We start from the raw sequence: 94,950 nt of genomic DNA on the forward strand, positions 1-94,950 counted from the left end.
GTACCAGACAAGGGAACAGGTGTATTTGTTCCATCACCTATAAAGCCATATGTTTGCGCATCACCTTTTAGCGCCCAGGTATTTGCAGGAAACACTGGAGCATTATTGCAATCGCGTAATTCAATATGTTCATGCGACATGCCCCAATAGTTATAGCCTATGTCCCATGAAAAACCATGATGAGTATAATTAATCATTGCAACAACATCCCCTTGTACACCAATACTAACATTAACGTTACGTGTGCTAAAGTTTGCCACAGGAGAGTATTCGGCATTAAATTGTGATGCTGCCGCGGTAACAGTTCCACCTAATCCTCCACTTTCAGTATTACCAAAAAGGTTAGTAGTAGGTTTAAGGTTCATTTTTGAAGCAAGCATATAACGACTATTTGGTTTACCAATTAGATCAAATGTACGAGTTTGTGTTGCATTAAATAGATGAGTTACATCAGCTTCAAAGACAAAATCAAGATGTCTTTCATCGTCTTCGCTACGCCACATTGTCCAGTGTGCACTAAATCCTACACCAAGTTCCCAGTGTTTTCCATTGCCTACCTGTGTTTCAAAAATAAACTCACCATGAGGGCGCTTGCCGGTAGGGGCAGCAGCTTGGATATTAAATCCAAAATGATAATCTTCATCAAGATAATTCCATCCTAATTCACCTCGCAATTCAGCAAATCCGGTAGTACTTTTTTTTTCAGTAGCAATTTTTGCTTTTAATAAAGGATCTGCGGTAATACCAGGAACAGTAAGAGTTGTATTACCATTGAAAAATGAAAGAGCTGTTGATAATAATGTGTTAGCAGGAATTGCATTTTGACTAAAAAAACCTGGTGCATAGCCTATAGTTCCTGATTGTTCTACAAGTTCACATGCATTAAAGTCAACTCTATTATTAACAACGGGACCATATATCCTAAAGTAAAGTCCTTTAAGCCATTCATCGAGGCCCACGTAAAGATTAAAATCTACTAAGAAGTTTTGCACTTTTGGCGCAAATGAAATGGTACTTTTAAAATCTCGTGGTAAATAAAAATTTTCTGCCATCCAATCTTTTTTGATATTTATTGGAGTAGCTTGAGTGCCCGTGATGGAAAGTTTATTTTCATTTATTAAACTTGACCCAAAGTAGCATTCGGTTAATTGATCTGCTCTAAATGTTTGATCGTATTGTGGCGTTACATTAAATGTACCATAGAATGATTCCATATCATGTAAATAAACATGATGACTTGTTGTACCAACTAACTTGCGTGCAGTATCACGGCCCTCTGAACGCCATTGCACGAACGGCGCTACCCGAAATGACTCCTCAGAGTCATTTGCATGTAGTACACTTATATGTGCACATAGTGCTACTAACAATATTTTTTGTGATGATTTTTTCATACTTTTCAACTCCCTATGTAAATAACATATTTATTTCTTATGGCCTAATATAGTATGACTTTATCGTATTTGTAAAGAGGGGAAGCCTCAATTCAATGTATTCTAAAATATTTTGTAAAGATTTAAAATTATAAAATTTATAGCAAAAAGATAGTGTAGTAAAAATATTAATTAATAAAAAAATAGGAACTATTTATGATAGCAAGTTATATAAAAAAAATTATCTTTTTGATGAGTTTTGTATGTATTGTTTGTGTTAGTTTTGGGATGTACTATTATTCAAAATTTTTACAGAATCATGCAATAGATATTGGCTTGCATGCGTGTATTTGTGAGTTTAATCCTTTGTGTGATACGGAACCAATTTTAAATATCTTTAAAAATAATTGGCATGCACTTGTTGAGGATGTTGATTATTCGCCTGAATTTATGATGCAAAACCGCACCCCAGATAATGATGAAAAGCATTTTGGAATATTAGTAATTAAGGTAATTCGTGAAAAAAATAAACTGGCTGCTTTTACTGCTTATTATATGAAAACACCAGAAGAAGGCATCGTGCTTTTTTTAGCTGTAGATCATAATTTTAGAGGTAAACGATATGGATATAAGTTAATGCAATATGCCCTTAAAGAACTAAAATACATGGGGGCGAAATCAGTTGGTCTTTGGGTTCTTATTAATAATATCCCTGCAAGAAAAATTTATAGAGAATTAGGTTTTATTGAAAAAGTCTATGATGAAAGAGAAAGTGTTTATCTTGAGTATAATGCAAACTTCTAATATATAATTTAAATTATTTAATTTATTCCATAAGCAAAAAGGCTTAGCATATGCTAAGCCTTTTTGAGTATTCGTTTTTGTTTGCTTTGCTCGGTAAGATTTACCCAACATTATAACAATGATTTATATCATTATTAATGGAAGGATATACCACCTTTAACTTCAACAGCCCACTTAGATAATGCACAACTTGCAGAGCTTGGACAATTGTTTGTAGTTGTTACCGTTGTTGTTGGACAGTCATCATCACTGCCACTATGACTGCCAAATTCAGCACTGAAACCAGCACCTACATAAGGAACCCATCTATCACGATCTGTCCATGTATAGCTGAAATGAGTAAATACTTTATGTGATATTCCGCGTTGTTCAGCCCCTTCTATATCAAAATCAGTTGCTGATATGAATATAGGTTGAACTGAAGTGTTTATACGTGTGGTTGATGGTGTTGTTACTGTACCACCAAAAACAAATAAATCAGTGTTTGTAGTCGCTGGCGGAATAGGTGCGCCTACAGCTAATGCTGCATTATCTATACCAGTGTTTGCTAATGGGGTTGTTGTTCCTACATTGGTACCAGTGAAGATAGTTGCTTTACTTTCCGTTGCTCCAAGACCAAAGAAAACAGTTCCATCAGCAGTGTAACCAGCTATACTTGCATCACCTTTAAGTGCCCATGTGTTTGCTGGGAATGGAACTACGCCACAAGAGTCATCACAGTCATCAGAAAGGCTAATTTTTGATGCTGACATGCCCCAGAAGTTGTAGCCAAGGTCCCATGAGAAACCACGGAAAGTATAATTAAACATTGCAACAACGTCACCTTGTGCGCCAATACTTACTTTAACATCACGGGTGCTAAAGTTTGCAACAGGAGAATATATACCAGATTGACCTTCTTGAACATTAAATTGTGGTGTGTTAGGAACTAATTGTAGATTTGCAGGAGAAGTAGTTATTAATTGCTCCGCAAGCATATAACGGCTGTTTGGTTTGCCTTTAAGATCAAAAGTACGTTTTTGTTTTGCTTTGAACAAGTGAGTTACATCAGCTTCAACAATAAAGCTGAATGATTTATCACCATCTTCACTGTTCCACATTGTCCAACTACCACCAACTCCTACACCAAGTTCCCAATGTTTACCATTACCAATTTGTGCAGGGAACAAGAATTCAGCATTTGGTCGTGTACCTGTTGGTGCAGCAGCTTGAATATTCAAGAGTAAACGATATTTTTCTTGAATATAGTTCCAACCAAATTCACCACGTAACTCAGCAAATCCTGTTTTATGTTGTCTTGATGATCCGCAATCATCATCACAAGGATTTGTTCCTGGGATAATGCAATCAGAGAATTTTGCAAACATCAATGGTTGAGCAACAACTTCTTGTCGAGGGTATTTTGGCAATTCACATCCACCAAAGAAGCTAAGTGCATTTTGGAATAATGATTGTTGCTGTACGGCAGTATTAGGGTCGAAGTATCCTTCTGTATAGCCACCACCAATAGCAGTTACGTTTCCTGTAGCAGGATCAAATCCAGTTGTTGCAGTTCCTTTATTGATCACAGTTTCTTCTGCATGCAAACTAGCTCTGTTCCAAACAACTGGTCCGTATAATCTAAAGTATAGACCAGTACACCATCTATCAAATCCAACAAACAAGTTGAAGTCAACGACTACATCTTGAACTTTTGGCCTGAAGCTTATAGTACTTTTGAAATCACGAGCGAGATAGAAGTTTTCTGCCATCCATTCTGTAGCTGCGCGTGTTGTTCCGGTTGGTTGATTTAAACCAGAAATTGTTAAGATGCTACTATCGTCGCAATCATTATCACATCTATTTAAATTAGTTGTCGGTGTTGTGGTATTAGATGTTAAGCTATTTCCAAATAGGCAGTGAGCAAGATTTTTGCCTCTGAATGATTGATCATATTGTACGGTAGCATTAAATGTGCCATAGGTACCTTCTATGTCACCTTGATAAACAGCATAGCTAGTTGTGCCATATAATTTGCGTGCTGTATCTCTACCTTGTGATCGCCATTGTAAAAATGGCACAACATGATTGCCATTATCATTGTCAGCTTGTAGCATGATATTATTTGTTATTGCGCTGTAAAGCACAACCAATGAAAACAATTTTTTTGAGTATTGTTTCATAATCTAACTCCTTTTACTCAATCTAGATATATCTGATAAATTAATTTCACAGAGACCTTTTTTATATAGAGATATGTGAAATAGTGTAACATGTACTATTTTTTTCTGTGTAATCTCTCCTTTCCTTGAATGATGTTATTTATTTTTTATTCAAGCATATTTTTATATCTCTGTACAATATAGTATTGCCAGATCTAAATTGTAAAGAAAATTATAAGCAACTATGCTGTGGAAGGACTTTTACGTTTATTGAACAGACTAAAATGCTTCTGGTACTAGGTTGTTTTATTAAATTATTTTATATTTCATCATGGAGTGAATGTTTTAGAATGATTACGAGATTTAAAATTGATATAAAAATTTTGTAGGAGTTTTGTATGAATATATTTTTTTATGAAAACAATAAAACTTTATATTATTTTAGTATAACTTTTTATATAAGTAGTATTATTTTTTTTCTTATTTCTCTTCTTTCATATAATGCTACCGATAATTCTTTTTTTTATGTTTCAAGTAATCCGCATAACGCTACCAATTATTGTGGTTTTATTGGTGCTCAAATTGCAGCCGTTTTATTTTATTTATTTGGCGGAGCATCATTTTTATTAGTAATTCCATTATTATACGGAGGATTTATTTTTTTTATTAAACGATCATTTAGATCAGAATGGGAAAGGCTATGCGCTGCTCTTTATTTACCTTTTGTGGGAGCAGCATTACTTACCGTATATGAAATTGATTTTTTATGGAGTCCTTACCCTGGTGGAAGAATGGGATTATTATTTACACAAAAACTTGTGTATTATTTTGATAATATTGGATGTATATTTTTTTTATACAGTAGCTTAGGTGCCATCTTAATTTTACTATTTCGTTGGTCGTTTATGTACGCTGTACAATTCAGCATATCAAGTATAACAACAGTTTATTTACTGATGAAAAAATATCATGTAATAAGTACTATAGCTGACACTGTTGCATCCTTTTTATATTTTGTTTTAATTCGTTTTCCATTATTAGTGTCTCATTTTGTTACATCGCTTTTTGATGAAACAACATTCTATGGAACAGGGTTATTGTGTCCTGAAGATGGTTATGAACAGATACAACATGTTACTGCACAAAAATATCAAAATTTACATTTTTTTACTATGCCATTATTCCCTAAATCTGGTGAACATAAAATTAATAGTATAATTTCTTATGTTATAGTAACAAAATCTAATAAAGGGTATATACAAAAAATACTTAATGTTCACAATAAGTATACTGCTTGCGTAACAGATTGTAAGAATGTTCAAAATAATTCCATGTCAACTATTATTAAGCCGGTTCTGCATTACACGTTACCATATATGAATATTTTTATCGCTGAAAAGTATGCCATTGATAATAATGATGATGAAAATGAATTACGCCAACGTGCATATATTTTACAAGATAAACTTAAACGCTTTGGTATTAATGGAGAAATCGTTGCTATTAAGCAAGGTCCCGTAGTAACTTTGTTCGAATATCAACCAGACGCTAATACTAAATTAAGTAAAATTATTGTATTAGAAGATGATCTTGCTATGGCCCTACAAGCATTAAGTATTCGTATTATTGCTCCGATACCAGGACGATCAGTTGTAGGCTTTGAGGTTTCTAATACCCTTCGCCATGATGTATTATTTTCACAGGTTGCTACTCAAGCTATATATACACAATTTTCTGGTGATTTACCGCTTGTCTTAGGCAAAGATACTATTGGAAGTGTAGTTGTTGTAGATCTAGCTAAAATGCCACATTTACTTATTGCAGGCTCAACAGGCTCAGGAAAATCAGTTGCTCTTAATGCTATTTTAATAAGCTTATTATGTAAATTAAGCCCTGATAAATTAAAACTTATTTTAATTGACCCTAAACGATTAGAATTTGCAGCATTTACTGACATTGCCCATTTATTATTCCCTGTTGTTACAAGTCCTATTAATGCAACTTTAGTATTACGATGGGTCGTACAAGAAATGGAGGAACGTTATGAAAAAATGGCGCAACATGGAGCGCGTAATATTACTGATTATAATAATAAAATTATATCCGCTTTTAAAACTTCTTCAAAAAAATATGATAGCGATCAACACAAAAACGAAAAAAACGCACTACCATTTATTGTTGTTATGATTGATGAATTAGCAGATTTAATGATCACCGCAGGCCGTGATGTCGAAAGTCTTATTACACGAATCACACAAATGGCTCGTGCTGCAGGGATTCATATGATTGTTGCAACGCAACGACCCTCTGTTGATGTTATTACGGGATTAATTAAAGCTAATTTTCCAAGTAGAATATCATTTAGAGTTACATCTCGTATTGATTCGCGTACTATTTTAGATACAATGGGAGCAGATCGTTTATTAGGCAAAGGAGATATGCTTTTTCTTGATGCTACAACATCACAATTAAAACGTGTTCATGGTGCTTATGTTTCTGACAAAGAAATTGAGCAAGTTGTTAATCATATACATCAGCAACAAAAGGTTACTTATTTAGATATGAATAGCATTGTATCATTACACAAACAAGATTCATTAGAAATTAATGATGCATTGTATGAAGATATTAAAGTTTTTTTAAAAGAAATTGATGAAATTTCTATTTCTTTATTACAAAGAAAATTTCATATTGGTTATAATAGATCAGCTCGCATTATTGGTTTGCTTGAATCACAAGGTTTAATAATGCCACAAAATGATGGTAAAATGAGAAAAGTAATTCGTTAACGTATTATCTCGTTACTTTATCTTGTCTTAACTTGACAACTGTTAAAAAAAAAGAGATCTTAATGCCATTGTACAGACGTACAATAATTAGTTTATTTGTGTTTTTTATGTAGCCGGATGTAGTAGTAGTTTTTTATTTCCAACGGAGATCATCAATGCGATTTGACAAGTCTTTTATAACAAAAACATTACCTCAACTATCGATTGCATTCGGAAATTTTCCAGATAATGCAACTTTTTCTATTGATTCGCGTGAGGTAAAGGCAGGAGATATTTTTATTGCACTTAAAGGTGCTGAGCATGATGGACATGAATTTGTCGCTCAGGCACTTCAAAATGGTGCTGTAGGTCTTATTATTGCAGAATCAAAAAAAGATATTCTTAATGAAATAAAAAATTTAGAAACTAAGTTAGTTCTTTTAGTTAAAGATCCGCTTGAGGCACTTTTTCAACTCGCAGCAGCATGGCGTTTGCAATTTAATTATCCAGTTATTGCTATTACAGGATCGGTAGGCAAAACATCGACAAAAGAAATTCTTTCTCAAATTATGTTACATGCTAACAAAAAATATTTTGTTTCTCATGGTAATCAAAATACTAAAATCGGCCTTGCTCTTAATATACTTCGTATGAAAATAGATCATGAATTAACCATTTTCGAACTAGGTATTAGTAAGCGCAGCGAAATGGCTGATCTTGCTTGTTTATTACGTCCAACATCAGCAATGATTACCAATATTGGACATCAGCATATGGATGGCCTGGGCTCACTCAATGATATTGCACTTGAAAAACGAGATGTTTTTAAGTATTTTATTGAAAATAATATTGGAATAATTAATGGTGACCAACAAATTCTTGCTCATGTTTCTTATCAACACCCTGTTATTAAATTTGGATCAAAAACAACAAATCAAATTCAAGCAAGAAAAATAAGAGTTTCTGGATCTCACATTAATTTTGTCTTAAAAATATATAAAAAAAAATATTCCATAGTACTTGATAATCCTCATGTTGGTGCGGTGTTTAATGTTCTTGCTGCGACTGCTGCAGCTCATTGGCTGGGGATATCTGATGAAATTATCATTAAGGCTGTACAAAAGCCATGTATAATTGAAGGACGCTTTGAAGAACGTTTGGTTAATGGTAATCGAGGCATATTGATTAATGATTGTTATAATGCAAATCCAGAAAGTATGAAAGCTGCATTATTGGCGTTTCAACAGATAGAAACAAAATCACCAAAAATCGCTATTTTGGGTGATATGCTTGGCTTAGGTGTTAATAGCCCTTTTTGGCATCGTCAAGTAGGGCGTTTTTTGCGTAAAGTTCCATCATTAAATAAAGTAATTTTAGTTGGGAATCTAGTTTCTTGGATTAAAAAAACAGCTCCAGTTGGTTTACGCATTGAAGTAGTTGAATCATGGCAAGATGCTGTTCATCGAATTGAAAATGAACTCAATACAAAACCAGCAATTTTGGTTAAAGCATCACGTGCAATTGGCCTTGAAAATTTAGTATCAATTTTAACAACAAAAAGTGATATTCAATCATCACAATTATAGTTAGTTTGTAAATGGACATATTTAATCAAGAAAATTTAGTATCGTTTTTTCATAAAACCGTTTTGGTAGACGAGGTGCTCCATTATCTTGATCCTCAACCCGGTAAGTTATATTGTGATGCTACATTTGGCTCTGGTGGCCATACCAAAGCTATCCTAGATAAACAATCGGAATGCAAAGTTGTAGCAATTGATTGGGATGCAATATCAATTGAGACATATGCTCCACCTCTAGAACAAATATACCATAATCGATTGCATATGATATGGGGTAATTTCGCTAATTTATATCGTTTGTTGCAAAAAGCGAAAGTAGGAAAAGTTGATGGTATTCTCGCTGACTTTGGCACATCACAAATGCACATAAAAGAACGAGCAGGTTTTTCGTTTTATAGAGATTCTGAACTTGATATGAGAATGTCACCTGCTCACCAACAGATAACAGCCGAACAGGTTATTAATAGATCTTCTGAGAAAAAATTATGTGAAATTTTTTGGCAACTTGGACAAGAAGTGCATGCAAAAAAAATAGTAGCTGCAATTATTGAAGCTCGTCAAAAAAAAGAAATTCGTACAACAAGAGAATTAGCAATGTTGATTGAGAAAGTGATTCCTCGTCAAGGAAGATCATCAAAAATTCATCCGGCAACAAAAGTTTTTCAGGCATTACGTATTTATGTTAATCATGAAATAAATAATATTGTCGGTTTTTTATCTGGCGCGTTACAGGTTTTGAAACCTCAAGGCTTGTTATTATGTATTTCATTTCATTCCTTAGAAGATCGAATTGTAAAACAATTTTTTAAAGAAAAAGCTGAAGAAGGAAAATTAGAAATACTTACTAAGCGTGTTGTTGTGCCAACAGTAGAAGAAGTCACTAAAAATCCATCATCACGCTCAGCAAAATTGAGAGTTGCACGATTTATTGGATAATAATTATGAAAAATGTATACCATTACATATTTTGTTTGACAAAAATATGTAATGGTATACATTAAAATACGAGCAGTAAAGAAGCAAAAAAAACGACATTTATCCTTAAGGATTACAACAATGGAAATCACGGAAGTAAAAGTATTTCCGGTAACGGATGGTGAAAAATTGAAAGCGTATGCGACCATCGTTTTTGATAATGCATTTATAATTCGAGATCTCAAGGTCATTGAAGGTGTTAAAGGTTTGTTTGTCTCAATGCCATCACGCAAACGTAAAGATGGGACATTTCGCGATGTTGTTCACCCTCTAAACCCTGAAACACGTAGTATGATTGAAGAGCGTGTTGTTCGAGAATATAAAAGTGTTATGGATTTAGGTGATAGTCATGTATCTGTTGATGAAGAATAATTGAAATATTTATATATTTTTTTGGGGCGTGGCCAAGTGGTAAGGCAATAGGTTTTGGTCCTATGATCGGAGGTTCGAATCCTTCCGCCCCAGCCAAACAGTACCATCGGTTTTTTTCTTGATAGCATCAATTTTTTGATCAGCTATTTTTTTGTTTCACATTTTTTTCGAAAAAGTGATTAACAAGCAACAACCTAAAAAAACAATTACCATATATATTGCTAAATTATTGTATAAATCCATGAATTGGCCATGGCGATGAAAAATCAAGATGTACATCATACAAAAATTTATGTTGAACTAAGAATTGTATCCGTTGAACATTAATATCATTATTGATCATTGTCTTAAGTAGACCTTCAATCAACATCCATTTTTTAAAAATTGTATCTTTTTTGCACAATATATTGTGATTAAATGAAAGATATACATCACCTGCAGATGACAACAAAACAGATTGCAATGTTATTTTTTTTGCTATAATATTTTCTTCATTTAGTAACGCAAGCCACCCGTTAATTAATTGAATAATATTTTTCTCAACACTCTCTGTCCACAAAATTTCTTGTTTTTCTGTTTTCCACTTATTGCTATGAAAAAAATAATGAATTACTCGTTTTTTTTGTATTACCGCTGATGTCATCGACACTGTTCTAGTAGGCCACGCAAAACAAAAAAATATCCATCCATTATATATAGCAAAAAATAAGAATGCGAATAAAAACGAACTTAAAGATAAATAAAGATAACAACGCACCGAGATATTCAATTATTTCCTTCGCAGTGATTCAACGCTACAAAAATAGCGTTCACGAGTGGCTCACAGTAATCGTGCCATAATTCTTTACCTTTAACCCCTAAATCCAACGTGATACTTGGTGCAACAACACCAATAAGCGGCTTTATTGGTAAACTGAAAGATCCTTTGATAACGAATAATGTTTGATATTTCTGATCAGCTAATTCTTTTACGAATAATTGAGTTATCATATCAGTTGTATCTTTATTAATCCTATAAGCTTGATCATAACTATGCACTATCAATCCCTGTTGGCAACGCATAAAATCATTACCATAAGAAAATTGATATATATAAATTGTTGGCTTAGCATCTTCGGTATAATAAAAATTAAGATTAATAAATAAATCTACATTATTACGATTAGCAAGAGTTGCATTTTGGAGTTCGTATACAGTATCACCTGGCATACGTGTAATAATAACGGTAGTATATGGATCACGTTTTTCAATAAGTGATTTTATTTTTTCAGCACATTGTAAAGTTAATCCTCGCTCAAAACCATCGCCTATACACCTTCCCGTATGCCTGACATCCCCAAAAGGATCAAGCACGATAATACGCTGATTATGTTTTTCACTAACTGGTAACCCAAATATCATTGCAAAAATAAACAATAAAAAAAAATATTTTATCTGCATATTTAATCAGTTATAAAAAAATTGTTGAAAAAATTATACAGCGATTAGTAATAGGCCGTTCATTGCTTCATTTTTACAAATAAAACTTTAACCTATCTAATAATTTTTGTAAACTAATGCGTAAGATGAAGTTACTAATAAAGAGGTTTTCATGTACAATAAGATGCTTATCAGTGTATTTCTGTTAAAATTATGTTGCATCATTACTACTAATTTAGCAATGAATAATCAAGAACAGACATCAAAATTAGTGGCGGTTATAATGAATCCTCTTGTAAGAAAATCTCTTCAAGGGATAACATATAAAAATCATACCGAAATAGATCCCTTATTATTTAATACTATTGTCTCAATGACAAGTTACAACAATCCTAATTCTTTACAAACACCATTGGAATGTATTGGGAGCATATACAACTGCAATACATCATCAAGATTTACACAATTTAGATATCCAGTAACATGTTCCAATACTGAATTAAAAATGCATGACGATTGTACAATAACACTTACAGACATTCCCTCCTCTAATATTGTCATCCAGATGCCCAATAGCGAAGAAAAAATTACTCTTGATAATACTATGGTTACCTATCAAGCTATCAAATCACTATTTAACCTTAATAACAATGAAGCGGAAACCAAAATTCCCCAATTATTATATTTTATAATAGAAAATGCAACACAATCAATTACATCAAATGCAAGCAAATATATAGTATACGTGGCTAATAATTTTATTTTTCAACAGACAAATTATGGACTCATACAATTTCTACCACAGAAGAATCAAGAACAGAATAGCACAATATTATCTGGTTTTGATACAGGCTATCATGATTGCGAATTAAACTGGGTAGATAAATCGAAGCCAATGATATATGATAATAAAGGTGATTGTTGGTATCTTCTTTATGCTATTGATCAAGAAAAAGCAAAAAGGAAATTAGCAAAGAATAATCAATTTATTGTTGAAGTAAAGGATGAAAATAATAACACAATAAAAATGCTCATAACTAGTGGCGTGTGGTATTCATCCACATTCAGGCTTCAACTGACCCCTTATGGTAATCCAAAATTACTGCCTGTTGAAGGTGAAAATATAAAAATTATACAAGCGAGCATAGATCCTGCTTGTGCACCAAAACAACAATCAAATTACCTTGTGAAACTATTCAGGTATGGTAGTTTTGCTTCAATTTTTGTAGGGCTTATATACGGTTTATATTATTATAAAGGGTATATTCTACGTTATATATAATTTTTTCTTAGGTTCACTTGACTCTTGCAGACATAAAAATATATGATCAGGATATAAAAATAAAAAAAAGGAGTTACAAATGTTTACAATCTTCCAACATATAGCACCAATATATCAAGGATTATTATACTGCATAACAGGAATAATAATGTTGCTTTATGCACTCGGTATTATTTCGCAAGGAATTACAACAATTGTTATACTCTTTGCGATCTTTCTTATCGCGATTGGATCTATAAAAATGGGTTTATATCCGAAACTTACAAAAATATTAAATGAACCGCCAAAGCATCATAGAAAGGAATAGTAAACTATTCCTTTCTTATTTTATCACCATCTGTTGAATGATGTAGAGATGTATTATTTTCTTTAGATAATTTGGTTTCAAAATAATGACCAAATTCATCAACTTTATACATGGGTATTGCAAAATCAATGCTATTTTCTTTAAATGCTTTTGCAATAAGTAAACGTATATCGCTTGCTACATCCCACATTTCAAGTGTATACGCTGAACTTATGAAACACCGTACCATAAATTCATATCCATATTCAGTAAAATTTGTTAAACGCACAATCGAACGTGGATTTTTAAGAACATTAACATGTTCTTCAATTGCCGCATGCAATATTGATTTTATCCTATAAGGATCCTCTTTAAAATAAACAAACAAAGTAATATCATTGATCGCAATAAAATTACGTACATAGTTCCAGTTTTCAATTGACTTACTCACGACATATGAGTTGGGTACAATAATTGTCGTACTATTTTTTCTGCGTAAGATAACTGAACGCGGTGTTATTTTGCGTACAATACCCATCGTATCGGCATCAATTTGTACATAGTCACCAATTTTAATAGGACGCTGTACTAAAATAATAAAATAGGAAATAAAATCACTGATAGGGTCTTTAATATACAAACCAATACTTAATGCTAGTGCAATAAACACATTTCCAATGAGCGAACCAAGACCAACACCATTGAAAGCAAAAAAAGTTGCGATGATAATAACAATATATTGAATAATGCTTGTAACGGTGTGTTGAACACCGGACTCAACAAGAAGTAAATCAAATATACGAGCAAGGACGTATTGTTTTAATGCATAAGCAACAATAAAACCACTCAAAACAAACGCAATAATTTTCAATATTGATAGTGTGGTAATTGGCTGTATGGTTCCTTCAAGTAATAATGGAACTTGTAACCATTTTTTAAAATCAGTAATGGCAACATCAAAGCCCCATATTTTTGCTGTTCCAATAAATCCAATAAATCCAAGAATAACAAATGATGCAATAATAACTAACCCAAAACATGTTTTGGCATATGAAAAGCGCTCTCGAATAATTGTATCTTCTTGAATAAAAAAAAGTAATGATGTTATTTTTTTTACAAAGTTATGGAGTAATGATAATATTTTGACTAAAAATATCATATAAATAGAACCGGAAAGTAAATAAAGGACTAATCTACCAAAGCCAACATAGGGATTACTCATAATAATAGTTGCAACAACAAATAACAGAATTAGATAATAATAATGATCAACATGCCCATGAATCCTACGCCAAAAATCAGAATAGGAAGGAATGATACCCATTATCTGCTCTTTGGTGATTAAAAAAATTAATGAGATTTGTAGTATAATAAAATGAATGGCAAGTAAAATATTAGATAGCTCTGATCGCACATGAACTGGTGACAGCATAAAAGCTTGACGAAAGAAAAAAACTATAATGGTAAGATATACTAGTATAGAAAAAACAAGTTCAAATCGACGTTGAAAATCTTGAGAAAGTAAAGGATAACCATATTGACCATTCATCTGCATGAGCATTTTTATATAACGATGAAATAAATATAAAAGATACGGAACAGAAAAAAGATAGAAAAGTATAAAAAAATAATTATCAGGAATAGCCGCACAAAATAACCATAATCCTACCCATATAACAATATGATAACTGAATAAGCAAAAAAATGTTATTAGGGTACCTAAAATAAAACCAATCATATGTATCAGCGCGCCATGACTTACGCCTCGAGTAAGTAAAACATCAAGGAATAGCACATGATATTTCTTAATATAATAGAGCATAGTAATCATTATACAAAGAATTAATACAACAAATAAAATAGTAAGAGGTCGAGAGAAACCTTCATAAAGGTTAATAAAAAAAACTTTTCTATTAAACTTAGCTATGTAAATGCGTATATCATTAAAGAATGATTTTGTATCAGAAATAATATTTTTTACACCATCAAGCGTTATTGCGTATGCAGGTCGATACCAAATTGTGCTTGCTTGAAGCTCAGTACTAATAAAATCTATTAACCTAACTGTGCTACTAATTTCAGACACTATTCCCGAATAAACTCCTGTTAATTTTCCAAGAATATCAATCTGTTTTTTCAAAGCTCTATCAGCACGTATAAGATAGTTAATAAATTGATTATATTCTTTAGCTTTATTCTTAAATATTAGTTCATTTTGTTTTTCAGCATCTTCACGAAAACTATTTATTCTATCAAAAATCTTTTTTAACTGATTTAAAGAAACAGCAACGGCATTAATTTTAGTTTGATATAATTTACTATTTTCTTCGGCAATTTTCTTTTTTGTCTCGTATTCTGTTCTCTCTTTAGCAATTTCTTCTTCTGTTAGAAAACCTTGTGTTAAAATTTTATGATATGTTTTTTTTGCCTCAGTTTTTATTTTTTTATAATTAAATTTTTCTTCTTCAAACGCTAGATGTGCATCTAATAAATCTTTTTCTTTAGTGTAAACAATAGCTTCCGCATTTAATGTACCAATATGAACAAGATCGACATAAGAATTTGATGTTTGTTTTGGCTTTTTGCTCCATTCATCAATTTCACTTCCTAATGGTATAGCAATCTGCTTACTGAGCGAGTTAAGCTCTTTTTCTTTATTTTTTTGAATGGTAATAATCTTCTCGCGCTCATTGCGCAGTGTGTCCTTATGGGTAAAATATAATTTCTGTTCTTTTGCTAAGTCTTCTTCAGCAAGAGTTACATCAGCTTCACTTACGTGAATAGCTGATTTAACGATACGTAGTTGTTTTTTAAAAAGATCAAAATAGGATTTTGCCAAGAACAACTGATTTTCTATTAATTTAATTTGGTAAGTAATTTCTTTTAATCGTAAATCAGCAAGTTGTTTTTTATATTTATAAAAATGATCTTCTATTTTGATAATTTCTTTTTCGGATTCAGAATTTGTCATTAAAGTGCTGTTTATTGCAACAGCTTCCATGAATAATTTAATATCCTGTTGGCGTTTATCATATTCTTCTTGCAATATTATCATCGCCCTTTTTCTGCCTTCTTTTTCAACGCGTAGGCTTTTTTCTTGATCGCTTAATTGTGTAATGCGTTGTTCATAATCTAAGATATGATCATGCAATGATTGAAGATCATCAAAAGAATAATAAAGTCGTTCATTCAGTTTATTTTTTTTCTTAAACAATTCGAAATAAGGATCATCTATAAAAGATTGTAATAGTAAAATAATTTCAACAAGAAGAGAGTTATTATCTTCTACTGTTCGCTGTATATCTTTCAGAACTTGTTCTGTTTCTTTTAATATAATCTGCTGTTTTATTAAAAAATCATCATCGGGATTTTTTTGTAATTCTTTTTCAGTCGTTATAAGCAATGCTGTAATATCGTTCATTTGCCGTACGATTTTTTCATTAAGCGTCTTAGCAAAGACAGTCATCTCATCTTGTTCTTTTTTTAATTCATGTAAAGATTTCTGTTTTTCTTCAACAATACCAAGAAAAAATTTTTGATTAGTATCACTTTTAACAAATTGTTTTAAAAAATCTCCGCCTTTAATCATGCTGGTACAAAAAAATACCATAAAAAGTGTGTTCCGTATTGTTTTCATAATGTCCTGTTTTGTGCTAAAAAATGAACTGTCTTAAATTCATTAGCATAAGGATGTTGCTGAACGCAACACCATAACCATTTATCCAACTCTTTTTCATATGATATATCAATCGTCATTGTGACAAGTTGTTTAATATCGATTGTAGAAAGATGCATAATATAGTGTGAATAATGTGTATTTAGTTCTGGTATACTACCCGTGCTAGTAAGCAATTTTAATAAAAATAATTTCTTTGATTGTATAGTCATCGCTGATAAAAAAGTTGAATACAGAAAAGCAAGAATATCAAATACTTCATTTGAACAGGAACCAATCTCAGTAAAATAATAGACCAATTCAAGTACGTGATGAAAAAAAAGCATATCAGTCTGTGCCAATGAAAGAGGAAGATATAAAAGTTCACTATCACTAATAAAATTAGTTACATTTTTTTCCCGTATATTATAAGCAATAAGCGCTCCCGGCGATAAAGAATTTATCAAAGTTACACATTCAATCTTTCCTTGAATCTTATCTAAAATAACTATTTTATAGCGTGATAAATTATTTTTTCTTAAAATAATACCTACGGAATCTAAAAACACAAATATACTCCTTATCTATATATTATATCCTATCGTACAAGAAATAATCTCGCTAGTATTACGTTAAAAAATATAAATATCTTTTTTTATTAATTAAAAATATGCTAAGTTGAATTTATCAAAAAAATAAAAATTATTTTTTCTTATGAGAAAATTAGGAGAAAGCATGAAAAAGTATTCTTCATATACATTAAAAATTTTATATATTAGTACTTTTTTTATGAATATCCCAAATTATGCTTATAATAATAACCCACCCCGATTAACCGTTATTTTAGTTGTAGATCAATGTGCCTATTCCTATTTTAATAAATTAATGCCTCATTTTAAATATGGACTTAAATATTTAATGGAAAATGGTGTGGTTTATACAAACGCGTATATGCCACATGGCCAACCCGGAACAGCAACTGGGCATGCCGGTCTCAATACAGGAACCTGCGCAAAGGATCATGGATTTGTTAGTAATTCATGGTATGAAAATGGAAAAAAAATCGCATGCGATGATGATATCGCAGATAATACGCATGTTATTAATCCTACGGATGACACTACCTATGATTATGGTAAATCAGCTCATATGTTAATGGTTGATGGATTGTCGGATCAATGCGTATTGCAATCAAAACCACGAAGCACTTTTACCGCATATAGTATTTCTGGAAAAAGTAGATCAGCAATTGCTACTGCAAGCAAACTTGGAAAACCGTTATGGATTGATCCTCAAACAGGTTTATTTACGTCAAGCAAAGCTTACTTTGATACCTTACCTGCATGGCTACAAGAATTTAATCTTAATAATAATATCAATAAACTTGGTTCCATAACGTGGCAACCAATGTATAAGAAAAGCCCTTACTCATATAATTTTTTTAATATTAATAACTATAATTACACTCGTACAAAAAAAACTATGTTAAATACAAAACTACGAGTACCTGATACATCAAATCCTCAAGAACCTTATCATTTATTTGAAAAAACTCCTCAAGCCAATCAATACATTCTCGATTGCGCACAATCTTGTATTAAAACTCATGTAGGTAGAAAGCATAGAGACAGATTGCTTTTATGGGTATGCTTAAGTCCTTTGGATAAGATTGGTCATAAATATGGTCCTAACAGTATGGAAACAATTGATATGATATATCATCTTGATAAACAATTACAACGTTTTATGCGTCAAACACTAAGAATAATTGGTAAACATGAAATAGTATTTGCTCTTACTGCTGACCACGGAATTATGCCAATTCCTGAACTCTTGCATGAACAAGGATTAACGCAAGCACATCGAATAGAACGTATAGAATTGATTAAAAATATTAATGATTTAATTGAGAAAAAATATTCAATTAAAAACCTTGTCGTCTGTTATAAAGGACAAGAATTATTATTAAATTCATCTGAAACAGAAACGCTAAAACCAGAACAACATAGTAATATAATTAGTGATATAAAGTTATATCTATTACAACAAGATGGAATAAAAAATGTATGGTCATCTGATGAATTATCACATCTACCTACACAACTAAATACGTTAGAGGACAATATTAAAAAACAACTCTTTAAAGGACGTTCTGGTTCCATTATTATTCAAACATATCCTTATACTGTTATTACCCATTGGCCTAATGGAGCATCACATAAAACACCTTATAATTATGATACAAATGTACCATTAATTATTTTTCATCCAGGAAAATTTGAACGATGCTTTGTACGTGAACGTGTTGCTCCTTTGCAATTAGCTAATACACTTGCTGAAATATTAAATGTTCCTAAGCCATCTGCGTCAACATATGAAATATTGCCGGGATTGTTTGATCCAAAATATAAATGACTAAAAAAAGCCTATTGATTATTACGATGATCAATAGGCTTTTTTAAATTGAAAGTTTTTACGCAACCCATACATTGTTAGAACGAAAAAAATATTTACAATCAATGATATCAGACTACGATAATAGTAATTAAATTCATTACAACATCCCTTCTGTATAAATTTTTTTTGAAGGTATATATTGTAATGAATTTTTTCTTAAAGCTTTTCTTAGATCGAATGACGTTAATTTAAGCCCATGTCTTGAAAAAAAGCCTGTGAATTAGGCTCTCTACCCAAGAAGTTATACAATAATTCATTTGGATCTTGTGCACCGCCTTTACTAAGAACTTCTTTAATGTATTTTTGTCCAATTTCAGGATTAAGCAATCCATGTTGTTTAATTGTTGCAAATAAATCAAGAGCAAATACTTTAGACCATAAATAACCATAATATTTTGCCCCATAACCAGTTAAATGACCAAATGAGGTATAAAAATGATTATCCTCGCTAAATGCCATATGTGGTAACATTGTTGCATACAATTTTTGCATAATCGAATAGGGATCTTTATTATCACCTGAACCAAAATAAGAAAGTGCTAATGATGAAAGATATGCTTGGCGAGTTACAAAACAACCAGCAGTTAAATTTTTTAATGCAATAATACTATCAATAGTTGCATCAGGCAATGGTTGTCCAGTTAAATAATGACCACTTACTTTTTTTAAAATATCTTTATCTGTTAGCCATTCTTCTAACATCTGTGAGGGAAGTTCTACAAAATCTGTCTTAGTATGAGTTCCTGATAATGATGCAATTTCTGTTGCACCTAGAATTGCATGCAGAGCATGACCAAATTCATGAAAAAATGTCTGTACTTCAGCACGTTTAAGTAGTGATGGCTGAGTAGCGGTTGGCTTTGAAAAGTTGGCAATAACAATGGAAACATCGGGTATCCGTTTACCTTCGATTGAATATACGGAAGGAATAATAGTCGTATGCGCAGCATGACTGTATTTATTTGATCGTGGATAAAGATCAAGCATTAGAGTACCAAGTAATTCACCATTCTGTTTGTCTAAAACGCGTACAGCAGCAACATCTTCATGCCATAATCCAGATGCAGAAACTTCTTGAAAATCAATATTAAAAAATTGACGATAAATATCGAGAAGTTCATCAATAGTTTTTTTCATGGGAAAGTATTCAGCTATTTTTTGCTCATCAAGGTTAAAATTATTTTTTTTATAACTATTTTCAAGATATGCAAAATCCCAAGGTTGAATTTTACCATCTGATGTGAGTTTAATCGATGCTGGCAATGTATGAGTTAATGTTGCAATTTCTTTATGTACTTTTGCTAAAGATTTTTGTGCTAAATTTGTAATAAATTCTTGTGCTTTTTGTGGCGTATGAGCCATCTGATTATCAATATCACAATGAGAAAAATCGGCATATCCAAGCAAACGTGCAAGTTCATCACGCTTTATAATAATTGTTTTGAGCAACGCGTCATTAATAGAGTATGCACGATTATTAAAAGCTATATATAAGTTCTTACGTGTTTGTGTAATTGAACAATTTTCCATTACTCTAAAATATGTTGGATAATCTACGCCCAAAACATATAAATTGTCATGAGAACGAACGAGTGTATCAACAAACTCATCTCCTAAGCCAGCAAGCTCTTCACGCGTAACAGAAATTGAACTATTGTCCTGTGCAATATTACGATCAAAATCAGCTGATAATGCCGCTAATTCTTTACGTAACACATTAACACGCATTAACGTTTCATCTGGTAATGACAACCCTTCTCGCTTAAATGAAGCAAGTGTGTCATTAATAAAATAACGTTGCTGATCTGAAAGATTTTCGCGTTCATCATTTTTCGCTGCATATGCCATAAATGCATTATATAAAGCTTTATTACTTGTTACATGATCAACCCAAAAATTTTGAATTTTTATAAATGCATCATGAGCTGCATTACGAATATCAGTATCAGGACTCAATAATTCCAATGCTTCGTAAATTCGTTGCGCAATAGCAAGATTAGATAATGAAGCTACTTCATCAAGCGGCTGAGCTGTATTTGCAAAAGTTCGCTTATCATGGGAAATTGCGACAATAGCATCAATACTATTTTTTGCTTCATCAATATAAAGGGGTGTTTTCTGTATAATATCATCTGGTGTAATAGCAAAAAGAGAAACAATATCAGCGGTGTTCCCAGCTTTAAAAATCATTTTTTTATCCATGTCATTTCTTTTTAAACAAAAATATGAAATAACTAAAAAGGCTACTATTACAATAATAATTAATAAACCTATACTATTTTTTTTCATATCTTCCTATTTTCATCAATTTTATATTCTCTGGTAAGGTTTTATAACTTTGCAGGTTTCGGCTGCTGATTTTGTTTTTTAGGCTCAAATTCTGTAGTAAAAATACCATCAATAGGAAAAGAATTTTTAGTATCGCCTGAATGTCTATAACCACTTTTTGCTATTATGTTATATATAACACGATCTTGTTCTTGTTTTTTTTCTTGTTCAGTTGTTTTTTTCATTGCCCATGAAACATTGCATACACTTAAACTTAGTATCACAATTATGATATTTTTATTCATTTTTTTACTCCATTTATGAAATTTGTATATTATTTTTAGGATATTAGATGTATGTAATAATTCTTCCATTACTTTCACATTTCATTGATGACATTACCTATAGTTTTTTTTATTCAATCACCTTAAGAAAATATCCGGATCAATTCTCTATGGAATATTTTATACATTGTTTATGTGTCTGACAATTATTTTTATTTAAGACTTAAGCTTCTGCCATTCAGCTCGTAATGCAATAGCGGTTTCAAAATCAAGACGCTCTGCTGCTTGACGCATCTGTTCTTCCAATTGTACTATACGTGCAGCAACATCTTGAGGCGCAATTTCTAACATTTTTTGTGTTTTTTTTGATTTTTTAGATTTAGATGCTTGTGCAATAAGCTCTTGAATATTCACAATACTTTTTATGACGTCCCGCTTAACTGTTTGTGGAATAATTCCATGTTGTTCATTATACGCTTCTTGCAATAACCGTCTTCTATTTGTTTCATCAATTGCAGCAGCCATGGAACCAGTAATTTTATCCGCAAAAAGTATAACTTTAGCTGCCGTATTACGTGCAGCTCTTCCAATAATTTGAATTAATGAGCGCTTATCTCGTAAAAAACTTTCAAGATCAGCATCCATTATTGCCACCAAAGCGACCTCAGGAAGATCAATTCCTTCACGCAGTAAATTAACACCGACCAGGCAATCAAAAATACCTAAACGTAATTTTTGAAGCAATTCAGTACGCTGAGGAGTTTTTAAATCACTGTGCAAATAACAAACTTTAATATGGTGTTCTTCAAGATACCGTGCTAATTCTTCCGCTAATTTTTTTGTCATTACCATTACAAGAGAACGATATCCAGCAGTAGTTGTTTCATTAATAGCGGAAATTAAATGATTAATTTGACCACTACGCCCATGAATTGTAATAATAGGGTCAACTAACCCGGTAGGGCGGATTATTTGTTCAACAATTTGATTAGAATGAGTAATTTCATACTCTCCCGGTGTTGCAGAAACAAAAATAACATCATTAAAATACTTTTCTATTTCTTCAAATTGCAAAGGACGATTCTCTTTAGCGCTTGGAAGCCTGAACCCAAAATCAACAAGTGATGATTTTCGTGCACGATCTCCTGCATACATGCCACGAAGCTGCGGAATAGCCATATGTGATTCATCAATAATGAGTAAAAAATCATCAGGAAAAAAATCAAATAATGAATAAGGATGCCCAGCTTTTCTACGACCATCAAAATGAGATGAATAATTTTCAATACCACTGCAGTAGCCAGTTTGTTCAATCATTTCAAGGTCATAAGATACGCGTTGTTTAATACGTTCACGATATAAAGGATTTTCTACTTGTGGCATCCACATATCTAACTCAGCTTGAATACTTCTAAGAGCAGTATCTTTCATTTCCTGCGTTGTCACAAAATGGCGAGCAGGAAAAATAATAGTATTATCAAGCTCTTTCATGACTTCATTAGTATGTTTACTGACCCACGATAATCCTTCAATTTCATCGCCAAACATTTCAATACGCAAGATATCTTTTTGATAGGGTAGGCATACATTAATAGTATTACCAAATATAGAAAATTTACCTGCAGATAGTTCAATATCATTACGTGTATATTGTATAAAAATAAGTTGTTGTATAAGTTCTGCACGTGATATTTTTTGCCCTATCGATAATGATAAAGCTAATTCACGATAATCGTGGGGGTTACCTAATGAATAAATACAAGAAACTGATGCAATAACAATAGTATCATTACGATTAATAAGCGATGCCGTCGCTTCCACACGCAACCGTTCAATTTCACTATTAACTTTTGTCTCTTTGGGAATATAAATATCTTGTGCTGGCATATATGATTCTGGTTGATAATAATCATAATAACTAACAAAATAACAAACTTTATTTTCAGGAAAAAATTGAGAAAATTCTTCATACAGCTGTGCTGCCAATGTTTTATTAGGCGCTAAGATTAAAATAGGCTTATTTTGTTGAGCAATGACATTTGCAATAGTATAAGTTTTTCCCGAACCAGTAACACCGAGTAATGTTGATTTACCTGGCCTATTAGTTAATAGCTGTTTAATGGCTTCTGGTTGGCTTCCTGCTGGCGGAAATGGCGTATGAAGTTTAAATAGAGACATATATTATCCCTGTAAAAATAATTTTTTACTACTTTTAATCATAACATAAAATTTCTATCTGTCAAACAAATGGAGTGAGTCGTCAAAAAAACTATTAGTATACTAGACTTTGGGGTAAATCATTAAAACAAAATATCTACAGATAAAACTTTTAAAAAATTAGCTACTAATTATTGCATTATTTATCAAAGTTTAATTTTTGTATGTATCTATACAACCTAACACATTTATTTTTTATGCAAGGTATAGTAAGAACTAATAAACTAACAATAATTATGATACAAGCGATAATTTGGTGAAGCGATAAAAAAAAATTCCCAATTAGAATACGATCAGAACGCCAAAAATCAACCCAAAAACGTTCGAGTGATGCAAATATAAGATATATACCAAATATTTGACCATTCTTTTTACATAACGGTTGTACAACAAAATACATCAATAAAAATATACCAAACAATAATGTGGAACTATACAGTTGTGTAGGATGCAAGGGAATACCATAAGGTGCTAATGTATGTGGATTGGTGTAAATCACGGCAAAAATGTTATTTGTTATGCTACCATAACAACATCCTGCGGTAAAACATCCGAGACGCCCAATCGATTGTAATAAAGGAATATAAATTGAAACTAAATCAAACAGCGGTAAAATTGGCACATTAATACTACGCAAATAGAATGGCATAATAATAATAACACCAAGAATACTACCTAAAATAGAAAAGCCACCTTGCCAGAGAGTAAACCAATCGTACCAATGAGGGTATAAAAAAGGTTCTGATATAACTTCAAGAAACCGTCCACCGATACATCCAGCTATAATACCTACTGCTACAATATTCATAAAAACAGGCTCAAGACCTAGCTGTGTAAATCTTTTATTATAACGTATAGCAGTTACAACTGTAATAATGCCAAGAGCAATAAAAAATCCGTAACTATGAACGCCAAATGGTCCATATAAATGAATAATTTCAGGTGAAAAATTAAATTTCATAATTAGGTTGTTATTTCTTTAAGCGCTGTACCATTATCAAGTAATACTTTCCAAGCGTCCTTCCATGAAAATGTAATCTGTGCTCGCGTAATATTTTCATGCAGTTGATATGATATTTTTTTTGTTCCTGATCGCATACCATTCATAAATGAATAAGTATACTGAATAGTAATTGTTGTTGTTTGTGATGGTAATGTAAGTTGTGATCCTTGCACTATTTCAGTACCATCTACAGCAATAGTAAATATTTCAGGACTATAGGTACCTGTCCAATGCTTATATGCAAGCATATCTGCATCAATTGCATTGATAATAGTAATTGATTCAGCTAGTGAAGAGTCATCGGTTATTTTAGGTATATGTGAAGCCTCTACTAACTCCTCGGACATTGGCACAAGCATATTAGTTATTTCGTCGTGCGCTTCACATTCTTGTAACACTAGTGAATGCTCTTCTTGCGCGTCAAGAAGAACACATGTATGAAGTTCTGTTAGTTCATCAGGTATTGATGGCATATCTGTTGATGCAATAATCACACTGATTAAAAATAAATAAATAAACATTATTGCTGAAAGTCCTTTTTTATGAATTAGTGATTTTTATATTTTTTGAAAATGTAGAAATTCGAAAAATAAGAAGTGAGATAGCAGCAGGAGTCATACCAGGAATACGTGATGCATGAGCAATTGTTTGTGGCTTATAAAAAGTTAACTTTTGTTGTAATTCCTTAGATAGGCCTGGCATTTCTGTATAATTAAGCTCTCCGGGAATCATCATTGTTTTAAAGTTTTCTGATTTTTTAATTTCCTGTTTTTCTCGAGTAATATATGGCTCATAGCGAATTTCTGAATGAATTATTTGCAACGCACGTTCTGATAACGGTCTTCCAATATATTCTGCTAATTTTTTTTTATCAGATTCATCTTGTCCAAAAAGACGAAGAAGGTCAGTGCTGTTTTTATTGTTACGTAGCTCTGCCAATGTTGTTTCAACAACCGTTTTTTCTATCATAAAGTCATCATATAACTGTTGATCAATCATACCAAGAAGATATGCTTTTTCAGTTAACCGCATAAATGCATTATCTTGTCGCAGCAATAATCTTCGTTCAGCACGTGAAGTAAACATACGATATGGTTCATCAACACTCATAGTTACCAAATCATCAATCATAACACCAATATAGCTTTCTGTGCGGTCTAAAATGAAAGGTGCTTTTTGTACAACTTTTTGGTGAGCATTAATGCCTGCAATTATACCTTGTCCCGCGGCTTCTTCATAGCCGGTAGTACCATTAATTTGACCTGCAAGAAATAATCCGGGAATAGTGATAACTTCAAGTGTTGATTCTAGTTGATTTGGGTAAACAAAATCATATTCTACCGCATAACCCGCTTTAGTAATTAATGCATTTTCAAAACCGGCAATGGTTCTAATATATTGCTCTTGAATTTCTAAAGGTAATGAAGTTGAGATACCATTTGGATAAATTTCATCAGAATCAGCTCCTTCTGGCTCAACAAAAACATGATGAGAATTTTTTGTAGCAAACCTGCCAATCTTATCTTCTATTGAGGGACAATAACGCGGGCCAATACCAGAAATATTGCCATTATACATTGCAGATCGATGCAGATTGTTTTTAATGACGGCATGTGTATTTTCGTTGGTATGTGTAATGTAACAGGCATGCGAATTTTTTGTTGTGTGCGGATAAAATTCAAACAAATAATTAAGCTCATCAGACTCCTGATATTCCATTTTAGAAAAATCAAGGCTTGATTTAAGCAAACGTGGTGGAGTACCTGTTTTTAAGCGACCTAGACGTAATCCTGTTCTTTTTAAAAATAATGACAACCCAGTAACTGCTTTTTCATCTCGCCTGCCGGCAGAAAAATTCTTCTCACCAATATGACACAAACCATTCAAAAAAGTTCCGGTAGTAAGAATGGCGGTAGATGTAGTAAAAGTGCCAGTATCCGTTACAATTGCGCATACCTTACCCACTTCATCGAGCAAAATATCTTCAACCGTGCCTACATGAATGGTTAAATGAGGCATTTTTTTTAATTCTGCTTGACTGAGTGCACTATAAGCAAACTTATCAATTTGTAACCGTAAGCCTTGTACGGCAGATCCTTTTTTTGTATTAAGCATGCGTGCTTGTAAATATGTTTTAGTACATAACTGTGGCATGAGGCCACCAAGAGCACTAATATCATAAACAATATGTCCTTTACCAACACCACCAATAGCCGGGTTACAGGGCATAAGACCTATTTTATTAGGATCAAGTGTTATTAATAGCGTTTTTGATCCCAACTTTGCAGCAGCATGAGCTGCTTCTATTCCTGCGTGTCCACCACCAACAACAATAACGTCGAAATCGTATATTTTTTTGTTCATTCTCTTTTATTACGAATAAGTCTATTGTATTAAACGATGCTTTTACCTAAAGTTATTATTTTTTAGTATAAATTAAACTACTTTTTTAGGCAATAGCATGGAAAATAATTTACTAATCATGAAGTTATAACTGAAAAATTGGATCGAAAATCTTTTTTTGTAACACCTTATTGCTTATGAGAACAAAAAATTTAAAAACTCCTTACAAGGTTTTTTTTATCAGTTAACGTGCCAAAATGTTATTTATGCACTTCAAAGCTAAATGTCCGTAATAAAAATAACAACACAATAACTTTGAATTGAAAATATTTTTATAGCAAATTCTAAAGTAAAATGTATAATTTTTAAGAAAAAACATCGTTAATTAAAGGTAAAGCTCATGAATAAAATAATGATAGTTTCAGCGTTGATCTTATTCTCACAAGTTTCATCTACTCTCTTTTCAATGGAAAAGAAGAAAAAAACAAGCAAAACAACTATTGTAATACCTACTGCACACAATCTTTATACTACAAGTGATAACATAAATACTGGACAAGAAGGGCAATTGGTACCAGAGGTTGAATGCTGGAGCGAGGAAGCTAAAAACAATCGAAAAATATATGATGTAGAGATAAGCCCACTGCATACCAAAATCAATACATTAATAGAAAAATATCATCAATGTATTAAAGAATGTAAAGGAAATATTAATGATAATGAAACCCGAGGGGCGGCTACGTTAAAATATCGTAGAGAAAAATACGTGGAAATGATGGAAAATAATACAGGTACAGATAAAGAGAAAAATAAATACAAAAATGAAACACAAACACTTGAAAAAGATATAAATCAGAGTACCCAAAAAAATCAAAATGCAATCGGGAATCTTAAAAATGGTATTGAGAAATATAACGATATAACAATTATATTGTACAACATGATGTCACAAATACCATATATCGATAATATAGATACACTGTTATTCAAGGTTATGACATCAAAGATCAATGAAATAGACAATGATATTGTAACCAAAATTAAAAATAATATTACGCCAGAAATAAGCAAAAAAAATAGAAATTTAGATTTGTCTCAGAGAAATGATAAAAAAATATTTAATGACAAAGCAAATAATTTTTTGAAATCAATATTTTCTGAAAATATTGATAATTACAGAAATAATAAAAATATGGATAATGACAAAAATAAAAAAAGAAAACATTCATGTAGCAATGATAAGAATAATTCACCGCTAAAAAAACGAAAACTAATGATTTGTAAAAAGATATAGTGATTATATATCAACTAAATAAATGATGTATGGACAAACAATATTGTTATCATTATCGTAATGATAACAATATTTTATATTTAACTGAGATTTCTCTATGGCTACTTGCTTAAAAGACTTGCTACAGATGCTCATACAACCTGAGAAGAACTGGAAAACTGATCTATTGTATAGATGGAATGACATTGTTGGGTCTCTACATAGCAAAGTACGTATTGAAAAAATTTATGATGATATGCTTATTCTTGGTGTATTTCATTCTTGTTGGATGCAAGAATTATATTTGTTATCATCGTTACTTATTACAAAAATCAATGAAAATCTAGACCAGCCGCGTATTAAACAGATACGCTTTAAACTGATTGGATTAAAAACCATTAAAAAAATAAGTCCATTATCACATAAAACAAAAAAAGAAGAAAATATTAAATTAACTAAAGAGGATGAGCGCATCATTGCAAAAATTGCCGATCCTACATTACGTGATGCATTAAAGGCATTTCGCATTCGATGCTATCAAGAGTAACAAACACATGATAAGAAGCAATGTTCTTATATACGCACTTTGCATTTCTATATCATTTATTTTTACTAATGATACGGAAATATTACATAATTATTTTTGGGCAAATTATAATCAATTTAAAGGAAATAATGTATGCGCTCATAAATGGTATACAAAACTATTTACTTTACAACCATCACCTTATAGCTATAAGGGTTATCTCACTATTTTAGCTGACGCTAATGTCATGCAAAATTTTGAAAAAATTGTGCAACTTATGCCATCCTTAGGAAATAAATTTAAAAATGATCCTGAAATTCAACTGATTTTTGCTACAGCGCTTGAAAAAACCAATCGTACTCAAGAAGCTAATAGCCATATAATTATGCTTAGCCAATCATTTAGAAACAATGCAGAGATCACTTTACGTGCCGCTCAAGTATATATACGTCGACAAGAATATAATAATGCATTATTGACTATTGATGCGTTTCTTAATAATACGCCACGTAAGGCAAATAATTTCATTTTTTATTTTTTAAAAACACAAATATATACTTCTCTTGGAAACTATAATAAAGCCTTAGAGTCTATCACTACCTGCGTAGAGATGCATCCACGATTTGATAAAAGCTGGCTTTTGTACGCATCGCTATATGAAAAAGAGGGAAATATTCAAAAGGCTGTATCCGGATACAGTACATTTTTAGAATTATCTGGTAGCAATAAGGAGATAGAAAAACATCTTTTTGCATTAATGCTTAAGCAAAAAAATAGTGAAGACACCAAACAGCGCATGTTGTCTCATGCCGTTAGTATTGATAATGCACTTGTTCTATTTAAACAACAACGATATGACCAAGCTTTAACGCACATAAATGCATGCATTGAACATCAACCGTTTAATGAGGAATGTAAGTTACTCAAAATACAAATTTTATCAATGCTGAAGGACTTTAAGGACATTGCATCAACGATAAGCACATGGATTATGGCACAGCCAGAAAATAGCATGTGGCCAAAAACAATCTGTCTTCTTGCGTATAATGGAATGCCTATTGCAACTATTATTGATACATTGACTACGGTTATACAAAAAAATCCTCATAATCTCTGGTGTAATCTTTATTGCGCAGATATGTATATGCGGAATGGACAAAGTAATAATGCAATCACATACCTTTCTCATGCACTGCATTGTACTATGGCTGATACGAGGCGTGCGACAATATTATACCAACGTGCATTATTGCATTATGAACACAACAATCACCTCGCTATGCATAATGATCTTAAGAGTGCACATAATCTTAATAAAGAATGTCCACACATAAATAATACGCTTGCATACTATTGGGCTACTAAAGGAAAAGATATACAAAAGGCGCAATCATTCATTGAAAAAGCGCTTGCAATTGATAGTAAAAATCCTCATTTTTTAGATACACAAGCTCTGATTTTATACAAAGAAAAAAAATACCTACAGGCGGAACAGATTCTTGAAAAACTAATATCGTATAATAATGGAACAATATTATTACGTCTTGCAAAAGTACATTATGCGTTGAATAATAATGAAAATGCTGATATTTTTACTAAGAAAGCTCAATTAGTTATACATACTACTCGTGAAAAAAAAACTCTTAAAAAAATGCAATTGTTATTAGCGCGTACATGAAATTAAAAACAGTTTGTTATGTTGCAGGAAAATCTGGTGGGCATATTATTCCTTGTTTAACCATTGCAGATAATAGTGTTGCTTATAATGCATCAATTAATATTCTCTTTTTTTCTGCTAACACGGCTCTTGATAAAAAAATTATAGCAAATAACAAACATATTACATGGCATGTTATGCTACCTTTACACAGCCGTACAGGATCATTGTTTAAAATCGGTTGGTATACTATTCACTCGTTCATAGTAAGTTTTTTTTATTTATGTAAACATAGACCAGAACAAATTATCACCACGGGCGGTATTGTTGCAATTCCTGCATGTATTGCAGCATATATATTGCGCATACCAATTACACTTCACTCACTCGATGCGGTACCAGGAAAAGCAATCCAAGTACTTATACCATTAGCAACTTCAATCATCACGCCATTTGCATGTTCGCAACATTATTTTCCTGTGCAGAAGTGTTCTGTTAAACCATATCCACTAAAATATCTATTGACACAAGTTATAAATGATAAAAACTTAGCGCAGAAACAGCTTGGATTATCTTCCAATAAAAAGACCGTGTTAATACTTGGTGGATCACAAGGTTCACGTTTTCTTAATGAATGTATGAAAAATTGGATAAGTGATGCATCGTTTTCATTAAAAGATTTTCAAATCATTCATCAAACAGGTTCCATTGATACAACTGATTGGAACGCATTATATAAATCAAAAAATATCACGGCAAATGTTTTTAGCTATCGCCCAGATCTTGCATTAATGTACACTGCCGCTGACCTTATTATTTGCCGTGCTGGGGCTGGAACATTATTTGAGATTAAATTTTTTAATAAACAATGTATTATTATTCCTTTGACAACAGATAGCACTACGCATCAAGTTGATAATGCTCGTGCAATGTCATCTGAATATCCCGATTTGTTTTATACTGTTATGCAAAAAGACATTGAAGAAAAACCTACATTACTACATGAACTTATTGCTAAAAAAATAACTTTTTAACTTGAAAAAATGCTATTTTCAGTATATACTAATCCGAAATAAATAAACAAAAAGATTCTCTTAATAAGTCATTTTTGGGCAAATTAAACGATGATGAAAAGATCTTACTTAAAAAACAATTACTTGGGCAAAAATAGTTTTAAATAATCGATTTAAGTATAATATTTATAAACATGTTCATTATAATTAATTTTATAATGAGCATGTTTATTTTATTTAACCTACGCTTGTTCTCAATATAAACCGAATAACAACGCAAAATATTACAAATCTCAGTAAAAACATTCGATTGCTTAAAAATAAAATTCGACAGCTTGTTAATATTAATGGATATATACACTAGTTTTTTTTATAAACTACCTACGGATAAAAAATTTGATAAAGCAAATGTTAAACGAGTACCTAAAATTGATTGTGTAACTGGTCCTAGCGTAGTGGATCGATACGGTGAAAAATAATCATCAAATTCTTTATTATTATTAATAATTCGATCAGCACAATGCATTCCTAACGCTGCAGCAAAAGGCAATCCACATGCGCCTGCTATATAATAAACTGATGGCATTCGTTGATCAAATCCAGCTACAGGAAATACATCTTTACTAATTCCAATTAGCCCCGGCCACATGTATTCAAATTCAACTGCAACATTAGGAAATTTCGTATTAAAATAGTTTAGTAACTTTTTTGCTACGTGATTATTACCATGTTTTTCATTTTTAGCATACGTATACAATAAATTTGACCCACCTAACATAAGGCGATTGTCACCGGTAAGACGATAATATTGATAAATCATATCCGTATCCCATACCATGTATCGCTTATGAGGAAATATTTTTTTAATATTCTCTTCTGATAATGGGCAAGAAAGCATTAAAAATGTTTGAACGTGATATATTTTATCCCACAACAACGATGCTGTTAATTCAAAGCGATCAGTGCACACAATAATATGATTGGCGTTAATTATTGCTCGTGGAGTTGTAACTTTTTTTTCTTGAATATGCAGCGCAGGAGTTTCTTCATACACAAGAACACCTAATTCTTGTAAAACTTTTTTCATGCTAAGGCAATAGTTATATCCTTGTATGCCAAAAGTTCCACCGTATGATATGCCGCCATGATATGCATCTGAACCAATAACTGATGACAGTTCATCGCGCGTATACAGGGTGCTTGTATAGCCAGCTTGCTGACGATTATCATATTCTTTTTGTATATCAGAAGAAAATGCACGCGCTGTATTTGCAAGAATAAGTGTATCTTGTGCCTGATAATCGCAATTTATATTATATTGTTGAATGTTATTTTGAATAGCCTCAACGCCAGAACCAATCAACTTCCATAGTTTTTTTCCTATCTCTGGACCAAAAATGCGTATTAGCTCAAACAATGATAACTCAGAATCAGGTGTTATAAAACCCGAACTTTTGCCTGATGCTCCAGCGCCGCAATAATTTTTTTCTATGAGAACTACCGCACAACCTTTTTCAGCAAAAGCTTGTGCGGTGGTTAGCCCCGCCATGCCTCCTCCAATAATGAGTACATCGGTAGAAATATCATTTGTTAATGGTGAGAGAGTGGGTGTATTTAAATACCAAAATGTTTGATCTTGCGGCATAATTGGCAATCGTTGCATTAGCTAGTCCTCTTTTTTTTATTGATAATTTCTCTCCACAATAACGTAATTAATCTGCCATTTCAACTGTTTTGCGACAAAACTATTGAATTATAATTGCATTTTATTTAATATTGATAGATATAAGCATTTTACAAAATGAACACAAATAGAAAAATTAAATAAACCTCTCGGGAATTTTAAAAATGAAAAAGCAAAAAATAATTGTAATAACGCATGTTACAAAAATAATAAGTTTATCGTTTTTATTATTTTTTATGTCAATGTCAGCTATGTTTCCTAATAAAAAATTATCTCCTGCTCAGAAAATTAGAATAACAAGAGGACAAGAATTAATTAGAGAACTAGCAAAAGAAGTACCACCATTAGATGAGCAAGAAAAAGAACCCTTAGTTAAAGAAACAGTAAAAATAGTACCGACAGTAGAAACAGGTATGCTTCCCATCAAAAGCATCGTATTAGAGAAAGCTAAAAAAAGTATGCAGCCGTTTTTACAACAAAAAAAAGAATTGACCAAAAAACAACAAGCATTAATAGAAAAAGAAAACGAACTAACGAGAGTAAATGAAAAAATAAATCAATTAACTAAGGCAAAGAAACCATTGAGTGCGCCAGTATTACAAAAAAACGTAATAGTAGAGAATGCACCATCTTATCTCAAAGTCGATCAAACAAAACAAAAAAATAGAGAAATCTTATTAAATGATTTAAATGTAAAAAAAGATAAAATAGATAAAGAGATAAATCAACTCAAAGCTGAAATAGAGCAAAAAAAAAATATTCTACCCCCTGTACAAACTTGGTGGGGGCAATTCATGAATATATTTAAAAAGTAATATCTTTTTTTAATTACTATGTTTTCATCAATCCACTAGCACCAGAAATACTGCCAAGGACGTATTTAACGTCATCATCACCAAACCGCATACCAATACCAACAAAGGCATTAGCGTTTTGTTTACTAATAAAATCATCAGCACCAAAGGTGAAGTAAATATTACGCATTAAAAACATTCTATTAAGCCATTTGAGATGCGGGCGTTTATCTTGATGAAATTTATTAGGTCCACGGCGATTAAAACCGCGGAAATCAAAACCTTCAAATGTTGTTACCCAACGAAATTTATCATTTTTAAAGGGAAACTCATAATCTGCTCCCATTCCCGCAAAACCATCAATGAGGCCTAAACGTAATGCAACATCACCAAATATTTTACCAAATTGAACACCAACTTTTATCCCATTACGGTCAAACATTAATCGTTCTTTTCTGAATACAGTTTTTAATTTTTCATCAGATACTAAGGTATTCTCGTAAAGATTATCCGAAAGCAATTGCGGTCGGGTATCTGATGATGGATTAAACTGTTTTGCCGGATCAATATAATCAAGATCATCATTTGTATAGGTATATTCTTTTTCTCGACGATATGCAAAGCCTTTTTCAGAACTGGCTATTTGTACAAGATAAAAATATTCTTCATTCGGATGAATTCTAATATCAAAGTATCCTTTTGAATCTTCATACCGATAATTTTCTGCGGGACGATGCATTGTTTCAAAATGGGTATCAAAAAGAATTTGCATACGATCAAGTTTGCTAACATAATTCTTAAATCCTGAGACAGCAACTTTAAGATCACGATATGTTTCATCTTCATTAACAAGTTTACCGATGAGACCTTTGCCTTCATCAATTTTTTCTGTTACAGAACTGAAATTACGTAACCCATCACGCGCTTGTGCTGCAGCATCTTCAAGCGCTTCTGTTGTTAACTCCACACGTGAAGCTATACGTCCAAAATCACGATCAAATACATTTGAAATTTTTTCAATACTCTCTTGAAATGCCGGAAACACTTTGTTTTCTAACCTGTCAGATAACATGCGAACATTTGTACCAATCTCTAAAAATGCATCAATACTTTCTTCATTACGAACAAATGAACGCTCAAGAACATTGGTGACCGTGGAAAATTTTTCTGCAGCATTTTCTAAATTGATCATAAATGATTTTAATTGATCACTGCCTTGCGGACCAGCAAATGTGTCTTTAAATGATTCGGTTACCTCACGGACATTTCCCGCAATTTCTTTAAACTGACGAAAAATATCATCTAGGTCTACAGGATCAAAATTTGATTTTTGTAAGGACTCCCCTTCATTTAATTTTCTGAGTAATTGATCGCCCGGTACAAGATCAATATATTTTGGACCCAGTAAACCATCTTGTCGAACTATTGCATATGCATTTTGATATAAAGGAAATGATACTGAAACCATTATTACCGCTTCGGCTTTTGAATCAGCTCCTGCAATGAGTTGAACTTCCTCAACCCACCCAACCTTTACACCGGCAATTTTGATAGCTGCTTTACGTGATAATCCCGCAATATCATTAAAATATACTATATAGTGAGCGTATTGTGAACGATCAAAGCGAAAGGCCCCGATTTTAAAGCCCATATACCCAAAAACGGCAAGCGCTATTAGAACAAAAATTCCGACACGTGTCTCTATTTTACCTTGCAAATTTATTCCTTTTTACCATCACAGCCAATATAATTTTTTTATTGTAATATCATATTCGATATTATTGTCTTGTGAAAGTTTATTTTTTTCTAAAATTGCATAAACACTTTGCGTTATTTCACCAACTTTACCATGAACAAGAACGGAAAAAAATCGTGGTGTAAAAGTAGTGCTTAGCATAGAGTCTATATTTTTAGGCAAAGTCTGCAACTCTTTACCATACATTGGCACTAATATGGTTTTCCAATCCTGTTTCCAATTGACACGTGATTTAAAATTTTTTACCCAACTTTCAACCTGGTCTTTTCGTTTTTTTATATCATCTATTTCTACACGCGGCAGACCTAACAAGCCAAGAAGAGAGTCTGAAAATAGCCATGGTTCTAGTTTATCAGAACTTGACCATACCGTAAAAATATCAGTCAAATAAATTGTATCCTGTTTTTTTTCTGTTGGTGGTTGATAAAAAATAACATCTTTAAAAGAAGTAAATCCTTTTTGTGTTAGTAATTCTGTTGCATCATTATAGAGGATATCACGTTCTTTTATTGCTTTTTCAAAAGCAGGAAATATATCTGTTGCTTTAGTAATGCGTTCAATAGCTTTACAAATCTCTTGCATAATTGATTTCCAACCAGATTGATCAGTTCCATACAAAGTACCTTTTTTAAAATCGATAATGCGATTTAGGTTAATCTTACCTTCTTCACACATGATGCATATTTTTATTTGTCCATCAACCCCATCAATTTCCTCTTTAAGATCAAACTGTTGCCAACGGTTTAACGTTGGTAAAATACGAAGTAAAAAATCACGATCTTCTTGGTTAGATGATGTACCTTCAGTTATTGCAGTAGATGTAGCTCCATTTTTGCTTTCTCCTGTCTGCACATCTTTTTTTTCTGTTTTACTTTCTTGCGCAGACTGTTCTTGTTTTTTACTTGGTTGACATAACTGTGCCATTGCAACTTGAACACCGCTTGTAGCAAGCATTTTTGCCTTTTCACGCGCAAGAGTCATATGAGAAAAAGGTAAATAAAAGGACCCACGATTACCAACGTAAGTAACAACTATCATTGCTGCTCCTACAATAAGCAAGGTGAAAATCATGATATATCCATTGTGCGTATTGTTGTTACTATTTTTCATACATTTACTTACGTTTTATTGTATTTATTGGATATTCAAAACTATGTGCTATTACGTTAGATTTATTAGCATTTTCAGCTACCACAACTATTTCTTGAACAATATTATGCATAGCCTGAGTGAGGTTTGGTACTGGTGATTTATTTTTATCTATACTATTTTCTGGTTGCTCTTTATCATTATTTTTTTCTTGAATTTTACCTTTTGTTGGCTGTTCTAATTGATTTTCTTCTAATTGAGGAGTTTTTATATCATTCGGAATGTGACAAACAAGAGTAAAATCCTTTTCTCTTTTTTCTTGTTTATCCCATAAAGCTATCTTAATTTCTACGCTATAAGGAATTCGAGGAAATTCGGACTTATCTTTGTCGGCATCCCCCTTTTGCTCACTTACCCACTCATTCAAAACTTTATATTCATATGATATTTTTTGTTTTTCTTGAGAGGATTTTTCATTAGCAGACGGTTTTTGCTCCTCTTGTTTCTTTTCAATACGTGCGGTAAAGGTTATGGAGCAATTTTTAATACCATCAATAACCTCATACGCTCTAACATTTTTAAAATTTTCAAGATCAAGCTCCATGCTTTCTTGTCTGAATAACGCATACGAATCTTTTTTATCAGGATCTGCTTTAAGCGTATATTGTACACGAACAACTTTTGGTTTTACTATACCAACATCTTTACCCACAAAAACAGTAAGAGGATTATTAGTAATAAATGTTAATGTATCAAATTTTCCATCTTTATTAATACTATAAAATATTTTATCGATAATTTTAGGCTCTTTTTTTTGCGTACTTTTTTGTTCGGTATCATCTTGCGCTTCAGTAGGTTTGTTAGTATCGTTTTTTTTATTCTTAGTATCTTCAGTTTTTTCTGCCTGAACGGGAATAAAAGCACCCATAAGATCTTTTTCTAATTGATTAGAAATGACGCCAATGCGTACCGAAGTATCAATCATATTATCAATGACAATCTGAAAACGACTTCCTTGTGCAAGAGCAGCCAAGAGTATTGCAGCAACCATTGTGGCTACCATTGTTGCAACGATAAGTTCGATAAGCATGAATCCATATTTCATGATTTTTTCTGTTCTGGTTTTTTATAGATCAATGTTACTAATCGATCTTGTTTTTTTTTATCTTGCTCTGTCCAAGATACGGTGACCAACTCTTTATGTAAACCAGGCAATGCAGCAAGTGATGATTTTTGATCAATATTTTTTTCAAGAGTATAAATTAGTTCCGCATCAAAAACAATTTCTGTTTTATTGAGTGAAAATTCTTGTGCATCAGGATCCTGTTTTTGACGCGCTTCATATAATAAATTTTTACAAAGCACTATATAATCAAATGCTTTTGATGAACGACCCACACGATTCATTATCATTTCATGCATCATAAAAATTGGCGTCAGCACTATCCCTGTAATAGCAAGAGATAATATAACTTCAACAAGCGTAAATCCATTTTTATGGCTTTTGAAAGGTATCATATAATTTATATTGAGCAGTAAAAGGGTTAAGCACTAATCCGATCGGTCGTGGCTGATGATCCTGCATATCTTTTGTATCAACACAATTAATTACTACATTTTGCACCATTCCTTCAGGGACAATATAAAACCAAACTGACGCTGTCTTGCTACGCGCAAATTTTGTCATCATATCAAATCCTTCAACAAAAAATTGTTTAATCTGAATATTATCAGGAATAGCACATTCTGTATCTTGTACTGGATCGGCAATGGGTTTAAAAACAATTTCTCCTGCTCGATCTTTTTCTCCGGAATCTTGCATTAAAGAAATACGCTTTTGTCCCATATCAACGGTAATACGTTGCATTTTATGAGTGACTAATGATTGCTGCCACCCATACTGAACTAATGTGTTAAACCTCGCTACAAACTCTTCTCGTTCATAGCGAGGTGTTGATCGCTGAATATTAGGCACAATGATTGCACTTAAAATACCGATTATCGCAATCACTACAAGTAATTCTAAAAGAGAAAAACCTAATTGTTTATTCATCCCAAACGTTAATCCATTCTTCTTTTGGAGCACCTTTACCATTAGGGCCATAGGAATAAAGTTCATACGGATGTTTTGCACCTGTGGTTACTTTATATTTAAAATCTTCCCCCCATGGATCTTTAGGTACTTCAACTAAATCTTCACCTATATAAGGTCCTTCCCATTTTTTAGCAGCACGTTCTTCCTTTGGTTTTTTAATAAGATCTTTTAATGTAGATGGTAATTGTTGTGTATGCATTTGATACATACTAATACCTTTTTTGAATCCAGTTAAGGTACCTTTACATGTCCTTTTTTGTTGGCTTTTATAAATATTATTGAGCGCTGGTCCAACCATTGCACCAAGAAGACCAAGAATCATCACCGCAATTAATATTTCCATCAATGTAAATCCCGCACGAACATATTTTTGTTTGATATGCGTTGTGATATCCGTCTGTGTAGTAGTCATCAGTACTCCTTACATAAAATGTAATAAATAATAAATTTTTAACCCATATTTTTCATCTGTTCAATCATTGGTAATGCAATTGCCATGACAATAAAACCAATGATACCTGCCATAACAAAAAGCATAACCGGTGCAATAAGACCTGTTACTTTATCAATTAATTCAATATAATCTTTCTCATAATTATCAGCAACAGTGAGTAGCATTGTAGCAAGCTCACCAGTCTGCTCACCAGTTTTAATTAAGTAAATAGCAATCGGTGGAAACATTTTTGTTTGCTGTAAATATTCTGCAATTTTACCTTCCTTAACAATATTATCCCGCGCCGTACGCAATGCCGATGCTAAAACACGATTATCGATAATACTTACAACAATATCCAATGCCTCAGCAATATTAACTCCTCCTTCAAGCAACAGTCCCAGCGTATAACTAAATTGTACCACTGCATTGGTTTTTGAAAGATATTTGATTAGAGGAAGTTTTAATTTAATTTGATCTAATTGTTTACCACCACTCGGTGTTGCTTTCCAAAACTTGAATCCTACAATAATAATTACCAATGCAATAATGATGAACAATGCATAACTAATCATAAAATCAGATAATGACAAAAGAACTGCAGTTGGCCAAGGAAGAGCTGCTTTTTTTGATGTAAAATTTTTAGCCATCTGAGGAACAACTTTAGTAACTAACACTCCTACAACAAGAACTGCAACAACTAATTGAATTATAGGTTGTTGTAAAGCACCACGTACTTTTTTACTTGTTACCTCTCTTCGCTCCAGATACACTGTTAGTCGCTCAAGAATCGTTTCTAATTTACCCGTTGCTTCTCCGGCACGAACAAGTTGAAGATATATTTTTTCAAATATTTTAGGGTACTTACTCAATGCATCTGCTAGCGAACTGCCTTCTTTAATATCATCCTTAATGCGCACAAGCATGTTTTTCATATTGCCTTCAAATTGCTCAATAAGCAACTCAATTGCTTGCAATATAGGAACGCCTGATTTGAGTAAAATAGCCAATTGTTTTGAAAAAAGAATTTTGTCTTTAGTCTTTATTTTTGATTCAAATAAACGTGCAAAAAAGCCTGCAGTTGATACCCCTCCTGTTGATTCAATTTTAGTGGGAAAAAGCCCTTGTCGTGTTAATTGTTCTTTTAAAGCTTCTGCTGATGGCGCATCTATAGTGCCTTTTACTATTTTTCCATCCTTTGAAAATGCCTCGTATGAATATAACGCCATAAAAGAATCCTTAAAAACATTATCTTTTTTTCATTGATCAGTTTATAATTTCTGTGATACGATAAAATCTGATTTAGGTTACTTATTAACTTTATGTGGAGCTAATTATGATGCATCGCTTTATTACCTTCACCATATTTTGTACTCTTTTCATTCATAATACAAATATTCTCGCTTTTCAAGCAAAAGATATATCATTACACAGTAAAGACTCTCTTATTATATCTCTACAAAAAGAATTGAGAACACCCTATTATAAAAAAGAGATATTACCAAATGATTTCTCACACCTTTCGGATCTTATTGCCTTTGGTATATCTACTCATCAAACATCTGAATATGTACGTTCATTAGTAAAGCTTTTTTCTAATATGTTAAAAAGTTCTCATTATGTTAATGCATCGGCTTTTTCGTATTTACTGGAAACACTTCCAAGACAGCTTACACCTTATTTTGAATTCTCTTTATCACGTGAATATATAACTAACTCAGCCTTGTATGATGCAACTTTTGTTGATCGTTTTAATGCAACAATTTACCGGGTGCTTTATTCAACATTTAGCAAAGATTATGAATCATTTAGACAGAACCCTGATCTATTTTTAAAAAATATAACCGCTAATATAGTTACTATCGCTCATGAAGAAATTGTTCAAGAACAGTTACGACAAGGTATTATTCGGCTCTGTGAAATAGCCTTAAGTAAATTGATTTGGAACCCAGCAACACACGAAGAAACATGGTTTATAACAAAAAAAATTGCTGAACAATTGGTTACCTTTCTTAAATATAATGTTATTGATGACACTAATGATATTGATGATTTACATTGGACCTTATTAAATAGATATTGTTACTTTATTGAATTAACTGCTACTGATATGCCAAAATCATTTTATAAAGCAGTTCGACAAGATTTATTATCGGATAACATTGTTCTTTTTGCACTTAAAGAACAGGATTCTATAGTAGAACCAAAATTATCATATATGCAACGAACATTATTAGAAGCAGAAACGGCTTCATATTATCATCAACCAGAATTATTTTGATAGACCTAAAATAAAAAAAGTTAATTAATTGAATAGCTAATTAAGAGGATAGCAGATGGATTGCCCACAACAACAACCACCACAAACAATAGTATACCCGCAGTCTACATCTAATAAACTATCAAACGAATTTTATGAACTCACAAAAAGATCAGTTGAAGAAAATGTTGAAAAGGCTGCACAACAGAGAAGAGATGCGAATAAACCATTGCACGATTCAATGGAAAAGCTTGCGGAAATTCTTTTAAATTCTAATAAGCTTTTTGCTGGTTATTGCACAACGAGTCAATATGATCAACGTCAAAAAAACTATGAAGAAATCATAAAAAATCTAGACAATTTACAGCAACAATGTGACAGCATATCAAATAAATTTGAAGATAAAAATGCAAAGATTATTGTACAAATAGAACAATTGCAGGAAGAAGTTACGAAGTCTGATGCAGAAGCTCAATCAAAATTTGTAGAATTAACTTCACATCTCACTGCGCAAAAACAAGAACTTAATAAAAATTTTTTTGATTATAACAAAATGATTCAAGACACCATAAACACACAATCTGCGAAACATCAAAACAATTATGAAAACATTATAAAAGAACTAGGCATTTTTCAACAACAATATGTTCTCAAATTAGAACAATTGCAGCAAGAAGTTACGAAGTCTGATGCAAAGACTCAATCAAAATTTGAAGATGTAATAATAACTCTTAAAGAGCTAAAGGAACTTCAGGTTCAACAAACAAGATTACTTTTTGTTATTAGCAGTGGAGCAATTTTGGCATTTTTTATATGGTTATCCAGCTGTAGCCGTAGATAATTCACTGGCGGAAGTATATACAGATAACTATGCAATTAAAAAGGTTAGTGCTATACTATATTACAATAATATGTTTCTCCTTGAGAATAAATATTTGGGGTGTACAAGACAATCGCGCGTAAATTTAAGGATTTATGTGAGGAAAGTCCGGACTTTTAATGAACATAGCACCTGTGGAGAATATGGTGTACTGCATCATTATTACAACACAGGGGGGTGTAAACTCACGGAAAGTGCCACAGAAAATAACCGCCATTAAATTTAAGAAAAAGCTAAATTAAATGGTAAGGGTGAAAATGTGCGGTAAGAGCGCACAGTTGTGTGTAGTAATGCGCATGAGGGGCAAACCCTGCTAAAAGCAAGACAAAAAAGTGTGTGTCGGTAGTTCATTCCGGTTAAACATACGGGTATGTCGCATAGATAAATGGTTGTCAGCATAAACTATACTGCACTATATAGTTATGTTACAAAATCCGGCTTACTGTATACTCCAAAAGTGCTTTTGTTAGCCGTTTTCATGATAATATATGAATATGAAGAATTATTTATGGATGATGCCATTTTTTAGTTTCATTTTTGGATACTATATAATGCAACAATTATTTCGTACACCAAATATTATTATACCTCACCTTATAGGTAAACAGGTCCATGAAATTCTTCCACTTGTTACGCAATACAATCTCAATATCAGGCTTATTGACCAAAAAGAGGAAAGCGATTTGCCAGAAGGTATTATTCTTAATCAAATACCGACAGCTGGAACAACAATCAAATCAAATCAACCATTATTCCTTGTAACAACAAAAAAACCTTTGCCAATATTCGCACCTGCATGCATAGAAAAGCATATTGATGATCTTGTGGGTACCTTGCGTAAAAACGACATTAATCATCAAATTTATTATGTACCGCACGCTTATCCAAAAGAAATATGTTTTGCGCAGTCACACCATGCGCATGAATCTCTTGAAAAAGAAAAATTAATTCTTTATATTTCATCTGGCAATGATAAACCAATTATTTGGCCTAGTTTTGTTAATATGCCATTGCAAGAAGTCATTGAGTTTTTATCCGTATACACTATAAATCCAAGTGTTATTAATGACGCTACGGATAAAGAACAACGCAGCGATGACTACATTATCATTGATCAACGACCTTTTGCAGGAACATTATTAACTTTAAATACAGATAAACCATTATCGGTCCAATTACGTATACGTTAAAAATATGAATACAACTAACTTCTCACCAAAAACTCACATTTTTTTATGGGATCTCCATGATGTTATTCTCACAAAAAGCATGTGGTCATGGTTTATAATCTGTATACGCTTTAAACGTAAAAAAGAGCTGATTAGTCGGCTTGATAAAAAAACTATCTCAATTATTTTTCAATTTTTACTTGAACGCTTACCATTAATCAGAAAACAAACTGTCAGTGAAGAGCTCATTAAAGCTGCGCAAAAAAAAAATAATAACGCACTTATTGAACTCGTTGTAGATGTTTGTTCATCATATGTTCCAATCAAAAAAACTGTTACACTTATGCAAGAGCTTTCTAGTCTTGGATATGTACATCATTTAGGGTCAAATATCGGTAAAACAGTATTTAATGATAGCGTAAAAAAATTTCCTACAATATTTAGTTTATTTAAAGAGTATACTATTCCGTTTGAATCTATTAATGCAACCATTGTTAAGAAACCGTATCCTGAATTTTTTTATGCGCACATAGAAAAAAACAATCTCGAACCCCATCAAATAATTTTTATTGATGATAAATTAGCAAATGTACAAGCTGCACAATCCCTAGGTATACACGCAATACACTTTAAAAATGCCAAACAACTGCGTAAAGAACTAGCTAAAAATAATATAATAAAAGAATGATGAGGATAACTTTAGGCATTTAGCTTAGGTTATTTTCCCATTCAATCAATGAAGCACTCAACTCATTTTGCAATTCTTGTAATTTTTTTTGCGCTGCATCAAACATTGCCGAACCAAAAGTTAGTTCTATAAAGCTATGTTCTATTTTTTTAATATCACGTTCTAATTTTTGAATTTTACGTTCCAAATCTTTACTATCAGCCTCTGATCTTGGTGTCATCTTTTTTGCTGACTCGTTGTTTGAACTTCTTTTATTATTATTTACTGCTTTTAATACAGAATGATCAGTTGCTTGTGATTTTTGTATTTCTTGCTGTTTTTGATACAAATATAGCTCATAATTACCTTGATATTCTTTAGCGCCATCAGAACTTAATTCAACAACGTCAGTTGCGAGTTTATTAACAAAATCCTGATCATGCGAAACAAATAAAATTGTACCTTGATACGCTTGAAGAGCAGTTAACAGTATATCCTTTGATTGAATATCCAAATGGTTTGTAGGTTCATCAAGCAGTAACAGGTTAGCATTTTGTAATAACACCTTAATCATACCAACGCGATTTTTTTCACCGCCGCTTAATACGCCAACTTTTTTGTTAATAGAATCTTTAGTAAATAAAAATGAACCGGAAAATGCCCTGATTTTTTGCTCAGTTGCCTTTGGGCAGGATTCAGTAATATTTTCCAGAATGGTTTTATTAATCGCCAATGAAGCAGTTTGATCTTGATCAAAAACCGTGTAATGCACATTGTGTCCAACAGTAACTCCACCTGTTGTTAACGGCAATTTGTGAGCAATAATATTAAATAATGTTGTTTTTCCTACGCCATTTGATGCAACAAGGGCAATTTTTTTACCTCGTTGAATTTCAAAAGATACATCTTTAAATATCTGTTTTGAACCAAATGAATGTGCAACATTTTCAATTGCAAGAACCACGCTACCAGACTGTTGAATCGGTGGAAAATTAAAATTAATATCAGGAGCCTTAGGAGGAAGTTCAATACGCTCAACCTTATCAAGCGCTTTGAGCATACTTTGTGCCATTGCAGCTTTGCTTGCTTTAGCTTTAAAACGTTCGATAGTTTCAGTCTTTTGTTTTATTTCACGTTGTTGGTTTTTATACTGAGTTTCCAATAATGCTTCATCATGAGCTTTTTGTATCTCATAGCGATTATAATCACCAAAATATGCTTTGCCTTTACCGCGTTCAATCTCAAAAATTATAGTACATAGTTGATTTAAAAAATAACGATCATGGCACACAAGAACAAAACCAAATGGTGCACGTTTTAAGAATTGTAAAAACCATTCTTTTGCAACAATATCCAAATGGTTAGTTGGCTCATCAAATAAATAAAAATCAGCTTTTTGTAAAAGCAGTTTAGCAAGCACTATGCGCATTTTCCAACCAACGCTTAATGTTGCAACTGGCTCATCAAGCTGTTCTGATTTGAAGCCTAAGCCCATAAGAACTTTTTTTGCCTCTGCTCGCATGCCTTCTTGGTCAACATGAAGAAGTTTTTCACATACAATTGCGTATCGCTCAAGCAGTTCATCTAAATCATCGGCATTATCTAATTGTGCTTCTATATCTTTTTGTTCTTGTAATAAAACAGCTATATGCGCAAAAGCAGTATACGTTTCTTCAATAATTGATTTATCTGATTGAAGCACAACATCCTGAGATAAATATGCAATTGTCTTGTTTTTGGCAATGGAAACTGAACCTTTATCAAGCTGCTGTTTGCCCGCAATTACTTTAAGGAGCGTTGACTTTCCTGAACCATTTCGTCCAACTAAACCGATTCGTTGATTTTGATCAAAAACAAATGAGACATCGTCAAAGATAACTTGCTCAATCATTTCTAAACAAACATTATATCCATTAATCATGTGCTAATTCCTACAATAAAAGTGATATATAATCCCCCTGATAGAAACAGTATACCATGAAAATTACTATTTGGATAGCTCAAGTAGGGCTGTTTTCTTGTAGTAATTGATAACTTCCTCTTATAGAGCAAAATAAATAACATAATTGAAAGCTGAATTTTACTTATTTGCCAAAATTTTTTCGACATGTAGTAAAATAAGTAAGTGCAGAATCTAAATCAAGAAATGAGATATCTGGCCATAAGCAATCGAGAAAATAAAATTCGCTATAAGCACATTGAAATAATAAAAAATTACTTAATCGACGATCTCCGCCAGTTCGAATGACTAAATCGGGTGATGGTGCCCTGGCTGTCCATAAAAAACTTTCAAATACTTCTTGAGTAATATCAGCAGGATGCAATTCGCCTTGTGCAATTTTTACGGCAATAGATTTTGTAGCTGCTACTATTTCTTGTTGGCCTCCATAACATAATAAAAAGTTAACATGGAGAGAAGTACCAAGCATAGTTTCAGATTCAATTTTTTTACATACAGGTATAACACTTTCAGGAAACAAATCACGATTACCGATAAATTTAATACAGATATTTTTACTCTTAAGTTCTTCAATATCTTGTAATGCTTCTTGAGCTAATATTTCAAATAAATAACGTTGCTCAGCAGAAGATCGTTGTAAATTCTCTATAGAAAAAGCATATAAAGATAAATATAAAATTTTTTTTTGCAGACAAAAATCAATAACGTGGTGTACCGTCTCTAAACCTTTTTTATGACCAAACCAGGAAGTTAATCCTTGCTTCATTGCCCATCGCCTATTACCATCCATTATACATGCTAGATGCTTTATCATTGATGTTACCTACCGCGCTCTGAGGTTTATTACTGTATTTCTGAAAAGACCGATTTTGTTTGCTTAAAGTTAATTTTATTAACTAGTCCAAATATATAGGTAATCATGCAATGCATAATAACCATACCTACAGCAAATAATAGTCGTTCAAAAAATACTATGGGCATAAGTGTCATCCACATATTTGTTGTCATGGGAACGGTATACAGCCAAATAACAGAACCAACAGCATGCGCTACAAAAGTGCTACCCAACGCTTGCAAAAATAGTGATTTTTGTGGAATACAATAAATAATAACTGGTATTAACCAATAGAGTGAATAAAAGAATACCTGTGAACCAATAGGGTGAATTGTAAAAAGAACTATACATAGTATAGGGAGTAATAAACGAATTATATAATGATTGGTTGCCCAATATAATGATGCACATAATCCCGGGATGCAAAATGCTAAAAATTTTAATGAAACTGTTTTGAAAAAAATACAATGCAATAATTGACGAACTAAAAATACAGTCCAGCTACCCATAAAACCACCGAAAGCACCTGCTAATGGCAAAACAGTATTGCTTCCTGAAAACCATATCATCTGTGAACCGATTAAAAAACTTATCTTTATCAATCCTGAAATTTTAACTACAGCACTATATGATGTAAATTTCAAAAAATTTTTTATTATATTCATAAACATATGCCTTATTTCATTCAACGCACTACGATTCATTAACATTATATAATTCTACCATAGCAATGCGCTAAACAAAACACCAATTAAATAATTTCACATTTTCCTTGTACAAAGCAAAATGCTGCGTATGGATCATCCGTAATACTAAACAGTTTCACATGTTCTGGTTTAACTAATCCTCGCGGTAATGCCTCATCAACAATCCAGCTCATAAATGGATGCCAATAATCTTTACCAATTAAAACAATAGGAACTTTTTTTAATTGTCTCGTTTGAATTAACGTTAACACTTCCGAAAGTTCATCTAAAGTTCCAAATCCTCCCGGAAAAACAATAAATCCTGTTGAATATTGAGTTAATAACCATTTGCGTGCAAAAAAATAATCCAATTCAAAATACTCTTCAACGCATATATTTTTAGGTTCATTTAAACCTCGTACCCCAATACCAATGCTTTTAACGCGGCCTTTTTTTGTAGATTTGATTGTTCCGCAATTAGCTGCCTCCATAATTCCTGGACCTCCACCTGTCAATACTGATATCCCTTGATCAACCAACCAGACAGCAATTTGATTTGCTTCTCGTGCATACTTATCAGTCTGAGCAACTCTCGCGCTTCCAAAAATTGAGATAATTGGGCCTCGTAATTTTGAAATACGCCATACACCATAAATAATATGATAAAAAACTCGAGAAAACTTCCATGCCAATGAACAACACATGCCAATTCTTTTAAGTTTCATTACGATTTTCCTTTTTGCTCTCAATGTAACTTGTCCTACTAACCATAACAAGGATTTTCATTGTTATTTTATAAAAAAGGCATAGCAAAAAGGATAGGCCGTATACGGTCTATCCTTTTTGCTATGTATAGGTAAAGCTACTCTTTCTTTTTAGCAGCAAGCAATAATCCTGCGCTTTTATCATCTATAATAATAAATGTACGACCTACACGATCTGCATTTTTAGAATGAAATATAAATTCCATGAATGATTGCACTACAAAACCTGATGGTGAAAGTATATTCTCTGCACCTTCACCAATTGCTTTTTCTAATGAATCAGTACCACCTATTAGTTTTGGTAAGGCTTCTTGTATTTTTTTATTAAATGTATCCCATGCTATATTAGGTATCCATTTAATCGAAATTTCTTTTAATGAATGCTTGAGCAGTTTATCCTGGCCACCATCTTTTTTAGTATCCTCGGCCATTGATTTAAATACTTGAAGAGCCGTGGGCAACAATATACGATTTGTTGGATCAATACCACCAAAATTTTTATCATATGTAGCGATGAGAATGTTACTAAAAGGAGCCTGTTTAGTTGGAGAAAAAGATGATTCGAATGCGAATTCTGTATTGCGCCCAGGACCAACAACAGCTAAGTAAACACCTTGATGATTTTCGCGATTATAATTGATGCCTGCTAATATTACTTGAATAACTAACCATTTGCTTGTGGCATTGGTAAATTTCCACGTGTAGCCAAATGCTGAACCAGCGCATCCTAATAAGATGATTAATAATAATATTTTTTTGTGTGAATTTGTCATCACTATTTCCTTTTTTATGTATAAAGAAGGGATAGCGTTCTATCCCTTCTTTATTTTTGTTATATTAAAATTATTGCTTTTATTGTTGAGTAGCGAGCATAATTCCTTCTTTTTTAGTTTCTATGATATCAAAGTGACGTGACACACACTTAGACTTACTCATTAACTCCATCACCGCTCCCATTACAGACCCTAATGGTGATAATATACCTGCTACACTAGGTGCAGCTCCTGGAGCGCCAGCTCCTGCAGTTCCCGCTTGAATACCTAAATCAATTGCTTTCTCTAATGAATCAGCAACACCTGTTGCAAGCTTTTCAGCAGCATCTCTCATTGTTTTATCAAACATGCCCCATGTTTTATCAGGTATCCATTTGATTGGAACTTCTCGCAATGGATGCTGTAGCAATAGATACTGACCACCAAACTGTTTGGTGTCTTGTGCCATGAGTTTAAATCTCTCATGAATGATCATGCGGTCAAAACCTTTTTGAGCGTAGGGATCATAACGGCCGATATTTTTATTATATTCAGCTATTCTAATACTGCTTATACAGTACCCTGCACGGGGATTACCAACTGGCCATGAAAATTCTGCATTACGACCAGGTGCAACGACGTTTAAATAAATACCACCCCAAGCCGAGAGTTTAACCTGAACAACCAACCACTTATTTGTAACGTTAGTAAATGTAAAGTCATAACCAAATGCTGAACCAGCAACAGTTAATAACGCAAATACAAATGCAAATTTTATATGTAAACCTTTCATCATTACCATCTCCTTTTATATAAAAATAGATTATATTTCTAAAATTATTTTCTCGTTTTTTTTACCTCCTTTACGTTTTATCTCCTTTAGATTTTAAAATAAAAATATCTCTAACACTGCTCTTATATACTTCATCTATTTAAAATAATGACAATATCAATGACAATCTGTCAATATATTACTCAAATATTTTATACTTTTATAAACTATTTGAGTATATGCGCCAAAATGTGATACAATAATATTTATAAATATGCAATAGGGTAAAAAACGTAAAATCTTATTTAAAAAACTCTAAGATTCAACGTTTTTTTGTTATACTTAATTCTCTTAACAAGCTTTTTGACAGGAATTATTAATGAAAAAGAATAAAACATGGGTGCATCTTTTTTTGTATCTTTATTGCACACTAATGTTATTAATTACTCACAGCTCAACAGAAACAAAAAAACGCAAAAAAGCAAAAAACTTTTATTCTTCTTTGCATAATGATAGTCATCCATTTGCAACACAAGAAAAAAAAGATGAAACATGGGTAACAGTTTTTGTTCATGGGATAATGAGTATTCAACCACATTTAACGCTTCAAAATGTAATGCGATTTGTACGTGACGATGTACATCACACAATTTACTCAAAAACTGTTGAATACATGCGATTAGATCCATACTTTTACCTTAATCAGGCAATGCAAGAGTTTGGGTTAAAAAAAATTGAACTTAATAATTTAAAACCAGGACATGCAACTAATGCCATCGCGCATATATATAATGATGTAACAAAACTTGTTTCACCTAATACAAAAAATAGCTACTATACATTTGGCTGGTCAGGACTTTTGAGTCCTACAGCACGCTATGCTGATTCGATACAATTATTAGAAGAATTGATGCATGAATTACAAAAAAATTATTGGCAACATGGTGTTTTTCCTAAAATACGTCTTATTGGATATAGCCATGGAGGCAATGTATGCCTCAATATTGCAGCAGCGCGTCAAAATATCGATCCAACAATTCCGCTTTCTATTGACGAATTAATATTAATCGGCGTACCAATACAAACTGAAACCGATTATCTGGCGAATGATCCATTATTTAAAAAGATATATCATTTTTTTTCACAGAAAGATCGCATCCAACGAATAGATTTCTTTTCGTTCAATCGTATATTTTCACGTCGCTATTTCAGAAACAGTAATAATTTTAAAGTGCCAAAAAAATTAATGCAGATCGATATGAAATTTATACGTAAAGCTCATACTCGCCATGATAGTAAAGAGCGTCAAGCTGCATCTATTGACTTTAGTAATCCAAGCATTATTTCAGGTCATTCTCGTTTATTACGTAATTGCTCACCAGGTCATCTTGAATTTTGGTTTTTTGGTTGGTCACCAAAACATTATCGTGAAAGTTTTGTTCTTAACCCCCTTCCTGCTTTTGTTGTAATCCCTTATGTATTACATTATATTACTAAAATACAGGATCAAATTGTTACTCCACATCCAATCATCGTTGATATACGGCCAGAATTTGAAACTATGCTCATTAAACAAAGAAAATATAATAACTTTACCTATGTTTTTCCATTTTTATCCCATGAAGAAATAAATAAGCTTACATCGATTGCAAACAAAGTTGCTATTGATAGCTCATTCGAAGATGAATATCAGGAGCATGTTCAATCAGCTTTTGATAAAGCAAAAGAATATTACAAAATATATGATGATCGTAAATCAAGAAGAGGTTCGTATAAACGCAATCGTCGTATGCGTAAACGTAATTTAACAATTGAAGAATAGTAAAAATAATGTATAAAATAAATATAGTAATTGTAGCTACGCGCATCACGGCAAAATATTAATAAAAAAGTTATTATTTAACTATATAATTAATCTAGTCACCAAAAAAACTTTCAACATTTTTACCAATCTCTTCTCCTATTTTATCTCTTTCTTTTTGTGTTAATTTATCTTGATCTACAGACCATGTTTTAGTTGAATTATAACGATTTTTCTCATCCAATGGTTCATGTTGTTTTTCTTTCTTCGGTGAAAAAGAAATCATCTGATCATTCGATTGCTTGTTTATTGAATCAGTTGATTTTTCATCAAATTCCGCAGAAAATATCTCAACTACTGATAGAACATTAATCAGCAAAACTGATACTAATAAAATTTGTATTTTTTTCTTCATTATAAACTCCATTTTTTTTATTTATTATACAAAAGTGATCATATATTCAATCATACAATATATTTAATTATTTTATCAATAAAAAATAGAATTAAATATAAAAATAAACTTTTTACCAACCTTTAGGCTGACGCTTTTAGCCAAAGAATCTATGGAGATTTTAAATTTATGCTTTAGATTTAGATTTACTCGTCTTCGTCTTTCACTTAAAATGTATAATTATTCAATCCTCTACTCTAAAAAGTCTACGTCGTTTTCTGATCATATTAATGATGAATTATCTTATCAATGCAATGATTAAATTCATAATCAAATTGCAAAAATTCTGATAAAAATAAATTTCGATATTATTATTTTTTTACACAATACAATAAAAAATATATAATTATGCACAGTATTATATATTTTTTTACTATCAAGAAAGGTTTTTCATGCAACATTCAAAAAAATCGTTATTACTTGCTACAACAATGTTAGTGGCAACTATACATGCAGATACACTACAAGATCAATTAGAAAACAAAACAAATAATAGTGATCTTACAGAAATAGTCAATCAACAAAACACATTTACAACTATATCTTTTGAACCTTTTGGTTCTGTTCAAATTTCAACTAATAACGATAAAAATCAAAATGTTTTACAAGCAATAGCATATCTAAAAGGAACTGAAGAAGAACAAGAAGAAGAAAATTTTGAAATAAAAGTTGCTTTCACTATTAAGCCCTTTAAAATAGAAAAAAATATAAATTCTTTTCTCACAGAATTACCATATGCCGCATTGCCAGAAGAAAAAGCTTTACAATTATATGCGATAGCAGAAGTAATGAAACGTAAAGATGAGCTTATAGCAATATACAAAAAAATACTTTCTGAAAAAGATGTTGATGGAAATACCGTTTTTGATATTTTAAATAAGCGTATACAACATACAGGTCATATTGGTTGCATCGAAATGAAACAAGTTCTTGAAGAACTAGTAGCTGTCATAAATTCTTAATAAGCAATAAAAGAATCGACGCTAGTATTAATTATGTAGAAAGTTTCTATCAATAACAATACATAAAAAGAGCTTAGAAATTAAAAACTTCTAGCTCTCTTTTTTATGTATTCTATTTTTTTATTCAACAATCAACTAAACTCCAAACCCATTTCATTGCTAACGATCATACATATTTTTTGTCCCTGCACAATGCACCCATCATAGAAAGAGTTAGGAGTATTTAAATTTATTAATTTTGATTCATAGGTCGCAATGAGTTTTTGATACCTTCACGTCGTATTTCTTGAAATAATTCATCTTTGCTTTTAAAGTGATCATAAATGATAGGTAACGTATAATTCAATTTTATGGGCAATTTTACGAATGGTTACCTCATTCCATCCTTCTTCTACTGCTATCTCTTTGGCAGCTACAATAATATTTTTTTCACTGAATTTTTTTCTCGTATTTTCCGCTCTTCAATTCCCACTAATGTTTCCTTTGTTATTAAACTATCTCTTTATTATCTTAAAAAATGCTCCGTGAAGACCATATGGTATATGATGAGGCACATACGCTCTACCTATCTCCTTACATGTTTTTGCATCTAAAACAAGTAAAAATGAACGTTGCGTAGGTATATCAAGAACTATTGATAACAGTACACCATCATCTTCATCCTGAGCATTAGGTGCTGCAATAAATACTGGCTCACCACATGAACAATCCTTTTCTTCCCATTGAATAATGCTACCATTGTTGATATTGATTTTAACTAAACATGAATGATCAATAGGATTTAAAAACCCTAATGCATACAGATACTGATATGGTTTCATAGTATAATGTTCATAATTTATTTGTGGCATTTCAAGGTAATAATCAGGAATTATAGTTGCGCAAGAAACTATTTTATCAGTAGTATTAATAGTAAATCTTTTGAGTAAACCAATATCTATTTTTGAGTTTGTTTCATCAAAAATATGTTTAAGTAAATGATTATCTACCTTGGATGCTTCATTATATGCAATGAGATCAATGACAATAGAGTCATCTTGTTCAAATGCATTGACATGATGATAAGTAAAAAATGCTTCTGTTATAAATCGACCAACAATATCTCCATTATTGCGATCAACTACCGTAAAAACAGTTCCATCTTCAGGTTTCCATTCAAAATTTTTAATAAATGGCTTAGTCGTAAAAAGCAACGTTAACGGATTTACCTTAAAAGGAATCTCAGTTAAGATGATATAATTTTTAGTAATACTAAAACTATGCATGTACGAAGGTTTTTCAACAGAAATTGATGTAATTGTCCTACGTTTTTTACTGCTTTCATGTACCGAATAAATAATATACTTACTTTCTTTACCAAAATAAGTCATATAGTTAAATGTTTCCTTGGTTTCAAAATCAGTATGTGGATGTGCACTAGTAACATGACCTTGAATGTCATCTTCAAATAATAAATGTCCCGTTGTTGCAAGTGTTGTAGGATCAAATGTAATCGGTAATGGTGTTTCTGTTAAGGCAACAAACTCATCTGCAATCTTTGCTACATTAACATTAGCATTATCATAATCTACTGTTTGAGAGAAAAAATATGAAAAAAATTTAGCAAAAATAAGCTTGCACGGATCTTGCATAAAACCTTTTGCTATTTTTCCTGTCTTTATTGCATGCGTATAATAATTTGATTCAAGAAATTTATTAGTATAAAAAACTTTGCCATCTTTACATGAAAAAGCATGTAACATTGCATAACCATCAAAAAGATGAGATACAACTTCAGAATCAGTTTCAAATTTTGCTGGGCCATTACGAACCAGTGTTCCTTCAAGCCATTGAGGAATAGTTCCCTGAATTTCTAATTCTTGTAAAACAACTTCTTGATCGAGTGATTTATATCGTATCAATGAAGAATTAGTATTAATTTTTTCAGCACGATATTTTATTGTTTGTTCATACATTGATTTTTTTTGCAATAAATAGTAAAAATCATGCCCAGCAATACAACTAATAAATAAAGCTAATATCTGTAAAATATGATTCATAAATGCTTTTTTTGAAATATCAACATTATTAAAATATATCTTAATTAAATTATAATAAAATGGTTAACTATTGTCCAAAAAGGAAAAAACATAACAAGAAAACCCTGAAATTTCCTTTTTTGTAGAAATTAATCAGGGTTTTTTTGTTATGTCTAGGCTTACTAATTTTAGCCTTTAATTGGAATAACACTTACGGTATTAGAGGTACCATTGGTAACATACAAGTTATCTTTTGCTATCGCCAATGCAGTAGGTGATTGACCAACTTCTATTGTTGGCGCTACTACTCTTCCTGTTTTTGTATCGATAATAGTTACCGTTCCTGCACCCGCAACAATACCTGTTGCGTCAGTATTATTTTCAAAAAAAGTATTAAAATTAGAAACATATGCCAAGCGTCCATTCGACGAAAACACAACATCAGATGGCTCTAATCCAACAGGTATCGTATTAACTACTGTATTAGTTTGCAAATCAACAATACTTATCGTATTACCGATAGGATCAAGATCATTACTACCCGCATTAGTAACATACGCAAATCTTCCATCAGGTGTTATAGCAATTGCAGATGGGCCAGAAAAACCAGTAATCGTAGAAATTACCATGTTAGTACTTCTTTGAATAACACTCAATGTACCTGTGCCCATAGTTCCATCACCATAATTAAGAGCATAAATAAAGTTGCCATTTCGTGATATTCCTAATGCAGTAGGTCCTGTGCCAACCGTAATTGGCGCTCCTGTAATTGTATTATTAGCCAAATTAACAACATTAACTGTAGTTCCTGTACCAGCACCAGTTCCCGTATCTGTACCAAAGTTACTAACATACGCTATATTAGTTCCTGGAACTATAACCATACTTGATGGGCCATCAAACCCAGTGATCGTATTTATAACTTGATTAGTTGCTAAATCAATAACACTAATTGTTGTACCTGTACCATTAGTGACATATGCTCGATTAAGCCTGCTATCAATCGTTATTGTTGATAAATCACTAAAACTTGGATCAGAAATAGTTGCAACAACAAGATTCGTCTTAAGATCAATCACCGTTATTGTATCAGCACCTTCTACACCAAAATTATTACTATTAACAACATATGCAAATTTATTATTTGGAGTAATTGCGATATCACTTGGTGTGACACCTGTATTGATAGTTGCAACAACAGTATTTTGATTTGAACGCTTATCCGAATCGTGTTTTTTTAAAACAACATCGCCTTGCTTCTCTGCATATATTTGTGTTGACCCGAGTAAAGCTAAACAAACCAATAAATTATTTTTTTGCAAATTCTTCTTCACAATATCCCTTTTTGGAAAAATATTATTATAATATTACAGCCTAGACATGACATGTATACATACAATAATCAAAAATATTGTATATTGTCGAGTTTTTTTTTACATTTTTTGGAGTCCTCATACGCTAATTTTATATATCACTATATAATCAGCGCCAAGCAATAAAAGCTATAGCGTAGGTACAAAAAAATTTAATTTCCTGTACCTACGCTATAGCTTTTACTTAAAGAATTATTCTAAATCAATTAATGATCATCATCACATTCATTATCAGAACATTCGCTTTGATCTTCATATTCAAATAAATCAGGAAAAAAAAGTTCAAGTTCAATTGCAGCTGATGCAGAATCAAGTGAACCATGAACAGCATTTTTACCTATATCTGTTCCATATGCATAACGAATTGTTCCTTCTGCAGCCTTAGCAGGATCAGTGGCACCAATCAATTCACGCCACGAAACAATTGCATCTTCTTTATGAAGAGCCATAAGAATTACTGGAGCTGAAATAATAAATTCAACGAGCTCTTGAAAGAACGGCTTATCTTTATGTTCAGCATAAAATTCTTCTGCCAGGTCTTTAGCAATCATCACTTTTTGCATACGGACAATCTCAAAATCATTATGCTCAATTATATCAATAATCTTACCACTATTTTTAGCTGCAACAGCATCAGGCTTAATCATAGCAAATGTTAATTTTGTTAATTCCATTAGATATACCCTTTCGCACTATTCTTCTATATTGGTTTTATCATTTTTTTGTTGCATAGCAGACTCAAGGGCTATTTGTAGAGAACCACGCACTTTTTGTTGTGATTCTTCTTTTTTCTCTTTTTTTGGAGCAGGTTTAGGTTGTTGTTGCTTAAAATGAGCTTGCTGAGGATGCGTTGAAGAACGTACATCTTCTTGCTTTTCTTTCTTAGGTTCAACCTTTTTAGGTTCAACTTTTTTAGGTTCTTGCTTTCTTTCTTCAAGAAGTGTGCTTAAAGCAAGTTTACGATCTTCCTTGTTAATATTAACAATACGGAATTTCGCTTTTTGACCTACGGTAAAAAATTCATCTGCTTTTTTACCTTGTTCCTGAGAAAGGATTGTGTTATGCATAAGACCTTCAATATTATTTGGCAATCTCACAAAAGCCCCAAAATTGGTTATTTTGCTAATCTCACCATCAACAATTGAACCTACAGGATATTGCTCCGCAACCTTCTCCCATGGATCTTCTGTTAACTGCTTAACACCTAATGATATTTTTTTATTATCTTTATCAATAGTTAAAATGACTGCTTCTACATTTTGACCCGGCTTATATCTATCTGATGGATGCTCAATATGCTCAGTCCATGACAAATCAGAAATATGTACTAAACCATCAATTCCTGGTAACAGTTGTACAAAAACACCAAAATCAGTAATATTGCTAATTTTTCCTTTAATTATCTGACCTGGCTTAAACTGCTCATTAAGCATTTCCCAAGGGTTTTTACCAAGTTGCTTAACACTCAATGACATACGTCGATTTTCTTTATCCAATGAAACAACCAACACTTCAATTTCATCGCCAACTTTATAAAGACGATTAAGATCAGTAATACGATCGGTCCAAGAAATTTCAGAAATATGCACCAATCCTTCAACCTCTGGAGCAACTTCTATAAATAAACCATAATCAGTAATACTTGAAATGCGACCCTTGATTCTATTTCCAACGGCTATATCAGGACTAATTTGATCCCATGGATTCGTTTGCAATTGCTTCAGACCAAGAGATATTTTTTCATTGTTTTTATCAAAACTAAGAACTTTTACCGCAATAGTATCACCAATACGTACCATCTCACTTGGATGAGCAACACGTCCCCATGTCATATCAGTTATATGTAAAAGACCGTCAACGCCACCTATATCTATGAAAACACCATAGTTTGTAATGTTTTTAACAACACCCTGAATAATTTGATTTTCAGTTAATGTTTCTAAAATTTTCTTACGATCTTCTGAGCGCTGATCATGAAGATATTTGCGACGCGAGATAATAACATTTCCACGTTTTTTATTTAACTTAAGAATACATGCTTTAATGGTTTGACCAACATACTGATCAAAATCAGTAACACGTTGTAAGTCAATTTGAGATCCAGGTAAAAAGGCAGGAATACCAATATCAACGTTCAAGCCACCTTTAACTTTATGGGTAACGATACCTTCAGCAGGAGCACCTTCTTCAAAGAGCTTCGTGACAGCATCCCACGCACGCATTTCCTTAGCTTTTTCATATGACAATACAATTCTACCATCAGCATCTTCAAGCTGATCAAGAATTACTTCAATAGTATCACCTGGTTGCAATTTTTTTAGTTCATACTCGCCAAATTCATAACGAGGAACTAGCCCACGTGACTTATATTTAATATCAACAAGAACACCATTGTCTTCAATGGCTATAATAGTACCAGCAATTAATTTGCCCAATTGAAATGTTTCAACAGCACCTTCATAGAGCATATCAAGTTCTCTTTGAAGATCCTCATTAAGCTGAAGCATTGCTGAATCCATGCTCGCTTTAATTTTTACTGTACAAAACTGTTCTGGTCGTATGAGTTCTTTTGCCATATGGCTGATCCTAAGCTATTTTTCACATTATGTGAAAAGTAAGGTAAAAAGGTTAAAATATATAATTATAAAAACTATCTTTTTAATAATAACACGATAAATACTTACTGACAACTTTTGTTACAATACTTTTTGCTACGACAAAGCAATAAATTCCTCATTATTGTCTCCGTCAGAAATGGGTGAAAAAATCATTTTTAGCTACTGAATTATATACTAATTTTTCTCTAATACATATATTTCGCTAGGGATGATTTGTAATATCACACTGTTTAACTATTTTATGTGCGTATAAAAAATAAACAGTTTATACTTTATAGTAATAAAAAAATTTTTTATATATAACAAGGTTTAAACAAGGTCAAGGAATATTGTCATGAGTTATGATATTGCGGCAATTGAAAAAAAGTGGCAAAAAAGATGGAAAGAAAATCCACAAGCTACAGCAAAGTCTGCCAATAATAGTAAAAAATTTTATTGTTTAGATATGTTTCCCTATCCATCTGGTAGCGGTTTACATGTAGGACATTGGCGTGGATATGTACTCTCTGATGTGTACACACGCATCAAATGGCTCGAAGGATATAATATTTTACATCCCATGGGATGGGATGCTTTTGGTCTTCCAGCAGAAAATGATGCAATCAAAAAAGGAATTCAACCAAAAGAAGGAACTGCAGCTAATATTGCTCATTTTAAAGAACAATTGCAAGACATTGCAGCATTGTATGATTGGGATAAAGAACTTGATACAACTGATCCTAACTATTATAAGTGGACGCAATGGATCTTTTTACAAATGTTTAAAGCAGGCCTTGCATATGAAGATAACGCACCAATCAATTGGTGCTCTTCATGCTTAACGGGATTAGCTAACGAAGAAGTTGTTGATGGCAAATGTGAACGTTGTGGATCAGAAGTTATTCAACGAGAAGTAAGACAATGGATACTGAAAATAACTGAATATGCCGAAAAACTTCTTAGCGGACTTGATACGTTGGATTGGCCAGAAAAAGTTAAATTAATGCAACGCAATTGGATTGGAAAAAGTGAAGGTTTAATTTTTCATTCTCCAGTAAAAAATTCTGATCTTGTATTAGAAACTTTTTCAGCTCACTTTGAAGCATTCTGTGCCGATACATTTTTGGCTATTGCACCTGATCATCCGTTATTACCTGAATTAATTAAAAATATATCAAATCGTGATGAAATTGTAGCTTTTTGCGAAGAAATTATACACGAACGTTTGCGCGACAAAGGAGCTGAAGGCAAAGAACCAAAAGGAATTTTTACTGGTTGCTATACAATCGATCCTATTGGTAATGGTGAATTACCTATTTGGGTAGCAAGTTTTGCATTAGCACATTATGGGACGGGTATAGTAAAATGTTCTGCTCATGATGAACGAGATTTTGCATTTGCAAAAAAATATAATATCAAACTTAAAACAGTTTTATTTCCTTCTAATGATCCAGAACTACACAAAAAAATAGAAAATTTTGAAGTTTGTTATACGGATACAAAAGCAGGTATACTTACTGAACCATCTCTTTTTGCAGGCAAAAAAGCAGGTGATGTACGTACACAAATAATTGAATACTGTGAAACAAATAATCTTGCACGTCGTACTATCAATTATAAATTACGTGATTGGATATTTTCTCGACAACGTTATTGGGGTGAACCAATTCCACTTATTCATTGTCAAACATGTGGTGTTGTTCCTGTTCCAGAAAATCAACTCCCCGTGATATTGCCGTATATTGAACACTACCAACCAACAGGTACCGGTGAATCACCGCTTGCAGCTATACATGATTGGGTTAATATTGCGTGTCCACAATGTAATGGACCTGCACGACGAGAAACAAATACTATGCCACAATGGGCCGGATCGTGTTGGTATTTTTTACGTTATCCAAATCCACATCTAAAAGATAAACCTTGGGCTATGGCAGATATGAACTACTGGCTTCCCGTTGATTTATATGTTGGTGGCGTTGAGCATGCAATCTTGCATTTATTATATGCTCGTTTTTGGGTGAAAGTTTTGCATGACTTAGGACATTTACCATTTGATGAACCATTTAAACATCTTTTTAATCAAGGAATGGTATTAAAATATTCGGAAAAAACAGGCCTTGTAGAAAAAATGTCAAAATCAAAAGGAAATGTTGTTAGTCCTGATGATATGGTTAAGCAGTACGGATCAGATGTTTTACGCATGTATATTTTATTCATGGGACCACCGGAGCTTGATTGTGAATGGCAAGATAGTGGCATTGAAGGCGTAAGACGTTTTGCGCATCGTATGTATGATTATTTAACTAAAAAAGAAACTATATTGCCACAAGGAAAACAAGAAGATATAACCGTAACACGTCGGGTACATAAATTGTTAGAGGAGTTTCAAGAGCGTATTGACATATTCAAACCAAATACAGCACTATCTGCTTTCATGGAATGGATTAATGATGCAACAAGTAATATTATGCAATTAAGTGGGGAATCAGCTGAAAAAGTAATCGTTGCATTTTCAATTATGGCACCTCACATGGCAAGTGAGCTTCTTGAAAAACTTTTTAATAAAGAGTTATCTGCATGCGTTTGGTCATATGCAAATCCAGAGTATACGTATGAAAATACAACAGAAATTATTGTACAAGTTAATGGTAAATTACGTGCAAACATTACCGTAGAACGTGGCACTGAACAATCAATAATTGAACCACAAGCACAAACAACGATCTCACATTGGCTTGTTGATAAAAAAGTGATAAAAATAATTTTTGTTAAAGACCGTTTAATTAATTTTGTAGTAAAATAAGAATATTATTTTTTTAGTTGTTAACATGAGAATTATGACGTGATGTATTCATTCATTAATGGCATAATTCTCATGTATACTGATTCCAGCCATGAACAATTTTTAATAAAAATTGTAATTGCTTTTAATTATTAACGCTACTCGGTGATAATTTTTGAATAATTTTATGTATTAAATTGTAATGTTTTGGTATATCTTCAGCAACATCATTGGCTAGATCGATGTTATACGTATGTGTTGTTAAATTTCTACTTTCTATTAAGTTAATCAATTCGTTAGTTTCTTCTAAAGTAGTTATTCCAAGAGATGAACATTGTTGAAATATTTTGCGCGGAGAATCGGCAGGAACACCTTGTAGGACAATTATATATTCACGTATGTACTTCCATAACAAATCATATGTTAATTCAAATCTCTTAATAAGAGAATCGCGTCGCTCCTCTATCGTTTCGTGGTCAATATGCTTATCAATTAATGCACTATTATATCTGATTATTGCATTATAAAGAGCGATATGGATGCGTAATAAATCTTCATACTTTGTTATTAATTTTTCCATATAATCCCTTCGTTCAAGATAAATTGTTTCATTTTTTCTGTAGCTCTATGCATATCAACAATATCAATTTTTTGAGCAAGATTAAGGCCTTCAAGAACCCCGCGCGCTTTAGCAATTTCTGTAAATTCCATTTTTCTGTATAAATCAATCGCGATATCAATATCAGATTTTTCTGTATAATCTCCACGTGCACGTGAGCCAAATAAATAAATTGTTGACGTTGGAAATAAAACAGTAAGCAATTTGATTAGCGTTGCTTGTTCTGGAACATTTGAATCTTGTATCACCGTATATATACCTGCATGTATTTTTTATATATAACCAAATCTTCATTAGAAAATACCACAAACCTTATTTCTTTAAAAGTATTTGGATATTCTTTTACAAAATCATGTATGGTTTTGAGTGCAATTGGTGTAGCTTGATTACTATCGTAACCAAATATTGCAGTGCTAATCGCGGGAAAGGCTATACTGTTAAGGTTGTTTTTTTGCGCAATTAGCAAACTATTTTTATATGCGTCACGCAATAATTGTTCTTTGTTTGGTGTATTGCCACGAGGACCTGTTGTATGAATTATTTTTTTAATACCTATTTTTTCTAAATTAAATGCAGGTGTGATAACTGCTTTTCCCATCGGGCAACGTTGTCCATCAGAAATAATAGGAAGACTATTACAATATTCTTGTAAATTTTTTCCTGAAGCGTTGCTAATCGCACGTGCTACGCCGCCATCATGCTGCAACTTTTCATTTGCGGCATTTACAATTGCATCAACTGTTTGTTCGGTAATATCACCTTGTACTAATGTAATTCGTGTATTACCAATGATATACGATTGTTGAATGATTGGCTGAACTATAGCCGGCTGAATGAATCCCAAAGCAGTTATTAATGATAATGCCCATGATTTTATATATTCCATTTAGATTTCCTATTTTGTTACGCAATCAATCAACAATTACTACTCATTTTGATGTACATTCACATTAAACACAATATTATTTTGCATAGTATATTTTTCATGCATTGTTATCGTAAATTTAGGTTGATAATCTGATAATTTAACAAAAACAAGACCCTCATATTTCTCGCCAGCATTAATGTCAACCTTTTGATGAAATGTTTTTTCTTTAAAATCTTTTTTGATACGACTATTCATAACTGCAGATTTGATTCCTTGAGCAAGAAACGTAATACCTAACGGTATCGCAATAATTCCCGCTACTACAAAAGGAGCTAAAACAATACTTGGTAAGTGATGACTGCTTGCTATACAAAACAACCAAAAATCAAATGGAATAGGGGAGACAATAATTCCACTAAGAGCTGCTCCAGTAAGTCGTGATGCTGTGCTTGTCTTTTTAACTGATTTAATCACATCATCATAAGTTGCTAGCTCAATATCAAAATTATCGGGTGAAAAAGTATAAGCAATGTTGCTAAGATTATGAATGGAAATATATAGTACGGCAAAAGTTTTTGATAGTTTTGCACTACCAAGGCCGAATAGATACTGAATTTCTGGAATTGTTAATTGCTTTGCTTGCAAAATAACGCCTCTTTCAGCATTACGATAGTCAAATTTAGTATTTACATTGTGCAGTGAGTGGCGATGATAGGTTGGCACACGCATACAGCTTGGCAGCAACACCAAAATTATTAAAAATGATACAAAAGACATTTTAGCTATTTTCATGGTACCTCTCGATATAAAAATTCTTATTGAATTTAAATCAATTTCACGTTTAATATTATTTTATATAAAGAATATCATATTTCAAATATTTATGCAAATGCCCTACTAGATCGTATTATTGCAAGATTCACAAAAAAAATTAAAGAAGAACTACTTAATAACGGAAAAGTATTACATTTCATTTCATATTAAATTAAAACGTAAAATAAACATATTACATTCTTTTAATTCTCAATATGAAAATTATGCTATAAGTCATTAACTGGTTAATTATATAATTCTCATATATACTAGCATTAGCTATTTAAAGTATTTTTGAATGCCTATTTTTATTTGTCAACTTGTAATGATTATTGCAATAATCAATTCAATGGATAATTATGATTTTTTTTCGTATTGTACAAAATATAACTTTCTTATTTTTTGCTTTTATAAATCATGAACTATATAGCATGGTTAATAAATCTGAATCAATAACAATAGAGTTTACAGATGACAATAATAATACAAAAAAGTACAGCAACTTAATATTAAATGAATCAGAAGTAATTAAAAATATGACGAAGGATATTAATACGGCAAACGAAATTATTCCGATTATTAAATTGTCTATGAAGGAATTTGATAGTGTATACGCATCGATGAAAAACATTCATGAGACGCAACGACTACCAGATGACACCATGGATAATATGGATAATTTAGTAAATCAATTACATATAGCTGATTATCTTGAAATTAAAACTTTATTAGATCCATTAGAAAAATACATTTCAAAAAAATATTTTCTTCTTGACGTCCAGGAACAAAAACAATTTTTAGAAACTACGTTAAAAAAATTATCAAACGATCCACGTGAAAAAATTTTACGAGTTACACAATACAAGGATCCTATTTTACAAGAAATTACTCTACCACCATCACTAAATTTACTTACTCCACTGCCATCATCAGACAAGAGTGATATTTATAAAGATTTTAAATTCGAATTTGATAAACAAGAAAACACCAATATAGTATATTTCAACGATCAGAAACTTGGCCCCACGAGATGTAAAACTCAAAAAGAACACTTCGATTCATATTCTTTATTATCTCCCAATAAAAAATATCTATTTCTTAAACTAAATACAACAGGATATCTTATTAATCTTCATAATAAAAACTCCATTGCGTTATCTACCGATGCATTACATTATAGTTGGATACCACATCAATTTAATTCTGACAGTACACTTTTACTAATTAATGAATGCACTATTAGTATCAATACAAAACACCGAGTACCACAAGAAGAATATAATTATAAAAATAAAATCATAAATACCAATACAGGAACAATTGAATTTGATAATAATGCTAATAAAAGTCAAAAGATATTTTTTTGCGCCAATAATAAGTTATTTATTCAATATTATATATCTAACTCAAGTAACAAATTAATTAAAATTATAGACATTACTGATGTATATAAGAATTATGAATATAATGATGTTATACAATATAAATTTAATAATTCGCTCGACATGCTTGTTCTTCAACGAGAGAAAGGCATCATAACAATCATAAATATTCCTACTGGAAAAAGAGTGAATGTTACATTAGACGATCAAAAGGCAAAAAATATTGATATTAATTTTAACAATAATAAATATATTACATTATTTCAACATCAAAAAAATAATGCTTTAGATCATAAAAAAACATTTATTACGTACAATATTCAAAAAAGCGAAGTCTCTCAAGTTGCTTTTACTAATTGCCCAGATCTAATATGCGAATTAAGCGCATCAGGAAAATATCTCGTACACAGCCATAAGAACGATAAAAAACAAACGATCATCAATGCACTCACCGTAGATACATCTGTTGTATTAGCTGAACGTACATATGGAACATTCCAATTAAATCCCATGCTAGACATTGTTTATATACTTGATTCTTCTAACACCTGGTTTGCCCCACTAGCAATATATGATCTTAATAATAAGCGCCAATTGGCCTACTATCCTGCAACTAATTTTAGTTACTTTCAATCTCCATTATCACAACTTAGTTCTAATGCAATATCGTTACTTATTTTTAATGCTGAAGATGACAATAATCAAAAATATCAATTAATTAATACCGCTACTGGTTCTCTAATTAAAGAATGGCCCTCACAGACGTATCATATAGAAATAAAGGGTAATCAAATTCATCTTTGGAATAAAAAAAACGCCTTTGAGACTTATGGAAGCAAACCTGCGGATATTATTTATGAATTAACAACGACAATAGACAGTAACAATAAGAGCATTATTCAATCAGACCCATTACGTACATATAAATATATGCTTATGTTAAGCGGTGCAACTTTTACTGCTTTAATTTTACTATTCCTTGTAACTAGAAAATAGAATTTAGTTTAAGAATAATTTTATGGTGTAAAACACCATCAGATAACCTTAAAACATATCATTCGTTAATCAAATTAAGGAAAGTAAAAAAACTCATCATGACTATAACAGAAACGATTCTTTTCAATCGTAAAATTTTAAAGATTGCATTTCTCCTTTGGCATTGCCAATTATTTTCATGCTAATCCTCGACATAAAAACTATTGTTGAATTTAATTTAATTTCACGCTTCATATTATTTTATATACAAAATATCGAATTCAAGATTTGTATGTAAAGGACTTACTAGCTCGTATTATGGCATAATGTTATGATCAGGCTTATAGTTATCAATAAATGGTTTTTTTTATTTAAAAAAAGGAATGATGCTATGCAAGCTATTAATTTTGATTATGTATCAACATGTCAGGTTGACAATGAAGCATTGCAGTCAATGCAGTACAAGCTTAAAAGTGAAATTGAACGAGTTTGTGATGCTCATACTTCCCATTATACTACCGATTATGCATCGATCAACTTACCATTTGATCAAGATACAATTAAAACTGTTACTGAAATGGCTGTTAAACTCAAAAAAGCATTTAATCCGACAGTATTGGTAGTTATTGGTATTGGTGGATCGAATCTTGGTACTATTGCTGTGCTAGAATCCTTAAAAGGAAAATTTTATAATGAACACAATACTATTAAAGTATATTTTGTAGATACTATTGATAGTGATCACACTAATGATATTGCACAATTGGTTAAACATGAATTAACAACAGGTAGCAATATTTTTATTAATGTTGTCAGCAAGTCTGGCGCTACTATGGAAACAATTACGAACTTTGAAATTTTCCTTAAAATTCTCAAAATTTATCGTCCGTATAATTATCATAATTTTATCATAGCAACCACTGATAAAAATTCTGCGCTGTACAATCTTGCGCAAAATGAAAAATTTGCTTGTCTTATTATCCCGAATAATGTTGGTGGTCGTTACTCTGTTTTTTCGGCGGTAGGATTATTTCCACTTTGTTTTTTAGATATTAATATTGAAGAGTTATGCGAAGGAGCACGAACTGGATTTTTGATGAGCACGCAAAGAAAAATCTTTGATAATTATGCTGCATTAAGTGCATCTATTATTGCTACGCATTATATACGAGGAAAAATAGTTCATGATACATTTATTTTTTCTCATGCATTACAAGGTATTGGTGCATGGTATCGACAATTATCAGCTGAAAGCATCGGTAAAACATATGATAGAAATAATGAATTAGTCAATATAGGTATTTTGCCAACCATATCACTTGGTAGTGCTGATTTGCATTCTGTTGCTCAACTTTATTTAGCAGGGCCACATAATAGATTTACAACATTTATTTCTATAAAAAAAAATAATTCTGATTTAGTGGTACCAAATTATGAAGAATTTGAAAATATTGTACCGCACATTCAAAACAAATCATTGTTATTTCTGATGAATGCTATTATAGAAGGAACAAAAAAAGCATATTATAATGATAATCATCCATTTGTATCTATTACTATACCAGAAAAATCTACCTACTATCTTGGACAATTCATGCAAATAAAAATGCTTGAAATAATATATTTGGGTTTTATATTAAATATTAATCCCTTTGATCAACCAGAAGTTGAGAAATATAAAAAAGAAACAAGAAACATTCTCATCATTAAAAAGTAAGTTTAATAAAATACGAAGAACACAATGCCGCTAATATATTACTTACAAGTGAAAGTATAAAAAATTGACTTGCAAAAAAAATTTTCCAATAACCAATAATACAATAAAAAAAATATTGCATTACTGATAAAATAACAGCAAAAATAAGTGACGCATAAAAAGGACTATATACATTGGGTATTCCACCGCTAACAAATTCCCATTGAAAAAAATTAATAATAAAACAAAAGACTAACCCAAAGTAGGCAGTAATAGCAAAGGCATAAGAGCTTATTGTTAATACAAATGCAGATAATAATCGCATTCGTCCCATAAGGATAAATATGAACCAGGTAAAAATTAGCCCTAAGGTCAGTTGATACCATCCCCATGTTAGCATCCATAAAAATTCATCTACAAAAAAGTTGCTGCATCGTATTATCATAGCGATATCCATTTATTTTGGTACTTGTTAAACAGTTAAAAACATTAGTATCTTATAACAAATATAACTTAAAAAAGGAACTTCGTGCGTTATTTATTTACCGGATACTTATTTTTATTATTATTTTCTTTAAATGCTAATCAAGATCATCTTCCAAATTATACCATTGCTCCCACGTATAATGGTCCTACCTACAATCCAACAATTAGTCCGCATATTGAGGTTCATCCAAATATTACTCTTACTAATACGTCTGCATTTATTATTAATGTAAGAGATAATAGTATCTATTATTATAATAAATTTGTTGAAACTATGACCGCAGAAAATTATTCTACTTTAACAAACTTAATTAAAGAATATATGTGGCACTATCGCTACAAAATCCTTGGTAGTACATTGTTAGGCCTGTATAGCATTGTAAGCATGTTGTTGTTAACAAATTATTATTATACTTTGGAAGGCAATACAATATGGGGGCATTGGAAATCTGAATATGATTTTGAACACTTATGTGAAATTGCACACAAAACACTTACGCAAGATTTACTATGTGAAATCAATGGACGGTATTATAACAAAAATAATCCAACTGATTTTGCGTATCCGCTGATAACATTTCTTACTGCTATTGATACTGAAATAAATATATGTAAGCGTTATATCAAAACTGCCCATATCATAAGATATATACGTCTTATGAAAATATTTCCCATTAACGAAGCGAAAATAGAAGAAGTGAATAAAGTTTTACATCGAGCTATTTTTGTTAAACATCTTTTTTTAGCATGGCTTGCAGAATACAACATTTCTAGTAATCAAAAAGCCACTGTATAATTATTTAATTTATTATTATAGCGCTAAATTCTTTGAAATTGATACTTGCATTACCAATCAAAAAACCATTGATATAAGGATTTTTTTTTAATGTTACGCTGTTATTTTTCTGTACGCTACCGCCATATAATAATTGAACAGAATAATCAGGAAGAATTGTAGGTATTAGTTGTGCAAGATATGCAAAAATAGTAACTAATTGCTGTGGCTCTGGAATCATACCCGTTCCAATTGACCACAAAGGTTCATATGCAACAATAATATTTTTTTTATCATTTTTTTCTTGAGCTATTGCAATAAGAATCGGTGTTAATTGATTTGCTAATACAGTATGTGTTTGGTTATTTATAAGATCATCATATGTTTCACCAATACATAATACCGGATTAATGTTGTAATGATATAAAAGTTTTATTTTTTTTATAATTTTTTCTGTAGTTTCATTGTGATACATACGTTGTTCACTATGCCCCACTATACAATATGCAGTGCCAACTTGTGCAAGTGATAGAGCAGATACTTCACCAGTATATGCTCCTGTTTCATATTCAGAACAATTTTGTGCCCCAATAGCAATTGAACTATTTTTTAGCTTTGTAGCAAGTGATGCAAGTGCAACAAATGAAGGACACAACACAACGGTAGCGTTGTTTGATAATTCTTGTAACAGTATAAAATTATCTTCACAAAAATCGATACTTTGCGTAAAACTTAAATTCATTTTCCAGTTAGCTATGTATATATATTTCATAGAATTATTAAATTTATTTTGTTCTCATTTTAAAATAAATTGCCACAATAATACCTATTCCAATTGCACCAATACCAAAAATTGTACCCCAACTTAATTCGTTAATCTTTGTATTATCTGTTGTTTGATTATTTACAACAGGCCTACTGATTGATATTGATTTGTCAGGTAAATATACTTTGATTAATTGTTTCCGTATTGCTAAATATTTATCATTATTTTGATTTTGAAATGTTGGATCTGATAATTTAATAACAATAAATTCTCCATCATCAGAAATATCAGAAAGTTGTTTACGAAATAAGTTTTCTTTTATTCTGAGAGTGATAGTGGAATAAAGCTTCGAGGTAGGTTCATCGTATTTAATACCTGTCAAGACCAGCTCTTGTGCACTTTTGTCATAATCAACCCCCCCCTCATTCCTGTTGTTAATAAGCACAGGAGAAACTTTATATATAGCTTTATCCTTTTCAATATTATTACAAGAGGGCATAATCTTCCAATTCCACTGACAATTCTGACATGTTCCACCAGCAGGAACATATATAATTGTTGCCTTATTTTCATGTTGAGATGCTACCAACGGACAAACAACGAAAAAAACAATTAAAAACAATTTTTTATGCATTTTATTTTAACCAAAATTTAAAGTAAGCAAGAAGAACAATAACACCAAATACTCCACTACCAATACCTATGAGAGACGTAGTGCTCCAACCTCCATTTATAATACGCAATAATTCCCTTTTATTAAGTTCACAGTTATACACTGTTAGTCTATCAGACAACGTTAAACATATTTTTTCATCATCTAAGTTTTTTATACTATCAATTTCTAATTTTTCTATTCGTATTGCAAAATATAATTCATGTGTTGTTTGCTTTTTTCTACTATCTCTCATCATTATAATAGATAATTTATCACCTTCCTTCTTTATATGTTCAGCGACAAATAAATCAGAACAATCCGTATGAACACGAGTAAGTTTTTCGAATGAAAAACTATAACCAATATCAACACGGTATTCTTGTGATCCATGATTTCTTATGATTAAAGATGGTATAGCAACATTGCTCAATACTTTGTTGTATATCTTTCTATTCATTGATGCTTCAATAGCTTTATCCATCGAATCTACGTTAGATGCAAATTTAATTATATTATCTTTAGCTTGTGATGCGTTTATATAATGAGAGAAAATGAATAGGACAATTAAAAATAATCTTTTGTACATATGATTCTTAATATAGTTTTTAATAAAATGAGAAATATACTATTTAATATTCCTCATTTTATTAAAAAAAACAAATATTAACGATATTTGGGAGGGAATTTTATTGATGATATACGTTTACAAACACGTATAGGAACCAATGTTCGTACATATTTATTGCGTTTTTTACATAAATGCGTTTGTCCAATTGTATCACATGCAAATCCAAGTTGTTTTAATATTTCTGGATTTATTATATTACGAGCATCAATAATCATTGGATAACACATTACCTTCTTTAATCGTGCAAAATCAATCTGTTTAATATCATCCCAATCAGTCATAATAATAACAGCATCAGCTTCAGCAGCAGCTTGATATGCAGATGTGCAATACGTTAAATCAGGAAATATTTTTCGCATATTATCTATTGCAATTGGATCGTATGCCTTTACTATTGCTCCCAGTTCTTGTAATAAACTGATCGTTTTAATTGCAGGAGAATAACGAACATCATCAGTATCAGCTTTAAATGCAAGACCAAGAACGGCGACTGTTTTTCCAGCAATATTTTCATTGCGTTCTTTTTTCAAAAGAACCTGTAGTTTTTCGACCGGTTTTCCTTGTTGAATAACATTTGCATCTAATGCTGCTTGAACAGTATGAAAAGGTAAATTATGTTGATGAGCAATATGAACTATAGCTTGAGAATCCTTTGGAAAACAAGATCCACCAAATCCAGGACCTGGATTTAAAAACGCAGGACTTATGCGATGATCTAAGCCCATAGCATATGCAACTGTTTTTACATCAGCTTCAGTTGCATCACATAAATTAGCAACTTCATTAATGTAGCTTATTTTTACTGATAAAAAAGCATTTGATGCATATTTAATCATTTCAGCCGTTTGCACATCAGTAATTACATACGGAATGCCTTCAGCAATAAGCGCTTCATAAACCTCACACAAAGCGATAAGTCCACTATCTGAATCAGTTCCTATAACTAATCTATCTGGATTAAGAAAATCACGAACCGCACGACCTTCGCGTAAAAATTCTGGATTAGAAACAATACTAAATAAGCTAGGGTCAATACCATAAATATTTTCTAGTTGAGCTCGAATTTTTTTGCCTGTTCCAACAGGAACAGTGCTTTTGGTGACAATGATTTTGTATGAATTTATATTTTCAGAAATCATTTTAACAACATCATCTATATACGATAAATCTGCACTACCATCATCTCCCATAGGCGTACCAACAGCAATAAAAATAATATCGCCCATACTAATAGCTTCAGCAACATTATCGGTAAACATTAACCTTCCAACGTCAACATTACGCCTAACAAGAGCCTCGAGGCCTTCTTCGTGAATTGGCATAATTCCATTTGATAGAAGCTCTATTTTATCTGAATCGATATCAGCGCAAACAACAGAATTACCAATTTCTGCAAAGCATGCACCTGAAACAAGTCCAACATAACCCGTGCCAATAATTGTTATTATTTTATCATGTTGCGCATTAACCAGTGATGACGAGACCAGAAATAATATAAGAAAAAAAATTTTCTGCAAAATGCACATACACATATAAATCTCCTTTTTTAGATAAATTTTCAATATAAATATGATTCATTACTATGCCCTACCATAATATAAGTTAGAAAAAATCAGCAACTATTTCATGCCTTTTATTATTGTTGAACAACTAACAATAAGATTTTTTTTTTAAAATATGATACTGTTTTTTATAAATTATTAGTGATTTTATTTATAAAAAAAAAAAGGAAATTAAGATGAATTATACAATAATATTAGTAGCATTATCTCTTTGTTATGGAAACGCTATATATAGCATTGAACGACCTATTGTAGTCGTTGTATGTTCCTATAATAATGAGAAATGGAGCGAAAACACTCTCAATTCAATTATGATGCAAAAATATAATAATTTTAGAGTTATAATTGTCGATGATTGCTCAACAGATAATAATGCTAATGTTATTCAAAAATATATTATCGATAATAATTTTCAAGACCGGATTATCTTTATTCAGAATGAGAAACGTTATCGTAAATTATTTAATTTATATCGCATGTTATATGAATGTGACGATGATGAAATTGTTGTTATGGTTGATGGTGATGATTCATTAGCTCATTTATATGTTCTCTCCTATATCAATAGTGTTTATGATGATGAAAATATATGGTTTACCTATGGTCAATACCGTAATGTACCCGCTTCTCAGGCACTTGCATGGGGTCATAAAGAAATGGGATATTGCCGACCTATCCCAAAGCATATTCAACGTAAACAAGCCTATCGCTATTACAGCTTTATTTATATGCATCCACGTTCATTTCGTGGATGGTTATTTAAGCTTGTTAAACTTGAAGATCTCATTGCAGATAATGTTGAAGGATTTGAAGGCGACCTTTATCCAGCAAGCAATGATGTTGCTATGTATTTTCCCATGGTTGAAATGTCACATAATCATATTAAATTTATTTCTGATATCCTTTATATAAGAAATTTATATTCGGAAATTGTTGGATTCAAAGTTGATCGATCTATTCAAACTGCGTCAGCTCGTGAAATTAGACAAAAAGCTTGTTACGCTGCTCTTTATCAACCCAGAAAAGATAGGCTTGCTAAATATAAGAATGCTTCTACGGATTTATTTCTATTATGTCGTTATAATTTTATTGATATAAAATCTGTTTTAGAAAATATCCAAGAACATACTTCGGGTATAGAAACAATATATGTATTTTTTACAAACACTGTAGAAAATAAAAAGTTATGCCGATCAATTAAAAAGCAGTTTCCCCATATAATCTTTATTCCTTACGACGTAGATGGCAATAAAAACTTAAAAAATCGTTTATTAGATTATTTAAGTACGGGCAAGAGCAATCATGTTTGTATAATGACTGATGCATCTTCTATTATTCAGTCATTAGATTTTTCACACTATATTTTTTGGCTCGAAAAAACATATAGCTATCGTTTTTATCTTAATCGACATTCATTAGATAAAGGGGCTCCACGATTTATACCTCTTGATGATAACATTTGTGCCTGGAAATTTTCCCAAGGATCAGATAAATGGCGAAAGACTGTGGTAGGAGAAGATACCTTTCTTTGTCGAAAATCAATTTTATATCAAGAAATAAAAAATTTACATTTTAATAATATATATAGCCTTTTAAAAGAAATGCATTTTGTGTCGTCAGCATCTGCACGAGTAGGGCTGTTCTTAAAAAATGAATCTGTTAGGTCTATTTTTTAGCTAATTTTTTTTTCTATTGTTTACTATATCTCGAACATAGGTTAGTTGTGCAATCTTGTTTTTGATACCTTTAGTAAAATTAGCATGATGCATCATTGCTTTAGCCGGTATAGGTAAGGACATCCCTGATTTCCAATAACATCCCGTGAATGTTCCTCCACCAAAGAAATATTTTGTTGGTAAATAACCCCATACAAGATTATAAGGGTTTTGTTTGCTATGTCTTTTAATACATTGATTGAGAGAAATTTGATCACTTTGTAACACATCCTGTTCCATTATATTTTTTACATCTATCCATAGTTGCAATGTCTTTTCATTGGCACGACAAGCAAAAAAACCTGTGCATAATACTCCATTTGGTGTATTTTTTTGAATCATTAAATCTTTACCGTGCATGCATTTAAGAATCATTTCTTCAATTGGACAAAAGAATTGAATATCAACATCTGAAAAAATAAAAATAGATCCCCAATTTTCCTTAATTGCACGAATAATAAGATTAACTTTTTGAATAGTAGTTTCAGTCCATCCTTGTCCCATGAAATCTCCTGAAGGACATGTCTGATCACAAAATTCAAAAATAATCTCAAAATCATCCTGAATAGACGGTAAAAAAAATGTATCTTTTAAGATTGCATGCGATGGAGTATATAAAGCATACAGCTTTATTTTTTTATTAGCATAGCAATAATCCGAGAAAACAAAAAACAAAAGAACGATAATATATTTTGTAAACTTCATGATAACTCCTTTGTAAGTTATTGTATTTTTTTTATTATGTTTATTACCTTATCATTAGAAAAATAAAAAAAAACTAAAAAGGATATGTAGTGAAAAATAATTTATTTTTATGCACTGCAATGCTGCTTATCTACGGTGCACAATCATTTGGCATTAATGATGCCGTTAAAGAAGGGCAAAACTTTCAAAGCGCTATTACCTGGGAACCAAACGGAGGTCGATTTGGAGATAATCTTCTTTCATATTCAAAAGCAAAATGGCTTTCATACAGACATCAAATTCCACTTCTTTATCTTCCGTTTCCCCACTCAGATGAACTTATAATGCATGAGCAGGAAAACATATATACCACCAATTATTTGCAACTTTTTTCTCATGTAATGCATTTACCTCAGTCATCACACTATAAATTATTACCCAATAGCAACACACTTTATATCAGCCATTGGAAAACTGATGTTGTTATTGATTGGTTTGATGCAGTATTTATAAAAGAGCTGAAAAAAAACATTATGCCTCGCTATCCGATAGAAAAAGTTATTATTCCTGATGGGTGTGTTTCAATAGCTGTGCACGTAAGAAATGGTGGGGGCTTTGTTGTTGACAATGAGCAAGAAAAGGAGCGTTGTCCATTACGCTTTGTTCCCGATGAATTTTTTATTGCTCAAGTAGAAAGATTAGCTAAAATGTTTGAAAATGAAAAATTATATGTACATATTTTTACTGATCATCTTGAGCCAGCAGAACTTTTAACAAAATTTAAAAAAGCACTAAAAAATTATCAAATAACTTTTGGTTGTCGTATGGAAGAAAATAACCACAAATTAAACGTTTTAGAAGATTTCTTTTCCATGATGGAATTTGATTGTTTGGTTCGCCCCGGTTCACATTATTCACGATTTGTTCAACGATTAGGCAATAACAAAGTAGTTATTTATCCAGAAAGTGTTAAAAAACTAACTAATGGAAAATCAATAATTGATGTTATAGCCATAAAAAAACGCCCAAATAGTAACACGAGATGGAAGACAAAGAAAATAGTTATTGCGTAATAAATGCACGATGTATAAAAAGTGCATTACCAAAAAAAGATGCTGTTGTTTTTTCAAAGTCGCATCCAACAAGTTCAAAGTTATGTTCATTCATCCATGCAACAATATCTATATAAAGTGATTGACCCTCATAACTTTCGATAAATGCAACTTCGGTCAAAATAACTTTGATATTTTTAATCATATGAGGTGCTGCTTTAAGTATAGCAAGTTCATGGCCTTGCGTATCAAGCCACAATAAATCAATGTTATTAACCTTATTATGCTCTGCCCATTCATCAAGGGTAACTGTTGACACTATCGCCGTACGTGGAAATATTAACGGTGATTGTGATAATCGTTCTTTTGGTTTATGTAATGATCCTGCCTGAGAAGCTATTCCTGGCCGTGTAGGTCGCTCGGAAACATAAAAAAGTGCTGTTCCTGTATGCGCACTTAATGCAAGAGAATGATAATAAATATTAGATAAGGAAGCAGTATTTGTGTATAACCGTTGATAAATCTCATCAAGAGGTTCAAATGCATGAATAATGCCATTTGACCACTGCAAAGACATTTTTCTTGTATCATTACCATCGAATGCTCCTGCTTCAACTATAACTGGATTATCAGGTAAAAACTGCTTTAAAATATCTATTGTTTTGTGAGGATTGAATATGATCATCGATAAAGGCACTTTATTAAGATTTATTTATTTACTATAATAATACATATTAGTTAAAAAAATATTATTTCACAAGGGGAATTTTCTTATGTCTGATATCAGAAAAATACAACAAAAGAGATCATTTTTTTTTATTGTTATTACGACTATTACATTCAATTGGCAATGTTATGGAATGTATACTGCTGGATTAACACTTGCGGAGAAATTAGCAGCAGCTAATCTATCTGCAGCAGGGACATCTAGTGACCCCTTATATTTGGTTATCAAACACACAAGAAAGAATACAGCCCCTGATACAGCATCAACAGAAACGTTGTCTTCGAGACTTTTTTGGACTTTACTCCAAATTGCGCTCAGTGTGGGAGTGCCGTATATATTTAATAAATTAACTGAAGATCCTGAAGTAATCAATCTTACCAAACAAGAAAGACAAATAGAGCTTGAGTTAAAAAATCATCCTAATTATGTTGAAGTAACGCTATTACAAGAACAGAGTAAAGCAGCAAGCCGCTTAAATGATAATGAAGAAAGAAGACAGCAGTTAGTGCTTCAAGATTTACAACGTCGTTTACATGTTGAGCAAAAAATAAATGAATACAGAGAATGCGCTAAAACAGGTACAACTCCAACCGAGCGAGATGGTTGTCAACAAATATATGAAAGTTATCTCAACAATTATAATATCTATTTTTCTAGTAAATAATTACAAAAAAGAAAGAGCCTTCTTAAATTTAAGAAGGCTCTTTCTTTTTTGTAACAGTTTATGAATCAACTACTAACTCTTTTTTTTACTACAACTTATCATTGACCCTGATGTACACGCTTTAAGCCCTTCTAATGCTAATCCTTTTAATGCTACATATGTCATAATTGTTCGAACGCATGCTCCAATATGCTTATTTTCCTTACCTGTCTTAGGATCAATAGGGTCTGTAATAACATCACCTAAAAGTGGTATATAACGTGCGCAACGAGCAATTCTATCAGAATGTGCTCCAAAAGCAACAACGCCAACAGCAATTTTAATTAAATTTTCTGCTAAATCTGACCCTGAACCATTACTAGCTGATACATATTCAGCACCAATTACCATTGTAATTGCCGCACCAGCTTTTACTAAAAGTAATTTTGTGTCCGGATCTTTTTCAGCCTCTGCATATTCTTTGTTCATATCTTTAGCATAACTTCCACCAGCACCTATAGCTCCAATTCCTGCAATAATTGCAGCAGTTTTTATTGTACCAGCGTTTATTGTGATAGAATTAGTTAATCCAGAAAATAATACAACATTTAGAACGAGTAATAATTTTTTTTGCATAAATATGTCCTTAAAAAACGTGAATAAAATATTTTTTTATTATGGTAATAATAACTAGGTTCTGTTGATCTATCGTTTGAATTTTTCCTTTCTAATTTATAAAAAAATTATTTTTCTACAGCGCTTAGTATAATATATAAAAGAAAAAATTGTATTCTACTTTCTAAATTTATAATTTTTTTTCTTTTTATAAAAATAAATATTATACTGGTGCTATATTATTAATTATATTATTAGACTCATGAAAATAAGCATTATCATTCCCGCGCATAATGAAGAAAATCGCATTGAAAGAACAGTGCGTGCCTATTATCAATTTTTTACAAAAAAAAATATTTCTTTTGAACTTGTTATTGTCCTCAATGGATGCACCGATAAAACTTTTGATGTTATTGAACGTGTACGTAATGATCTAAATGATCACTTAATCATCATTCTTGATTTAGAACAAGCCGGCAAAGGATTTGCTATAAAAGCAGGATTTGCTAATGCCCTAACACGTGATAACGATCTCATTGGATTTGTTGATGCTGATATGGCAACTGCGCCTGATGCATTTTATGATCTTGTTACTAATATCGGCAATAATGATGGCGTTATTGCGAGTCGTTATATCCCTGGAGCGCAAATATATCCCCCTCGTCCTGCATATAAACGTTATGGAAGTCGTATTATTTATGAACCGTTTGTATGGTTGTTATTTGGATTATCATATTATGATTTGCAGTGTGGTGCAAAATTATTTAAACGCGCAGTACTTGAACATATTAATTCACAGTTGACAGTGACTCAATGGGCTTTTGATGTTGAATTACTTTATTTATGTAAAAAATCTCATTACACAATTAGAGAAATTCCAACAACGTGGCATGATCAAGCTGATAGTAAATTAACGTTGCGCGGTGGATTGCGTATGTTTAGCGCTCTTCTTAAAGTTTGGTGGCAACATCAATTTTTTAATTAAAAAATTATGAAGAAAAATTAATAGCAGAAAACGCAGTTGATTTATTTTAACCTGATAATATGAATGTAATGCTACCTGTTACACAACATTAATTATGCATATCAGAACTGTAGTTTCTAAGTTTTTCTGAAAATTTATATAATTCATCAATTTGAGCAAGTTGCCAATAATGTTTTAAAAAAAGGCATTTTGGGTAATAACCAGTAGCTCGATACTGCCTCATAAGCTCTGCTGTTTTTGGATTTTTGTGTAAAATATCGGCTTGTTGTTCATGTATTATTATTAGCTGTTTATAGTTTTTGTTATTCATTATTTGCTCTTGCTTTACATCAGCAAAATATTCTATGGCGTTAATAATATTGTCTTGGATTGTTGCATGTTGTGATGCAATATGTCCTATTTCGTGAGCAAGGGTAGCTTTTTTTTGCTTATCTGATAACGAAAAAAATTTTGGATAAATAATTATAGATGGAAGTTTTTGAGCATCTACCGAACTTATATTATTATTTGTGATGTTTATTTTTGGAATTAATTTGTTAGCGGTAGCAATTCTATTATGATTTTCATTATTTGGTTCTAATGAAATTATTATTTCGATATTACTTGGGTGAACATTAGTATCTTCAAACAAAAAAAATAGTTCTGAGTCTAATTGCATGGGAACTATATGGCTATGTGGTTGAGACATGTATATTGTTGAAAGTTCTAAAAATTGATTAAAAAATGCGATCTCGCTTTGTAACTCTTCCTTAGTTGCACCAAAATCAATTGCAATATTTTCAATTGTTGTTTTTTGTTTATTAATCAGATTTTTTCTTATATTATTGATACGTTGATCTGCTTCATTTTCAAAATAAAGAGCTACTCTTTTATTATGTGTGGTATGAACAAACAATGCGATAACCTCTGATACAATTTTTAATGTACCATCAATCATATTTACACCCATTTTGTAAATTTTTATATTTTCAATACATTTTTTGTATATCTTTTCTCTATATGTTTCTATGCCACATGTCGATGCAAAAAAAGTTATACTCAAAAAAATAAAGACTGCTTTCATAGTTACTGTACTCATTTATTTACCACCTTTATGTTGATTGTTATTAAAACTTTTTTAGTAAAAATATTCAAGCCATGCATAAACTTTCCATAGCATAGCAATGGTAGAAATATGAAAAAAGTGTTCCTCATAGAGATGATCAGGATAATAACTTTTTAAGCGCATTACTTTAAAACATTCAGCAATGTAAGCATCTTTTGTTGCAGAAAATATCTCCGCTTGTGCTTCATGGATACAAGAAAGTCGTTGATATTCTGAACTTTTTTTAAATTCTACTGCATCAATACCATAATAATAATATAAATATTCAGTAATAATAAGCTCAGAAAGCGCATGCTGCTGTACTAGATGTTGAATTTCATGAGCGCACTTACTTGCTATTTCGGTAGTTAATTGACAATTTGTTATGCGCGGAAATAATTTTATTTCGGCAGGGATATAATCATGACTAATATTAAGATCTTTTTCTATACCATTTTCTGGTAGGACGTTAATAAAGCTTTTCGTGTATGCAATGTGCGATGGATTTGCTTCAATTTCCTCTTGATCAGAAATCATGTGTAGATGGACGCTGTCTGGGTTTATGTTATTTTTTTTGAGCAATGTAATAAGTATTTCGAAGATGTTGTGAGGAATTTTTTCATCGTGAATGACAGTAGTATATTTTTGTGTCATTCCAGTGATATAAGATTGTTTAGTCTGCTGTATATCATATAAACACCTACTCCACACGATATCACTCATCTGATACTTCTTTTTAATAGCATTAAGCGCTTCCTGTTCTAGTACAAGTAATGTAGTTTCAAATTCAGTAATTTCCTTTTTAATATGATCCATTACTTTACTCAAATGCGATTTTCTGTTCGTGAGTCGATAGTAGGCAATAAGAGCAGCGCACTGCATTGTTTGTATTTTGTCTATAAAAGCACAATTATCGGTGTAACAGAGTCCATTAAGCTTATGAAAATAATTTTGGGACAAAGGTTTTTTAATTGATTGCATCATTGGCAAGGGATAGTGCGTTAAAAAAAGCCAGGCAATTGCTTTAAAAGAGATATTATTACAAATATTTATCATTAGCTAATTTTTCCACTAGCACTCTTAATACTATTGATACGATTTTAAATTTATTATCATAAATATAACACAGACAGAAATTATGTCAATTTTTCACAAATACATTCGATGGCAACGTTATGTGGCTTACGTTAAGCTAAAACTAGTCGCATCATGGCGAACAAGGTATACTAATAAAAAAACTATTATGTAATTTAACCAGTAAAGCAATCAATGGAAAAAAAATACGATCATCAATCATGTGAAGCACGCATACAACAACAATGGGAAAATGACAACACGTATGCTATGGAAAACAATCCCGGCAAACTATTTAGTATAGACACCCCTCCACCAACTGTTTCGGGCACTTTACATATTGGTCATATTTTTTCATATACACAAACTGACATTATCGCACGCTATAAACGAATGAACGGTTTTTCAGTATTTTATCCATTTGGGTTTGATGATAATGGCCTTCCAACAGAACGATATGTTGAAAAAAAACGTAACATTCGGGGGCATGAGATGTCTCGTTCTGAATTTATTAATCTTTGCATGCAAGAATCTCATGATGCTGCCAATACATTTAAAAAATTATGGCAAAAAATGGGGCTTTCAGCTGATTGGAGTTTAACATATTCAACAATATCATCTAATTCACGTAAAATATCGCAGGAATCATTTATTGAGCTTTTTAAAAAAAACTATATTTATCGCAAACAAGAACCAGCACTTTATTGCACTACCTGCCGAACATCTGTTGCGCAAGCAGAACTTGATGATCAAATATTACCTTCATTATTCAATGATATTATTTTCAAAGATAGCGATGGCAACAACCTCATTATAGCAACAACTCGCCCAGAACTATTGCCTGCATGCGTTGCATTACTCTATAATCCTGCAGACATTCGTTACACTCATTTACGCAATAAAAGTGCAATTGTACCACTTTTTGGCCAAACAGTGCCTATTCTCGAAGATGAACTTGTTGCAATTGAAAAAGGAAGCGGCCTTGTAATGGTATGCACCTTTGGCGACAAAACAGATATAATTTGGTATAAAAAACATAATCTTCCGTATCATCGTGTTATTGGGTTAGATGGTAAATGTACTGATAATGCAGGATTTCTACACGGAATGAAAGTCACCGAAGCCCGGATTGCAGTGCTTGAAAAACTTAAAGAAAAAAATCTTGTCATACGACAAGAACCAATTTCTCATAATGTCAGCGTTCATGAGCGCTGCAAAAAAGAAATAGAATTTACAATACTACCGCAATGGTTTATTTCTATTTTACCGTATAAACAAAATTTTTTAGACAGCGCTAACACTATCGACTGGCATCCTACGTTTATGAAATCGCGCTATAACGATTGGGTTGAAAATTTAGCATGGGATTGGGGAATATCACGTCAGCGTTTTTATGGCATACCGTTTCCTGCATGGCACTGCCAAGATTGCGGTGCAATTCTACTTGCTCGCGCAGATCAACTGCCTATCGATCCACAAGAAGTTCCTTATAAAGGCTCTTGCACTAACTGTAACAGCAGCAATATTAAGCCTGATACTGATGTTATGGATACCTGGAATACTTCATCGCTCACACCATATATTTGTCAAAATTTACTTGAAACAAAAAGTTCAGACACAGATTTTTCACCTTTTACAGCCACTGTATCGAATGATACGCATAATCAATTCATTCCCATGAGCATGCGACCACAAGCACATGATATTATTCGTACGTGGGCTTTTGATACTATCGTCAAAACATGGATGCATCATGGTGTTGCGCCATGGAAAAGTATTGTCATATCTGGGCATGTGCTTAGCGATAAAAAAGAAAAATTGTCCAAAAAAGATGGCAATACCATGGACCCTATTATATTGCTACAAAAATATCCCGCTGATGCCATCAGATATTGGACAGCTTCAGGAAAATTAGGACATGATATGATGTTCTCAGAAGAACAACTTACCATTGGACAAAAACTAATTACCAAATTATGGAATGCATTTCGTTTTGCTGAGCCTCATATAATAAACTTTACCACGCCGCATACCACTCCTGATACATTAGGCGCAGTGAATAAATGGTTACTCCACACTATTTCTGCATGTTTTACTAAATATCAGCATCATTTTGAACAACACGAATATGGGCTTGCGCTTGATGTTCTAGAACATTTTTTTTGGAATGATTTTTGTGACAACTATATAGAATTAATTAAAAATCAACTTTTCAATCCAGAACAATATCCCGAAAATGCAGTTAATGCTACTCGCTGGACGCTATATCATGCAGGATTACGTATATTGCAATTATATGCACCATATTTACCGCATATTACAGAAATGCTTTACCAAGAACTTTATGTTCATCATGAAGCTATACCTTCTCTCCACCAAACACGTTACCAGGATGTGCATATACTATATGCTTTTGAATCTGATGCCACAATAATAAACATGGTCATTACTTTAGCAACGCAAGTACGTAAACTTAAATCAGAACAACAAATTTCCCTCAAAACCCCGCTACAAACAATGCATGTTTTTGTAGCAAATAGTGTTCTTGGAGATGATCTTGCCGAACATAATCAACTTATTTGCGGCATCACGCAGGCGCTCAACATTACCTATAACGAACAGGATAACAAACATCCAGAATTGATTAAAACTAATGATGTATGGCATGCGCATTTAGTACTTGAATAAGAAAAATAGCTTATCCGCTTGATTTTTTTTCATTTTTAATCAACACTAAAAGGAATAAATACCTACGTTAAAAATAAAGAGATCGCACAATGGTTAATATAAATAATGAAGAATGCATTACAGATCTTAGCATAAATCAATTTGAGCAAGATGCTCAAAAAGTATTAACTCTGATGGGATATGGAGATTTTGATTTAGGTATTTTATTAACAGATAATCAAGCTATTCAATGTTTTAATCGTGATTTTCGCAGTAAAGATGAGCCAACGGATATTTTATCTTTTCCTTTTCACCCCGACCTACAACCCGGAGAAAGTATTATAATTGAAACCGAAGATGATAAGAATGTAGGCGACTTGATTATTTCACTTGAATATATTAAAGGATTGTGTGAACAAGAGAACAAAACAATAAATGAACATCTACGCACATTATTGTGCCACGGCATCTGCCATCTTCTTGGATATGATCACTACACAGAAAGTAGCGATAAAATTATGCAAGAAAAAGAAAACTGGCTTACTGCAAAATTAATAGAAAAATGATGAATCGAATAGTAGCTTTTAGTGCTTTATTAATGACTATGCTGACCTTTTTGAATATAGCATGTTCTTTTAGTGTAGAAATAGAAATAACGTACGACTGGTACTCTAATAATATATTAATGACGAAATTTAATATACTTCCTAAAACAAATTATGATTACACCAAAGTATCGCTACAAGAAATACTTGCTGATCAAACGATTTTTAGTCTCACTAAAAATTTAGGCAATAGACTATTAAAAAAAGAAGACGTTTTGCAAACATTTTTATTGACACAAAATCAAAAAATAAAAACAGATATAAATGAATTAGATATGAAATTCGCATCAATTGATCGCATTAATAAATCAATTGATAAAGTTTGCCTTGATGAAGCATATCAAGCACAAAAAAGAATATTAAAGTATATGCGAAAATTTCATAGGGGTATACATGAAAAAAATTAAAACTGAAAAAATTTTAGTGATATTGATTTTTTGTTCATTGCATTTTAGTAATTTGTTTTCCATGGACAATAACTGGAAAAACTTTACGACATTAATACAAAAACCTAAACATACATCTCAAGACCTAAATAAAGCAAAAAATATAATCGCTGACTTGTGTAATCCCAATAATCCTGACCATAAAAAAAATAGCCGTAAAATACTACTTCAAGTTCATCCCGATAAAAACAAAGGTGATTTCGCTGAGGAGCTAACAAGATATGCAACTAATGTTATAAATGATGACCGACCAAAACAACGACAAGAAATGACCGAAACAGATTATTCAATTTCAAAACTTTTATCTAAAATAACTAAAACTAAAAATGAAAATACTTCCTATGAAAATTTCAGGCCAACCTGGCTTCATGTCAAACAATGTTTTGATAAGTGCATTAAACATGATAGTCAATTTTTTTGTTTTACAAAAATAACCAACCTTATAATTAACAAACTGCTTTCTAAAAACCCTGCTCATGAAGAATATGTAAGTATTATTTCACAAATTAATAACTACAATAAATTCTTAGACAAACAATCCTTGCAGGATGATGTTTATCTAAATTCTTTAGACAAAGCTATCGAAGCTGAATGTAATGATGCAAAAAAAATGTTTAACCAATATTGCCATAGGAATGACTAATGACAGTAAAAAAAAATCTTTTATTCTTATTAATAGTAAGTGTTTGTATTTCTGCTAATGTAAGCTGTATGGATAACTCTAATCAAAATAATGATCAAAATAATCTTGGGTCGCAACCCGAAAATAAAGCGAATGATCCTGATCTTCAAGCAAAAATAGATCTTCTTAATAAAAAAAATGATTTCTATGACAATCAAATTAAAAACAATACCTTAAGATACGAACTTGAAGAAAAAAATAATTCTAGCACCCAAATTGCAAAAGCTGCCACCATACAAGTGTTAACTCAAGTTGCGGGTAAAAAAATTGATCAAGGAATAGATTATGGTATTGATTGGTTTACAGGAGATTTAGAAAAAAGAAAACAACAGGAGCTTGAAATTCAAAATAATCTTAAAATAAAAGAACAAAAAGAATTAAAACTTCTTGACGATCAACATAAAAAATCAACAAAAGAAGAGAAGCTTCTTGATATAAGAGCAGTCAGAGAACAAATAGACTCCTTAATCCTCGGATGTCAAGCATTCGATTCAGATCAAGATAACTGCGAAAAAACCTTTAAAGATCTCTATGCAGAAATAGAAGCTATAAAAAAACGAAAATAAAGTCATTTTTTAAATTATAATTGTTTAGATAGATAAGATAGAGCTTGACGCAATAAAACATCAAACGCTATCTTATCTATTTTTGTACTTTTTCTTAAATAATCCATCGCACGCCCAATTTCCATCCGAGAATAATTTAATGACTGTAAGGCCAATGAAACATCATGAAAATGTGATGCGTCTTGCATTTCATTAACATCCACAGAACCTGATTCTATCAGCGTTGCTACTTTATGTTTTAATTGCACAATAATTTGTTCTGCCTTTTTTTTGCCGATACCATTTACTTTATTCAACATCTGATCATCACCAGTTGAAATAGCATGCAAAAATTTCTGAGCTCCTAAATCAGCTAAAATTGCTAATGCTATTTTAGGACCAATACCAGAACAACTAATGATAATGCGAAAAACAGAACGTTCCAGTGGCAGCATAAAACCAAAAAGGGTTGGGCCGTTTTCCGCATTCCAATGAAAATAGCTATAAACCTTAATTGGAATACTTTTTTCGAATGATTGTGCTGTTGCTACGTGCAGTGTAATACCCATCATACCTAACTCAAGAATGATTTCTTGATCCTGAAATTCATTTACTATTCCTACAAAATAATCAACCATATCCTTCATCTCCTGAAATAATTAAAGTAATATCTATTTTCTATTGACAAAAACTACATTCATGCTACTTTATCATTGTACTCTTTTATTTATTAAAGAGATAAATCTTTAAGCGAGAATAGCTCAGTTGGTAGAGCGTTGCCTTGCCAAGGCAAAGGTCGCGGGTTCGAATCCCGTTTCTCGCTCCAAAATTTTCCTTTTTTATAATTGTTTATCTTCACACAGGACCATTTCATGAAATCTATCATCGAACAAGCATCATCAATAATAAAAGCCATTGAAAAGGCATGGGATCAAGCAGGAAGTCCAAAAGAATTTTCAATCAAAATTTTTGAAAAAGAAGAAAGAAATTTTTTTGGAATGACAACAAAACCTGCAAAAATAGGTATTTTTTTTACTGATAAACCAGTTATACATGAAAAATCTTCATTGCCAAAAGCGCGCCAAGAGATAAAAGAATGTCGTCCTGAAATTCGTGAAATTAAACAAAAAACTACTCCAGCAGAACAAGCGTCAAAAAGTCAACCGCATCATGAGAACAATAACAATAAACAACTAGAGCAACAAGCACGTTCTGTAGTTACTGCAAAGCAAACACAATTACACACTATTACACCATCAGCCGCAAATAAAATAGCCGAAAAACCAAAAACTGCAGCTACTCCCCATCAAGAAAAATCGCCTCGTGTACCTTCTACATGGAATGACACAATGGTTAATGCTGCACAAAATTGGCTTAAGCATGTCTTGGTGCTTATGAAAATGGAATCAGTTACTTTCAATTCAGAAATTGCTGGTAAAAATTTAAAATTTACCTTTAATGTACCATTAATCACTGATCCAACGCATGAAAAACAGTTGTTTCGGAGCTTAGCTCACCTTATTACATCATCCTTGCGCAACCAATACAAACAAGAAATTAAAGACCTTAAAGTTGTTTTAATTCGTCCTGAGTAGCGTGTTATGCTATACAGTACTTTTAATGACACGATCATCGCTCAATGTACACCGCACGGAAGTGGAGCTATTGCTTTATTGCGTCTTTCTGGCCATACAGTGTTTGCTATTGTTGATCTGATAAGCAAACTTCCTGGAAATAAAAAAATAAGCTCTCAGGCAACACATACTATTCATTATGGGTGGATCATTGATGAAGAAGGCGTACATATTGATCAAGTGCTTTTTTTATTGATGCGTGCTCCTCATACCTTTACCGGCGATGATACGATAGAAATAACTTGCCACAACAATCCATTTATTATTCAAAATATTATTAGAATTGCTATCAATGCGGGCGCGCGTACAGCTCAAGAAGGTGAATTTTCTCGTCGTGCAGTACTCAATAATAAAATTGATATTATCCAAGCTGAGGCTATCAATGAACTCATTCACGCAAATACGCAACTGACGCTTAAACAGTCATTATCTCAACTAAAAGGTAGCTTTACTCAATGGGTTGCTTCTATAGAACAGCAACTTATTAAAGCCTTGGCGTTATCAGAAGCAAGTTTTGAATTTCTTGATGAAGAGAATATGGAATTCAATCATGACATTAAAGAAATTATTACTACTATTCTAGAAACCGTTACGTACCTTAAAAAGAACTTCAACCAACAACAACACATTAGAAGTGGCATTCGAATCGCTCTTATTGGATCTGTTAATGCTGGCAAATCATCATTGTTTAATGCACTACTTGACCAAGAACGTGCAATTGTAACTGATATTGCTGGTACAACACGAGATGCAATTGAAGCGGGATTATATAAAAACGGTAACTATTGGACTATGATTGATACAGCTGGTCTTCGCACAACTGATGATATTATTGAGCAGATAGGTATAACTCGCTCACATCAAGAAGCGCATAAGGCTGATATTATTCTTCTTGTATGTGATGGATCACAAAAAATTACTATTGTTGAAACAACTATTTATGAAGAGCTACTTATCCGATACAATGATAAAATTATCATTGTATTTACTAAAGCAGATCTACCTCAACAACCACATCAATTATTATGCGATAAAATAGCATATGTCACCAGTATTGCCGATAAAGACAGTATTCATTCAGTTGAAAAAGCAATTCAGGAAAAAATTACTACGTTGTTCCAATCTATTGGGTCTCCTTTTTTACTTAATCAGCGGCACTATGCCAATATACTTTCTCTTGAAAGCAATTTAATGATCATAATAAATATGCTAACTGATACTACTGACTACGAACTTGTCTCATACCATCTTAATGATGCACTATCTTTATTATCAGAATTAACCGGTAAAACAATAAGTGAAGCTGGTATGGATGCTGTGTTTCGTGAATTTTGTGTTGGAAAATAAAATATTCAACAAGAAATTTTATAAAAACTGTTTAATATATGAATGTCTTCTTGTTATATTAAATCTAAACAAAGAATATAATAAAGGAAAGAATCATATGAATACTAAAATAATTTTTATATCACTGTTATTTACATTAAATGTATATATAGTACGTACCGATGAACTGCAAGTTTCTCCTGAACTTCAAATCCTTCCATGTAATTATAAATCTGCTTCAGTATTGCCTACATTTACTCACAGAAACATAAAATACGCAATTCTCAGCAGAGAGGCATATGGCATAACTAAAAGATATAAATATGATGATTTTAGTGGTGGCCGAGATAAGGGTGAAATAAATCCTTTAGATACTGCTTCACGAGAATTTCTCGAAGAAGGTATTTTACAAGAAGCATTAGGCTGGAACTTTGAGAATACAAAAACTTTTGTTAATGAAAACAGCTGGGCAGTAATTTCATATTCAAAAGAAAAAAACAAATTATATGCAAAAAATAATTCTATCAAAAATGTTACCTATATCGTTAATTTTAATCAGCATAAAACTGATTTATTTAATAATTTTTATGATGCCCGCAACAAAGAAAAAGCTCGTTATGATAAACATCGTATTGCAAAAAGACATCGTCATACAACAGAAAAAGATAGAATTGCAAAAGTACGTTGGAGTGATTTAAAGAACGCAATAATAAATCAAAAACATAGACAGGACCCTGTCTATGTATGCGCTCAAATCATGGATCCACTATCACGACTTTTTTATAAAAGATTAATTACTTTACGACCTTTTTTAGTTATAAAATTACGTCCTTTTTTTCTAGATCAACCCTATGAAGAAGGGGAAAATGAGAAAATTAGGCATTATAGTGAATAAAAAAGTTCTTATTTTCACAAGCTGTGGCGGAGGGGGACATACTACAGCAAGTTCTGCCATTGAAACTTACTTAAAAAATAACTATCAAGCTCAATCCATCAATGTTTTTGATGAGATACTCCATCATCTTGATATTTTTTCTATCATAACGCTACATACATATTCTGGTGAACAGCTATATAATCTACTCATAATAAAAAAACGTTTTCGTTTACTTTGTTGGTTCTATTCATTTGGAAAATGGTATATAAACATGAGAAGAAAAAGTATATATAATTTGCTCTATAGCTATTGCATTACAACTAAGCCTGATCTTATAATTTCAGTCATTCCTATTCTCAACTACATTATTCTTGATGTTGTACAAGAATTAAATATTCCTTTTTTACTTATACCAACAGATTTAGATGTTACGACATTTATTAATAAAATTACACAACCTACCTATCAACACTTTTATATTGGACTTATGTTTGATGATGAACAAATAATGCTTCCTCTAACAAATGCTTTGATACCAAAAAAACAGTGCTTTATTATTGGTGCGCCGCTACACATAGACTTTTTTAAACCAAAAAGCAAAATTGAGCTAAAGCACCACTACACTATTGCAAGCAACAAGCCTGTTATAATGATTCTTATGGGATCTCATGGGTCAAATGATATAGAAAAGAATATAACTCAGCTTATCAAAATATCCATTCCTATTCACCTTATTGTATGCATAGGAAAAAATAAACACAGTAAACAGATAATAGATGATTTATCTCTACCAGAGAATATTTCAGTATCAATTATTGAATTCACTGAACGTATAATAGATTACATGATTATGGCAGATATTCTTATATCAAAAGCAGGTAGCATGAGCCTTTGTGAAGCTCTTTACACAGATCTTCCTATATTACTTGACGCAACAACGTATCCACTACTTCCCTGGGAAAAGTTTAATCATATTTTTGTTAAAAAACATCACATGGGTGATCAAATCAAAGATTATACTCAAATCACATCTAAGGTATCATTTCTAATAAAACAGCAACAGGAACTATTAAGCTATAAAAAAAACATAAAAAAATTACAAAAAAAGAACTGCCAAGAAGAATTATTATCCTTAATTCAAAAAATAATATAAAAAAGAGTAATCCATATATTTGAAATTTCAAATATATGGATTACTCTCTTTTTATTTTATATCTAAAACAATTTTATGTATAAATTACGCGTACTTCAACACGACGGTTTGGTGCACGATCTTCACGTGATCCGTTAATAGCTTTACCATCTCGAGCAATTGGACATTCCTGGCCACGACCAACTACCTTGATAGTACTTCTATCTACACCAGCAGCAACAAAGAAATCAGCTACATTTTTTGCACGCTTTTCTGATAATGCCAAGTTATATGCAGGAGCACCTTCTTGGCATGCATGACCCTCAATAACAATCGTTGGTTGAGCTGCGCTGCCAGATTCAGCAACTAACTGTTTAACTTGTTCTATATTATAATTCATTGTCTCTTTTTGATCAGGTTTAATACCATAATGATTGAATGAGAAATAAAGTTTTTTAAATTCGTCATCGGTTTGAGCGTCTATCCACGCATATTCTGCTGAATCATCCATTATATCTTCATCAATCTCATCTTCATATTCATCCATAGGCGTATCTAATTCATTAATATCAAAGCTGTCAAGATCTGCGAGTTCTTCGTCTGATAAATCCGTATCATCATTCTCTAATAAGTCATCTAAATCGTCCATGTCCTCACCATCAAAGCTCTCTAAATCATTAACATTACCATCTGTTTGCATGTATCTTTCAACATCATTTTTTCGTACTGGTTTTGCTGATTCTTTTTTTCTTCCAAAGCAACCAGGTAAACTTACAATTAATGCAATAGCCAAAATGGAAATTTTTTTCATCAGAATATCCTTAAAAAAACAGATTTTACTTCAATTTACTCAATGCTGATCAAAATCTAACACATTTTTAACCATTTTTCTACCCAATATTGCACATAATCTATATATTAAATAAAAAGAGCCTAGTACATTATGGAAAATGAATAAAAAATAGTATAAATCTCTACTCAGTTACATTATGAAAAAAATTATTATCAACGATAATTCGTGGCAAATACGCATAGCTATTATTACTAATGGTAAGCTGCAAAATATTTATTTTTCGGCTCCTACCCATGAAGTTCTTGAACGTGCATACTTTAAAGGACTAGTAACCAAAGTTCTTCCCGGTATTCAAACCGCCTTTATTGAGTTTGGTCAACAAAAAGCAGGCTTTCTTCATATTTCAGAAATTGACAGAGAGCTCGCTATGCAAAAAATAAGTATACATCTTGAAGACGATGAAGAAGAACAGCCTAAAATAGAAAAAAAAATAACTCAAAAACGAGATATCAGTAAAATCTTAAAAGAAAACGAACCAATTCTTGTGCAGGTTAGTAAAGAACCTGTCCATGAGAAAGGAGCAAAGCTTACCACCTGCTTTACTCTTCCTGGTAGATTTATTGTTCTTATGCCCAATATTCCTCGTATTGGAGTTTCAAAAAAAATTGAAAATCGTGACGAGCGAACTCGTTTAAAAAATATTGTTCGTGAGCGTTTACCCGAAGGTATGGGAGCAATTATTAGAACAACTTCTGATGGTTGCGCAGAGAAAGACCTTATAAATGATTTAACATATCTTGTACAAGAATGGCATAGTATAGAAAAAAGATTTGCAAGCGCAAAGCCTACAGAAAAGATTTATGAAGACTTACCACTCGTGTTACAAATTATTCGTGATCACTTAGATAGCAGCATAGAGGCAATTATTACTGATTCTACAAAAAGTCAGAATGAGTTATATAAATTCGCTAAAAACATTGCTCCTGAGTTTGCTCATGTTATTCAATCGTACAATGATACTATTAATATATTTTCAGCATTTGGTATTGAAAAACAGATTGAACAAGCTCTCAAGAAAAAAGTGTCTCTTAAGTCTGGTGGTTCTATTATCATTGAATCAACAGAAGCGATGACGGTTATTGATGTTAATACGGGAAGATTTATCGGCAAAACGAATCTTGAAGAAACAATTTTAAAGACAAATCTTGAAGCTGCTGAAGAAATTGTTCAACAGCTTAAATTACGTAACATAGGCGGGCTTATTGTTATTGATTTTATTGATATGGGAATAATTGCCAATCGCCAAAAAGTTTTTAGTTTTTTTGAAAAAATACTGAAGGAACGTGATAAGTTTCAATCTGTAGTACTAAAGATATCAGAATTTGGTTTAGTCCAAATGACGCGTAAGCGTTCAGGAAAAACACTTGTTCAAGAACTAACTACGGATTGTCCAACATGTCATGGATTAGGATTTATTAAATCGTATCAAACGGAAAGTTATGCAATACTTCGCGCGGTTAAAGATGAGCTAAAAACTATTTCTCCAGGGAAAAAAATTGGACTCCAGATCAATACCCAGGTTTTTAATTACATAACATCAGTTGAATATGATGCAATTTTGAAATTAGAAAACAGTTATAACATTAAAATTACCCTATTAAGCAACAAAGAACTTCCTGTTGATAAATACAAAATTGAAAAAAACTAATATACTAATTTATAACATACTATCAGTCTATCAGTATCTTTCTAAGGATTAACTTATGACAAAATATACCTCTATACTTGATACATACCCAACATATGAAGCAAAAATTGGCATAGAAGTGCATGTGCAACTTACTACAAATACAAAGATATTTTGTTCCTGTCCCAATGCAATTAGCCAAGACCCTAATATACATATATGTCCTATTTGTGCTGGTTATCCTGGTACAATGCCGATGCTAAATAAGAAAGTAATCGATTATGCAATTTTAGCAGGACTTGCAACTAATTGTACTATCAATAAAAAATCTACCTTTGATCGTAAACATTATTTTTATCCTGATTTACCAAAAAACTTTCAAATTACTCAACAGGAAGAACCGATATGTATTGGTGGTTATGTAACCATTAGGCTTGAAGATGGCACTACAAAAGATATTAATTTAAT

The 94,950-nt window shown here is 31.9% G+C and carries 85 protein-coding genes, 2 tRNA genes and 1 other RNA gene; 41 read left to right on the plus strand and 47 right to left on the minus strand.

Going from position 1 to position 94,950, the window contains the following annotated elements; translation table 11 throughout:
- A partial coding sequence (locus VLB80_04845; GenBank protein ID HSC25511.1) for a hypothetical protein occupies positions 1-1,394 on the minus strand: 1,394 nt, incomplete at its 3' end.
- 195 nt (positions 1,395-1,589) lie between these two features.
- Here VLB80_04845 and VLB80_04850 point away from each other — a divergent pair.
- A complete protein-coding gene (locus tag VLB80_04850; GenBank protein HSC25512.1) occupies positions 1,590-2,177 on the plus strand; it encodes a GNAT family N-acetyltransferase in 588 nt (195 codons plus the stop codon).
- A 134-nt stretch (positions 2,178-2,311) separates the two neighbouring features.
- On the opposite strand, the gene VLB80_04855 is transcribed toward VLB80_04850, so the two are convergent.
- Complete coding sequence (locus tag VLB80_04855) at positions 2,312-4,339, minus strand: hypothetical protein (GenBank protein ID HSC25513.1); 2,028 nt, start codon at positions 4,337-4,339, stop codon at positions 2,312-2,314.
- A 377-nt stretch (positions 4,340-4,716) separates the two neighbouring features.
- On the opposite strand from VLB80_04855, the gene VLB80_04860 reads away from it, so the two are divergent.
- The 5 genes from VLB80_04860 to VLB80_04880 all read left to right on the plus strand — a co-directional run bounded on the left by VLB80_04860 (position 4,717) and on the right by VLB80_04880 (position 10,111).
- Positions 4,717-7,107, plus strand: coding sequence for a DNA translocase FtsK (locus tag VLB80_04860; GenBank protein HSC25514.1), 2,391 nt, complete (start codon positions 4,717-4,719; stop codon positions 7,105-7,107).
- Positions 7,108-7,262: 155 nt separating this feature from the next.
- Positions 7,263-8,672 (plus strand): UDP-N-acetylmuramoyl-tripeptide--D-alanyl-D-alanine ligase, encoded by a 1,410-nt coding sequence (murF, locus tag VLB80_04865; protein HSC25515.1) that lies wholly within the window; start codon positions 7,263-7,265, stop codon positions 8,670-8,672.
- A gap of 11 nt (positions 8,673-8,683) precedes the next feature.
- Complete coding sequence (gene rsmH, locus VLB80_04870; protein ID HSC25516.1) at positions 8,684-9,604, plus strand: 16S rRNA (cytosine(1402)-N(4))-methyltransferase RsmH; 921 nt, start codon at positions 8,684-8,686, stop codon at positions 9,602-9,604.
- Between the two features lie 120 nt (positions 9,605-9,724).
- Positions 9,725-10,015, plus strand: coding sequence for a septation regulator SpoVG (gene spoVG / locus VLB80_04875; protein HSC25517.1), 291 nt, complete (start codon positions 9,725-9,727; stop codon positions 10,013-10,015).
- Between the two features lie 22 nt (positions 10,016-10,037).
- Positions 10,038-10,111: transfer RNA gene (locus VLB80_04880), tRNA-Gln, on the plus strand.
- A gap of 130 nt (positions 10,112-10,241) precedes the next feature.
- Here VLB80_04880 and VLB80_04885 read toward each other — a convergent pair.
- Together VLB80_04885 and VLB80_04890 are read right to left on the minus strand one after the other, a co-directional pair.
- The gene (locus tag VLB80_04885) at positions 10,242-10,784 is read right to left on the minus strand and encodes a hypothetical protein (protein HSC25518.1); all 543 of its coding nucleotides are present in this window, start codon (positions 10,782-10,784) and stop codon (positions 10,242-10,244) included.
- Entirely contained in the window at positions 10,781-11,455 is a 675-nt protein-coding gene (locus VLB80_04890; GenBank protein HSC25519.1) for a hypothetical protein, read from the minus strand. The genes VLB80_04885 and VLB80_04890 overlap by 4 nt, the downstream gene beginning before the upstream one ends.
- Positions 11,456-11,606: 151 nt before the next feature.
- Here VLB80_04890 and VLB80_04895 point away from each other — a divergent pair, with 151 nt between their 5' ends.
- Together VLB80_04895 and VLB80_04900 are read left to right on the plus strand one after the other, a co-directional pair.
- Complete coding sequence (locus VLB80_04895) at positions 11,607-12,716, plus strand: hypothetical protein (GenBank protein HSC25520.1); 1,110 nt, start codon at positions 11,607-11,609, stop codon at positions 12,714-12,716.
- A gap of 79 nt (positions 12,717-12,795) precedes the next feature.
- Positions 12,796-13,023: a hypothetical protein gene (locus VLB80_04900; protein ID HSC25521.1), complete on the plus strand. Its 228-nt coding sequence runs from the start codon at positions 12,796-12,798 to the stop codon at positions 13,021-13,023.
- 4 nt (positions 13,024-13,027) lie between these two features.
- On the opposite strand, the gene VLB80_04905 is transcribed toward VLB80_04900, so the two are convergent.
- Together VLB80_04905 and VLB80_04910 are read right to left on the minus strand one after the other, a co-directional pair.
- A complete protein-coding gene (locus VLB80_04905; GenBank protein HSC25522.1) occupies positions 13,028-16,639 on the minus strand; it encodes a mechanosensitive ion channel domain-containing protein in 3,612 nt (1,203 codons plus the stop codon).
- A complete protein-coding gene (locus VLB80_04910) occupies positions 16,636-17,226 on the minus strand; it encodes a hypothetical protein (protein HSC25523.1) in 591 nt (196 codons plus the stop codon). The genes VLB80_04905 and VLB80_04910 overlap by 4 nt, the downstream gene beginning before the upstream one ends.
- 166 nt (positions 17,227-17,392) lie before the next feature.
- On the opposite strand from VLB80_04910, the gene VLB80_04915 reads away from it, so the two are divergent.
- Positions 17,393-19,072, plus strand: a complete 1,680-nt coding sequence (locus VLB80_04915; GenBank protein HSC25524.1) for an alkaline phosphatase family protein — start codon at positions 17,393-17,395, stop codon at positions 19,070-19,072.
- 225 nt (positions 19,073-19,297) lie between these two features.
- Here VLB80_04915 and VLB80_04920 read toward each other — a convergent pair whose 3' ends face one another.
- The 6 genes from VLB80_04920 to mnmG all read right to left on the minus strand — a co-directional run bounded on the left by VLB80_04920 (position 19,298) and on the right by mnmG (position 27,250).
- Entirely contained in the window at positions 19,298-21,403 is a 2,106-nt protein-coding gene (locus tag VLB80_04920) for a M3 family metallopeptidase (GenBank protein HSC25525.1), read from the minus strand.
- Positions 21,404-21,444: 41 nt separating this feature from the next.
- The gene (locus tag VLB80_04925; GenBank protein ID HSC25526.1) at positions 21,445-21,687 is read right to left on the minus strand and encodes a hypothetical protein; all 243 of its coding nucleotides are present in this window, start codon (positions 21,685-21,687) and stop codon (positions 21,445-21,447) included.
- Positions 21,688-21,882: 195 nt separating this feature from the next.
- The gene (gene uvrB, locus VLB80_04930; protein ID HSC25527.1) at positions 21,883-23,844 is read right to left on the minus strand and encodes an excinuclease ABC subunit UvrB; all 1,962 of its coding nucleotides are present in this window, start codon (positions 23,842-23,844) and stop codon (positions 21,883-21,885) included.
- A gap of 178 nt (positions 23,845-24,022) precedes the next feature.
- Positions 24,023-24,844, minus strand: a complete 822-nt coding sequence (locus tag VLB80_04935) for a prolipoprotein diacylglyceryl transferase (GenBank protein ID HSC25528.1) — start codon at positions 24,842-24,844, stop codon at positions 24,023-24,025.
- A gap of 2 nt (positions 24,845-24,846) precedes the next feature.
- Positions 24,847-25,407: a hypothetical protein gene (locus VLB80_04940; GenBank protein HSC25529.1), complete on the minus strand. Its 561-nt coding sequence runs from the start codon at positions 25,405-25,407 to the stop codon at positions 24,847-24,849.
- Positions 25,408-25,426: 19 nt separating this feature from the next.
- Positions 25,427-27,250, minus strand: coding sequence for a tRNA uridine-5-carboxymethylaminomethyl(34) synthesis enzyme MnmG (gene mnmG / locus VLB80_04945; protein HSC25530.1), 1,824 nt, complete (start codon positions 27,248-27,250; stop codon positions 25,427-25,429).
- 379 nt (positions 27,251-27,629) lie between these two features.
- Here mnmG and VLB80_04950 point away from each other — a divergent pair, with 379 nt between their 5' ends.
- The 4 genes from VLB80_04950 to VLB80_04965 all read left to right on the plus strand — a co-directional run bounded on the left by VLB80_04950 (position 27,630) and on the right by VLB80_04965 (position 31,719).
- Entirely contained in the window at positions 27,630-28,523 is an 894-nt protein-coding gene (locus tag VLB80_04950) for a hypothetical protein (protein HSC25531.1), read from the plus strand.
- 97 nt (positions 28,524-28,620) lie between these two features.
- A complete protein-coding gene (locus VLB80_04955; GenBank protein ID HSC25532.1) occupies positions 28,621-29,049 on the plus strand; it encodes a DUF721 domain-containing protein in 429 nt (142 codons plus the stop codon).
- Between the two features lie 7 nt (positions 29,050-29,056).
- A complete protein-coding gene (locus VLB80_04960; GenBank protein ID HSC25533.1) occupies positions 29,057-30,706 on the plus strand; it encodes a hypothetical protein in 1,650 nt (549 codons plus the stop codon).
- The gene (locus VLB80_04965) at positions 30,703-31,719 is read left to right on the plus strand and encodes a UDP-N-acetylglucosamine--N-acetylmuramyl-(pentapeptide) pyrophosphoryl-undecaprenol N-acetylglucosamine transferase (GenBank protein ID HSC25534.1); all 1,017 of its coding nucleotides are present in this window, start codon (positions 30,703-30,705) and stop codon (positions 31,717-31,719) included. Before VLB80_04960 ends, VLB80_04965 begins: the two co-directional genes overlap by 4 nt.
- 349 nt (positions 31,720-32,068) lie before the next feature.
- Here the strand turns inward: VLB80_04965 and VLB80_04970 are convergent, their stop codons facing one another.
- Positions 32,069-33,361 carry an FAD-binding oxidoreductase gene (locus VLB80_04970; GenBank protein ID HSC25535.1) on the minus strand — a complete coding sequence of 431 codons (1,293 nt, stop codon included), beginning with the start codon at positions 33,359-33,361 and terminating at the stop codon, positions 32,069-32,071.
- Positions 33,362-33,546: 185 nt separating this feature from the next.
- On the opposite strand from VLB80_04970, the gene VLB80_04975 reads away from it, so the two are divergent.
- Positions 33,547-34,197 (plus strand): hypothetical protein, encoded by a 651-nt coding sequence (locus VLB80_04975; protein HSC25536.1) that lies wholly within the window; start codon positions 33,547-33,549, stop codon positions 34,195-34,197.
- Between the two features lie 16 nt (positions 34,198-34,213).
- Here VLB80_04975 and VLB80_04980 read toward each other — a convergent pair whose 3' ends face one another.
- Genes VLB80_04980 through VLB80_05010 form a run of 7 tightly spaced genes read right to left on the minus strand, consistent with a single transcriptional unit; the run spans position 34,214 to position 40,778 of the window.
- Entirely contained in the window at positions 34,214-35,893 is a 1,680-nt protein-coding gene (locus tag VLB80_04980) for an MlaD family protein (protein ID HSC25537.1), read from the minus strand.
- A gap of 18 nt (positions 35,894-35,911) precedes the next feature.
- On the minus strand, positions 35,912-37,042 hold the full coding sequence (locus tag VLB80_04985) for a hypothetical protein (GenBank protein HSC25538.1): 1,131 nt from the start codon (positions 37,040-37,042) through the stop codon (positions 35,912-35,914).
- Between the two features lie 4 nt (positions 37,043-37,046).
- Complete coding sequence (locus VLB80_04990) at positions 37,047-38,126, minus strand: hypothetical protein (protein HSC25539.1); 1,080 nt, start codon at positions 38,124-38,126, stop codon at positions 37,047-37,049.
- Positions 38,123-38,539, minus strand: coding sequence for a prepilin-type N-terminal cleavage/methylation domain-containing protein (locus VLB80_04995; GenBank protein HSC25540.1), 417 nt, complete (start codon positions 38,537-38,539; stop codon positions 38,123-38,125). Before VLB80_04995 ends, VLB80_04990 begins: the two co-directional genes overlap by 4 nt.
- Complete coding sequence (locus tag VLB80_05000) at positions 38,517-39,074, minus strand: prepilin-type N-terminal cleavage/methylation domain-containing protein (GenBank protein ID HSC25541.1); 558 nt, start codon at positions 39,072-39,074, stop codon at positions 38,517-38,519. Before VLB80_05000 ends, VLB80_04995 begins: the two co-directional genes overlap by 23 nt.
- Entirely contained in the window at positions 39,067-39,528 is a 462-nt protein-coding gene (gene gspG, locus VLB80_05005; protein HSC25542.1) for a type II secretion system major pseudopilin GspG, read from the minus strand. Before gspG ends, VLB80_05000 begins: the two co-directional genes overlap by 8 nt.
- A gap of 38 nt (positions 39,529-39,566) precedes the next feature.
- Positions 39,567-40,778, minus strand: coding sequence for a type II secretion system F family protein (locus VLB80_05010; protein HSC25543.1), 1,212 nt, complete (start codon positions 40,776-40,778; stop codon positions 39,567-39,569).
- 107 nt (positions 40,779-40,885) lie between these two features.
- On the opposite strand from VLB80_05010, the gene VLB80_05015 reads away from it, so the two are divergent.
- The 5 genes from VLB80_05015 (at position 40,886) to VLB80_05035 (ending at position 44,546) form a co-directional block, all read left to right on the plus strand.
- Positions 40,886-41,830: a hypothetical protein gene (locus tag VLB80_05015; GenBank protein HSC25544.1), complete on the plus strand. Its 945-nt coding sequence runs from the start codon at positions 40,886-40,888 to the stop codon at positions 41,828-41,830.
- A 55-nt stretch (positions 41,831-41,885) separates the two neighbouring features.
- Positions 41,886-42,650, plus strand: a complete 765-nt coding sequence (locus VLB80_05020) for a hypothetical protein (protein HSC25545.1) — start codon at positions 41,886-41,888, stop codon at positions 42,648-42,650.
- Positions 42,651-42,746: 96 nt separating this feature from the next.
- Positions 42,747-43,146, plus strand: an RNA gene (rnpB, locus tag VLB80_05025) — RNase P RNA component class A.
- Positions 43,147-43,177: 31 nt separating this feature from the next.
- Entirely contained in the window at positions 43,178-43,879 is a 702-nt protein-coding gene (locus tag VLB80_05030) for a PASTA domain-containing protein (GenBank protein ID HSC25546.1), read from the plus strand.
- 4 nt (positions 43,880-43,883) lie between these two features.
- The gene (locus tag VLB80_05035) at positions 43,884-44,546 is read left to right on the plus strand and encodes an HAD-IA family hydrolase (GenBank protein ID HSC25547.1); all 663 of its coding nucleotides are present in this window, start codon (positions 43,884-43,886) and stop codon (positions 44,544-44,546) included.
- Positions 44,547-44,565: 19 nt separating this feature from the next.
- Here VLB80_05035 and VLB80_05040 read toward each other — a convergent pair whose 3' ends face one another.
- The 6 genes from VLB80_05040 to VLB80_05065 all read right to left on the minus strand — a co-directional run bounded on the left by VLB80_05040 (position 44,566) and on the right by VLB80_05065 (position 50,318).
- Positions 44,566-46,446, minus strand: coding sequence for an ABC-F family ATP-binding cassette domain-containing protein (locus tag VLB80_05040; protein HSC25548.1), 1,881 nt, complete (start codon positions 46,444-46,446; stop codon positions 44,566-44,568).
- A 163-nt stretch (positions 46,447-46,609) separates the two neighbouring features.
- Positions 46,610-47,299, minus strand: a complete 690-nt coding sequence (gene uppS / locus VLB80_05045) for a polyprenyl diphosphate synthase (protein ID HSC25549.1) — start codon at positions 47,297-47,299, stop codon at positions 46,610-46,612.
- Positions 47,300-47,328: 29 nt separating this feature from the next.
- On the minus strand, positions 47,329-47,985 hold the full coding sequence (locus tag VLB80_05050) for a hypothetical protein (protein ID HSC25550.1): 657 nt from the start codon (positions 47,983-47,985) through the stop codon (positions 47,329-47,331).
- A gap of 86 nt (positions 47,986-48,071) precedes the next feature.
- A complete protein-coding gene (locus VLB80_05055) occupies positions 48,072-48,731 on the minus strand; it encodes a TIGR00730 family Rossman fold protein (GenBank protein ID HSC25551.1) in 660 nt (219 codons plus the stop codon).
- A gap of 137 nt (positions 48,732-48,868) precedes the next feature.
- Positions 48,869-49,543, minus strand: a complete 675-nt coding sequence (locus VLB80_05060) for a hypothetical protein (protein HSC25552.1) — start codon at positions 49,541-49,543, stop codon at positions 48,869-48,871.
- Positions 49,544-49,622: 79 nt separating this feature from the next.
- Positions 49,623-50,318: a hypothetical protein gene (locus VLB80_05065; GenBank protein ID HSC25553.1), complete on the minus strand. Its 696-nt coding sequence runs from the start codon at positions 50,316-50,318 to the stop codon at positions 49,623-49,625.
- Positions 50,319-50,673: 355 nt separating this feature from the next.
- On the opposite strand from VLB80_05065, the gene VLB80_05070 reads away from it, so the two are divergent.
- The gene (locus VLB80_05070) at positions 50,674-52,116 is read left to right on the plus strand and encodes a hypothetical protein (GenBank protein ID HSC25554.1); all 1,443 of its coding nucleotides are present in this window, start codon (positions 50,674-50,676) and stop codon (positions 52,114-52,116) included.
- A gap of 94 nt (positions 52,117-52,210) precedes the next feature.
- Here the strand turns inward: VLB80_05070 and VLB80_05075 are convergent, their stop codons facing one another.
- The gene (locus tag VLB80_05075) at positions 52,211-52,510 is read right to left on the minus strand and encodes a hypothetical protein (protein HSC25555.1); all 300 of its coding nucleotides are present in this window, start codon (positions 52,508-52,510) and stop codon (positions 52,211-52,213) included.
- A gap of 431 nt (positions 52,511-52,941) precedes the next feature.
- Here VLB80_05075 and VLB80_05080 point away from each other — a divergent pair, with 431 nt between their 5' ends.
- The gene (locus VLB80_05080) at positions 52,942-53,511 is read left to right on the plus strand and encodes a hypothetical protein (GenBank protein ID HSC25556.1); all 570 of its coding nucleotides are present in this window, start codon (positions 52,942-52,944) and stop codon (positions 53,509-53,511) included.
- Between the two features lie 494 nt (positions 53,512-54,005).
- Here the strand turns inward: VLB80_05080 and VLB80_05085 are convergent, their stop codons facing one another.
- From VLB80_05085 to VLB80_05100, 4 genes are all read right to left on the minus strand, one after another.
- On the minus strand, positions 54,006-55,550 hold the full coding sequence (locus VLB80_05085) for a carotenoid oxygenase family protein (protein HSC25557.1): 1,545 nt from the start codon (positions 55,548-55,550) through the stop codon (positions 54,006-54,008).
- A 167-nt stretch (positions 55,551-55,717) separates the two neighbouring features.
- Positions 55,718-56,863, minus strand: coding sequence for a YncE family protein (locus tag VLB80_05090; GenBank protein HSC25558.1), 1,146 nt, complete (start codon positions 56,861-56,863; stop codon positions 55,718-55,720).
- A gap of 245 nt (positions 56,864-57,108) precedes the next feature.
- Positions 57,109-57,576, minus strand: coding sequence for a nucleoside-diphosphate kinase (gene ndk / locus VLB80_05095; protein HSC25559.1), 468 nt, complete (start codon positions 57,574-57,576; stop codon positions 57,109-57,111).
- Positions 57,577-57,594: 18 nt separating this feature from the next.
- Entirely contained in the window at positions 57,595-59,478 is a 1,884-nt protein-coding gene (locus VLB80_05100; protein ID HSC25560.1) for a 30S ribosomal protein S1, read from the minus strand.
- 376 nt (positions 59,479-59,854) lie between these two features.
- Between VLB80_05100 and leuS the strand changes: the two genes are divergently transcribed.
- Complete coding sequence (gene leuS / locus VLB80_05105; protein HSC25561.1) at positions 59,855-62,305, plus strand: leucine--tRNA ligase; 2,451 nt, start codon at positions 59,855-59,857, stop codon at positions 62,303-62,305.
- Positions 62,306-62,429: 124 nt separating this feature from the next.
- On the opposite strand, the gene VLB80_05110 is transcribed toward leuS, so the two are convergent.
- From VLB80_05110 to VLB80_05125, 4 genes are read right to left on the minus strand one after another with little or no spacing between them, the layout of a single operon-like run.
- Entirely contained in the window at positions 62,430-62,864 is a 435-nt protein-coding gene (locus VLB80_05110) for a nucleotidyltransferase substrate binding protein (GenBank protein ID HSC25562.1), read from the minus strand.
- Entirely contained in the window at positions 62,852-63,151 is a 300-nt protein-coding gene (locus VLB80_05115; GenBank protein ID HSC25563.1) for a nucleotidyltransferase domain-containing protein, read from the minus strand. The genes VLB80_05110 and VLB80_05115 overlap by 13 nt, the downstream gene beginning before the upstream one ends.
- Positions 63,148-63,789, minus strand: a complete 642-nt coding sequence (locus tag VLB80_05120) for a macro domain-containing protein (protein ID HSC25564.1) — start codon at positions 63,787-63,789, stop codon at positions 63,148-63,150. The genes VLB80_05115 and VLB80_05120 overlap by 4 nt, the downstream gene beginning before the upstream one ends.
- Positions 63,790-63,828: 39 nt before the next feature.
- Positions 63,829-64,563, minus strand: coding sequence for a hypothetical protein (locus tag VLB80_05125; protein ID HSC25565.1), 735 nt, complete (start codon positions 64,561-64,563; stop codon positions 63,829-63,831).
- Positions 64,564-64,943: 380 nt separating this feature from the next.
- On the opposite strand from VLB80_05125, the gene VLB80_05130 reads away from it, so the two are divergent.
- Positions 64,944-66,962: a hypothetical protein gene (locus VLB80_05130; protein HSC25566.1), complete on the plus strand. Its 2,019-nt coding sequence runs from the start codon at positions 64,944-64,946 to the stop codon at positions 66,960-66,962.
- Between the two features lie 310 nt (positions 66,963-67,272).
- Complete coding sequence (locus VLB80_05135; protein ID HSC25567.1) at positions 67,273-68,658, plus strand: hypothetical protein; 1,386 nt, start codon at positions 67,273-67,275, stop codon at positions 68,656-68,658.
- Here the strand turns inward: VLB80_05135 and VLB80_05140 are convergent.
- Complete coding sequence (locus VLB80_05140) at positions 68,648-69,082, minus strand: hypothetical protein (GenBank protein HSC25568.1); 435 nt, start codon at positions 69,080-69,082, stop codon at positions 68,648-68,650. The genes VLB80_05135 and VLB80_05140 overlap by 11 nt on opposite strands.
- Positions 69,083-69,166: 84 nt before the next feature.
- On the opposite strand from VLB80_05140, the gene VLB80_05145 reads away from it, so the two are divergent.
- Positions 69,167-69,919 carry a hypothetical protein gene (locus VLB80_05145; protein HSC25569.1) on the plus strand — a complete coding sequence of 251 codons (753 nt, stop codon included), beginning with the start codon at positions 69,167-69,169 and terminating at the stop codon, positions 69,917-69,919.
- A gap of 4 nt (positions 69,920-69,923) precedes the next feature.
- Here VLB80_05145 and tpiA read toward each other — a convergent pair whose 3' ends face one another.
- From tpiA to VLB80_05165, 4 genes are all read right to left on the minus strand, one after another.
- Complete coding sequence (gene tpiA, locus VLB80_05150) at positions 69,924-70,670, minus strand: triose-phosphate isomerase (GenBank protein HSC25570.1); 747 nt, start codon at positions 70,668-70,670, stop codon at positions 69,924-69,926.
- Between the two features lie 13 nt (positions 70,671-70,683).
- Positions 70,684-71,298 carry a hypothetical protein gene (locus VLB80_05155; protein HSC25571.1) on the minus strand — a complete coding sequence of 205 codons (615 nt, stop codon included), beginning with the start codon at positions 71,296-71,298 and terminating at the stop codon, positions 70,684-70,686.
- Between the two features lies 1 nt (position 71,299).
- Entirely contained in the window at positions 71,300-71,905 is a 606-nt protein-coding gene (locus tag VLB80_05160; GenBank protein HSC25572.1) for a hypothetical protein, read from the minus strand.
- Positions 71,906-71,982: 77 nt separating this feature from the next.
- On the minus strand, positions 71,983-73,479 hold the full coding sequence (locus VLB80_05165) for a UDP-glucose/GDP-mannose dehydrogenase family protein (GenBank protein ID HSC25573.1): 1,497 nt from the start codon (positions 73,477-73,479) through the stop codon (positions 71,983-71,985).
- Positions 73,480-73,685: 206 nt separating this feature from the next.
- On the opposite strand from VLB80_05165, the gene VLB80_05170 reads away from it, so the two are divergent.
- A complete protein-coding gene (locus VLB80_05170; protein ID HSC25574.1) occupies positions 73,686-75,185 on the plus strand; it encodes a glycosyltransferase family 2 protein in 1,500 nt (499 codons plus the stop codon).
- Here VLB80_05170 and VLB80_05175 read toward each other — a convergent pair whose 3' ends face one another.
- The gene (locus tag VLB80_05175; protein ID HSC25575.1) at positions 75,186-75,929 is read right to left on the minus strand and encodes a putative nucleotide-diphospho-sugar transferase; all 744 of its coding nucleotides are present in this window, start codon (positions 75,927-75,929) and stop codon (positions 75,186-75,188) included.
- A gap of 89 nt (positions 75,930-76,018) precedes the next feature.
- Here VLB80_05175 and VLB80_05180 point away from each other — a divergent pair, with 89 nt between their 5' ends.
- A complete protein-coding gene (locus VLB80_05180; protein HSC25576.1) occupies positions 76,019-76,981 on the plus strand; it encodes a hypothetical protein in 963 nt (320 codons plus the stop codon).
- Here the strand turns inward: VLB80_05180 and VLB80_05185 are convergent.
- Positions 76,971-77,645 carry an FkbM family methyltransferase gene (locus VLB80_05185; protein HSC25577.1) on the minus strand — a complete coding sequence of 225 codons (675 nt, stop codon included), beginning with the start codon at positions 77,643-77,645 and terminating at the stop codon, positions 76,971-76,973. The genes VLB80_05180 and VLB80_05185 overlap by 11 nt on opposite strands.
- Before the next feature lie 88 nt (positions 77,646-77,733).
- Here VLB80_05185 and VLB80_05190 point away from each other — a divergent pair, with 88 nt between their 5' ends.
- Positions 77,734-78,351, plus strand: coding sequence for a hypothetical protein (locus VLB80_05190; protein HSC25578.1), 618 nt, complete (start codon positions 77,734-77,736; stop codon positions 78,349-78,351).
- Positions 78,352-78,423: 72 nt separating this feature from the next.
- On the opposite strand, the gene VLB80_05195 is transcribed toward VLB80_05190, so the two are convergent.
- On the minus strand, positions 78,424-78,966 hold the full coding sequence (locus VLB80_05195) for a hypothetical protein (protein HSC25579.1): 543 nt from the start codon (positions 78,964-78,966) through the stop codon (positions 78,424-78,426).
- Between the two features lie 241 nt (positions 78,967-79,207).
- Here VLB80_05195 and VLB80_05200 point away from each other — a divergent pair, with 241 nt between their 5' ends.
- Positions 79,208-79,930: a glycosyltransferase gene (locus tag VLB80_05200; protein ID HSC25580.1), complete on the plus strand. Its 723-nt coding sequence runs from the start codon at positions 79,208-79,210 to the stop codon at positions 79,928-79,930.
- Positions 79,931-80,018: 88 nt separating this feature from the next.
- Here the strand turns inward: VLB80_05200 and VLB80_05205 are convergent, their stop codons facing one another.
- A complete protein-coding gene (locus VLB80_05205) occupies positions 80,019-81,008 on the minus strand; it encodes a hypothetical protein (protein HSC25581.1) in 990 nt (329 codons plus the stop codon).
- Positions 81,009-81,047: 39 nt separating this feature from the next.
- Positions 81,048-82,070: a hypothetical protein gene (locus VLB80_05210; GenBank protein ID HSC25582.1), complete on the minus strand. Its 1,023-nt coding sequence runs from the start codon at positions 82,068-82,070 to the stop codon at positions 81,048-81,050.
- 213 nt (positions 82,071-82,283) lie between these two features.
- Between VLB80_05210 and VLB80_05215 the strand changes: the two genes are divergently transcribed.
- The 5 genes from VLB80_05215 (at position 82,284) to VLB80_05235 (ending at position 87,054) form a co-directional block, all read left to right on the plus strand.
- Positions 82,284-84,776 (plus strand): valine--tRNA ligase, encoded by a 2,493-nt coding sequence (locus VLB80_05215; protein HSC25583.1) that lies wholly within the window; start codon positions 82,284-82,286, stop codon positions 84,774-84,776.
- 89 nt (positions 84,777-84,865) lie between these two features.
- Positions 84,866-85,321 (plus strand): rRNA maturation RNase YbeY, encoded by a 456-nt coding sequence (ybeY, locus tag VLB80_05220; protein ID HSC25584.1) that lies wholly within the window; start codon positions 84,866-84,868, stop codon positions 85,319-85,321.
- Positions 85,321-85,767 (plus strand): hypothetical protein, encoded by a 447-nt coding sequence (locus VLB80_05225; protein ID HSC25585.1) that lies wholly within the window; start codon positions 85,321-85,323, stop codon positions 85,765-85,767. Before ybeY ends, VLB80_05225 begins: the two co-directional genes overlap by 1 nt.
- The gene (locus VLB80_05230; GenBank protein ID HSC25586.1) at positions 85,754-86,449 is read left to right on the plus strand and encodes a hypothetical protein; all 696 of its coding nucleotides are present in this window, start codon (positions 85,754-85,756) and stop codon (positions 86,447-86,449) included. The genes VLB80_05225 and VLB80_05230 overlap by 14 nt, the downstream gene beginning before the upstream one ends.
- Positions 86,449-87,054: a hypothetical protein gene (locus tag VLB80_05235; protein ID HSC25587.1), complete on the plus strand. Its 606-nt coding sequence runs from the start codon at positions 86,449-86,451 to the stop codon at positions 87,052-87,054. The genes VLB80_05230 and VLB80_05235 overlap by 1 nt, the downstream gene beginning before the upstream one ends.
- A 14-nt stretch (positions 87,055-87,068) precedes the next feature.
- Here VLB80_05235 and ruvA read toward each other — a convergent pair whose 3' ends face one another.
- Positions 87,069-87,671, minus strand: coding sequence for a Holliday junction branch migration protein RuvA (gene ruvA / locus VLB80_05240; protein ID HSC25588.1), 603 nt, complete (start codon positions 87,669-87,671; stop codon positions 87,069-87,071).
- A 112-nt stretch (positions 87,672-87,783) separates the two neighbouring features.
- Between ruvA and VLB80_05245 the strand changes: the two genes are divergently transcribed.
- From VLB80_05245 to VLB80_05265, 5 genes are all read left to right on the plus strand, one after another.
- Positions 87,784-87,859: transfer RNA gene (locus tag VLB80_05245), tRNA-Gly, on the plus strand.
- Between the two features lie 46 nt (positions 87,860-87,905).
- Positions 87,906-88,628: a hypothetical protein gene (locus VLB80_05250; protein ID HSC25589.1), complete on the plus strand. Its 723-nt coding sequence runs from the start codon at positions 87,906-87,908 to the stop codon at positions 88,626-88,628.
- 6 nt (positions 88,629-88,634) lie between these two features.
- On the plus strand, positions 88,635-90,014 hold the full coding sequence (gene mnmE, locus VLB80_05255) for a tRNA uridine-5-carboxymethylaminomethyl(34) synthesis GTPase MnmE (GenBank protein HSC25590.1): 1,380 nt from the start codon (positions 88,635-88,637) through the stop codon (positions 90,012-90,014).
- A 97-nt stretch (positions 90,015-90,111) separates the two neighbouring features.
- Positions 90,112-90,888, plus strand: a complete 777-nt coding sequence (locus tag VLB80_05260) for a hypothetical protein (GenBank protein HSC25591.1) — start codon at positions 90,112-90,114, stop codon at positions 90,886-90,888.
- Complete coding sequence (locus VLB80_05265; protein HSC25592.1) at positions 90,860-92,023, plus strand: glycosyltransferase; 1,164 nt, start codon at positions 90,860-90,862, stop codon at positions 92,021-92,023. Before VLB80_05260 ends, VLB80_05265 begins: the two co-directional genes overlap by 29 nt.
- 73 nt (positions 92,024-92,096) lie before the next feature.
- Here VLB80_05265 and VLB80_05270 read toward each other — a convergent pair whose 3' ends face one another.
- Positions 92,097-92,813 carry an OmpA family protein gene (locus tag VLB80_05270; GenBank protein ID HSC25593.1) on the minus strand — a complete coding sequence of 239 codons (717 nt, stop codon included), beginning with the start codon at positions 92,811-92,813 and terminating at the stop codon, positions 92,097-92,099.
- Positions 92,814-92,991: 178 nt separating this feature from the next.
- On the opposite strand from VLB80_05270, the gene VLB80_05275 reads away from it, so the two are divergent.
- Complete coding sequence (locus VLB80_05275) at positions 92,992-94,503, plus strand: Rne/Rng family ribonuclease (GenBank protein HSC25594.1); 1,512 nt, start codon at positions 92,992-92,994, stop codon at positions 94,501-94,503.
- A gap of 55 nt (positions 94,504-94,558) precedes the next feature.
- The coding region (locus VLB80_05280) for a hypothetical protein (GenBank protein ID HSC25595.1) at positions 94,559-94,950 on the plus strand (392 nt) is incomplete at its 3' end.

This window comes from Candidatus Babeliales bacterium (assembly GCA_035455925.1).
In the GTDB taxonomy this organism is placed as follows: domain Bacteria; phylum Babelota; class Babeliae; order Babelales; family Vermiphilaceae; genus SOIL31.

Coding starts and splice junctions, on each gene's coding strand:
- VLB80_04850 (HSC25512.1), top strand. CDS start 1,590: ATGATAGCAAGTTATATAAAAAAAATTATCTTTTTGATGAGTTTTGTA.
- VLB80_04855 (HSC25513.1), bottom strand. CDS start 4,339: ATGAAACAATACTCAAAAAAATTGTTTTCATTGGTTGTGCTTTACAGC.
- VLB80_04860 (HSC25514.1), top strand. CDS start 4,717: ATGAATATATTTTTTTATGAAAACAATAAAACTTTATATTATTTTAGT.
- murF (HSC25515.1), top strand. CDS start 7,263: ATGCGATTTGACAAGTCTTTTATAACAAAAACATTACCTCAACTATCG.
- rsmH (HSC25516.1), top strand. CDS start 8,684: ATGGACATATTTAATCAAGAAAATTTAGTATCGTTTTTTCATAAAACC.
- spoVG (HSC25517.1), top strand. CDS start 9,725: ATGGAAATCACGGAAGTAAAAGTATTTCCGGTAACGGATGGTGAAAAA.
- VLB80_04890 (HSC25519.1), bottom strand. CDS start 11,455: ATGCAGATAAAATATTTTTTTTTATTGTTTATTTTTGCAATGATATTT.
- VLB80_04895 (HSC25520.1), top strand. CDS start 11,607: ATGTACAATAAGATGCTTATCAGTGTATTTCTGTTAAAATTATGTTGC.
- VLB80_04900 (HSC25521.1), top strand. CDS start 12,796: ATGTTTACAATCTTCCAACATATAGCACCAATATATCAAGGATTATTA.
- VLB80_04905 (HSC25522.1), bottom strand. CDS start 16,639: ATGAAAACAATACGGAACACACTTTTTATGGTATTTTTTTGTACCAGC.
- VLB80_04915 (HSC25524.1), top strand. CDS start 17,393: ATGAAAAAGTATTCTTCATATACATTAAAAATTTTATATATTAGTACT.
- VLB80_04920 (HSC25525.1), bottom strand. CDS start 21,403: ATGAAAAAAAATAGTATAGGTTTATTAATTATTATTGTAATAGTAGCC.
- VLB80_04925 (HSC25526.1), bottom strand. CDS start 21,687: ATGAATAAAAATATCATAATTGTGATACTAAGTTTAAGTGTATGCAAT.
- uvrB (HSC25527.1), bottom strand. CDS start 23,844: ATGTCTCTATTTAAACTTCATACGCCATTTCCGCCAGCAGGAAGCCAA.
- VLB80_04935 (HSC25528.1), bottom strand. CDS start 24,844: ATGAAATTTAATTTTTCACCTGAAATTATTCATTTATATGGACCATTT.
- VLB80_04940 (HSC25529.1), bottom strand. CDS start 25,407: ATGTTTATTTATTTATTTTTAATCAGTGTGATTATTGCATCAACAGAT.
- mnmG (HSC25530.1), bottom strand. CDS start 27,250: ATGAACAAAAAAATATACGATTTCGACGTTATTGTTGTTGGTGGTGGA.
- VLB80_04950 (HSC25531.1), top strand. CDS start 27,630: ATGAATAAAATAATGATAGTTTCAGCGTTGATCTTATTCTCACAAGTT.
- VLB80_04955 (HSC25532.1), top strand. CDS start 28,621: ATGGCTACTTGCTTAAAAGACTTGCTACAGATGCTCATACAACCTGAG.
- VLB80_04960 (HSC25533.1), top strand. CDS start 29,057: ATGATAAGAAGCAATGTTCTTATATACGCACTTTGCATTTCTATATCA.
- VLB80_04965 (HSC25534.1), top strand. CDS start 30,703: ATGAAATTAAAAACAGTTTGTTATGTTGCAGGAAAATCTGGTGGGCAT.
- VLB80_04970 (HSC25535.1), bottom strand. CDS start 33,361: ATGCAACGATTGCCAATTATGCCGCAAGATCAAACATTTTGGTATTTA.
- VLB80_04975 (HSC25536.1), top strand. CDS start 33,547: ATGAAAAAGCAAAAAATAATTGTAATAACGCATGTTACAAAAATAATA.
- VLB80_04985 (HSC25538.1), bottom strand. CDS start 37,042: ATGAAAAATAGTAACAACAATACGCACAATGGATATATCATGATTTTC.
- VLB80_04990 (HSC25539.1), bottom strand. CDS start 38,126: ATGAAATATGGATTCATGCTTATCGAACTTATCGTTGCAACAATGGTA.
- VLB80_04995 (HSC25540.1), bottom strand. CDS start 38,539: ATGATACCTTTCAAAAGCCATAAAAATGGATTTACGCTTGTTGAAGTT.
- VLB80_05000 (HSC25541.1), bottom strand. CDS start 39,074: ATGAATAAACAATTAGGTTTTTCTCTTTTAGAATTACTTGTAGTGATT.
- gspG (HSC25542.1), bottom strand. CDS start 39,528: ATGACTACTACACAGACGGATATCACAACGCATATCAAACAAAAATAT.
- VLB80_05010 (HSC25543.1), bottom strand. CDS start 40,778: ATGGCGTTATATTCATACGAGGCATTTTCAAAGGATGGAAAAATAGTA.
- VLB80_05015 (HSC25544.1), top strand. CDS start 40,886: ATGATGCATCGCTTTATTACCTTCACCATATTTTGTACTCTTTTCATT.
- VLB80_05020 (HSC25545.1), top strand. CDS start 41,886: ATGGATTGCCCACAACAACAACCACCACAAACAATAGTATACCCGCAG.
- VLB80_05030 (HSC25546.1), top strand. CDS start 43,178: ATGAATATGAAGAATTATTTATGGATGATGCCATTTTTTAGTTTCATT.
- VLB80_05035 (HSC25547.1), top strand. CDS start 43,884: ATGAATACAACTAACTTCTCACCAAAAACTCACATTTTTTTATGGGAT.
- VLB80_05040 (HSC25548.1), bottom strand. CDS start 46,446: ATGATTAATGGATATAATGTTTGTTTAGAAATGATTGAGCAAGTTATC.
- uppS (HSC25549.1), bottom strand. CDS start 47,299: ATGATAAAGCATCTAGCATGTATAATGGATGGTAATAGGCGATGGGCA.
- VLB80_05050 (HSC25550.1), bottom strand. CDS start 47,985: ATGAATATAATAAAAAATTTTTTGAAATTTACATCATATAGTGCTGTA.
- VLB80_05055 (HSC25551.1), bottom strand. CDS start 48,731: ATGAAACTTAAAAGAATTGGCATGTGTTGTTCATTGGCATGGAAGTTT.
- VLB80_05060 (HSC25552.1), bottom strand. CDS start 49,543: ATGACAAATTCACACAAAAAAATATTATTATTAATCATCTTATTAGGA.
- VLB80_05065 (HSC25553.1), bottom strand. CDS start 50,318: ATGATGAAAGGTTTACATATAAAATTTGCATTTGTATTTGCGTTATTA.
- VLB80_05070 (HSC25554.1), top strand. CDS start 50,674: ATGAAAAAGAATAAAACATGGGTGCATCTTTTTTTGTATCTTTATTGC.
- VLB80_05075 (HSC25555.1), bottom strand. CDS start 52,510: ATGAAGAAAAAAATACAAATTTTATTAGTATCAGTTTTGCTGATTAAT.
- VLB80_05080 (HSC25556.1), top strand. CDS start 52,942: ATGCAACATTCAAAAAAATCGTTATTACTTGCTACAACAATGTTAGTG.
- VLB80_05085 (HSC25557.1), bottom strand. CDS start 55,550: ATGAATCATATTTTACAGATATTAGCTTTATTTATTAGTTGTATTGCT.
- ndk (HSC25559.1), bottom strand. CDS start 57,576: ATGGAATTAACAAAATTAACATTTGCTATGATTAAGCCTGATGCTGTT.
- VLB80_05100 (HSC25560.1), bottom strand. CDS start 59,478: ATGGCAAAAGAACTCATACGACCAGAACAGTTTTGTACAGTAAAAATT.
- leuS (HSC25561.1), top strand. CDS start 59,855: ATGAGTTATGATATTGCGGCAATTGAAAAAAAGTGGCAAAAAAGATGG.
- VLB80_05110 (HSC25562.1), bottom strand. CDS start 62,864: ATGGAAAAATTAATAACAAAGTATGAAGATTTATTACGCATCCATATC.
- VLB80_05120 (HSC25564.1), bottom strand. CDS start 63,789: ATGGAATATATAAAATCATGGGCATTATCATTAATAACTGCTTTGGGA.
- VLB80_05125 (HSC25565.1), bottom strand. CDS start 64,563: ATGAAAATAGCTAAAATGTCTTTTGTATCATTTTTAATAATTTTGGTG.
- VLB80_05130 (HSC25566.1), top strand. CDS start 64,944: ATGATTTTTTTTCGTATTGTACAAAATATAACTTTCTTATTTTTTGCT.
- VLB80_05135 (HSC25567.1), top strand. CDS start 67,273: ATGATCAGGCTTATAGTTATCAATAAATGGTTTTTTTTATTTAAAAAA.
- VLB80_05140 (HSC25568.1), bottom strand. CDS start 69,082: ATGATAATACGATGCAGCAACTTTTTTGTAGATGAATTTTTATGGATG.
- tpiA (HSC25570.1), bottom strand. CDS start 70,670: ATGAAATATATATACATAGCTAACTGGAAAATGAATTTAAGTTTTACG.
- VLB80_05155 (HSC25571.1), bottom strand. CDS start 71,298: ATGCATAAAAAATTGTTTTTAATTGTTTTTTTCGTTGTTTGTCCGTTG.
- VLB80_05160 (HSC25572.1), bottom strand. CDS start 71,905: ATGTACAAAAGATTATTTTTAATTGTCCTATTCATTTTCTCTCATTAT.
- VLB80_05165 (HSC25573.1), bottom strand. CDS start 73,479: ATGTGTATGTGCATTTTGCAGAAAATTTTTTTTCTTATATTATTTCTG.
- VLB80_05170 (HSC25574.1), top strand. CDS start 73,686: ATGAATTATACAATAATATTAGTAGCATTATCTCTTTGTTATGGAAAC.
- VLB80_05175 (HSC25575.1), bottom strand. CDS start 75,929: ATGAAGTTTACAAAATATATTATCGTTCTTTTGTTTTTTGTTTTCTCG.
- VLB80_05185 (HSC25577.1), bottom strand. CDS start 77,645: ATGATCATATTCAATCCTCACAAAACAATAGATATTTTAAAGCAGTTT.
- VLB80_05190 (HSC25578.1), top strand. CDS start 77,734: ATGTCTGATATCAGAAAAATACAACAAAAGAGATCATTTTTTTTTATT.
- VLB80_05195 (HSC25579.1), bottom strand. CDS start 78,966: ATGCAAAAAAAATTATTACTCGTTCTAAATGTTGTATTATTTTCTGGA.
- VLB80_05200 (HSC25580.1), top strand. CDS start 79,208: ATGAAAATAAGCATTATCATTCCCGCGCATAATGAAGAAAATCGCATT.
- VLB80_05205 (HSC25581.1), bottom strand. CDS start 81,008: ATGAGTACAGTAACTATGAAAGCAGTCTTTATTTTTTTGAGTATAACT.
- VLB80_05210 (HSC25582.1), bottom strand. CDS start 82,070: ATGATAAATATTTGTAATAATATCTCTTTTAAAGCAATTGCCTGGCTT.
- VLB80_05215 (HSC25583.1), top strand. CDS start 82,284: ATGGAAAAAAAATACGATCATCAATCATGTGAAGCACGCATACAACAA.
- ybeY (HSC25584.1), top strand. CDS start 84,866: ATGGTTAATATAAATAATGAAGAATGCATTACAGATCTTAGCATAAAT.
- VLB80_05225 (HSC25585.1), top strand. CDS start 85,321: ATGAATCGAATAGTAGCTTTTAGTGCTTTATTAATGACTATGCTGACC.
- VLB80_05230 (HSC25586.1), top strand. CDS start 85,754: ATGAAAAAAATTAAAACTGAAAAAATTTTAGTGATATTGATTTTTTGT.
- VLB80_05235 (HSC25587.1), top strand. CDS start 86,449: ATGACAGTAAAAAAAAATCTTTTATTCTTATTAATAGTAAGTGTTTGT.
- ruvA (HSC25588.1), bottom strand. CDS start 87,671: ATGGTTGATTATTTTGTAGGAATAGTAAATGAATTTCAGGATCAAGAA.
- VLB80_05250 (HSC25589.1), top strand. CDS start 87,906: ATGAAATCTATCATCGAACAAGCATCATCAATAATAAAAGCCATTGAA.
- mnmE (HSC25590.1), top strand. CDS start 88,635: ATGCTATACAGTACTTTTAATGACACGATCATCGCTCAATGTACACCG.
- VLB80_05260 (HSC25591.1), top strand. CDS start 90,112: ATGAATACTAAAATAATTTTTATATCACTGTTATTTACATTAAATGTA.
- VLB80_05265 (HSC25592.1), top strand. CDS start 90,860: ATGAGAAAATTAGGCATTATAGTGAATAAAAAAGTTCTTATTTTCACA.
- VLB80_05270 (HSC25593.1), bottom strand. CDS start 92,813: ATGAAAAAAATTTCCATTTTGGCTATTGCATTAATTGTAAGTTTACCT.
- VLB80_05275 (HSC25594.1), top strand. CDS start 92,992: ATGAAAAAAATTATTATCAACGATAATTCGTGGCAAATACGCATAGCT.